The sequence below is a fragment of the Massilia sp. BGA-UO-ETr-WB1 genome, assembly GCF_059567845.1.
This window is the reverse complement of the sequence record NZ_JCAQOT010000024.1, coordinates 790,664-901,794: the sequence shown is the minus strand read 5'-3', so window position 1 is coordinate 901,794 and position 111,131 is coordinate 790,664. Positions and strand designations below refer to the sequence as shown.

The window sequence follows — 111,131 nt, the reverse complement described above, 5'->3', positions numbered from 1 at the left end:
GGCGGCCTTGCGGATGCCGTAGCTGAGCAGCCGCACCGCCAGGCTGATGAAGGCATTCGTCCCGCGCTGCCGCGCGAACGCCGGGTCCGGCGGGCCGGCGATGCCGATCAGTTTTCCGCCCGGCTTGAGCACGCGCAGCGATTTCTTCAGCGTGTCCCCGCCTTGCGTGTCGAGCACCAGGTCGTAGTCCCTCAGCATGGCCGAGAAGTCTTCCTTCCGGTAATCGATGACGATGTCCGCCCCCAGCTCCTTCAGCATGGCGGCGTTGGCCGCGCCGGCGGTGGTGGCGACCGTGGCGCCGATGTGTTTCGCCAACTGGATCGCCATGGTGCCGACGCCGCCGGAACCGGCGTGTATCAGCACTTTCTGGCCCGCCTTCAGCTGGCCCTTCTCCACCAGGACCTGCCACGCGGTCAGCGCCGCCAGCGGTATCGACGCGGCCTCCTCCATCGTCAGGGTGGCGGGCTTGTGCGCCAGCGAGCCTTCCCTCACCGCGATGAACTCGGCGAACGTGCCAATGCGGTCGTCGTCCGGCCGCGCGTAGACTTCATCGCCAGGCTTGAAACGGCGCACGCGCGCGCCGGTGCGCACCACCACGCCGGCCAGGTCATTGCCCAGCACCAGCGGCATGGAGTACGGCAGCAGCAGCTTGAATTCGCCGCTGCGGATCTTGTTGTCCAGCGGGTTGACGCCGGCCGCGTGGATTTGCACCAGCACGTCCTCGTCGCCCAGCGCCGGTTCGGGCAGCTCGCCGGACATCAGCACATCCGCCTTGCCGTAGCGCTTGATGAAATAAGCTTTCATGCTGCGCGCCTCCCCACCGCCGGCTGCGAGTCCAGCCGCAAGTCCTTGCGCACCCCGGCCTCCACCAGCGCGGCGGGCGCGAAGCGGCGCAGGAAGCGCAGGCGGCCGGCCAGCGCGCCCGAGGTGTAGCGCACTTTCGGCGCCGCCGCCAGCGCCACCTGCAGCACCGTGTCCGCCACCACGCCGGGGCCGTCCGCGCCCGCCAGCGCTTCCTTCACGCGCCGGTCCAGCCCTGCGCGCAGGTCACGGTATTCGTCCAGCGCTTCGTCCGGCCGCAGCTGGTTGGCGTCGAACGCGGACTTGATGTAGGCCGGCTGCACCAGCGACACGCGGATGCCCTGCGTGCGCAGTTCCTGGTCCAGCGATTCCGAATAGCCTTCCATGGCGTGCTTGCTGGCCGAGTACAGCGCCATGTACGGCATGGGCACAAAGCCCAGCACGGAACTGATATTGATGATGCGCCCGCTGCCGCGCTGCCGCATGTGCGGCACCACGGCGCGCACCATGCGCACCATGCCGAAGAAGTTGGTGTCGAAGATGGACTGCGCCAGCTGCATCGAACTCTCCTCCGCCGCGGCCGGCGCCACGCCGAAGCCGGCGTTGTTGACCAGCAGGTCGATGCGCCCTTCCCGCTGCAATACCTGGTTGACGGCGGCCGCCACCGATGCGTCGCTGGTCACGTCCAGCGCCAGCATCTCGAAACCGTGCCCGCCCTGCCCGCCTTGCGCGCCGCGGCGGCTGGTGCCGTACACCTTGTAACCGGCCCTGGCCAGCTGTTCGGCGGTGACCTCGCCTATACCCGACGATGCGCCGGTCACGATTGCGATTTTGCGGTTCATTTCACTCTCCATATGATTATCATCATATTGTTGATTCAAAAAAAGCCCGGCGCGCACTTGCTCCGGGCCTGCCTTGCTCGCCTTAATCGCCGTGCTTGCCTGCTTCCGAAAAATGCCTGAGCGCCGCTTCGCGCAACGCGCAGGACAGCTTGGGATCATCCACCGCGCGCGCCACCACCATGGTGCCTATCATCGCGCTGACCATGAACATGGCCTGCTCGTGCGCCTCGGGCGTACCCCAGCCGGGCAGCTGGCGCGCCACCAGGTCTATCATCTCCTTGATGTGGCGCGTGGCCGCATGCCGCACTTCCGGCGCCTGGCGGTGCATCTCCGAACCCAGCGCGGACACCGGGCAGCCGAATTCCACGGCCTCCAGGTGCTGCTGCGACAGGTAGGCCTGCATCAGCGCCTGCAAGGAGTGCCCGGGCGCGGCGGCAGCGGCGATATCGGCCGACATACGCACCGCGTCGGCCCCGGCGCGGTCCGCCGCCTCGGCCAGCAAGGCTTCGCGCGAAGCGAAGTGCGCGTAGAAGCCGCCGTGCGTGAGCCCGGCCTCTTTCATGATGTCCGCCACGCCGGTGCCGGCGTAGCCGCTGCGCCGGATCGCGCGCGCGGCCGCCTCGACGATGCGCTCGTGCGTCGCTTCCTTGCGGCTGGCGGCGGGGCGTGGGGCACGCGCGGCGCCCTGGCTGGCTGATTTTTTATGCATGATGCCCATCATATACCAATTTCGGACGGCGTGCGCATCTGGCGCCGCCACCAGCGCCAGGAGATCAGCGCGTTGACGAAGTAGGCCGCGTACAGCAGCGCCGTCAAATACAGCCCCCGGCTGGAGTACAGCGGCACCGACACCGCGTTCACCAGCAGCCACACCGGCCAGGTCTCGACGCGGCGCGCCATCAGCAGCAGCTGGGCGATGATGCTGAACGCCAGCACGGCCGAATCGACAAAAGGCGCGTAGGCGCTGGTGTAGTGGTGCAGCATCAGCCCGTAGCCTGCGGTGCCGGCCACGCCCGCCGCCCCCATCCACGCCAGCGTGCTGCTGCGCGCCGACGTGATGGGCAAGGCCTTGCCGCCGCCGCCGCGCGCCCACTCGTACCAGCCGATCAGGCAGGTGACGATGAAGAACAGCTGCAGCGCCACGTCGGCAAACAGCTGCACGCCATAGAACAGCGCGCCGAACAGCGCGCAGCCGACGATGCCGATCCACCAGGAATGAATGTTGTTGCGCCCGGCCAGCACGATGGACAGCGCCATCACCGCGTTGGCGGCCAGTTCGAGATTAGTGGTCAAGCGGGGTCCCGGGAGGCTGGTTGCTCTGGCATTCGGGCGGCAGCAGCCGGGCCGGAATGTCCTCGCCGGCGCAGCGCCAGGCGACGCGCTTATTCTCTGCCAGCGCGGGCGTGAAGGCAATAGCCTTGCCGCGCAGCGAAAAGTCGGCCGGGTAGATGCGCACCACGCCGCTGTCGCCGTCGATGCGCGCGTCGACCACGGCCAGGCCGGGATCGGCCAGCGCGAAACCGGCCTCGCGCAGGCTGAGCGGGCTGCGGCCGTTGGCGTAGTAATAGCGGTCCACCGCCGCCGTCGCGTCCTGGCCCACGCGCACCGCGCGCGCCAGCTGGCGGCGCACTTCGGCCTCGCCCAGCCATGGCGGCGCCAGCGCGGCGGCCGCGCCCAGCAGCGCCAGCGCCAGCAGGCCGCCGGCGGCGCCCGCCACACCCAGGCGCGGCACCAGCATCGCCGCCAGCCAGGCCAGCCGGTGGCGCGCGGCCGGCACGGCCTCGGCGCCGGCGGCCAGCGCGCGCAGCGCCGCCATGCGCTTGACCAGCCAGGGCTGGCCGTTCACCAGTTCGTGGAAGGACATCCAGAAGCCGCAGGCCTGCTGCGCCTGCGCCGCATAATCGCCCAGGTTGAGCTGGCGCCAGCGCCGTCCGCCCGCCGCCAGCGCGGCCAGCCCGCTCTGGGCGCTGCGCAAGTCGTCGCAGGCGTGCAGGCCGTGCCGGTCGCAGGTGTAGGCGCAGGCGCGCGCGTAGGCCGCGCCCAGCAGCGGCAGCACGGCGGCCGGCAGCAGCAAGGGCAGCCAGCGCTGGTGGCGCCGCGTGATGTGGCCGATTTCGTGGCCGATGTAGAAATTGATGGCGTCGGCCCGGTCCTCCAGCGCGTCGAGCACGCTGGACTGCAGCACGATGTAGCGCCGTCCCAGCAGCATGACAGTGAGCACGCTGCGCCGGCGCAGCAGATAGGCTTCCGGTATGCGCTCCAGCCCCAGCCGGCGGCAGCACACGTCGATGCGCGCTTTCAGGTCGGGAAACTGCTGGTAGCTGATATGAACGCCGGTTCCTTTTAAATAGGCGGCCAGCGCCGATTGCACGAATGCGGTGATTGCAAAAATAAAAACAAGGTATATCAGCGCCATGCCCAAGGTAGCCAGCGCCAGCCCGCTCCAGATCAGCAGCGAGGCCGCCAGCAGCGCCCTGAGCAGCGCGCGCTCATGTTTATATACCAGTTCCACTTGTCATTCCTCAATTTCCGTGCGGCATTCTAAATTAGTTTTCAAAAAAATAAAGCTTTATAACAAATTAAAATACCTGTAGTTAATCGGTTGGCGCAGGCGCAGGCGCAGGCTCAGCCCCCGCTGCGCTGATACCGAACTGAGACCGCGCTGGCCTGTTGCGCGGCGCCGCGCCGCGGCATACTGGCGCCATCCCCAACCACCAGGCTCCGCCATGCTGTTGCACCAATACGAGATCGCCGCCGAGGCCATCGCCAGCCCGCCCTGCCCCACGCACGGCGGCCGCCGCTTCCACACCTTCCTGCCGATGAACCAGATCCTGCAGGTGGGCGACAGCATCGTGTCGGCCAACGGCCTGTTCTTCGCCACCCTGCAGGGCGACGGCACACTGCGCGTGTACCGGGGCATGGACGGCGACGACGAACAAGGGCTGCTGTGGAGCAGCCGCAAGCAGGGCGAGCGCGGCCGCTATTTCGCGCTGGTGCAAAGCGACGGCAATTTCTGCGTCTACCAGGGCTCCGACCTGGCGCACAACTGCGGCTGGCACTGGGGCACCCAGGTGACCGCGCAGGGCCAGGAGTTCTACGTGGCCATGCAGGACGACGGCAACTTCTCGGTGCGCGCCGGCACCGGCCCGGACGACAGCCGGGGCGTGATCTGGGCCTCCACCGTCACCGACCGCGTGCTCAGCATCGAAGAGGTGCTGCACATCGAGTACGACTTCAGCGAAGCCTGCGTGCTGCGCACCAGCCCCGCCAACCAGTACTCCGAAACCGTGACCAACCACGCCGGCGAGGCGTCGGTGCACACGCTGGCCGGCTCCATTGCCGTAACAGAAACATCCTCCTGGACCAACACGCCCGCCGCCACGCTGGGGCCGGACGTGGAATACTTCTACGCGGTGCCGGCCGTGTCCGGCGACGAATTCGTCATGTCGGATGCCGCCGTGTTCTACGTGGCCAACTGCGCGTCCACCCGCATGACCGACTGGGCGTTCGACACGCCCTATACCGTGGCGCCGCACACCTCGATGCGGGCCGCCATCGCGCTGACCTATTCCACCGTGTCCGTGCCCTACGTGCTGGTGGGCCAGCTGCGCTTCGAATCGGGCGCCCGTGTTGTAGGCGCGATACGCGGAAACTACTTAGGCACCAACGCCCACAGCCTCACCGCCAGCTTCACGCCGCACGACCCCACGCCCAATCACAACAAGCGGATATTGCGTCCTTTGCGGCCGCTGACGGGCATGATCGCCCACTAACATTGCCTTGCAACAACGCATGGCGGGCGCGTCGCGGCCCGCATTGCAATGCTATAGTGGCAGAGACATGAGCCTGGATCTGCCCTCTTACCAACCCGCCGAATCACCGCTTCCGCAAGACGGACGCGTGCTGCTCGACGCCACGCTGCTGAAACGCCTGCGCAAGGCGCGCGGGCTCAGCCAGGAAGCGCTGGCGGACTTGTGCTTTCAACAGCAGTTGTGCGTCTCCATCGCCTCCATCAAGCGCGCGGAAACCGGCAAGATCGTGCTGTACCGCACCGCGCGCCACCTGGCCCAGGTGTTCGGGGTGGCGCTGGAAGAGCTGGCGGCCGAGCCGTCCGGGCTGGCCGCGCCCATGCCGGCGCCGCCGCCTTTGTCCTCCGCCGGCATGCCCGCCGCCCTGCCTTCCACCACTGCGCCCTCCGCCACCCTGCCGGCCGCCCTCCAGCCCGCCGAGCCGGACGGCGTGCTGCGCCACGTGGTGATGCTGGAAATCGAACTGGCGCAGCCGCAAACCGCAGCCAGCGCCGCCGTGCACGAACTGGCTTACGTGGTGCAGCAATTCGGCGGCCGCCTGGCGCAAGTGGACGGCAGCCGCGTTTCGGCCGTGTTCGGCCTGCCGCAAGCCTTCCGCAGCGACGCCGAGCGCGCCATGCGCTGCGCGCTGGAGCTGAACCGCCACCTGCTGACCCACGGCGGCCGCGCCATGGCGTTGCGCATGGCGCGCTGGGAGCGCGGCGCCGCCGTCTCCGCCGATCCCGTGCCCGACCTGCGCCACGGCCACGTGCCGCACGCGGCGCCCGGCGTGCGCCCCTTCCGCCTGCCGCTGTACGTCGAGCGCAAGCTGCTGCCGCTGCTCGACAACCGCTTCCTGTTCGAGCCGGAGCAGCAGCACCAGCAGCAAGACGACGGGCCGCGCTACCCCGGCTACCTGGCCTTCAGCAAGCCGGCCGCCAGCGACGCCAGCCAGCTGCCGCCGCTGATCGGCCGCTATACGGAAACGCGCCAATTCAAGGCGGTGGTGGAGAGCATCGAGGAAAGCCAGTGCGGCCACATCATCTACCTGCGCGCCATGGCGGGGGTGGGCAAGAGCCGCCTGGCGCAGGAATTCGCCGACATCGCGCGCCAGCACGGCATGCGCTGCCACCGCGCCGAAGTGCAGGACCTGGGCGCCGACGCCGGCTGGCGCGCGCCGCTGGAACAGCTGGCGCGCAGCCTGCTCGGCCTCGGCTCGCCGCTGGCGCAGTCGAACGCGCAAGCCATCGCCGACACAGTGGCGCGGCTCTACCTGCCGGCCGACTCGGCCCTGTTCTACCACGTGCTGGCCGGCGTGCAGCTGGGCCCCGAGCAGCACGCGCTGTACTCGGCCATGAGTCCCGAGGTGCGCGAACAGGGCTGGTCGCACGCGCTGCAAACGCTGCTGCTGCGCCAGGCCATGACCGAGCCGCAGCTGGTGGCGCTGGAGGACGTGCACTGGGGCGACCCTTACCTGTTCGAAGCGCTCGGCCCCCTGCTGGCCCTGTCGCGCGAAGCGCCGGTGCTGTGGGTGATCACCTCGCGCGTGGAAAACGACCCGCTCGAATCGGCGCTGCGCCAGCAGATGGACGACCTGGGCCTGTCCGTGTTCGACCTGGCGCCGATGGCGCCGCGCGAAGCGGCAGTGCTGGCCGACCAGTTCGGCGACGTGGACCCGGCCTACCGCGCCCGCTGCGTGGAACGCGCGCAGGGCAATCCGCTGTTCCTGACCCAGCTGCTGGCCAGTCCCGGCCAGCACCTGCCGGACAGCCTGCGCCACCTGGTCCAGGCGCGCCTGGACGGCCTGCCGACCGAGCACGCGCAGGCGCTGCGCATGGCGTCGGTGCTGGGCCACCGCTTCGACCTGGCGCTGCTGCGCGCCGCGCTCGGCCAGCCGGACTACCAGCCGCAAGCGGCCGGGCGCGACAGCCTGCTGCGCGCGGTGGCCGGTTCCACCAGCGGCGGCAGCTACGGCTTCGTGCACGACCTCGTCATGCACTGCATCTACGACGCCATCGACCCCGCCCAGCAGCGCCGCCTGCACCTGCAGGCGGCGCAGGCCTGGCGCGGGCAGGACGCCGTGCAGTGCGCGCACCACCTGTACCGCGCCGGCGACCCGGGCGCGCTTGAGATGATGCTGTCGGCCATCCGCGTCAAGCTGGAACAGCACCAGTTCGAAGCGGCGCTGGACCTGACGGCGGCCTGCAACACGGCCGACTCCACCAGTTTCAGCAGCTTCCCGCTCGCCCTGCTGCGCGCGCACGCCAGTGCCGGCATGGGCCACATGGGCAACGCGCGCCGCTACTATCAGCACGCCATGCTGCTGGCCGGGCGGCCGCAGGACAAGATCGAAGCCGTGGTCGGCCTGGCCGCCACGCTCAACGTGCTGGAAGAGCTGGAGGAGGAAGAGCGCCTGCTGGACGAGACGGTGCCGCTGGCACTGGAGATCGGCGCCGAAGCGGCGCTGGGCAAGCTGCTTTACCTGAAGGGCAATATCTACTTCCCGCGCGGCAACTACAACGAATGCCGCCGCCTGCACGAGGACGCGGCGCGCTACGCGCAAGCGAGCGACATGCGCGAGACGCAGGCGCGCGCGCTGAGCGGCGTGGGCGACTCGTACTACGCGCAGGGCCGCATGCGCAAGGCCTACGACCTGTTCGAGCAATGCCTGGCCATGTGCGAGCAGGACCGCTTCGTGCAGATCGAAGCCTCCAACCGCGCCGCGCTCGGCTCCACCCGCATCTACCTCGGCGACGCCGCCGGCGCCGTGCGCGACGCGCAAGCGTCGGCCGCCATCGCACGCAAGGTCGGCAACCGCCGCGCCGAAACCTTCGCGCGCATGACCGCCGGCTGGGCGCTGGTGGCGGACGGCCTGCTGGACCAGGCTGGCGAAGAAGTGGAAACCGGACTGGAACTGGCGCGCTCGCTGGGCAGTTCGCGCTTCGAAACGTTTTTGATGGAAAGCCAGGCCCGCATCACCTGGCTGCGCGGCGACCGTGCGCTGGCCGAGCGCCAGATCGTGCTGGCGGCGCAGCAGATGGAACGGCTGCAGCTGCACAACTTCATCGGTCCGTGGGTGCTGGGCACGCTGGCCCTGTTCTCGCAGGACGCCGCCGTGCGCAAGCGCGCCCTGCTGCAAGGCGCGGCTCACCTGACGCGCGATTGCCTGGCGCACAACGCCTACCGCTTCCACCTGAGCGCAGCCGAAGTCTCGCTGCTCGACGGCGACACCGTGGCCGCCGAATTCTACGCCGGCCAGCTTGCGGCTTACGCGGCGCAAGAGTCCTGCAACTGGATCGAGCACCACACCGCGCTGATCCACGCCTACGCCGACTGGCTGCGCGCCCCGTCCGAAACCCTGCGCGCCCACCTCGCGCTGCTGCACGCGCAGTCCGCCCAATACGGCTACACCCACGCCGCCCCGCGCCTGCACCTGGCGCTGCAAGCGCTGGCCTGATCAGGACGTTTTAGCGAAGACGGCGACCAGGCCGGTGAGGTCCTTGCCGTCGTCCTTGCGCAGCACTTGTTCGGTGATGCTGCGCGCCTGGAAGCCGTGGGCTTGCGCCAGTGCTTCCAGGTAGTCGCGGGAATGGGCGTAGCGGCCGGAGGGGCGCAGCGCGTAATCGATGGGTTGCACGCCGATGGCTTGCGCGCCTGCCTCCTGTGCTTCCACCGTGAAGGCGAAGGCGCCGCCGTCCAGCAGCACGCGGCGGGCGGCGCGGAACACGGGCTGCAGGTCGCCGAAGTACACCAGCACGTCGGCCGCCACCAGCAGTCCGCATGGCGTGCCGCGCGCCTGCAGGAACTCGACGATGTCGGCGCAAGCCAGTTCGTCGTAGACCTCGCGGCGGCGGGCCTGCTCCAGCATCTGCGGCGACAGGTCGACACCGGCCAGCGTGCGCGCGTACGGCCGCAGCAGCGGGCCGCACAAGCCGGTGCCGCAGCCCAGATCCAGCACGTCGATTTCCGCCGCCAGCGCGCCCAGTTCATCCAGCGCGGCCAGCAGCAATTGCGGCGCGCGGTATTGCAGCACGCTTTGCAGGTGGTGGTCGAAATCGTCCGCGTACTGGTCGAACAGCGCGGCGACGTATTGCGGCGGCGGCATGGCCGGCGCGGCTTCTTCGCCCAGCGCGGCCAGCTGGTAGGCCACCGACGCGGCATCCGCGCCGCAGGCCTGCGCGTCGCGGTAGGCGGCAGCCGCCTCGCCGGCGCGGTTCAGCGCGCGCAGGGCATTGGCGCGGTGCAGATGCGCTTGCGCATTGCCCGGCTGCAGCGCCAGCGCGTGCTCGTGGCAGTCCAGCGCCCCTGCGTAGTCGCCGTTGCGCTGCATCAGCGTGCCATAGCTGGTCCACGCCTCCGCGTACGAGGGCTTGACCTCGATCGCGTTGCGGTAGGCCTCCCTGGCGTCCTCTTGCCGGCCCAGGCTTTGCAGCGTGACGGCCGCGCCGCAATAGGATTCGGCCAGGTTGGGATTGAGCGTGAGCGACTGCCCGAAACTCTCCAGCGCCTCCGCGCGCCGCCCCAGCAGATGCAGCGCAATGCCGCGGTTGCCCAGCGCTTCCGGGTACGCCGGCTGCAGCGCCAGCGCGGCGTCGTAGCTGACCAGCGCTTCGTCCAGGCGGCCCAGCTTGCGCAGCGCGTTGCCGCGGTTGGCCAGCGCCATCGGATACGCGGGCTGCAGGGCCAGCGCGCGCTCGTAGCTGGCCAGCGCCTCCGGCTGCCGCCCGGCGTCCTGCAAGGCCGCACCCAGGTTGCAATGGGCGATGGCCTTGCCCGCGTCGATGGCGATGGCCTGGCTTATCAGCTCGATGGCCGATTGCGGCGCCCCGCCCTGGCGCGCCAGCACGCCCATCAGATGCAGCGCGTCGAAATTGTCCGGCTCCCGGCGCAGCGCTTCGGCATACAGCGCCTCGGCCTGCGACAGGTCGCCGCGCTGGTGCAGCGCCACGGCTTGCTGCAGCAACTGGCTGGTACGGTGGCTTTGTGATGACATGGCGCGGCTTCGGTTCGGACAAAAACAGCACCTTACCAGAACGGCCGGCCATCCAGCCTTTGACTTTACGCGAAAACACTTCTATTATTTCTGTAACGACAGAAATATCGGAAATCAACATGCGTATCCTGGTTCTCGGCGCCACCGGCCTGATCGGCCGCCACCTGCTGGCCGCGCTGCATGCGGCAGGCCACGAGGCCTTCGGCGCCAGCCGCCGCCGGCCCGGCCGCGCTGCCGGCGGCCATGCCTGGCAAGCGCTGGATTTCGCTGCGCTCACCAGTGCGGAAGCGTGGCTGCCGCACCTGGCCGGCGTCGACGCGGTGGTGAACTGCGTCGGCATCCTGCGCGAAAGCCGCGCCGGGGACTACGAGCGCTTGCACCACCTCGCGCCCGCCGCGCTGTTCGCCGCCTGCGGGCGATCCGGCGTCAAGCGCGTGATCCACCTGTCCGCGCTGGGCAGCGCGGACGATGCGCCCACCGGGTACTGGCGCAGCAAGGCGGCCGGAGAGCGCGCGCTGGCGCAGCATCCGGCGCTGAATGCCACCATCGTGCGGCCGTCTCTGGTGTACGGCCCGGACGGCGCCAGCAGCAAACTGTTCCTCGCGCTGGCCACGCTGCCCGCCGTCGCCCTGCCCGCCGCGCACAGTTCGCGCGTGCAGCCCGTCCATATCGACGATTTGTGCGCCGCACTCCTCGCCCTGCTTGCGCTGCCCGCGCCGCCGCGCGAACTGGCGGCCGTCGGCCCGCGCGCCATGAACATGGCCGATTACCTGGCATGCCTGCGCGGCGGCATGGCGGCCAGCGCAGCAGCGCTGGTGCTGGACGCGCCGATGTCCCTGGCCCGGCTGGCCGCCCGTGCGGCGGCGCTGCACCCTGCCAGCGCCTTCACGCCCGATACGCTCACCATGCTGGCGGCCAGCGCCAGCGGCGGCAACACCGCCAGCGCCGAGCCGATGCGCGCGCTGCTGGCCGGCCGCCCGCTGCGCGATCCCGCCACCTTCGCCGCGCCTGCCCAGAAGCCCGCCGCCGTGCTGTCCTGGGCCATGCCGCTGGCGCGCGCCGTGATGGCTGCGCTGTGGCTGTGGACCGCCTACGTCTCCTGGTTCGCCTGGCCGCATGCCGACAGCATCGCCTGGCTCACCGCCTGCGGCATCCCGGCAGCCTTGGGCGAAACCACCCTGGCCGCAGCCAGCCTGCTGGACGCCGCCATCGGCTGCGCCCTGCTGCTGCGACCGCGCCGCTGGCTATGGCCGCTGCAACTGGCGCTGGTGGGCGGCTACACCGTGGCCATGACCTTCTGCCTGCCCGAATTCTGGCTGCATCCCTTCGGCCCGCTGAGCAAAAACCTGCCCATCCTGGCGCTGCTGCTGGCGATGTGGCGCCTGGACGAGAGAAAATAAGATGGAATACCTGACGATCAAATGGCTGCACATCCTGTCCGCCACGCTGATGTTCGGCACCGGCTTCGGCACCGCCTTCTACATGTTCGCGGCCAACCGCAGCGGCAACGTGCAAGCCATCTCCGTGGTCACGCGCTGGGTGGCGCGCGCCGACTGGTGGTTCACCACGCCGTCCGTCATCATCCAGCCGCTGTCCGGCTTCTGGATGATCCACCTGGCGGGCTATCCGCTCACGTCGTTCTGGGTCCTGTGGTCGCTCGCGCTGTACGCGCTGGCGGGCGCCTGCTGGCTGCCGGTGGTGTGGCTGCAACTGAAAATGCGCGACATGGCGCTCCGCGCCGCAGCGGCCGGCGAAGCGCTGCCCGCGCGCTACTGGCGCTATGAAAAATGGTGGACCGCGCTCGGCTTCCCAGCTTTCGGCGGCCTGCTGGTGGTGTACTGGCTGATGGTGAACAAGCCGCTTTGATTCCGGTTCAGTTCTGCTCCGGACGCCACACCGCCGCCAGCGCCTTCATCTTGGTCCAGAACGGCAGGCGCTCGTCGGACAGCACGTCGAGGAAATCCGACAGGCGCTTGGACTTGATCATGGTGTAGGCCGTGAGCACCGTGGTGACGCCGAACACGGCGCCGAAAATCCACAGCCGCCGGCTCATCGGCGCGTCCGCCTCGGACAGCAGGTTCATGCCGAGGAAGCCCGTGGTCACCGTGCCGATCAGGCCGAAGATGGTGACCACCGTCAGCCGCACCACCGTGTTGGCCTGGCGCCGCAGGCTGTCCGCCTCCAGGTAGCCGTTCATGTCTTCCACCCGCACCTTGACCTCCGCGTGCAGGCGCTCCAGGCCCAGCTGGGCGGCGCACATTTCGTACAGCGCGCGCACCAGCGTCTGTTCCGAAATGTCCTTGAACCAGTAGCGGTGCGTGAAGCGCAGGAAGCCCTCAAACGAGGAACGGATGCGGCGCTTGAAGCGGCGCACGCTGTTCGCATCCACAACGCTCAGGCAGTTCAGCGCTTCGGCCAGCCGGTCCGAGAACATCAGCAGCGAGGACTTCTGCAGGTGCGCGATCAGGAACAGCAAAAAATGCTGGTGGCGGAACTGCGCCAGCACGCCGCGGTCGCGGCAGCAGAAGAAATCCGAGCGGGCCGCGCCGACCACGATCAGCGACAGGCCGCTGCACAGGTAGCGCGTGTCCGGCGCGGCGCCGCTGCCGCCCCAGAAGCGGTCGTAGCACACCTGCCGCTCGAAGTCGTTCAGGTGCTGTTCCGAATAGGGCAGCGAACCGCGTCCCTGCCCGGTGACCAGCCCGAGGCGGATGAAGTCCTCGCGCGACAAGGCGCGCGGGTCTTCCAGCGACAGGTAGGCCATCACCGGCATGCGGTAGTACTCGATCTGGCGGTAGCGCAGCGCGCCCGCCTCGTCGCTCAAGTCGTACACCAGCGGCTCCAGCATGAACTGCCAGTGCGCGGCGATGCGCGGGGCGCGCTTTTCGCAGACGTGCGACAGGAAGATGTCGCGCTGCTGCGCGTCGGAACGCGACAGCACCCCGCCCTGCGCGTCCAGCCACTCCACGCTGTGCATGCAGTGCAGCGCCTTGCCTTCGGCGTCCCAGCCCGCCGGGTAGCCCCGCCCGAAGCGGTACAGCAGTTCCTGCGCCTCCTCCAGCGCCAGGCTGTCCGCGCTCACTTCCAGGTTGAGCATCACCACGTCCACGTCGAAGAAGAAATACAGGTCGGTGTGGACGATGGACAGCGTCAAAGGCGCATCGCCGGCGCACGCCGTGACGCGCACCTGCGCCACGTCGCGGCGGCGGAACACGCGCATGCCGGCGCCCGAGGTTTCACCGCGCCCGCTGCGCGCCTCGCCGTACAGGAAGCGCTGCACATAGGGCAGGAAGGTGACGAATTCGTTGTAGTGGCGCTCGTGGAAATTGGCGGCGTCGCCGTCGAATTCATCGACCACCTCGCGCCACGGCGAGCCGCCGTCCGCCTCGCCCATGGCGCGCAGCACTTCCCATGGCCGCTGGTGGGTCTGGTCGGCGCCGGTGGCTGGCATCAGGCGCAAGGGCCAGAGCAGCACCTGCCGCATGTGGTGCACATGGGTGCCGGCGCCTGCTGCGGTCTCTGTCATCCCCTCGCCTCCTGCTCTTGTTTGAATCCATTCTAGCGGAAAGGCGATACCAAAGCCGGTATCGCTCGCTGAAAAAATATGATTGGTGGCGCGCGCGCAGCAGGCCTAAGCTGGCTGCGCAATTCAAAAGAAGTACCAATATAAAAACGCTAACGGAGACCCTTATGAAAAAGCTACTGGCATTCCTGTGCCTGGCGCTGTGCGCGCTCGCCGCCCCCGCTTCCCACGCCATCAACCTGGGCGGCCTGCAGAACGCCCACGACCCGGGCACGCTCACCAAGGACGGCGACACCTGGTTCAACTTCACCACCGGCACCGGCATCTGGTATTCCAAGTCCACCGACATGGTGAACTGGCAGGGCGGCCCCGGACCGGTGTTCACCACCTACCCGTCCTGGATCTCCGCCAAGGTGCCCAACTTCAGCGGCTCGTTCTGGGCGCCGGACGTGATCCACATGAACGGCTACTACTACCTGTACTACTCGGTGTCCACCTTCGGCACGTCGACCTCCGCCATCGGCGTGGCGCGTTCGGCCTCGCTGAAAAACCCCAGCTGGACCGACCTGGGCATCGTGGTGGAATCGTTCGGCGGGGCCAGCGAGATCAACGCCATCGACCCGGCCCTGTTCCGCGACCATGACGGCAAGGTCTACATGTCCTACGGCTCCTTCTTCGGCGGCATCGGCGTGGCCGAAATCAACCAGGCCACCGGCAAGCTGGCCGGCAACGTGACGCCCATCCTGGGCGGCGGACATGCCGACATCGAAGCGCCCTACATCGTGCGCGAAGGCGGCTACTACTACCTGTACGTGAACCGGGGCGCCTGCTGCAAGGGCGCCGACAGCACCTACTACGTGCAGGTGCAGCGCGCCACCAGCGTGACCGGCCCCTACACCGGCACCCGCACCATCCTGGCCAATGTGGACGGCAAATACAAAGGCCCGGGCCATGTCGGCGTGCTGAAACAGGACGGCTGCAATTTCGCCTCCATCCACTACTACGACCTGAACGACGGCGGCAATGCCAAGCTGGACATCCTGCGCCTGACCTACAGCGGCGGCTGGCCCGTGTTGACGCGCAATTTCACCAACTTCAACGGCTGCGGCGGCCTGAGCGACGCGCGCTACGTGCTGACCTCGCGCCTGAGCGGCAAGGCGCTGGCCGTGGCCGGCTCGTCCACCGCCAACGGCGCCATGGTGCAGCAGCAAAGCTACAGCGGCGCCAAGAACCAGCAGTGGTACGCGGTGGCGCACGGCGACGGCCAGTACAGCTTCATCAACGCCAACAGCCTGCTCAGCCTGGACAACTACGGCAACTCCACCACCGCCGGCACCAATATCGCGCAGTGGGGCTACTGGGCCGGCAACGGCCAGCACTGGAGCGTGAGCAGCCCGGCCAGCGGCTACTACGTCGTGAAAAACTTGCTGAGTGGCATGGTGCTGGATGTGGCCAACAAGAGCACGGCGGAGAACGCGCAGATCATCCAGTACACGCAAAACAACGGCACCAACCAGCAGTGGACGCTGACGCGTCCATGATGCAGCCTTGATGCCGCCGTGAGGGCGCAAGCAACCCCTCGCTTGCAAGCTTGACTTTCCAGCCGGTTCTGTCACATTGAAGCTTTACCAGCTGGCGAATTCAACCATGTACGCCCGCACCATTTTTCTTGCCGCCGCGCTGTGCCTCCCCGGCGCTGCCGCGCGGGCATGCAGCCTGACGATGGCAAGCGAAACGTGGCCGCCCTACATCTTCATCAATGCGCAGGGCAAGCTGTCCGGCCTGGACTACGAACTGGCGCAAGCCATCATGAAGGAAGCCGGCTGCACGCTGCGGGTGGCCACCGAACTGCCGTCGCTGCGGCGCCAGATGCTGTTCAGGGAGGGCCAGATCGACCTGATGCTGGCCGCCTCCGACACGCCCGAGCGGCGCGTCTACGCCCGTTTCAGCACGCCCTACCGCAATGAAACCGTGGGCCTGTTCGCCAGCCCCGAAAACGCCGCGCGCTTCCGCAGCCTGAACGGCTTCGACGCGATCGCGGCGCAAGGCATTTCGCTGCTGGCGCCGCGCGCCGGCTGGTACGGCGACAGCTACCAGCAAGCCATCCCCAGCCTGGACGCGGGCGCGCGCCGCAGCACCTTCGGCAGCTTCGAGCAGGGGATGCTGATGTTCAAGGCCGGGCGCGCCGAACTGATCATGGGCGACGCCGCCGCCGTGCGGTACGAAGCGCGCCGCCTCGGCGTGGCGCTGGCGGCGCTGCCCTTCGTGCCCTTCCGCGCGCCGGTGCACCTGATGCTGAACGCGGCCAGCACCACGCCGCAGCAGCTGGAGCGCATCAACGCCGCCATCGCCCGCCTCGAGCAAACCGGCGCGCTGGCGGCCATCCGCGTGCGCTACGGCGTGCGCTGAAACGCCCCGGCGGGCATGCCCCTGCGGCTACCGCCCTTGACTTTCCTTGCCATTCTGGCACATTGAGGTTTTTAGGCTAGCGGCATAAACATGAGCGGACGCACCCTATTGCTGTCGGCGGCACTTTGCACCCTGACAGCTACCGGTAACGCCTGCAATCTGAAATTGGCGCCGGAGCCCTGGCCGCCTTACATCTTCATCGACGAGCGCGGCGGACTGTCCGGGCTGGATTACGAACTGGCGCAAGCCATCATGAAGGAAGCCGGCTGCACGCTGCAGGTGCAGCCGTCACTGCCGTCGCTGCGGCGGCAAATGGAGTTCAGGCAGGGCAAGCTGGACCTGACGCTGGGCGCCTCGGACACCGCCGAACGGCGCGGCTTCGCCCGTTTCAGCCTGCCCTACCGCAGCGAGACCGTGGGGCTGTTCACCACCCCCGCCAACGCGGCGCGCTACCGCAGCCTGGACGGCTTCGACGCCATCCTCAGGCAGCACGTGATGCTGCTGACGCCGCGCGGCGGCTGGTACGGCGACAGCTACGCGCGCGCCCAGCCCCTGCTGGACGCGTCGGGCATACGCAGCCCCTTCAGCAGCTACGAGCTGGGCATGCGCATGTTCAAGGCCGGCCGCGCCGACATCATCATGGGCGACAGCGCGGCGCTGCGCCACGAGGCCGAACGGCAGGGCGTGGCGCTGGCGGCCGTGCCCTGGGTGCCCTTCCACGCCCCGGCGCACCTGATGCTGAACGCCGCCAGCACCAGCGCGGCCGACCTGACCCGCATCAACGCCGCCATCACCCGCCTCGAGCAGAGCGGCGCGCTGGGCGCGATCCGCGCGCGCTACGGCTCCAACTGACCGGCACGGTGCTCGCGCCGGTAGCGCCGCTCGGCCTCGGTCAAGTGGCTGACCAGCAGGTGGGAAATGATGTTGATGCCGACGCCCGCAAACAGCGCCGGAAACAGGTATAGCGCCAGCGAAATGCCGGAGGCGAACAGCTGGTCGTCCAGCAGCGAGGGCGTGTGCGCGGTCAGTTCCGCCAGGCGGCGCAGCACGGCCACGTTGACGCCGGCCAGCAAGACCAGGCTCAGGCCGAAGCCGAAGATCGCCAGGCGCGACAAGGCGCGCTTCCACATCATGTAGCCGTAGATCGCCGCCGGCAGCAGCAGCGACAGTCCGATCAACAGGAAAAAGTCCAGTTCCACAAACACCGATTGGTTCACCGCCATACCGCCTCCCAAGCCTCGCCGTTCAGGCGATTATAGACAAGGCCGGCCTGGCCGCTGTGTCGCGCAGGAACACGAATGTAAGCAAAGGCAACCGGGCACATCAGCAAATGGCGGCGCGCCGTTTGCGCTGGATCAAGCGCAGTTCAGATAGGCCGGCCGGCGAGGCCGCGCTCTCCTATGCTGATCGGGCAGAAGCCGCGTCGCTGGGCACGTTCTGCAACCGGCCGGTGGTGGAAGACCAGGTGGGCGAGGCGCTGTCGACGGTGTCGCCGTCGGCCGACCGCCGCGCCCGCAACGCCCAGTTGGACGCCTTCCGCGCCGGGCACCACAAAAGGAGAATAGGAAATGTCTGAGGCAAATTACTTCTGGCAAGGCGGACGCAGGATCGACATCCGCAAAGACGACTCCGCCATCACGATACAGGCCGAGAGCGAGAGCGAAGCGCACCAGGCGGCGCGGCGGGCCGGCGTGGAACTGCGCGCCACGGCGCCCGTGACGCCCGGGCTGGTGCGCGCCACCGTGGTTGACGACCGCGAGCAGGCCGTGGACCGCCTGCGCGCGGACGACCAGGTGGTGCACCACGTTTACCGCGACCAGCAGACCGGCGAGAGCGAATATCTGATCACCGAGACCTTCTTCATCAAGTTCAAGCCGGACACGCCGGACAGCCGCATCCGCGACTATTTCGCCGCCGAACAGCTGATCGTCGACAAGGTGATCGGCGAGAAAACCTACCTGGTGCGGGTGACCACCGACACCGGCCGCAATCCGATCCGCGCGGCCAACGCGGCCACCAGCCGCGACGACGTGGAGTACGCCGAACCCAACCTCATCCGGCCGCTGATCAAGTTTTCCTTCATCCCGCCGGACGAGCTGTTCTCGCGCCAATGGCATTTGCACGCGCCGGAGGCCGCCGCCGACCTGGTGGCAGACGCCGGCATTTTCGCGCCCGAAGCGTGGGACCTGACGCGCGGCCGGCGCGACGTGGTGGTGGCGGTGGCCGACGACGCCTTCGACCTCAGCCATCCCGATTTCCAGGGCGACGGCAAAGTGGTGGCGCGGCTCAACGCGTCCATACGCGGCAACGAAAACAATGCCGGCATCGACTGGGACGAAAACGTGTCGCCCCGCCCCGGCGACTACCACGGCACGCCGTGCCTGGGCGTGGCGGTGGCCGAGGGCAACGGCACCGGCGTGGTGGGCGTCGCGCCCGGCTGCGCGCTGGCCGCCGTGCGCTTCCCGCTGTCGGAAATGTCGGACGCGCACTTCATCATCATGTTCCATAAAATTTCGGCGCTGGCCGACGTGGTCTCCTGCTCCTGGGGCTACGGGCCGGCCGACGCCCCCATGAGCACGCCTCTGAAGGACGCGCTGGCCACGCTCGCCCGCAGCGGCGGCCGGCGCGGCAAGGGCCTGCTGGTCTGCGTCGCCGCCGGCAACAACAACTGCCCGGTGCAGGACCTGGACAACACCCGCACCTACCGCTACCGCACTCGCTTCGGCATCCGCAGCTACAGCGGCCGCATCGATCGCTGGATCGCGGCGCACCCGGACGTCATCACGGTCAGCGCCAGCACCTCGTGCAAGACACGCTCGGCCTACTCCTCCTGGGGCAGACAGATCTGCGTCTGCGCGCCGTCCGACAACTGGGACGACCTCGGCGAAATCTCGCCGCGCGGGCTGGGCGTCGTCACCACCGACAACGAAGGGGCCGGCCCGAACTCCGACTTCACGCCCGGTTCGCGCTTTACCGACCAGTTCGGCGGCACGTCGAGCGCCACGCCCACCGTGGCCGGCGTGTGCGCGCTGGTGCTGTCGGCCAACCCGGCGCTGAGCGCAATGGAAGTCAGGCGGATCCTGCAGCAGACCGCCGACAAGGACTTGTCGCTGGAAACGGACACCGAGGTCAACGAGGCCGGCGATTTCAACGATGGCTTCAGCCTGTGGTTCGGGCACGGCAAGGTGAACGCCTTCCGCGCGGTGGAAATGGCCTCCAACGGCAACGCGGCGGAGCGCTCCATCGAGGCCAGCGACGACACGCCGCAGGACATTCCGGACGACGGCGAAGCGGTGACGGGCGCCATCCACGTGAACGAGGAAGGCGCGATCACCGAGCTGCGGGTACAGGTCGACATCGAGCACAGCTACATCGGCGATTTGAGGGTGGACCTGGTCGCGCCGGACGGCACCGCCGTGGTCCTGCACAACAATGCCGGCGGCTCGGCCAACGACCTGATGCGCACCTACGCGGTGCAGGACACGCCGGCGCTGCGCCCGCTGCTGGACCGGCCCATTCGCGGCACCTGGCACTTGCGCGTGAAAGACACCGCCCGGCTGGACGCCGGGCGGCTCAACGGCTGGCGCATCGCAGCGCGGGTGGCTTAGCGGGGCGGCTTAGCTGGATGACTTAGTTGAACTGGCTGAAGTCCGGTTTGCGTTTCTCGAAGAAGGCGGTGAACGCTTCCTTGGCTTCCGGGGCCAGCAGCATCTGGCCGAACAGTTGGCCTTCGGTTTCGATCACGGCTTGCACTTCGCTGTTGCGGCCGGCCTTCATCAGGCGCTTGGTGTTGCGGATGGAGGTGGCGGGCAGCGCGGCCAGCTTGGCGGCCTGGCCCTGCGCGTAGGCCAGCACGTCGGCGGCCGGCAACACTTTCGAGACGATGCCCATGTCGTACGCTTCCTGCGCCAGGAACGGTTCGCCCAGCATCAGCTTTTCGGCGGCGCGCGCGTGGCCGGCCGCTTGCGTCATCAGCAGGCTGGAGCCGAACTCGGGGCACAGGCCCAGCTGCGCGAACGGCACCGAGAACTTGGCCGTGTCGGCCGCGTACACCAGGTCGCAGTGCATCAGCAGGGTGGTGCCGATGCCGATGGCCGCGCCGTTCACCGCAGCCACCACCGGCTTGCTGGTGCCGCTCAGCGCGCGCATGAACTGGAACACCGGACGGTCGGTGAAGGCGGCGCCGTCGGCCGGCTTGGCGGTCTTCAGGAAGTCGTCCAGGTCGTTGCCGGCGGTGAAGATCTCCGGCTTGCCGGTGATCAGGATGGCGCGCACCGAGGCGTCCTGCTCGGCGTCGTTGATGGCGTCGGCCATGGCCTGGTACATCACGGTGGTGATGGCGTTCTTGCGCTCCAGGCGGTTGAATTCGATGGTCAGGATGCCGTTGGCTTTGCTGCTCAGAATGTCCATGTTTTCTTAGTCTCCGTCGTACGTGAAAAAGGCGTGAAAAAAGGCGCCGGGGTTGTGCCGCGGCGCCTTCAGTTAGCTATCAGCGATGCTTATACGCGTTCGATGATACCAGCCGCGCCCATGCCTGCGCCTACGCACATGGTGACCATGCCGTATTTGAGGCTGTTGCGGCGCAGCGCGTGCACCACGGTAGCGGCGCGGATAGCGCCGGTGGCACCCAGCGGGTGGCCCAGGGCGATCGCGCCGCCCATCGGGTTGACCTTGGAGGTGTCCAGGTTCAGGTCGCGGATCACAGCCAGCGCTTGCGCTGCGAACGCTTCGTTCAGTTCGATCCAGTCCAGCTGGTCCTGGGTGATGCCGGCCGCTTTCAGGGCCGCAGGGATCGCCACTTTAGGACCGATGCCCATGATTTCCGGCGGCACGCCGCGCACGGCGAACGAGGAGAACTTGGCCAGCGGGGTCAGGTTGTGCTCGCGCAGGATCTTTTCGGACACCACGATCAGCGCGCCGGCGCCGTCGGACATCTGCGAGGAGGTGGCGGCGGTGACGGTGCCCTTGGCGGCGAAGACCGGCTTCAGCTTGCCCATGGTTTCCATGCTGGCGTCGGCGCGCGCGCCTTCGTCCTTGTCGACCACGCGCTTGGAGACCTTGATCTCGCCGGTGCGCAGGTCCGGGGTGCGGGTGATGATTTCAACCGGGGTGGTTTCGTCCTTGAAGAAACCGGCTTCCTGGGCGGCGATGGCCTTGCGGTGCGATTCCACGCCGAACGCGTCCTGGTCTTCGCGCGAGATTTTCCACTGCTGCGCCACTTTCTCGGCGGTCAGGCCCATGCCGTACGCCAGACCGATGTTCTCGTCCTTGAAGGTGTCCATGTTGATCGACGGGTGGTGGCCCATCATCGGCACCATGGACATCGATTCCACGCCGCCGGCGATCATCACGTCGGCTTCGCCCACGCGGATGCGGTCGGCAGCCATGGCCAGGGCGGTGATGCCCGAAGCGCAGTAGCGGTTCACGGTCACGCCGCCCACGGTGTTCGGCAGGCCTGCCAGCACCACCGAGTTACGGGCGATGTTGAAGCCCTGCTCGGCTTCCGGGAAGGAGCAGCCGATGATGGCGTCGACGATCAGCGCCGGGTCCAGGCCAGGCACGGCGGCCATGGCACCCTTGATGGCGGCGACCAGCAGGTCGTCCGGGCGGGTCTTGTTGAACATGCCGCGCGGCGCCTTGCCGATCGGGGTGCGGGTCGCTGCGACGATGTATGCGTCTTGAAGTTGTTTGCTCATTTTCTGCTTTCGAATATTGTGTGATCGATTAGCCGTCAGTCTTTAGCGCCTGGCCGAGAGATACCAGTCCACCTGTACTTGCGCCGCCAGCGTGCCGTGCTCGTCGAAGATGTCGACGTTGACCGGGAACGCCACCTTGCCGTCCGCCGCCAGCTGCGCCTTCAGCGCTGCCAGGTCGCCCGGCACGCGGCCGCTGGCGCGCGTGGCGCCCTTGGCCAGCTTCTGGTACTGGATGCGCGATTCCTTGGCCACCGGCCGCATGTCCGCAATCAGCTCGGCGAAGCCGCCCGCCATGGCCGCGCCGGAGGCCGTTTCGGCCAGCGTGAACAGGGCGCCGGCGTGCGGCGTGCCGAGGTGGTTGTGCAGCCTGGCGTCGTCCGGCATCGACACCTCGGAGGTGCCGCTGCCGATACTGTCGATGCGGATGCCGAGCAGCCGCACCATCGGCAGGGTGTCCATCATTTGCTGCTTGATGCGGTCATAAACCATGCTCGGTTTCACTTTCAACAGGACTTTGAAGGCCAGTGACAGGAAGGACATCGGACTTTAGTTGCGCACCGGCTTACCGGTTTGCAGCATGCCCATGATGCGCTCTTGCGACTTCGGATTGTTCAGCAGCTCCAGGAAGGCCTTGCGTTCCATGTCCAGCAGCCACTGCTCGCTCACCACGCTGCCCTGGTCGATGTCGCCGCCGGAGACGATTTCAGCAATCATGTCGCCCAGCTTGAAGTCGTGCGCCGAGATGAAGCCGCCGTCGCGCATGTTGACCAGCTGGCCCTTGATGGTGGCCCAGCCGTAGCGGCCGGTCACGGTCACGGGACGCTGGATCGGTGCGCGGTAGCCCGCGTCGAACATGGCGCGCGCGGTCACTTTGGCCACGTGCAGCAGTTCGTACGGGTTGAACACGATCACGTCGTCTTCCTTCAGGTAGCCCATGGCCTTCGCTTCCAGCGCGGACTTCGATACTTGCGCGGTGGCGGCGTTGGTGAAGCCGGTCTTCAGGAATTGCAGGATGTCGTTGCCCTTGGCTTCCTTGAAGGCGCGTACCGCCGCTTCTTTCAGGCCGCCGCCGGCAGGGATCAGGCCCACGCCCACTTCCACCAGGCCGATGTAGGATTCGATCGATGCCACGCGCTTCGATGCGTGCAGCGCCATTTCGCAGCCGCCGCCCAGCGCCAGGCCCGCCACCGCAGCCACCACCGGCACGTTGGAGTACTTCATGGCCTGGAAGGTGTCTTGCAGTTCCTTGATGATGGGGTCCACTGCTTTGGCGCCGCCCTGCATGAATGCAGGCAGTGCCGATTGCAGGTCGGCGCCGGCCGAGAACGCGCCGCCGTCGGCTGCGTCCGCGCTCCAGATCACCAGGCCCTTGAAGTTCTTCTCGGCTTCGGCCAGGCCCATTTTCAGGCCCTTGATGACGCCGTCGCCGATCACGTGCATCTTGGTTTTCAGCGAGATCACCAGCACTTCGTCGCCGGAGTGCCACAGGCGTACCGATTCGTCTTCGAACACGGTGGTGCCGGCCTTGGTGCCGTCGATGGCGCCGCTGCCGAAGATCTGCGCGCGGAATTCCTGGCGCTTGTACACGTCCAGCGTCGAGCGCGGCACGTAGCTGTTCGATGCGGCGGAGTAGGAGCCTTCAGGGGTGTGCACACCCTTCTCTGCCACCTGGCCTTCGAATACCCATGCCGGCAGCGGTTCGCTGCACAGTGCCTGGCCTGCGTCGATGTCGGCTTTCACCCACTCGGCGATCTGGGTCCAGCCGGCGGCCTGCCAGGTTTCGAACGGGCCCGATTTCCAGCCGAAGCCCCAGCGCAGCGCGAAGTCGATGTCGCGCGCGTTGTCGGCGATGTCCTTCATGTGCACGGCGATGTAGTGGAACACGTCGCGGAAGATCGCCCACAGGAACTGGCCTTGCGGGTTGGTCGATTCGCGCAGCGCCTTCATCTTCTTGACCGGATCCTTTTCCTTCAGGATGCGGGCGATGATGTCGGCTGCCTTGGCGCCGCCTGCCACGTATTCGCCGGTGGCGAAGTCCAGGCGCATGATGTCCTTGCCGACCTTCTTGTAGAAGCCGGCGCCGGTTTTCGAACCCAGCGCGCCTTTTTCCACCAGCTTGCTCAGCACTTCAGGCGTCTTGTAGATGGCGGCGAACGGATCGTTCGGCAGGTAGTCCTGCATGGTCTTGATCACGTGGCCCATGGTGTCCAGGCCGACCACGTCCGCGGTGCGGAAGGTGCCGGAGCTGGCGCGGCCCAGCTTGGAGCCGGTCAAGTCGTCCACCACGTCCACCGACAGGCCGAATTTTTCGGCTTCGTGGATGGTGGCCATCATGCCGAACACGCCCACGCGGTTGGCGATGAAGTTCGGGGTGTCCTTGGCGCGCACAACGCCTTTGCCCAGGGCCGAGGTCAGGAAGGTTTCCAGCTGGTCCAGGATCTCAGGCTTGGTGGCGGCGGTCGGGATCAGTTCCACCAGGTGCATATAGCGCGGCGGGTTGAAGAAGTGCACGCCGCAGTAGCGCGATTTCAGTTCGGCGTCGAAGCCTTCGGACAGCGTGGTGATCGACAGGCCCGAAGTGTTCGAGGCGAAGATGGCGTTGGCGCCGATGTGCGGAGCGACCTTCTTGTACAGGTCGTGCTTCCAGTCCATGCGCTCGGCGATGGCTTCGATGATCAGGTCGCAGCCAGCCAGCAGGTCCAGGTTGTCTTCGTAGTTGGCGACCTGGATCAGTTCAGCGTCGGCCTTGTCGCCGAACGGCGCCGGCGACATTTTCTTCAGGTTCTCGATGGCGCGCAGAACGATGCCATTTTTAGGAGTACCTTCCTTGCCCGGCAGGTCGAACAGCACCACCGGCACTTTGGCGTTGACGCAGTGGGCGGCGATTTGCGCGCCCATGACGCCGGCGCCCAGCACGGCTACTTTTTTAACGGTGAAATTGGTCATATCGGTCCTCTATGCTCTTAGAACAGGTCGGCGTCGAGCGCCATCAGGCTGGCAGCGCCGGAGCGCGCCTGGCGGATCAGGGTTGCGGTTTCCGGCTGCAGGCGGGCAAAGTAGAAGCGCGCCGTGGCCAGCTTGGCTTTGTAGAAGTTGTCGCCGCTGTCTTGCTTTTCCAGCGCGATCTTCGCCATTTGCGCGAAGAAGTAGCTGTACACCAGGTGGCCCACCACGCGCAGGTATGGCACGGCGGCCGCGCCCACTTCGTCCTGGTTCTGGAAGGCTTTCATGCCGATTTCCATGGTCAGCTTGCCGACTTTTTCGCCCAGGTCGCCCAGCGGGGTAACGAATTCGGACATCGCTTCATCGGTGCCGTTTTCTTCCACGAAGGCGCGGATCTTGTCGCCGAACTTGCGCAGCTTGGCGCCGTTGTCCATCAGGATCTTGCGGCCCAGCAGGTCCAGCGACTGGATGGTGTTGGTGCCTTCGTAGATCAGGTTGATGCGCGCGTCGCGCACGTACTGCTCCATGCCCCACTCGGAGATGTAGCCGTGGCCGCCGTACACCTGCATCGCTTCCGAGGTGGCGATCCAGCCGTTGTCGGTGATGAAGGCCTTGACGATAGGGGTCAGCAGCGCCACTTCGTCGGCGGCTTCCTTGCGCACTTCTTCGTCCGGGTGGTTCAATTCGCGGTCGATCTGCAGCGCGATGTAGGAGGTGAATGCGCGCGCGCCTTCAGCGTAGGCTTTGCAGGTCAGCAGCATGCGGCGCACGTCCGGGTGCACGATGATCGGGTCGGCTTGCTTGTCCGGTGCCTTCACGCCCGACAGGGAGCGCATCTGGATGCGGTCCTTGGCGTAGGTCAGCGCGTTCTGGTAGGCGATCTCGGTCAGGCCCAGCGACTGCATGCCCACGCCCAGGCGGGCCGCGTTCATGAACACGAACATGGCGTTCAGGCCCTTGTTCGGCTGGCCGATGATCCAGCCCTTGGCGCCGTCCAGGTTCATCTGGCAGGTCGAGTTGCCGTGGATGCCCATCTTCTCTTCGATGGCGCCGCAGGTGATCGGGTTGCGTTCGCCGACCGTGCCGTCTTCCTTAGGCAGGAACTTCGGCACCAGGAACAGCGAGATGCCTTTCGAGCCTTCCGGCGCGTCCGGCACGCGGGCCAGCACCAGGTGCAGGATGTTGTCGGACATGTCGTGCTCGCCGGCCGAGATGAAGATCTTGTTGCCGGTGATGGTCCAGGAGCCGTCCGCTTCCGGGATGGCTTTCGAGCGCAGCATGCCCAGGTCGGTGCCGCAGTGCGGTTCGGTCAGGCACATGGTGCCGGTCCATTCGCCGGACACCAGCTTCGGCAGGTACAGGCGCTTCTGTTCGTCGGTGCCGTGTTCCTTCAGGCACTCGTAGGCGCCGTGCGACAGGCCGGGGTACATGGTCCAGGCCTGGTTCGACGAGTTCAGCATCTCGTAGAAGGAGTTGTTCAGCACGACAGGCAGGCCCTGGCCGCCGTATTCGGGATCGCAGGCCAGCGCGGCCCAGCCGCCTTCAACGTACTGCTTGTAGGCTTCTTTAAAGCCTTTCGGAGTGGTCACGGTCTTGTTGACCGGATCATGGGTGCAGCCTTCGCGGTCGCCCGAGTGGTTCAGCGGGAACAGCACTTCGGAGGTGAATTTCGCGCCTTCGTCCAGCACCGCGTTGATGATGTCGGCGTCGGTTTCCGCGTGGGCCGGCAGTTCTTTCAGCTGCTCTTCAACCTTCAAGAACTCGTGCAGCACGAATTGCATATCCCGGATTGGTGCGACGTATTGACCCATGATTTTCTCCTGATGGCGCAAACTAAAAAGTAAGCTAAATTAGTAAAAGCGCGCCGCGGCGGACCGTGGCTGCTCGTGCATTCCGTGCACCCAGCCGAGGCTAGGTGCGGTAGTTTTCAATCAAGCGCGTAAAGCCGGTGCGGGCCCGTTCCACGCTGCCCGGCGTGCGCAGGAAGCGCGCGTCGTGGTGCACCGCGAGGATCAGACCGTACATCTCGTACACCAGCTGCTGCGCGTCGGTGTCCTGCTTCAGGTCGCCGGTGTCGATGGCTTGCTGCACGCTGCGCAACAGTGCACTCTGCCAGGCCGTCACCATGCCCACCAGCTCCTCGCGGATCGGGCCAGGGCGGTCGTCGTATTCGACGGCGCCGCTGATGTAGATGCAGCCCGAGGCGATCTCCTCGCTCACGCGCGAGATCCAGCGCGCAAACATCGCGCGCAGACGCGGCAAACCGCGCGGTTCCTTAATGCTGGGGAAGAACACTTCCTGCTCGAAACGGTGGTGATACAGTTTCAGCACTTCCAGCTGCAAGTCCTCGCGCGAACCGAAGTGGGCGAACACGCCCGACTTGCTCATGTTCATCTTGTCCGCAAGCAAGCCGATGGTCAGGCCTTCCAGACCGTCCCGGCTGGCCAGTTCCAGCGCCATATCCAGGATGGCTGCGCGGGTCAGCTCGCCCTTGCGCATAAATTTGATTGAAGTATTAATAGTTGCCACTCAAAGTTGTAGTCCAGGTCAGGGAGTTCTATTTTCACCCACCTGGATTTGCTTCGTGTGAAAAGAATTGCGAACGCTCGTACTATTATCCAGCGGGGGGTAAATGTCAAACGCCTTCGTTAGAGGCGACGTTCTATTGGTGCGGCGCAGCAAGAAAAAAGGAGCCGCAGCTCCTTGTTTGCCTCACTCTTCGTGGAAACGGCCCAGTTGACGGCGGTCGCGCTTGGTGGGGCGGCCCTTGAAGTCGGCGCCCGGTTCATGAAACAGTTTGCGGCGTTCGTGTTCCGCAATGCGGCGCGCGATGCTGGCCTCGCTTTCCTGGTACAGCAGGCGCGCCACCGGGGCGCCGCCGCGCTTGTCTGAAATCCCCAACACCTGCACTTCCCACTCGTCCGAGCCGTTGTCGATGGCCAGCTTGTCGCCCACCCGCACGGCGCGCGCCGGCTTGAGCCGCTCGCCGTCCAGCTTCACCTTGCCGGTCTCCACGGCGTCGGCCGCCAGCGAACGGGTCTTGAAAAAACGGGCCGCCCACAGCCACTTGTCGATGCGCACATTGTCCATCACGCGTATTTCCCTGAAGCAAAAATTCTCATCAAAATCAGATAGAAGAAGAACGCGGCCTCATAGCCGATGCGGCGCACGCGGCCCACGTGGGCGAAGTCTTCGGCGTGGATCACCACGCCGTCGGCGATGCCCTGCTCGATGTGTTCGCGCAGGCTGCGGGCGAATTCCGCATCCTTGATGACCACGTTGGCTTCCTGGTTCAGGAACAGGCTCAGGCCGTCCACATTGCTCGAGCCCACCGTGGCCCAGTCGTCGTCGATGACGGCCACCTTGGCGTGCAGCTGGGTCTTGCGGTATTCCACCACTTTCACGCCGGCCGCCAGCAGCTTGGGGTAGAAGGAATGGGCCACCGCGTCCTGCAGCCAGATCTCGCCCACGCCGATCAGCAGCACCACTTCCACGCCGCGCTGGGCGGCGCGCGCCAGCGCATGGCGGAACTTGCGGCCGGGCGCGAAATAGGGGTTGGCGATCAGCACGCTCTTCTTGGCGCGCCCCAGCGCCTGCAGGTAGGCGCGCTGGATGGTGGCGCGGTTGCGCAGGTTGTCGCGCACCACGAAGCCGGCCTGCACCGTGCTCTGGCGCGCGATCTTGTTCACCTTGCGCATTTCATTGAACAGGCCGATACGCTTGATGATGCTCATCTTGCCCAGGCGCTGCCACTGGGCCTGCGCTTCCTGGTGGATCGAGGTCACCAGCGGGCCGCGCACGGCCACCGCGAAGTCCCAGCGCGGCGCGGCCAGGCACACGTCCGGCTTGGTGTCGCAGAACATGTCGTCGTTGATGTTGATGCCGCCGACGAAGGCCACCTCGCGGTCCACCACGCAGATCTTGCGGTGGGTGCGCGTCACGCCGCGCCTGAACCAGGGGTTGAAGATGCGGTGCTCGACGCCGGCCTCTACCAGCTGCTCGTGCATGCGGTAGACCTGGCGGTGGCCGGTGCCGAACCAGTCGGTGATCATGCGCACCGCCACGCCGCGCTCGGCGGCCCGCATCAGCGCGCCCAGCACCGATTGGCCGGTGTCATCGCCGGCAAAGATATAGGTTTCGAAGTAGACCTCGTACTGCGCCGCGTCGATCGCCTCCCTCAGGGCGGGGAAGTAATCGGTACCGCAGTGCAGGAGCTTGACTTCGTTGTCGGCGATGAAATTGACTGAGCGCATACGGCGTCAGTTTAACCCCAGAGTCGCGACGATGGGCGAATGGTCCGACAAGCGTGCCCACTCGGGGCCGTGCAGCACCTGCGCGGCCTCGACGCTGAAGCCGCGCACGTAGATGCGGTCCAGCCGGAACACGGGCAAGGCGGCCGGGAAGGTGCGGGCCGGATGCAGGGCCGCCTTGCGCCGCGCCAGAGTACGGACCAGGTCGCCCAGCGCGGAGGGCGGGCGGATCTCATCGAACACCTCCACCACTCCCAGCGCCTTGCGCAGTGTGGCGCTCAGGGTGTTGCGCCAGTCGTTGAAATCGCCGGCGATGATCACCGGCTCGTTGTCGGGTGCGGTCTCCTTGACCGCGTCGATCAGCGCCTGGGTCTGGCGCGTGCGGCCGGCCTCGAACAGGCCCAGGTGCACCACGTAGCAGTGCACCGGCGTGCTGGGCGTGTCGATAATGCAGTGCAGGATGCCGCGCGCCTCGTAGGCGTGGTCCGAGATGTCGGTGTTGGTCCACTTGGCGATCGGGAAGTTGCTCAGCAGCGCGTTGCCGTGGTGGCCGTGGTCGTACTTGGCGTTCATGCCGTACACGGAATGGCGGCCGTCGCCGAAGAACTCGTGCTGGGCGGTGGTGGGCCAGTGGCGGTGGCCGTGCAGCTCCTCGCCGAATTTTTCCGCAATGCGGTCGTGCTTGCCCTGCACTTCCTGCAGGAACACCACGTCCGCGTCGAACTTGCCGATGGCCTGCTTGAGCGCATGCACGCGCGGCTGGCTGCGGTAAGACATGCCCTTGTGGATGTTATAGGTGGCGACTCGGATTTTCATGGGATGATTCTACTCCCAACAGTCCGCTTGCCGCACGGCTAATGTTTTCCCCCAGTCTCTGTGCGCCTGCGCACAGACGCAATGATGACCTGTGGCATTGTATTTAGGGCGCGTGGAGCGCTCGTGGAGGCTCGCGGAAGGCTTGTGCCTGGCCGGCGGGCGGCTCAGGCGCCGCGCAGCGAGGCCAGCTGGTGCGGCAGCTGCAGCACGGCTTCGGCGTTGGAGGACGAGAAGCACTTGTCGGCGGCTTCCAGATAGGGCAGCCACACGTATTGCGTGTGCTCGCGCGGGCTGAGCAGGATGGGCGTGTCGCGCGGGACTTGCACGCTGAAGACGTGCTCGGTGTTCCGCGTGACGCCCGGCGCGTAGCGGTGCCGCCAGACCGGGTAGATTTCGTAGATGTTGGACAGCCGCCAGTCGCGCAGCACGATGGTCTCGCCGTCGGCCACGATGCCGGTTTCTTCGAACAGCTCGCGCGTGGCGGTCGTCAGCAGCGGCTCGTCCGGCGCGTCCAGCGAGCCGGTGACGGATTGCCAGAAGCCGGGATTGCCGGCCCGCTCGATCAGCAGCACTTGCAGGTCGGCCGTGTGGATCACCACCAGCACCGATTCAGGGATCTTGTAAGGCTTCATAATTCCGATAAAAGAAAAGGCGCCGAGGCGCCTTTTCCATTGCTACATTAGCCGGCCACTTTCGGCTCGGCGGTGCGCAGGCGGATGTGCAGCTCTTTGAGCTGCTTCTCGTCCACTTCGGACGGCGCTTGCGTCAGCAGGCACTGGGCGCGCTGGGTTTTCGGGAAGGCGATCACGTCGCGGATCGAATCGGACTTGGTCATCAAGGTCACAATACGGTCCAGGCCGAACGCCAGGCCGCCGTGCGGAGGCGCGCCGTACTGCAGCGCGTCCAGCAGGAAGCCGAACTTCAGGCGCGCTTCGTCGGCGTCGATCTTCAGCGCGCGGAACACTTTCGACTGCACTTCTTCGCGGTGGATACGGATCGAACCGCCGCCCAGTTCCCAGCCGTTCAGCACCATGTCGTAGGCCTTGGCGATGCAGGCGCCCGGATTGGTTTCCAGCATGTCCTCGTGGCCGTCTTTCGGCGCGGTGAACGGGTGGTGGGTCGCGGTCCAGCGGTCCGACTCTTCGTCGTATTCGAACATCGGGAAGTCGATCACCCACAGCGGCGACCAGACGTCGTCGAACAGGCCGGCTTTCTTGCCGAACTCGGAGTGGCCGATCTTCACGCGCAGCGCGCCGATGGCGTCGTTCACCACTTTGGCCTTGTCGGCGCCGAAGAAGATCAGGTCGCCGTCTTGCGCGCCGGTCAGTTCCAGGATGGTGGCCAGGGTGGCGTCGTCGATGGTCTTGACGATAGGCGATTGCAGGCCGTCGCGGCCTTTCGCTTTTTCGTTGACCTTGATGTAGGCCAGGCCCTTGGCGCCGTAGATGGCCACGAACTGGGTGTAGGCGTCGATTTCCGAACGCGGCATCGAGCCGCCCTGCGGCACGCGCATGCCGACCACGCGGCCGTTAGGCATGTTGGCGGCGGCGTTGAAGATCTTGAACTCGACGTTTTTCACCACGTCGGTCAGTTCGGTGAACTCCAGCTTGACGCGCATGTCCGGCTTGTCCGAACCGTATTTGCCCATGGCTTCGGAGAAGTTCATCACCGGGAACGGGTTCGGCAGGTCCACTTCCATGGTGTTCTTGAACACCAGGCGGATCATGTCTTCGAACAGGTCGCGGATCTCCTGCTCGTTCAGGAACGAGGTTTCGCAGTCGATCTGGGTGAATTCAGGCTGACGGTCGGCGCGCAGGTCTTCGTCGCGGAAGCACTTGGTGATCTGGTAGTAGCGGTCGAAGTTGGCCACCATCAGCAGCTGCTTGAACAGCTGCGGCGACTGCGGCAGCGCGAAGAAGTTGCCGGCGTTCACGCGCGACGGCACCAGGTAGTCGCGCGCGCCTTCCGGGGTGGACTTGGTCAGGGTCGGGGTTTCGATGTCGATGAAGCCCAGCGCGTCCAGGTACTTGCGCACTTCCATGGTCACCTTGTAGCGCAGACGCAGGTTGTTCTGCATCTGCGGACGGCGCAGGTCCAGCACGCGGTGCGTCAGGCGGGTGGTTTCGGACAGGTTGTCGTCGTCCAGCTGGAACGGCACGGCCACGGAAGGGTTCAGCACTTCCAGCTCGGAGCAGATCACTTCGATCTTGCCCGACTTCAGGTTGGCGTTGACGGTGCCGGCCAGGCGGTCCTTGACCACGCCGGTCACGCGCAGGCAGAACTCGTTGCGCACCGACTCGGCGGCCTTGAAGACGTCAGCCTGCTCAGGATTGCAGACGATCTGAACCAGGCCTTCGCGGTCGCGCAGGTCGATGAAAATCACGCCGCCGTGGTCGCGGCGACGGTGTACCCAACCGCACAGGCTGACGGTTTGGCCGAGCTGGGCTTCAGTGGTGAGGCCGCAGTAGTGAGTGCGCATAGACATGGTTATTTCTCAGTTCAGGTTAATTTGGTTCATTCGGGCGCAACCACGCCCATGGAAACGATGTACTTCAGTGCGGCATCGACGCTCATATCGAGCTCGATAACATCTTTCTTGGCCAACATCAGGAAGAAGCCCGAGGTCGGGTTCGGCGTGGTGGGCACGTACACGCTGACGTATTCGCCATCGAGGTGCTGCTTCACATCGCCGCCCGGCACGCCGGTCAGGAAAGCGATGGTGCGCGAATTCTGGTGCGGATACGGGATCAGCACGGCCTTGCGGAAGGCGTTGCCCGACGAGCTGAACAAGGTGTCCGACACTTGCTTGACGCTGCCGTACAGCGAACTCACCACGGGGATGCGGTGCAGCAGCTTTTCCCACATGCGCACGATGTAGTTGCCGACCAGGTTGTTGGTCAGCAGGCCGGTCAGGAACACGATCAGCACGGTCAGGATGGTGCCCAGGCCGGGGATGTCGAAGCCGAACAGGGCCTTGGGCCGGTACTGCGCCGGCACCAGCAGCAGCGACTGGTCCATGGTGCTGATCACCAGGTTCAGCACCCAGGCGGTGATCGCGATGGGGACCAGGATCAGCAGGCCGGTTATGAAATATTTACGCATCGGATCAGGTCGCGCTGGTGCTGCCGGCGCTGCTGGCCGGCGCAGCGGCGGGTGCGGCCGCCGCAGTATCGGATTTCGTCTCGGCAGGCCCGGTGGCCACGCCGGTCGCAGGCGGCGTGCCGCCGCGGAAATCGGTGGCGTACCAACCCGTTCCCTTCAGCTGGAAACCGGCGGCGGTCAGCTGCTTCTTGAAGGTTGCCTTGCCGCAAGTAGGGCAATCGGTCAGGACCGGATCGGACATCTTCTGCAAAACATCCTTGGCAAAGCCACAGTCGTCGCAGCGGTAAGCGTAGATCGGCATTCAATTACTCCGCAAAAATCATCAAAACCCTGAATTATAAAGCCTTTTCCGGCGCGTAATGCGAATTACAGCCGCCGCCAGGCCATCCAGCGCTCCTTGCCCTCGAAAACCGGCATGGAATCCGACACCGCTTCGTCGGCCATGCAACGGAAATGCGGGGCGAGCAAGGCGTCCAGCGCCTCGCGCGCGATGCCGAACGGCGGACCCTTGGGGTTGTTATCAAAGAAGAAATAGCCAACCAGCAGCGCGCCGGACGGCAGCAGTTCGGCCCAGCGCGCCGCCACTTGCGGCCACATGGCGCGCGGCAGGGCGCACAGGAAGGCGCGTTCGTAGATCAGGTCCAGCGGGGCGGACGGCTGGTACTGGAAGAAATCCGCCTCCACCACCCTGCCCTGCCACTGCGGGCCGACTGCCTGGCGCGCGGCGGCCACGGCGGCCGGCGAAAAGTCGATGGCGGTGGCGTCCCAGCCCGCTTCGGACAGGAAGGCCAGCTCGTAGGCCGAGCCGCAGCCCGGTATCAACACGGCCGGCAAGCCGTGCAGTTCGGCGGCGAACTGGCGCAGGCGCTCGGGCACGCCGCCCCGGTCCCAGGGCGTGAAGCCCTTGTCGAAGCGCTCGTCCCAGAAGGCCGGGTCGAGCGGGTCGCGCGAGGCGAATGCCGGCACCGGCGCCGGTGGCGGGGATGGCTGCGTCATAGCAGGCCGCGCCAGCGCATGTAGGCTTGCAGGCCCAGCGCGCCGACCGCGAAGGCGCCGGCGAAATAGACCACGAAGCTGATCAGCCGGTTGGTGCGCTGCTGTTCGGCGATGAGCACGCGCAGCAGTTCGTTGTTGGTGTTGTCCGGCTCGCCCGCCACGCTGAGCGCGCGGTGCATCAGGCGCGGCAGCTGCGGCAGCACGTGGGTGTAGCGCGGCGCCTCGGCCTTCAGGCGCTCCAGCATGCCCTGCCAGCCGATTTGCTCGGCCATCCAGTTTTCCAGGTAGGGCTTGGCGGTCTTCCACAGGTCCAGGTCCGGGTCCAGCTGGCGGCCCAGGCCTTCGATGTTGAGCAGGGTCTTTTGCAGCAGCACCAGCTGCGGCTGCACTTCCACGTTGAAGCGGCGCGAGGTCTGGAACAGGCGCAGCAGGATCTGGCCGAAGGAGATGTCCTTCAGCGGCCGGTCGAAGATCGGCTCGCAGCAGGCGCGCACCGCCGACTCCAGCTCGTCGACGCGGGTTTCCTTGGGCGCCCACCCCGATTCGATGTGGGCCTCGGCCACGCGCTTGTAGTCGCGGCGGAAGAAGGCCAGGAAGTTCTGCGACAGGTAATCCTTGTCGAAATCGTTCAGGGTGCCGACGATGCCGAAGTCCAGCGCAATGTAGCGGCCGAAGGTGGCCGGGTCGATCGACACCAGGATGTTGCCGGGGTGCATGTCGGCATGGAAGAAGCCGTCGCGGAACACCTGGGTGAAGAAGATCTCCACGCCGTCGCTGGACAGTTTTTTCAGGTCCACGCCGGCTTCCACCAGGCGGTCGGTCTGCGACACGGGGATGCCGTGCATGCGCTCCATCACGATCACGCTCGACGAGCAATAGTCCCAGTACATTTCCGGCACCAGCAGCAGGTTGCCGTCGGCGAAGTTGCGGCGCAGCTGGCTGGCGTTGGCCGCCTCGCGCATCAGGTCCAGCTCGTCGTGCAGGTATTTGTCGAACTCGCCCACCACCTCTTTCGGCTTGAGGCGCTTGCTGTCGGCCCACAGCCGGCCGATCCAGTCGGCGGCGATGTGCATCAGCGCCACGTCCTCGTCGATCAGCTTTTTCATGCCGGGGCGCAGCACCTTGACGGCCACTTCCTTGCCATCCTTCAGGGTGGCGAAGTGCACCTGCGCAATCGACGCCGAGGCGACCGGGATGCGCTCGAAGCTGGCGAACAGGCGGTCCGGGTGGTCGCCCAGCGAACGCTGGATCTGGGCGATGGCCAGGTCCGAATCGAACGGCGGCACGCGGTCCTGCAGCAGCGCCAGCTCTTCCACGATGTCGAGCGGGATCAGGTCGCGCCGGGTGGACAGCACCTGGCCGAACTTGACGAAGATCGGCCCCAGTTCCTCCAGCGCCAGGCGCAGGCGCAGGCCGCGCGGCGCGGTGATGTCGCGCCAGAAGAAGAAGGTGTCGATCAGCTTGGCGGTGCGCGGCACGCGCAGGCCGGAGAAGGCGATTTCATCGAGTCCGTACTGGACGGCGACCCGCAGGATTTTCAGCAGGCGCAGGAATTTCAAGATCATGTATGGTCCCCGGCGCCCTGCGCCAGTTTCTTTTCCAGGTTGGCCAGGCGCTTGGCGAAGCGCTCGGTGTCGTCGCGCAGGCGGCGCACTTCGGCGCCGAACTGCTCGGTCACGGCCGGGCGCACCAGCAGCGGGTTCTCTTCCAGGAAGTACTCGGCGGCGTTCTCGGCCAGCTTGCGCTGCCCGGACTTCAGCGCCTCGAAGGCGGCCCTGGCGCCGCCGGCCAGGCGGGTGGCGGCGATGGGTCCGACCACTTTTTCCAGGTCGTGCTCGGCTTCCCAGCGCAGCGACTTGGACAGCTGCGAGATGGCGTTGGCGAACTCGGCGTCGCCCTCGATCTGCACGTAGGAGAAGGCGCGCTCGCGGTTTTGCGCGATCAGCGGCAGGTCCGACAGCTTGAGGCGGATGGTGACATTGGCCGCGGTCCCGGCCGGCGCGGCCTCCACCATGCCGTCGGCGGTCACGCCCAGGCGCAGTTCGACCGGGGCGGCGGCGATGCAGGCCACCTTGCCGGCATGCAGGCGCAGGGCCGCGCGGGCCCATGGCTCCTGGGCCAGCAAGTGGTTGATGGTGGCGGCGACGGGCGCCAGCGGTGTAGGCAGATTGGGTATGGTCGGTGAAGGCATGCGTGCAGGCGCTTAAAAAAACAAAACCGCCCAGTTTTCCTGGGCGGTCTTGATCTTACCAGTTTGCCGGGCGCTTGCCCGGCGTGTTGGCGAAAAAACGGGAACGCCAGCGCTTAGGCAAGTTGCTGGATGCCGGCCAGCAGCCAGCCGCCGTTGCCGGTAACCGGCTTGACCAGGTTCCACACTTCGTGGAACGGCTCGGCCAGCGCGTCCGGCGCGGACTTGATGGAGCCCATGAACTTGACGCTGGCCAGGTAATCCTTGCCGTCGTTCTCGATGCCCAGCAGTTCGGCGTCGATGGTGACCACGTCGGTGTAGTCGGCCTGGCCGTTGCGTTCAGCGATCTGCATCTTCAGCTCGGCGAACACTTCGGGCGTGGTGAATTCGCGGATGTCGGCCGAATCGCCCTTGTCCCAGGCCGCTTGCAGGCGGATGTAGTTGCTCTTGGCGTGGCGCAGGAAGGACACCGTGTCGAAATCGGCAGGCACGCCCCATGGGGTGTGCGCGGCGGCCGGCGCTGCTTTATCCAGGTTCAGACCACCCGACACCGGTTGCAGCGGTGGCAGGCCGGAACCGATTTCCGGGGTACGGCTGTCCTGGCGGGCCAGCGGCTGCTGTGGCTGAGGCTGCCAGGCGCTGCCGCCATTGCCGCCGAAGCCGGCCGCTGCCGCTGCGGGACGCTGCGGCGACATGCGGCTGCGCACCAGGCGGTAGATCAGGTAAGCCGCGCCGGCGATCAGTGCGAACGTCAGCATGGTGCCGATCATGCTGGCCAGGGCGCCGCCCAGGCCGAAGTGCGACAGCAGTGCGCCCAGACCGAGGCCCAGCAGCGCGCCGCCCAGGATGCCTTTCCATGGGCTGGAAGGTTTCGGTGCGGCAGCCGGCGGCGTGGCCGCAGCGGCTGCGGGCGTGGCCTGGCGGGCCTGGGCCGGGGTCGGCGCAGGCTGGGCCGGCATCTTGCTCACGCTTTGGGATTGGCGTCCGATGGAGCGGCCGCCGCCCATAGGACGGGCGATCGCCTCGCCCAGCATGGCGGTGGCGGACAGCGCCAGCACGGCGCTAACCAGAAGTTTCTTCATGTTCATGATGTTTTTCCCGCTTACAGTTTGATACCGGTGTGCAAAGCGGCCACACCCGCCGTCAGGTTGTAATACTGGACCCGCTCCAGTCCCGCATCCTGCATCATCGTTTTCAGGGTTTCCTGGTCGGGATGCATGCGGATCGATTCCGCCAGGTAACGATAGCTTTCCGCGTCACCGGCAATTTTCTGTCCCAGCCAAGGCAGCACCGAGAACGAATACAGATCATACGGCTTTTGCAAAGGTTCTGCGACTTTCGAGAACTCCAGCACCAGCAATTTGCCGCCCGGCTTCAGGACGCGGCGCATTTCCGCCAGCGCCTGGTCCTTGTGCGTCATGTTGCGCAGGCCGAAAGCAACGCTGACCCGGTCGAAATAATTGTCGGGGAACGGCAATTTTTCCGCGTCACACAGCAAGGTGGGGGTGACCAGGCCGCGATTCAAGAGGCGATCGCGGCCCACGCGCAGCATGGACTCATTAATATCGGTCAGCCACACCTCGCCGCTGGGGCCGGCCTGCTTGGCGAAGGCCTTGGCCAGGTCGCCGGTGCCGCCGGCGATGTCCAGGCATTTGAAACCGGGGCGCACGGCCGCGTTGGCGATGGTAAACGTCTTCCACAGGCGATGCAGACCGGCCGACATCAGGTCGTTCATCACGTCGTACTTGGCGGCCACCGAGTGGAACACCTTGGCGACTTCTTTTACTTTGTCGTCTTCAGAGACGGTCTTGTAGCCGAAATGGGTGGTATTGGTCATGGTCTGGGAAGCTGTGGATTTGCCTGCATTATACAAGCGCAGGATCCGAATGCAGGAGAAGGCTGCCACCGGGCTCAGGGAGCCGCCTCCCCCGGCAGCATGTGGCGCCGGGCAAAGTCGAACAGGCCGACCCGGTTGCTCACGCCCAGCTTGGCGTAAATGGCCGTCAGGTGGTTGCGCAGCGTGCGCTCGCTGATGTCCAGGCGGCGCGCGATATCGGCCGAACTGGCGGCCGCGTCGCGCGCCACTTCGGCCACCGTCATGCGCTCCTTGCGCGTCAGGCGCGCCAGCCGCTCGCGCTCCGGCTGCACATTGGCCTTGCTGCGCGCGATGGTGGTGAGGATGCGCACGGTGGCCAGGCGGTCCATCCAGAATTCGCCGGCGTACACCTTGTCTATGGCCTTGAACAATACGTCCACCGGTTCGCTCTTGCAAACCAGGCCGTTGGCGCCGGCCAGCACGGCCTGGTCCGCCTGCGAGGCGTCGCGCGAACTGCCCACCACCAGCACCTTGCAGCCGTAACCGGCCAGCAACTCGGGGATCAGGCCCAGCACATTGCCGCCGTCGACGTCGTACACCACCACGTCGGCCGGATGGCGGCGCAAGCTTTGTTGCGCCTCCGACACAGTGCGTACGCAGGCGGTCAGCGCCAGCGCCGGCTGGCGCGACAAAATCAGTTGCTCCAGGCCCCATGCCGCGATGGGCAAATCGCACACCAGCAGCACCCGGATGGGCTGTCCCGGCGCGCTATGAGCCGAGGGCACGGCAACGCTCCCCATCCGCACTACTTGCAGGCCTGCGCATCGTCGACTCCCAGGAGATTTGTCACACTTTTATCATAGGAAATAGCGAATTGCCACTAGAAAGTAAGGGCATTCCTCTCATGCAAAATTGATTGCAGAGGCGTCAAATAAGTGACCAGAAGAACATTTAAATTTCCCCATGTCACTCCCCTAATGAGAGAAATCATGTCCACTATCCGCACCGTCTTTATCGATACCTCACTGTCCGGCTATGCCGCGCTGGCTGCCCAGTATGACACCAGCCTGTTCACCGTCGTCCTGCTCAACGACACATCGTCCGGGCCGCAGCAGATCCAGGACTGGCTGGCCGGCCACGCGGCCAGTACGGCCCAGATCAACGTGGTATCGGCGAGCGGCAGCCTGAACGGCCTGTTCACCCCGCGCGTGATCTTCGTCGATCCTGGCGTGGCGGATTACCAAGGCCTGATCGCCGCCACGCCCGCCAACGCCACCATCGTGGTGCTGGACGCGGGCCGCGACGGCGTGCAGCAGATCCAGCAATTCCTCGAACACAACAGCGGCCTGGTTGCGGCCATCGACATCGTCAGCAATTTGAGCGGCGTGGACGTGGTGTCGCACGGCGCCGCCGGCCAGATCCAGCTCGGTTCGGCCGTGCTGAGCGGCGCGACCCTGGCAAGCTACAACGACGCGCTGGCCGCCATCGGCAGCCATCTGACCGGCGGCGCCGACATCCTGCTGTATGGCTGCGACGTGGGCGCCGGCACGGTCGGCCAACAATTCATCGCCGGCCTGGCCGCCGCCACTGGCGCCGACGTGGCCGCGTCCACCAACCTGACCGGCAGCGCCGCCGCGGGGGGCGACTGGGTGCTGGAAGCGAACACCGGCGCCATAGAAACCGCTGCGCTGAGCAGCGCCACGTATGGCGGCACGCTCGACACGGCCATCAACGTGACTGCGTTTGCCATGTCGGCCGACACCGGCACCTCGTCCAGCGACTTCGTCACCAGGACGGCCGCGCAAACCATTAGCGGCAGCTTCAGCGCCAGCACCGGCAATTCACAGACGCCCACGATATGGGTATCGACCGACGGCAGCGGCAGCAGCCGCACCCAGGCTGCCGTCACCTACACCGACAACGCCGGCAGCGGCACTTTCACCGTGAACGTGACGCTGGCCGCCGGCGCAAGTAAATCCATCCAGTTCTGGACCGCGCAAAACGGCAACAATCCGTTCGGACCGACCCAGGCCTATACGCTGGATACCGTGGCCCCGGCCGTGGCGGTCAGCACCGCCGCCTTCTCCAGCGACAGCGGCGCCAGCAGCACCGATCTTATCACCGCCGTTGCGTCACAAACCGTTTCCGGCACGCTGAGTGCCGCCACGGCCAGCGGCGACGTGGTGCGGGTCTCGCTGGACAACGGCGTCAACTGGCTCACCGCCAGCCACACCGCCGGCACCAATACCTTCAGCCTGTCCGGCGTCACGCTGGGCGGCAGCAACACGCTGAAAATCCAGGTGGAGGACAAAGCCGGCACCCCCGGCGCCACCTACTCCCGCGCCTATGCGCTCGACGCGTCGGCGCCGGCGGCCGGCACGCTCGGTTTCAGCAACCTGAGCGACACTGGCACGCCCGCTGACGGCATCACCAGCGACCGGACTTTCGACCTGGCGCTGGCCGGCAACGAAGGCGGCGCCACGGTGGCCTACCAAGTCTCCACCGATGGCGGCGGGAGCTGGAGCGCGACCGGCGCGGCGCAAAGCGGCCTGGCCGACGGCGCCTACCAGTTCCGCGCGCAGGTCACCGACACGGCCGGCAACACGTCCACCAGCAGCACCATCAGCGTGGTGGTCGACGCCAGCGCGCCGGGCGCGCCGACCATCACCGGTTTCAGCACCAACAGCGGCTCCGCGCTCGACACGCTGACCAACGACAGCACGCCCACCCTGACCATCAGCGCCGAAGCCGACGCCACGGTGACGGTGTACCAGGCAGGCGTGGCGGTCGGCACAGCCACGCAGACCGCGCCGGGCAGCGGCAGCTATACGTTTACCAGCGGCGTGCTGGCCGACGGCAGCTACAGTTTTACCGCCAAGGCGGCAGACGCCGCCGGCAATCTCAGCGCAGCGTCCGCCGCGCAGAGCGTCACGGTCGACACGACAGCCGATGCGGGAGGCAACCTCGCAGTGCAAGTCGCGGACAGCCTGATCAGCAACGCCGAGAAGGCGGCGGTTGCCTATACCGTCCTGGGCATGGACAACGATGCCACGACCACCGTCACCTTCAGCGATGGCGTCCATGCTGTCGTCGGCAGCAACGGCAAGGCCGAGTTGTCCACACTGACCGACGGTCCTATCACGATTTCCATCTCGGCGACCGACACTGCCGGCAACACCGCCACAGGAACCGGCGCCGCCACCGTGCTCGACACGACTGCAGACGCCGGCGGCAATCTCGCCGTCAGCGTGGCCGACAGCTTGGTCAGCAACGCCGAGAAAGACGCCGTTGCCTACACTGTCGCAGGCCTGGACGCAGACGCGACCGCCACCGTCACCTTCAAAGACGCCAGCAATAACACCGTCGTCGGCAGCAACGGCATCGCCGACCTGTCCACGCTGACCGACGGTCCTATCACGGTCTCGATCTCGGCGACCGACACTGCGGGCAATACCGCTACCGGCACCGGCGCCGCCGCCGTGCTCGACACCACCGCCGATGCCGGCCATGACCTTGCTGTGCAAGTATCGGATAGCCTGGTCAACAATGCCGAGAAATCGGCTGTCGCCTACACCGTCCTCGGCAAGGACACCGATGCCACTGCCACCGTCACTTTCAGCGATGGCACGCACACCATCTTCGGCAGCAACGGCGTCGCCGACCTATCCACACTGACCGACGGTCCGATCACGGTCGCCATCTCGGCGACCGACACTGCAGGCAACACTGCTACCGGCACCGGCGCCGCCACTGTGCTCGACACCACCGCCGATGCCGGCCATGACCTTGCTGTGCAAGTATCGGATAGCTTGGTCAACAATGCCGAGAAATCGGCTGTCGCCTACACCGTCATCGGCAAGGACAACGATGCCACAGCCACCGTCACCTTCAGCGATGGCACGCACACCATCGTCGGCAGCAACGGCATTGCCGACCTGTCCACCCTGACCGACGGTCCGATCACGGTCTCCATCTCGGCGACCGACGCTGCCGGCAACACCGCCGCCGGCAGCGGCGCCGTCACGGTGCTCGACACGACGGCAGACATTGGCGGCAATCTCGCCGTCAGCGTGGCCGACAGCTTGGTCAGCAACGCCGAGAAGAACGCCGTTGCCTACACTGTCGCAGGCCTGGACGCAGACGCGACCGCCACCGTCACCTTCAAAGACGCCAGCAATAACACCGTCATCGGCAGCAACGGCGTCGCCGACCTATCCACACTGACCGACGGGCCGATCACGATCTCCATCTCGGCGACCGACACTGCAGGCAACACCGCCGCCGGCACCGGCGCCGTCACGGTGCTCGACACGACGGCAGACATCGGCGGCAATCTCGCCGTCAGCGTGGCCGACAGTCTGATCAACGACGCCGAAAAGAGCGCCGTTGCCTACACAGTCTCAGGCTTGGACGCAGACGCGACCGCCACCATCACCTTCAAAGACGCCGGCAACAACACCGTCATCGGAAGCAACGGTAAGGCCGACCTGTCCACGCTTACCGACGGTCCTATTACGATCTCCATTTCGGCCTCGGATACGGCTGGCAACCAAGCCACCGGGACAGGCGCCGCCACGGTGCTAGACACCACGGCCGACGCCGGCGCCAACCTCGCCGTCCTGCTCGCCGACAACCAGATCAACAATGCGGAAAAGGGCGCCGTCACCTACTCGATCACCGGCCTGGACAGCGACTCCACCGCCACCGTCACCTTCAAGGACGGCGCAAATAACACTGCCACCGGCAGCGACGGCAAAGCCGACCTGAGCGCGTTCGCCGACGGCCCGGTCACCGTGACTATCACTGCGGTAGACACCGCAGGCAATGCCGCAGCCGGCGCGGGCGCCAGCCTGGCGCTCGATACGCACGGCCCCGCGTTCAGCTCCGGCGCCACGGCCACGCTGGCCGAAAACGCCGGCGCCAACCTGGTGGTGTACACGGCGGCGGCCAGCGATCCGCACCCGGTCAGCTACAGCCTGCTCGCCAACAACGGCGACGATGCCGGCGCCTTCACCATGGGCGCCAACGGCAACGTCATCCTGACCGGTAATCCGGACTATGAAACCAAGAGCCTCTACCGCTTCACCGTGCAGGCCGCCGACAGCTTCGGCAATCTCAGCAAGCAGGCCGTGGCGCTGTCCATCACCGACGTCAACGAGGCGCCCAGCGCCGCGCCGGTCGGCCTGACCACCGTCGAGGCGGCCGTCATCACCACCTCGATCGCCGGCTCGGCCATGGACGTGGACAGCGGCGACTCGCTGACCTTCACCCTGATGAACAGCACCGCGCCACTGAGCTGGGGCGCCGACTCGAATTCGAAGGCGCTGATCAATCCGGTTACCAACGCCGCCGTCAACCTGGCCTCGCTCAACGTGCAGGCGGCACTGTCGGCCGACGGCACCACCCTGACCGTCACGCCGGCGGCGGAGCTCAGCTGGCTGTCCACCGGCCAGTCGCTGCGGGCAACGTTCAGCTACAAGGTCACAGACCGCGCCGGCATGGTCAGCACCGACACCATCGCCCTGCTGATTACCGGCGCCACCGGCGACCAGGGCCTCAAGCTGAACGGCGGCAATGGCAACGACACGCTGTCCGGCAACGCCACCAACAACGCCAACGACGTGCTGCAAGGCGCCAATGGTGACGATACCTTGAACGGCTACGGCGGCACCGACGCGCTGTACGGCGGCAACGGCGACGACAAGCTGCTGGGCGGCGCCGGCATCGACTACCTGTACGGCGACAACGGCAACGACACGCTGGACGGCGGCACCGAGAGCGACTACCTGATCGGCGGCAAAGGCAACGACGTGCTGACCGGCGGCACCGGCGCCGACAAGTTCGTCTTCGAGCCGCAATACGGCAACGACCGCATCACCGATTTCCGCATGACGGACGGCGACCGCCTGTACTTCGCGGACTTCTTCGCCACGCCGATGACGGCCGATGCCTTCGTGGAGAAATACGTGACCGACACCGGCAACGACCTGCTCATCAGCCTGCCGGGCGGTTCGATCACGCTGGTGGGCGTGCCCAGCATCAGCGGGCTGGCTTCCGCTATCAGCTTCGGCATGCCCGTCTAGTGCATCAGGCGCCGAAGGCACGCTAGCCGCTCACGCGCCGCCCTGCTGCAGTTGCGCGCTGCGGGAGCGCAGGTATTGCAGCTCGACGGCGTTGGCGGTGAGTTCGCAGGCGCGCGCATAGGCGGCGATGGCGGCGGCGGTTTGCGCCGGGCCGCCCTGGCGGCGGCGCAGCAGCTCGGCCTTGGCGGCGTACAGGTAGTGAAAACCGGCCAGCTGGCCATCCTGCTCCAGCTTGTCGATCCATGCCAGTCCTTCTGCAGGACCGCCAGCCATGCCGAGCGCGACGGCGGCGTTCAACTCCACCACGGGCGTGGGCAGGTGGCGCAGCAGCACGCCGTACAGGGCCGAGATTTGCCGCCAGTCGGTGGCGGCGGCGCTGGCGGCCTTGCTGTGCAGGGCGGCAATGGCCGCCTGGATCTGGTAAGGGCCGGGCCGGCGCAGCGGCAAGGCGGCGTCCAGCACGGCGATGCCTTCGGCGATGGCGGCGCGGTCCCACAGCGAGCGGTCTTGCGATTCCAAGGTCACCAGCCCGCCGTCTGCCGACACGCGGGCGCCGCTGCGGGCGTGCTGCAGCAGCATCAGCGCGAGCAAGCCTTGTACTTCGGCGTCGCGCGGCGCCAGTTCGGCCATCAGGCGCGCCAGGCGGATGGCTTCGCGGCACAAATCGGTGCGCACCAGGCGCTGGCCGCTGGTGGCGCCGTAGCCCTCGTTGAACACCAGGTAGATCACTTGCAGCACCAGCGCCAGGCGCGCAGGCAGTTCGTCCGGCGCGGGGACGATGAAGGGAATGCGCGCGTCCGCGATCTTGCGCTTGGCGCGCACCAGGCGCTGCGCGGTGGCAGCTTCCGTTTCGCAGTAGGCGTGCGCGATTTCGCGGGTGGACAGGCCGCACAGCGTGCGCAAGGCCAAGGCCGTCTGCGCGCCCGGCGCCAAGGCCGGATGGCAGCAGATGAAGATCAGGCGCAGGCGGTCGTCATCGATGGCGAGGCCGTAGCCAGCGGCAGAGATGCCGGACGGGGCGGGCGGAATCGCGGCCGATGGGGCGAAGCCACCGTCATCGCTGCAGACGGCCTCCTGCTCCAGGCGGGCGAGCACCTCCGTAGAATCGGCCAGCGTATGGGCGGCGCGGCGCAGGTGGTCCAGGCCGGCATTGCGGGCCACGGTGGTCAGCCAGGCGGCGGGATTGGCCGGCAGGCCGTCGCGCGGCCAGCGCTCCAGCGCCTTGCCGTAGGCGTCCTGCAGCAAGTCCTCGGCCAGGCTAATGTCGCCGAAGCGGCGTATCAGCCCCGCCAGCACCCGGCCGTCCTCGCGCCGGCACACCTCCTCAACCGCCCGCGTGAGCACGACGGCCGGCCTAGTCGGTCTTGACCTGGGGGCGCACTTCGATCGAGCCCACGCCGGCCGACGGGCACTTGGCGGCCCATTTGATGGCTTCGTCCAGGTTGGCGCAGTCGATCAGGTAGTAGCCGCCCAGCTGTTCCTTGGTTTCCGCGAAGGGACCGTCGGTGCAGGCGATTTTGCCGTCGCGCACGCGCACCGTGGTGGCGGTGTGCACCGGCGCCAGTTCGGAGCCGCCGCGCAGCACGCCGGCGGCGATCAGTTCCTGGGTGTAGACGTTGTAGGCTTGCATCACTTCGCCGAGCTGCTGCTCGCTCATGCCGCTGTACAGTTTTTCATCGGCATAGATCAGGATCAGGTATTCCATGTTGTTCTCCTTGAAAGTCGACCGGACATCCGGACACCACCACGACGAACGACTTTGGCCATATCGACAGCCTGCGTGCAAAAAAATCCCTGCGCCAGGCAGGGATGGGGAACCGTCTTCAGTGCTTGTGGCCGCAGCCGTGCGCTTTGGGCGCGGACGGCAAGGCGGCGCCGGATTCGCGTCCGCTGTCGCCGTCGAAGCCGGCGGCGTGCAGGCGTTCCATGTAGTCGCGCCACAGCTGCTCCTGCTCGGCGCCCAGCTTGTACAGGTAGTCCCAGGTGAACAGGCCGGTGTTGTGGCCGTCCGAGAAGGTGGGCTGCACGGCGTAGTTGCCGACCGGTTCAATGCCGGCGATGCCGACTTCGCGCTTGCCGACCTGCAGTACTTCCTGCCCCGCCCCGTGGCCCTTCACTTCGGCCGACGGCGAATACACGCGCAGCAGCTCGAACGGCAGGTTGAAGGTGGCGCCGTCGTCGAAACTGATTTCGAGGATGCGCGATTTGTTGTGGACCGTGAGGCCGGTGGGCTGTTTCATGATGACAGTTTGGCGATGATAGATTCACGCAACTGTACCAGCAACGCGCCACGCGCGGCCAGCGACGCTGCATCCGGCGCGCGCCGGGCCTCGCCCCAGGTGGGGTTCGGGAAGTGCACGTCGTCGGTGTAGCGCGGGATCACGTGCCAGTGCACGTGCGGCGTCATGTTGCCGAAGCTGGCCAGGTTGACCTTGGCCGGCGCCATCACCTCGCGCACCGCCGCTTCCACCTGCCACACGGCGTTCATGACGGCCGTGCGGTCTGCCGGCGCCAGGTCCGTCATTTCCTTCACGTGCCGGTTCCACACCACGCGCACGAAGCCGGGGTAGTTGGCTTCGTTCACCAGCACCACGCTCAGCTTGTCGTCGCGCCAGATCAGGGCGTCGGACGGCGCGGCCAGCAGCGTGCACAAATCACACGTCATACCAGCACCCGCTCGATGCCGCCGTTGTTGGCCTTGGCCACGTAGTCCGGCATCCAGTTCTCGCCCAGCAGGTGCTTGGCGATTTCCACCACGATGTAGTCGGCCGTGGTGCCCGCGTCCTCGCTGTAGCGCGACACGCCGCCCAGGCAGGCCGGGCAGCTGGTCAGCACCTTCACTTCGCCGGTGAAGCCGTCGGCGCGCAGCTTGTCGGCGCCCTTGACCATTTCCTCTTCCTTGCGGAAGCGGACCTGGGTCGAGATGTCCGGGCGCGCCGCCATCAGGGTGCCCGAATCGCCGCAGCAGCGGTCGTTCTTCTCGATCTTGGTGGCGTCCACCGTCGTGATCAGCGAGTTCACCGTTTTCAGCGGGTCCTGCATCTTCATCGGCGAGTGGCAAGGGTCGTGGTACATATAGCGGGTGCCGGTCACGCTTTCCAGCTTGACGTTCTTTTCCAGCAGGTACTCATGGATGTCCATGATGCGGCAGCCGGGGAAGATCTTCTCGAACTCGTACGACGCCAGCTGGTCGTAGCAGGTGCCGCACGACACCACCACGGTCTTGATGTCGAGGTAGTTCAGCGTGTTGGCCATGCGGTGGAACAGCACGCGGTTGTCCGTCACCATCTTGTCGGCTTTGTCGAAATCGCCCGCGCCGCGCTGCGGGTAGCCGCAGCACAGGTAGCCCGGCGGCAGCACGGTCTGCACGCCCACTTCCCACAGCATGGCCTGGGTGGCCAGGCCCACTTGCGAGAACAGGCGCTCCGAACCGCAGCCCGGGAAGTAGAACACGGCTTCGGTGTCGGCCGTGGTTTTCTTCGGGTCGCGGATGATCGGGATCATCTTGTTGTCCTCGATGTCCAGCAGCGCGCGCGCGGATTTCTTCGGCAGGTTGCCCGGCATCTTCTTGTTGATGAAGTGGATCACCTGTTCCTTGATCGGCGGCTTGCCCACGGTCGGCGGCGGCGCCTTGGTCTGGCTCTTGGCGAACTTCTTCAACACGTCGTTGCCCAGGCGCTGGGCCTTGTAGGCCACGCCCACCATGCCCTGGCGCACCGCGTTGATGGTGGTCGGGTCGGTGGCGTTCAGGAAGAACATGGCGGCCGCCTTGCCCGGATTGAAGCTGCGCTTGTCCATCTTGCGCAGCAGGTTGCGCATGTTCATGGACACGTCGCCGAAGTCGATATTGACCGGGCACGGCGTGACGCATTTGTGGCATACCGTGCAGTGGTCGGCCACGTCTTCGAATTCTTCCCAGTGCTTGATGGAGATGCCGCGCCGGGTCTGCTCTTCGTACAGGAAGGCTTCGATCAGCGAGGACGTCGCCAGGATCTTGTCGCGCGGCGAGTACAGCAGGTTGGCGCGCGGGACATGGGTAGAGCAAACGGGTTTGCATTTGCCGCAGCGCAGGCAGTCCTTGACGCTGTTGGCGATTTCGCCAATATCGCTTTGCTGCATGATCAGCGATTCGTGGCCCATCAGGCCGAACGACGGCGTGTAGGCATTGGACAGGTCGGCGTCCATGCCCGGCAGGTTGAGCAGCTTGCCCTTGTTGAAGCGGCCCTCCGGGTCCACCCGCAGCTTGTACTCGCGGAAGTTGACGATTTCGTCCTCGGTCAGGAACTCCAGCTTGGTGATGCCGATGCCGTGCTCGCCCGAGATGACGCCGTTCAGCGAACGGGCCAGCTTCATGATGCGCGCCACGGCCTTGTGCGCCAGCTGCAGCATCTCGTAGTGGTCCGAGTTCACCGGCAGGTTGGTGTGCACATTGCCGTCGCCGGCGTGCATGTGCAGCGCCACGAACACGCGGCCGCGCAGCACGCGCTTGTGGATGGCGGCCGCTTCGTCCAGGATCAGCTTGAAGGCGGCGCCGTTGAAGATCTGGCGCAGCACGGCGCGGATTTCCTGCTTCCAGCTGATGCGCACGGTGCGGTCCTGCACCACGTCGAACAGCACGGCGTCCGGCTGGCGCGCCAGGCGCTCGTCGAAGGCCGCGTCCAGCGCGCCCAGGCCCAGCGCGCGCAGTTGTTCGCGCACGGCGGCCAGCGGCTGGTCCAGATTGTCCTGCGTGAAGGTCCAGCGCTGCCGCACCTGGTCCAGCAGGGCCAGCGCCTGCTGCGCGCGGTCGCCCAGCATTTCGGCGTCGCCCACCTTGTCGTCCGAGGCGTCGTCGCTCTTGCCCACCGGCAGATTGCCCGCTTGGAAGAACTCGCGCAGCTCGTCCGCCAGCTGCAGCTTGTTGGTGATGGACAGCTCGACGTTGATGCGCTCGATGCCGTCGGTGTACTCGCCCATGCGGTTCAGCGGAATCACCACGTCTTCATTGATCTTGAAAGCGTTGGTGTGCTTGGCGATGGCGGCGGTGCGGGCGCGGTCCAGCCAGAACTTCTTGCGCGCTTCCGGGCTCACGGCCACGAAGCCTTCGCCCACGCGGGTGTTGGCCAGGCGCACCACTTCGGAGGCGGCGATGGCCACCGCGTCCTCGTCGTCGCCGACGATGTCGCCGAACAGCGCCATCTTCGGCAGCACGCCGCGCTTGGACTTGGTGGCGTAGCCCACCGCGCGCAGGTAGCGCTCGTCCAGGTGCTCCAGGCCGGCCAGGCGCAAGGTGGCGAACTTTTCGCCGGTGGCGGGCAGGCCGTCCAGGTAGTCCTTGATTTCAACGATCGACGGGATGGCGTCGCGCGCCTGGCCGAAGAACTCCAGGCATACGGTGCGGGTGTGCTTCGGCATCTTGTGCAGGATCCAGCGCGCCGACGTGATCAGGCCGTCGCAACCCTCTTTCTGGATGCCCGGCAGGCCGGCCAGGAATTTGTCGGTCACGTCCTTGCCCAGGCCTTCCTTGCGGAATACGCGGCCGGCGATTTCCAGGATCTCGGTCTTGAACGGCTCGCCTTTCGACTCGCCGCGCGCGTTCGGGTGGGTCCATTCCAGCTTGAAGCGCGCCAGCGGGGTGTCGTGGATCTTGGACAGGTTGTGGTCCAGGCGCGTCACTTCCAGCCAGTCGCCGTTCGGGTCGACCATCTTCCACGAGGCCAGGTTGTCCAGCGCGGTGCCCCACAGAACGGCCTTCTTGCCGCCCGCGTTCATGGCGATATTGCCGCCGATGCAGGAGGCGTGCGCCGAGGTCGGGTCCACCGCGAACACGAAGCCGGCCTTCTCGGCCGCTTCCGACACCTTGTTGGTGATGACGCCGGCGCCCGAGTAAATGGTGGCGTATTCCTTGTCCAGGCCGGGCAGCACTTTCATCTCGACCTTGCCGAGATTGAGCAGCTTTTCCGTGTTGATGACGGCCGACAGCGGCGTGAGCGGAATGGCGCCGCCGGTGTAGCCGGTGCCGCCGCCGCGCGGGATGATGGTCAGCCCGAGTTCGATGCAGCCCTTCACCAGGCCGGCCATCTCGTCTTCGGTGTCCGGCGTGAGCACCACGAACGGGTATTCGACGCGCCAGTCGGTGGCGTCGGTCACGTGCGAGATGCGCTTCATGCCGTCGAAGCAGATGTTGTGCTTCTCGGTGTAGCGGCCCAGCACCTTGGTGGTGCGCTTGCGCAGGTCGTAGGTCTGGCGGAATTCCTCGCCGAACGCCTCCACTGCCCGGCTGGCCGCCTTCAGCAGCTTTTCCACGTTGTGGCTGCGGGTCTGGTCGGTTTCGGCGCCGTCCACGGACACGCGGCGCTTGTCCACCTCGGCCAGGCGGTGGTGCAGCGCGTCGATCAGCTCCTGGCGGCGTTTCGGGTTATCCAGCAGGTCGTCCTGCAGATAGGGATTGCGGCGCACGGCCCAGATGTCGCCCAGCACCTCGTACAGCATGCGTGCCGAACGGCCGGTCTGGCGCGCGCTGCGCAGCTCGTCGAGCAAGCGCCAAGAGTCCTCTCCCAGCAGCCGGATGACGATCTCGCGATCGGAAAACGACGTGTAGTTGTAAGGGATTTCGCGCAGGCGCGTGGCTGCGGGACCGTTTGGCGTTTCGGCGAGGAGAGCTTGGATTTGTGCTGGGGCGTTCATGTTTGATGTGCTGCGGACTGACCCTAAGGAAGGACATTCTATCTTATTGCGCCGCACCACGCCCCAACAGCCTTAGGTTCCCACGGGGTTACGCGAACGTCAAACAGCCGATAAAAATTCGAAAAACGGTCGATTTCAAACAATTTCCTGCCATTTCATGCAACTTTACCAATTTAAATTCCGCGAAATGATCCATGAACCAAATTCATCCGCCCAGTGCGGCGGCAATCGTTTTCCAGACGCCGTCCGGCACGTAGAGCAACAAGGTGGTCATGGTGAGGTAGCGCGCGCACTTGCCGATGGCCATGTAGCCGATGGCCGGCCAGAACGGCAGCTTGAGCCAGCCGCCCAGCGTGCACAGCGGATCGCCGATGCCGGGCACCCAGGACAGCAGCATGGTCTTGGCGCCGTAGCGGGCCAGCCAGCGGAACCAGCGGCTTTCGCGCTCCTTGGCGAAGGCCACCTTGGCGCGGTAGCCGATCCAGTAGTCGACCGCGCCGCCCAGCGTGTTGCCCAGCGTGGCCACGCCGATGGCGGGCCAGAACAGCTCGGGGTTGGCCTTGATGGTGGCAAACACCATGGGCTCGGAGCCCATGGGCACCAGGGTGGCGGAAACGAAGCTGACGAAGAAGACCGAAGTCAGGCCGACTTCCGGTGCGGACAGCTGCTCCAGCAGCCACTGGATGGTGGATTCAATCATCTTGCCATTATAATGAACCGGCATGGCGCGTGAGGTACTACACAACAGTACGCCGTCTAGCGCCCGCCCCTTCCCGGTTACCCGCCGTTGAAAAGCATGTCCTTGCACTACGCACCAGGGCACCGTCCCAGACTAAACCATGCAGACTATGACTATCGACTACCTGAAGAAAATCCTGACCGCCCGCGTCTACGACGTGGCCCACGAAACGCCGCTTGAGCTGGCGCCGACCCTGTCGCAGCGCTACCAGAACCGAATTTATTTCAAGCGCGAAGACATGCAGGACGTGTTCAGTTTCAAGATCCGCGGCGCGTACAACAAGATGGCGCACCTGAGCGACGGCCAGCTGAAGCGCGGCGTGATCTGCGCCTCGGCCGGCAACCACGCGCAGGGCCTGGCCTTCTCGGCCAACAAGATGGGCTGCCGCGCCGTGATCGTGATGCCGACCACCACGCCCCAGGTCAAGGTCGATGCGGTGCGCGCGCGCGGCGGTCCCGGCGTGGAAGTGATCCTGCACGGCGAGTCCTACACGGACGCCTACAACCACGCGCTGACGCTGGAAAAAGAGCAGAACCTGACCTTCGTCCATCCTTTCGACGATCCGGACGTGATCGCCGGCCAGGGCACCATCGGCATGGAGATCCTGCGCCAGCACGCCGGCCCGATCCACGCCATCTTCGTGCCGATCGGCGGCGGCGGCCTGCTGGCCGGCGTGGCGGCCTACGTCAAGCAGGTGCGGCCGGACATCAAGATCATCGGCGTGCACACCTTCGACTCGGACGCCATGGGCAAGAGCCTGAAGGCGGGCGAGCGCGTGACCCTGGCCGACGTCGGCCTGTTCGCGGACGGCACCGCCGTGCGCCTGGTGGGCGAGGAAACCTTCCGCCTGGCGCAGCTGTACGTGGACGACATCATCATCGTCGACACGGACGCGGTGTGCGCTGCCATCAAGGACGTGTTCACCGACACGCGCAGCATCCTGGAGCCGTCCGGCGCGCTGGCCATCGCCGGCGCCAAGGCTTACGTGGAACGCGCCGAGCTGACCCGCGACCCGATCAAGAACGAAACCCTGATCACCATCGCCAGCGGCGCCAATATGAACTTCGACCGGCTGCGCTTCGTGGCCGAGCGCGCCGAGCTGGGCGAGTCGCGCGAGGCGGTGTTCGCGGTGACCCTGCCGGAACAGCGCGGCAGCTTCAAGCGCTTCTGCGCGCTGGTGGGGCCGCGCAACGTGACCGAGTTCAACTACCGCATCAGCGACGAGAAGGAAGCGCACGTGTTCGTGGGCGTGCAGGTGTCCGACCGCGGCGAATCCAGCACGGTGGCGCGCAGCTTCGAGGCGGCCGATTTCAAGACGCTGGACCTGACGCACGACGAACTGGCCAAGTCGCACTTGCGCCACCTGGTGGGCGGCAAGAGCGCGCTGGCCAAGGACGAACTGCTGTACCGCTTCGAGTTCCCCGAGCGTCCGGGCGCGCTGATGCGCTTCCTCGATTCGATGGCGCCGAACTGGAACATCTCGCTGTGCCACTACCGCTCGCAAGGCGGCGACGTGGGCCGCATCCTGATCGGCCTGCAGGTGCCGCCGGACGAGATGGACGAGTTCACCCAGTTCCTGGCCAAGCTCGGCTACCGCTACTGGGACGAGTCGCAGAACCCGGTCTACAAGCTGTTCCTGGGCTAGCCCGCCCCGCTTAGCGGTCGTAATTGTGCGGCTTGCCCCGGTTGCCGGCGTTGCCGCTGCCGGTGCCGGCGGTCTGGCCGCTGGGCTGCTCGGGCGCCTTGTCCGTCACGGTCTCGGAGCCCGAGCCGGCGCTGCCGGCCGTGCCCGAGGCGCCGCTGGCGTCCATCGGCGCGCCCGGCAGCGCGGACGACACGGGCGGCGGCACCGGCGTGGCGGGAGCCACGCGCGCATCCGCCGCCACGGTGGGCGACGGCATATCCGGCTCGCGGTCCTTGCAGCCGACGACAGCAAACGCCCCGATGGCAGAGGCGCAGATCAGTGCGTTGATTTTATGTTTCATGGCGTGCTCCTGTAGTTGGTGTTGTTGGCCATGACTGTAAGCCGCCCTGCCGCGCCCGCCCATAGGACGCCCCGATTGCGCGCTGTAGGACGCCGCCCAGCGCCGGTGAAGGCGCAATGCCATACCCGCCATCGCCGCGCACCGCTGCCGCCGCGCCGCATTTGCGCTACCATGCACCCTTCGCTCTCCGCTTCACCATCAAATTCGCCATCATCATGACCAATACCGCCGACCTGTCCCCGCTGGGCAAAAACTCCGCTTACCGCACCGATTACGCGCCGGAGCTGCTGTTTCCGATTCCGCGCCAGGGCAAGCGCGACGAGCTGGGCCTGCAGGGCACGCTGCCCTTCTTCGGCGTGGATATCTGGAACGCCTACGAGCTGTCGTGGCTGAACATGCGCGGCAAGCCGCAGGTGGCGGTGGCCAAGATCACCTTCCCGGCCGATTCGCCCAACATCATCGAATCGAAGTCGTTCAAGCTGTACCTGAATTCCTTCAACCAGACCCGATTGGCCAACGAGGAAGCGCTGCGCTCGCTGATGGTGCAGGACCTGTCGGCCGCCGCCGGCGCCAGCGTGCACGTCGTCATTACCTTGCAGGAAGATTTTTCCAAGGTGGAAATGGGCGAGCTGCAGGGCTTGCTGCTGGACCGCCTGGACATCGACGTGGACAACTACGCGCCGCAGCCGGAAGTGCTGAAAGCTAACTTCGACGACCTGCCCGTGGAGGAAGTGTTCATTTCCCACCTGCTCAAGTCGAACTGCCTGGTGACCGGCCAGCCGGACTGGGGCAGCGTGCAGATCAGCTATGCCGGCCCGCAAATCGACCAGGAAAGCCTGCTGCGCTACCTGATCGGTTTCCGCGAGCACAACGAATTCCACGAGCAATGCGTGGAACGCATCTTTACCGACATCCTGCGCCATTGCAAACCGACCCAGTTGGCCGTATATGCTCGGTATACGCGGCGGGGCGGCCTGGACATCAACCCCTGGCGCGCCAACTACAGCACCGGCATCAAGCCGTCCAACCTGCGCAATGCCCGGCAGTAAGGTCTGCGGATCGCCTGTCGAATTGCGTTACACGCGGGGCGGATTTGTCTTACAATGAATCAATAAAGGTTGCGGTTTTCAAAGCTGCAGCCGATGCGGCAAAAAGACATTCAAAAATCGGTGAATCTGCGTAGTCCCTGACAAAAAACTGGCATTTGTCTTGTATTCGACGCGGAAATAGCTAATATCCCTGCCAGTGCTTATTTAACAACGCTACGGCCTGCCCCAAGCGGACTGCGGCGGATTGCGGAGCCAGCCATGGCGCAAGCGAATTCGAGTTACACGGCAAAAAAACAAGCCTATAATTCTGCTCGCAAGCCACATTTGTGCGCCGCACCATTCCACGTCGCGTTATGAACAACCTGAGCAAAATCCTATCCCTCGAAAACGTCCAGCTCGATCTGGAAGTTTCCAGCAAGAAGCGCGCTTTCGAGCAAGCCGGCCTGATTTTTGAGAACAACTGCGGCATCGCCCGCTCCACCGTGTCGGACAACCTGTTCGCGCGCGAGCGCCTGGGCTCCACCGGCCTGGGCCACGGCGTGGCCGTGCCGCACGGACGCATCAAGGGCATGAAGAGCCTGAAGTCGCCGCTGGCGGCCTTTGTGCGCCTGGCCGAGCCGATTCCGTTCGAATCGCCGGACGGCAAGCCGGTCAGCCTGCTGTTCTTCCTGCTGATCCCGGACCACGTTACCCAGCAGCACCTGGAAATCCTGTCGGAGATCGCCGAAATGTTCTCGGACGACAGCTTCCGCAACGCGCTGACCACCGATCCGGACCCGCAGTCGGTGTACAACCGCATTGTGAATTGGCAACCCAGCTTGCAAGCTGCAGGTTAAAGCAGGTTAAACTAGGGCGTCTGCCATTCCTGAACTGAGAAGCCATGCTGCAAACGCCCCTGACGATACAACGCCTGTACGACGATAATCGTGAAACGTTGCAGCTAGGCTGGTTCGCCGGTTTCCCCGGCGGCGAGCGCCTGATCTCGGGCGATGTGGCCTCGGCGGCCGACCAGGTCGGCCACTTGAACACCATCCACCCGGGCCGCATCCAGGTGTTCGGGCACCAGGAAATCAATTACTACCAGCGCCTCAAGTCGCTCACGCGCGCGCACGTCATCAGCGAGCTGATCGCTGGCGGCCCGCCGGCGCTGATCATCGCGCAAGGCCTGGAAACGCCCCCCGATATCCTCGCTATCTGCGACGAAAAGAACATTCCGCTGTTTTCCACGCCGCTCCCGGCGGCGCAGGTGATCGACTTCCTGCGCGTGTACCTGTCGAAGAAGCTGGCGCAGCGCATCATCATGCACGGCGTGTTCATGGACGTGCTGGGCGTGGGCGTGCTGATTACCGGCGATTCGGGCCTGGGCAAGTCGGAACTTGGCCTGGAGCTGATTTCGCGCTCGCACGGCCTGGTGGCCGACGATGCGGTGGAGTTCGCGCGCATTGCGCCCAATATGATCGAAGGCCGCTGTCCAGCCCTGCTGCAAAACCTGCTGGAAGTGCGCGGACTGGGGCTGCTGGACATCAAGGCCATCTTCGGCGAGACGGCGGTGCGGCGCAAGATGCGCCTGAAACTGATCGTGCACCTGGTGCGGCGTTCGGCGCTGGAGGAGGAAGTGGAACGCCTGCCGTTCCAGTTCCCCACCGAGGACGTGCTGGGCCTGCCGATCCGCAAAGTGGTGATCCCGGTGGCGGCCGGCCGCAACATCGCGGTGCTGCTGGAAGCCGCCGTGCGCAACACCATCCTGCAACTGCGCGGCATCGATACCCTCCAGGAATTCATGGAACGGCAACGGCAGGCCATGAGCGGGGACTAGCCCCGCCCACGGCCAACGTTGCCGAGGAGCCGCGCCTTGCAAGGCGCGCCCGTTCCGCAGGCGCGGAGCTGCGCTCCACGAATTCCCTGCTACACCAGCGGCAGGCGATGAGCGGCGATCAAGTGCCTATCGCGCCGCGATTTGTTCGCTAACGCACCTATCGCGTAGTCTTGATGTATTATCTTTAGCTATGCGTATCGTGCTCATTACCGGTATATCCGGCTCTGGAAAATCCGTCGCCCTCAATGTCCTTGAGGACACGGGCTATTATTGCGTGGACAATCTGCCGCCGGCCTTGCTGTCGCAACTGGTGTCGCAGCTGACCGACGAAGGCACGCAGGCGCTGGCCGTGGCGGTCGACGCGCGCAGCGCCGAGTCGCTGGCCAACCTGCCGGACGCCGTGCAGGCGCTGCGCGGGCAAGGCCACGACGTCAAGATCATGTACCTGACGGCGAACACCCATTCGCTGGTGGCGCGCTTCTCGGAAACGCGCCGCAGCCACCCGCTGTCGCACGAACTGAAGCCGGGCCAGAATCCGGCCGCGCGCCGCACGCTGATCGAATGCATCTCCGAAGAGCGCGAGCGCCTGTCGGCCATCGAGCAGCTGGGCCACGTCATCGACACCTCGGAACTGAGCGCCAACAAGCTGCGCGCCTGGATCAAGGACCTGGTGCAAAGCGAGAACGCGCCGCTGACGCTGTTCTTCGAATCGTTTGCCTTCAAGGTGGGCGTGCCGCTGGACGCTGACTTCGTGTTCGACGTGCGCGCGATTCCCAACCCCTATTACGACCTGGCCCTGCGCCCGATGACGGGCCGCGACGCGCCGGTGATCGCCTTCCTCGACGCCCAGCCCAGCGCGGACGAAATGTTCAAGGACATCCGCGATTTCGTGGCCAAGTGGCTGCCGTCGTTCAAGACCGACAACCGCAGCTACCTGACGGTGGCGGTGGGCTGCACCGGCGGCCAGCACCGCTCGGTGTACATGGCCGAACGCCTGGCGCGGCATTTCCACCCGACCGAGCAGGTGGTGCTGCGCCACCGCGAGCAGTCCTGACGTTTTAAAGGTGGCGCAGCGGATGCGCGTGCGCCGGCCACGGCGGCGCGAAGAACGCGGCCACCATCTCCGGCGTCACCTCCTCCAGCGCCGCTGGCGACCACTTGGGCGCGTTGTCCTTGTCGATCACCAGCGCGCGCACGCCTTCCAGCACTTCGCCATGTTCGAAATTGCGGCGCACCAGGTTGCGTTCCATGCGCAGGCAGTCCGCCACGTCCAGCGCGGCGCCGCGGTTCAGCAGCTCCAGGGTCACGCACATCATCAGCGGCGAGCGGCTTTGCATGGCCTTCAGCGCCGCCTGCGCGAACGCGCCTTCGTCCGCCGCCAGCGAGGCCATGATGGCCGCCACGCTGTCCGCCGCGAAGTGGCGCTCAATCGCGGCGCGCTCGGCCTCCAGCACGCCTTTGCCGGCCTGGAACGGCGCGGCGAAGGCTGCGATGGCGTCGCGCAGCCCGGCGCCCGGCGCCGCCTCCAGCAGGCCGCGCAGCGCGTCCCACGCATCGGCCGGCACGTAATGGTCCGCCAGGCCCACGTAGAGCGCATCCGCCGCGCCCACGGTCAGCCCGGTCAGGCCCAGGTAGCGCCCCAGGCTGCCCGGCGCGTGCGACAGGAAATGGCTGCCGCCCACGTCCGGGAACAAGCCGATGTTCACTTCCGGCATGGCCATTTTCGTGCGGTCCGTGACGATGCGCACGCCGCAGCCGGGGCCGCCCTGCGCGATGCCCATGCCGCCGCCCATCACCACGCCGTCCATTAATGCGATATACGGTTTAGGGTAATAGTGGATCAGGTGGTTGAGCGCGTACTCCTCGGTGAAGAAGTCCTCCAGCAGCGCGCTGCCGCCCTGCGGCGTGGCGTTGCCCACCTGGTGGAAGAAGCGGATGTCGCCGCCGGCGCACAGGGCTTTCTCGCTGCTGCTGCGTATCACCACGGCGGCCACGGCACTGTCGTCGCGCCAGGCCAGCAGCGCGGCCGTCAGGCTGCGCACCATGGCCAGGGAAAGGGAATTGAGCGCCTTGGGGCGGTCGAGGGTGATGAAGCCGGTGCCGTTGGCAACCTGGGTAAGGACGTGCTCGCTCATGCTGGATGTCTCTGGAATTGTTAGAGCACCATTTTAGCGCGGGCGCAAAAAAGGGCGCCAGATGCGCCCTTTGTTGGGAGTGCCGCTGACCTTTACGCGGTCGGGGCAGGTTCGTACGTGTCCGGCAGATGCTTGATGGCGTCGTGGCCATGCTCCTGCACTTTGGCTTTGTACTTCATGACTTGGCGGTCCAGTTTGTCGATCAGCGTATCGATGGCAGCATACAGGTCTTGCGACAGGCTTTCCACGTACACGGTCTTGCCGGACATGCGCAGATTGATTTCGGCCTTTTGCCTTTTGTCTTTCTCGGTGAGGTTATCTACAGTCAGGATGACAGCAATATCAATAACTTGATCGAAATGGCGCTTGACCCGTTCCAGCTTGTTCTGCACGTATTCACGGATGGCGGGGGTCACTTCGAGATGATGTCCACTGATGGTGAGATTCATACACACTCCTAAAGATAAGGGCTCATACGCTGTCGAATGTTATTGGAGCGCAGGGGAACCCAAGTAAAACTACAAAGCTTTACGCAGACTTACCGGAGGGATTTTCAGGGCTTCGCGATATTTGGCAACAGTCCGTCGCGCAATTACCATGCCCTGTTCACCCAGCATGTCCGCAATCTTACTGTCGGATAAAGGATTTTTCGGGTCTTCAGCTCCTGTCAATTGCACAATCAGCGCCCGTATCGCCGTCGAGGATGCTTCTCCTCCTGCTTCGGTGGCGACGTGACTGCCAAAGAAATATTTCAACTCAAACATCCCATGCGGAGTCAGCATGTATTTCTGAGTTGTTACGCGAGAAATAGTGCTCTCGTGTAGTCCCAGTGTATCAGCAATTTCACGCAACACAAGGGGTCTCATGGCGACCGCGCCATGGCTGAAAAAGTTCTTTTGTCTTTCTACTATCGCTTGCGCCACGCGCAGGATGGTGTCGAAACGCTGGCGCATATTCTTGATCAGCCACTTGGCTTCCTGCAGCTGCGCGCCCATCGCCGACTCGCCCTTGCCTTGCTTGAGCATGTTGGCGTACAGCGCGTTCACGCGCAGGCGCGGCATCACGTCGTTGTTCAAGGTGACCTGCCAGCCGTTGCGCGCCTTCTTCACGATCACGTCCGGCACCACGTAGTCGGACACGTCGGAGGCGAACTCGGCGCCCGGATGCGGATTGCACTGGCGGATCACCGCCTGCGCTTCGCGCAGGTCTTCATCGTCGCAGTCGAGGGCTTTTTTCAGCTTGTTGAATTCGCGCTGCGCGAACCAGGCCAGGTGCTTTTCCACGATGCAGATGGCCATGCGGCGCGTCACCAAAGGCACGCCGGGCATGCGCTTGATCTGCAGCGCCAGGCACTCGGAGGCGCTGCGCGCGCCCACGCCGATGGGGTCGAAACTTTGCAGCAGCGTGAGCGCCGTCCGCAGCTCTTCCAGCTCCACGTCCGCCTCTTCCGGCAGGCGCGCGTGGATCTCTTCCAGCGGCTCTTCCAGGTAGCCGTTCTCGTCCAGCGCGTCGATGATCAGTTCCATCAGCACGCGGTCGCGCGGCTGCTGCACGGTCACGCGCATCTGCTCCATCAGGTGCTCGCGCAGGGTGCAGTGGCTCGCTTCGAGCTGCGGGCGCGAGTCCTCGTCGTCCGGCGCCTTGCTGCGGCCGGCGTCGCTCCAGTCGGTGTCGGCCTCGGCGCCGCTGGCGCTGTCGCCGTCGCCGCCCGCGCCCTCGAAGGGATCGCCCTCGCCGGCCGGCGCGCTGTCCTGCGCCGGCGCGCCCACTTCGGCCGGCGACGCGTCCGCGCCGTTAGGCTGGGTCTGGTTGATGGCGCCGTCGCCCAGCAGGCGCAACGAGCGGTCCAGCGGGTCGTCCAGCCGCTCGAGCAAGGGGTTCTCGCCCAGCAGCTGTTCCAGTTCCTGGTGCAGCTCCAGCGTGGACAGCTGCAGCAATCGGATCGACTGCTGCAGTTGCGGCGTCAGCGCCAGGTGCTGAGAGGTGCGGAGTTGCAGTGACTGTTTCATGGGCTAATTCACGAATTACATGCGGAAGTGTTCGCCGAGGTAGACGCGCCGCACCGATTCGTCGGCGATGATGTCGTCCGGGCGGCCGGACGCCAGCACGCTGCCCTGGTTGATGATGTAGGCGCGGTCGCAGATGCCCAGCGTCTCGCGCACGTTGTGGTCGGTGATCAGCACGCCGATGCCGCGCTCCTTGAGGAAGCGCACGATGCGCTGGATCTCGATCACGGCGATCGGATCGACGCCGGCGAACGGCTCGTCCAGCAGCACGAAGCGCGGATTGGTGGCCAGCGCGCGTGCGATCTCCACCCGGCGGCGCTCGCCGCCCGACAGCGACAGCGCCTGGTTCTCGCGCAGCTTCTCGATCTGCAGGTCGGCCAGCAGGCGGTCCAGGCGCTCGTCGATCTCGGCCTTCTTCAAGGCCTTGCCGTTGACGCGCTGGATCTCCAGCACGGCGCGGATGTTGTCCTCCACCGTCAGCTTGCGGAACACCGACGCCTCCTGCGGCAGGTAGGACAGGCCCAGGGTGGCGCGCTGGTGGATCGGCATGCTCGACACGTCCACGCCGGCGATGTCGATGCTGCCCGCGTCCGACGGCACCAGGCCGACGATCATGTAGAAGGAGGTGGTCTTGCCGGCGCCGTTGGGGCCCAGCAGGCCCACCACTTCGCCGCATTCGACCTGCAGCGACACGTCATGCACCACCTGGCGTTTGCCGTAGGTTTTCTGCAGGCCGCGCACCACCAGGGTGCTGGTGCAGCCTGGCGCGGCTGGGTTGCCTGCGGTGCTTGGGGTTGCGTCGGCCATCGTTATTTCCCCGCCGCCGGTGGCTGCGCCGGTGCTGCAGGCTTGGGCGTGGACGGCTGGATCACCATGGTGCCGCGGCCGCCGCCGGGCTTGCCCTCGCCGCTGGCGGTGTTGCGCACGCTGAACTGCTCGCGCCGGCTGTCGTAGGAAATGAACTCGCCGGACACTTCGTCGCTCGGCTTGCTGCCTTCCAGGCGGCGCACCTTGGCGTGCACGAACAGCTTGACCAGCTCGTTCTTGCCGTCGTATTCAATGCGCTCGGCCTCGCCTTCCATCCACTGGTCGCCTTCGCCGTCGCGCTTCTGGCGGAAGGTGGTCGGCTTGCCGCCGGTGCTGGTCAGCGTCACGTACTGGTAGCCTTCCGGGTCCTTGGTGACCACCGCCTTGGCCGCCTTCATCAGCAGCGTGCCGCGCGTGAGCACCACGTTGCCGGTGAAGGTGCTGACCTGCTTGACGTCGTCGACGTCGGCGTTGTCGTAGTCGATCAGCGTGGGCTTGGTGGAGTCGGCCTTCTCGGCCTGCACCAGCCCGGCCGCGCACAGCAGCAGGGCCGAAATCAGGAGTTTTTTCATCATCTGTCCATTCACTTATTTGGTTTGCGCCGGCGGATACACGATCCGCCCGCGCCCCTGCAGTTCAACCTGGCGCGTGGCGTTGTTCGCCTTCATGCCGGAGCCGGTGGCGGTGGCGCCGCCCTGCACGATCTGCACCGGCTGGTCGGTTTCCATGCGGTCCTCGTCCGGGTAGACGGTGAGCGCCTGCGTCGTCATCCGCATCGCCTGGCTCTTGCCCTGCGCCGCGCGGTCTATCTTCACATTGCCCTGCAACTTCACGCGCGTGTTGTTCTCGTCCACGCGGGCGCGCTCCGCCGTGATGTCCATCGGCGGATGGGTGCTGCTCAAATTGCGCACCAGCGGCTTGTCGATCTCGGACGAGTCGTCGATCGGGCGGTGCACCAGCTTGTCGCCGGCCACGATGTAGCTCGGCTTGCCTTCCTTGGTCATGCGCACCACGCTGAACTGGTCGATGATGTAATCGGGCTCGTTCAGGCGCTTGTCGGCCAGCATGTCCTCTTCGCCCCGGTTCAGCAGCTGCAGCAGCCAGAACGTGCCGAAGGCGACAAAGACCGCGATGACCAGGGTCATGCTCAAGCGCCAGCGGTGTGCGGTTCGTTTACGCATATTTACGCATGTCTCACTATCTTATCTTCTCGGACCCGTCTGCTCACACCAGGAACTGGGCCATGACCTTATCGTAATTGCCGGTGGCGCGCAGCACGAATTCGCACACCTCGCGCACCGCGCCGCGTCCGCCGCCGGCCTCGGTCACGTGGTGCACGCGGCTCAGCACGTCGGCGCGGCCGTTCGGCACGCCCACCGCGAAGCCGACGCGTTTCAGGATCACCAGGTCCACCACGTCGTCGCCGATGAAGCACACCTGCTCGGCGGCCAGGCCGGTCTTGGCCAGCAGGTCGTTGAACGGGGTCAGCTTGTCGTGTCCGCCCTGGTGCACGAACTCGATGCCCAGGTCGCGCGCGCGGGCCGTCACCTGCGGCGAACGGCGCGCGCTGATGATGGCCGTCAGGATGCCCGCTTCCTGCAGCAGCTTGATGCCCAGGCCGTCCTGCACGTTGAAGGTCTTCATCACTTCGCCGTCCGGGCCGTAATGCAGGCTGCCGTCGGTGAGCACGCCGTCCACGTCGAAAATCATCAGCTTGATGTTGGCCGCGCGCGCCACGTTTTCCAGATTGTAGGCCTTGTTCATCAGATCACCTTGGCGCGCGTCAGGTCGTGGATGTGCAGCGCGCCGGCCAGCTTGCCGTCCGCGTCCACCACCAGCATCTGGTTGATGCGGAACTGCTCCATGATGGCCACCGCGTCCACCGCCAGCTTATCAGGCGAAATGCTGCGCGGATTGGCATGCATCACATCGCGGATGATGACCTTGCTGAAGTCCTGCACTTTTTCGATCATGCGGCGCAGGTCGCCGTCGGTGAACACGCCCACCGGGCGGTTGTCCGCATCGACGATGGCGGTCATGCCCATGCCCTTCTGGGTGATTTCCAGCAGCGCGTCCGGCAGGCGGGTGTCCAGGCCCACGGACGGGATGGCGTCGCCGCTGCGCATCACGTCGCGCACATGGGTCAGCAGGCGGCGGCCCAGCGCGCCGCCCGGGTGCGAACGGGCGAAGTCCTCTTCCTTGAAGCCGCGCAGGTCCAGCAGCGCCACGGCCAGCGCGTCGCCCAGCGCCAGGGTGACGGTGGTGCTGGCGGTGGGCGCCAGGTTCATCGGGCAGGCTTCCTTGGCCACCGACACGTCCAGGTGCACGTCGGCCAGCTTGGCCAGGCTCGAGCCGGGCTTGCCGGTCATGGAAATGAGGGTGCTGCCCATGCGCTTGACCACCGGCAGGATGGCCATCAGCTCCGAGCTTTCGCCGGAATAGGAGATGGCGATGAAGGCGTCTTCCGCCGTCACCATGCCCAGGTCGCCGTGCGCGGCCTCGGCCGGGTGCACGAACAGCGCCGGGGTGCCGGTGGAGGCCAGCGTGGCGGCGATCTTGCGCGCGATATGGCCGGATTTGCCGATGCCGGACACCACAACGCGGCCTTTGCAGTTCAGCAACAGGGCGACCGCCTTGCCGACGCTGTCGTCGGTGGCCAGGCGCGCGTGCATGGCGGTAATCGCGTCCGCCTCGATCTGCAGGGTTTCTCGGGCCAGCGCCAGTGCGCGCTCGGCCGTGTTGTTGTCAAAAGCTTTCAGCATGGGATTTCCATCGGTTACACTCATGCCGGAAGTATAGCCGAATTGCGAAAGCAAAAAACTTGCCAGTCCTAACAAACAACGGGATCAGCCCCCTAAATGGAAGCGCCGCATGTTTTCACCGCTTGAACTGACCCTCTTGCTGCTGGGCAGCGCCGTGCTGGGCGTGGTGGCGTTCCGGATGATGCACCTGCCGCCCATGCTGGGTTACCTGACGGTGGGCATCCTGATCGGGCCGCACGCGCTGGGGCTGGCCGCGCAAAGCGAAGCCAGCCACATCCTGGCCGAGTTCGGCGTGGTGTTCCTGATGTTCTCCATCGGCCTGGAATTCTCGCTGCCCAAGCTGATGGCCATGCGCGGCATCGTGTTCGGGCTGGGCATGGCGCAGGTGACGGCCACCATCGCCGCCACCATGCTGCTGGGCTGGCTGCTGGCCTGGCAGCTGCCCGGCATCCATATCAGCTGGCAGGCCGCGTTCGCGCTGGGCGGCGCGCTGGCCATGTCGTCCACCGCCATCGTGGTGAAGATGATCACCGAGCGGCTGGAGCTGGAAAGCGAGCACGGCCGCAAAATCATGGGCATCCTGCTGTTCCAGGATCTGGCCGTGGTGCCGCTGCTGATCCTGATCCCCTCCCTCGCCAAGAACCCGGACGACCTGCTCGAAACGCTGGCCTGGGCCGGCGGCAAGGCCGTCATCGTGCTGGTGCTGCTGCTGTTCGTGGGCCAGAAGCTGGTGCGCGGCTGGTTCGCCATCGTGGTCAAGCGCCGCTCGCAGGAGCTGTTCATGCTGAACCTGCTGCTGATCACGCTGGGCGCGGCCTGGATCACCGAGAAGGCCGGGCTGTCGATGGCGCTGGGCGCCTTCGTGGCCGGCATGCTGATCTCGGAAACCGAATACAAGCACCAGGTGGAGGAAGACATCAAGCCCTTCCGCGACGTGCTGCTGGGGCTGTTCTTCATCAACGTCGGCATGCTGCTCAACCTGCGCCTGGTGCTGGAGAACTGGTGGCTGGTGCTGGTGCTGCTGGCCGGGCCGGTGCTGCTGAAATTCGCCCTGATCGCCGGCCTGGCCAAGCTGTTCGGCTCGTCCGACGGCGTGTCCATGCGCACCGGGCTGGCGCTGGCGCAGGCCGGCGAGTTCGGCTTCGTGCTGCTCAACCTGGCCGGCGGCGTGGCGCTGATGGACCCGTTCATCATTCAGGTGGTGCTGGCGTCGATGGTGCTGTCGATGCTGCTGGCGCCGTTCATCATCGCCAATTCGGACAAGCTGGTGATGAAGGTGTCGAGCAACGAATGGATGATGCAGTCGCTGGCGCTGACCAAGATCGCCACACGCACCATGAGCACGCAAAAGCACGTGATCGTGGCCGGCTTCGGGCGCAGCGGCCAGAGCCTGGCCACCTTGCTGAGCGAAGAAGACATCGCCTACCACGCGCTGGACCTGGACCCGGAGCGGGTGCAGGAGGCGCAGACGGCCGGCGCCAACGTGTCCTACGGCGACGCCGGGCGGCGCGAAAGCCTGATCGCGGCCGGCATCTACCGCGCCAGCGCGGTGGTGATCACCTACGCCAGCACGGCGTCGGCGCTGCGGGTGCTGCACCTGGTGCACGAGCTGGCGCCGGCCCTGCCGGTGATCGTGCGCAGCCACGACGATACCGACCTGGACCGCCTGAAGGCGGCCGGCGCGGCCGAGGTGGTGCCGGAACTGATGGAAGGCAGCCTGATGCTGGCCTCGCACGCGCTGGTGATGCTGGGCGTGCCGCTGCGGCGCGTGGTGCACCGGGTGCAGGCCGCGCGCGAAGCGCGTTACGCGTCGCTGCGCGGCTGGTTCCACGGCGCCAGCGATGCCGGCGAAGACGACGACATGCTGCGCCTGCACTCGGTCACGCTGGGCGACAACGCCAGCTGCGTCGGCAAGACGCTGGCCGAAGTGGAGATTGGAGCGGCCGGCGCCGAGATCGCCACCATCCGGCGCGGCAAGAGCGGGCTCGAGGCCACGCCCGGCACGGTGCTGCAAGCCGGCGACGTGGTGGTGCTGCGCGGCGCCGCCGACGCCGTCGCCCGCGCCGAACACCAACTGCTCGCCTGACATACAGCCGGCCTCATCGCCGGCCCCATAAGCAAGCTGAGCCTCATTCGGGGTCTGACCCCGAATGAGGCTCAGCCCGGCTCGCGCCGGACGGCGGAGCGGCTCAGGCGCCGGGGCGGTAGGTGATGACGCGGTTGCGGCCGCTGTCCTTGGCCTGGTAGAGCGCGGAGTCGGCTTGGGCGATCAGTTCCATGGCCGCCGTTTCCGGGGTCACGCCGGGGTCGCTGCGGTCCAGGCAGGCCACGCCGATCGAGGCGGTGATCGACACCCGCACGCTGGGCGACACGTCGATCATGCTGGCGGCGATGCCGGCGCGGATGCGCTCGGCCACGAAGGCGGCGCTGTCCAGGTCGGCATTAATCAGCAGCACCACGAATTCCTCCCCGCCGAAGCGCGCCAGCGCGTCCGACAGCCGCAGTTCGGCCTTGATGCGCTGCGCCACTTCGCGCAGCACTTCGTCGCCGCCCTGGTGGCCCACGGTGTCGTTGACGCGCTTGAAGTGGTCTATGTCGATGTACATGAAGGAAATGTCGTAGGCCTGCCGCCGCGCGCGCGAAATTTCCTCCAGCAGGCGCCGGTCCATATAGCGCCGGTTGTACACGCCCGTCAGCGAGTCGGTCAGGCCGATGTACTTGAGCATCTCGTTGGAGATCACGTTCTCCAGGCAGATGGCGATGATGGAGGCCATGTGCTCGATGAAGTCGGTGCCCAGGCTGGGCGTGAAGCGGGTCGGGTCCACGCTGCCCAGGTTCAGGCTGCCGATGATGCGCTTGTTGCGCAGCAGCGGCACCAGGGCCACGCTTTGCAGTCCGTCCGGCGGGCGCGGGAAGGCGTGGCCGTGCTTGAAGGCGTCGTACATGCCCAGCAGCGGCCGGGGGACGGGCGAATAGGCGTTGCGGCGCCCCAGGTCGAAGCCCAGGCCGTCCACTTCCTCGACGAACAGCAGGTCCGGGAACTCGGCGAAATTGACGCCCAGCTTGGCCATCACGGTGCGGATGTCGCCGCCCTCGTCGATCAAGGTCAGCGTCACCGCCTCCAGTTCGGAAATGATGGGCAGCGTGCGGAAAATGGTGCCCACCAGCTCGGGGAAGGTGGAGGCGCTGACGATTTCCAGGTCGAAGGCCTGGTGCCGCATCATGATGTTGTGGTTGCGCTCGGCCTGCTCCAGCAAATACGCCATGCGCGTGCGCAGCGCCTGGTTTTCCGCAACCAGGTCGCTCGCCGGGGGCTGTTTGTGGGTCATGGCTAGAAGGCCAGGTTGACGTCGACTTCCTGGCCCACGCGCAGTTCCTGGCCGTCGCCTTCGATCAGGATGCTGTTCATGCCGAAGCACAGCGCGCCGTCCACTTCGGGCTTGGCGCGGTAGCCGGCCATGATGTCGAGCGGATCGGGACCGAACTCGCCGGTGGCCTGGTCGATCGAGGGCATGGGGCAGCGCGGGCAGGGTTTCACCGGCTTCAGCACGGCGGCGCCGACGCGGAAGTCCTCGGCGTAGTCTTCCTCGAAGGCTTCGATGCCGTCCAGCACCAGATTGGGGCGGAAGCGGTTCATCGGGATGGCCTGGCGGCCGGCCCGGACCAGCTTGTCATTCAGGTCGGCCAGCGACGCGCTGCCCGCCACCAGCATTGGGTAGCCGTCGGAGAACATGGTGGTGGCGGCCACGCCGTTGGTCCATTTCTGCGACACGGCGCGGGTGGCGTTGGCGTGGAAGCGCACCAGGCGGCACGGCAGGCCGAGGAAGTTGGTGAACCAGGCGGCGGTGGTGGCGTCGCAGTCGTAGGCCAGCACCTGGTCGTCCCACACCTGCACGGTGCGCCTGGGGGCCAGTTCCGGGTCGGGCAGGCCCAGTTCGATTTCCAGGCGCAGCATGCCGGGGGCGCGCAGTTCCAGCGTGTCGGCCTTCAGGCGCGGCACGATCAGCGCCATGCGCGGATGCTCGCGCTGGGTCAGCGCCAGGCCGGCTTGGTCCACCACCATCCACTCGCGGTCGTAAATCTGCTCCTTCATCAGGCCGGCGCTGGTCAGGGTGGCCGAGCGCAACGGCATGCCGGCGCAGGATTTGATCGGGTAGAGGTTGATTTCGGAGAGGATAGCCATGCTGACCGCCGCAGGCAGCGCGGACGGCCACTGCCAAAATGTTATTCAAGTTGGCAGTATGGCAGCAAAGCGCCCGGCAGTAAATCGGGGATGGCCGCAGCATTGCCTGATCGGCAAGATGCGGCCAAGGATCCTTGCGCGGGCAGCCCTCCCCCGCGCCGAGGGGGAGATGGCAAGGCGCTGCTTATTCCGCCTTGCGCGGACGGCGGGCGGCGGGCTTGCGGGCGGGCTGTTCGCCGCCTTCCGCGTCGGCGTTGACGACAACCGGCTTGGCTGCCCTGGCGCGCGCTGCGGCGGCCCGGCCCGGCTTGGCTGGCTTGTCGGCCGCCGCTTCGGCCACAGCCTCAGCCGCAGCTGGCGCTTCGGTGGCAGCGGCGGCTTCCGCAGCGGCTGCGGTGATGCGCGCTTCGCTGGCCTTGGCGCGGCCCTTGGCTGCAGGGCGGCTGCGGCCCTTGGCGGCCGGCTTGGCCGCTTGATCCGCTTCGGCGGCGCTGTCCGCTACCGGCGCAACCACTGCATCGGCTGCATCGGCAGTCTGCGGCGCTTCCGGCTGGCGGCCGGCTTGCTGGCGGCCGCCGGGCTGGCGGCTGCCCGAACGTCCACCTGTGCGGCCGGCCGGCTGCGCTGCAGCGTGATCGGCGGGCTGCGCTGCCGGCGGGGTGGCCGTCACTGCGGCGTGATCGGCCGGCAGCACGGCGGCTGGCACCTCAACCTGGCTCGCCTGGACTGCTGCCTGGCCCGCGTGCTGAGCCGCATGCTGGCCGCCGGGCTGTCCGCCCGCCTGCGCGAAATGCTGCGCCGACGACTGTGCAGACGCTTGCGCTGCCGGCTGGCCCGCTTTGCCGCGCTGCCCGCCGCCCTGCGCCGGCTTGCCACGGCCCTTGCCCTTGGCCCACACATCACCGGCCGCGCCCGACTGGGCGGCCTTCTGCTGCGCTTTCGCCTGGCGGGCCGGCATTTTGGCCGAACTGCGCTTGGGCTGGCCGTCGCGGCCGAGCTGGCGCTGATTGCCGCCGGCTGCGTTGGCGATGGCTGCGGCAGCCGCGTCCAGCGCGCGCTCTTCCTCGTCCAGGTCGTCCTGCTCGCTGCTGCTGAGCACAGGGGCGTCCTGTTCGCGGTCTTGCTGCGCATCCTGGTCGATGCCCTGCTCGCTGCCCTGCTCGACAGCCTGCGGCTGGCGCGCGTAGGCGGCGGCGTCGGCCGCATGCACGGCTTCCGCTTCGGCGTAGGCGTTCTCGTCCTGCGCCAGTTGCAGCTCGGCGGACACGTCCTCGGAGACCGGCTCGCTGGCCGCGTGGCGTTCGCCGCCGCGGTTGCGGCCACGGCCACGGCCGCGCCGGCCTTCATGGCGGCCGCCCTCGGATGCCTCGTGCTGCACCGGCGCGGACGCGTTGCCCGAACCTTCACCGGCACCCTGCTCGCCTGCCGCACCGCTGCTGCGGTATACATAAGCACCGGATTTCTCGTCGCGGCCGAATTCCAGCAGGCCGCGCGCCTTGGCTTCCTCCAGCAGGTTGCCGAAAGTGCGGAAACCATAATAGGACTCGCTGAAGTCCGGCTTGCGGCGCTTGATCGCCTCTTTCAGCACGGAGGCCCAGATCTTGCCGGAATCGCCACGTTCGGACACCAGCGCGTCGAAGGTCTCGACCGCCATGTCGACCGCTTCGCGGCGGCGCTTGTCCATTTCCTCGCGGCGGCCTTTTTCTTCTTCCGGCGTGCGCTTGACGGCAGGCTGGCCTTCGCGCGTGTCGCGCTTGGCGGCGGCGCGGCGGATCTCGCGCACCAGGTCGTCATAGAAGATGAACTCGTCGCAGTTGGCCACCAGCAGGTCGGAAGTCGACTGCTTGACGCCCACGCCGATCACTTTCTTGTTGTTCTCGCGCAGCTTGGAGACCAGCGGCGAGAAGTCCGAGTCGCCGGAAATGATGACGAAAGTGTTAACGTGGGACTTGGTGTAGCACAGGTCCAGCGCGTCCACCACCATGCGGATGTCGGCCGAATTCTTGCCCGACTGGCGCACGTGCGGAATTTCGATCAGCTCGAAATTGGCTTCATGCATAGGCGCTTTGAAACCCTTGTAGCGGTCCCAGTCGCAATACGCCTTTTTGACTACGATGCTGCCCTTGAGCAATAAACGCTCCAGCACGGGCTTGATGTCGAATTTTTCGTAATTGGCGTCGCGCACGCCGAGGGCGACGTTTTCGAAGTCGCAGAACAGCGCCATGCTGACGTTATCGTTGGATGAAGCCATGAGATTTCGTTTTCTGTGGTGAGGAGAAGCTAAAGGGCCGGTGGCCGGCGAACCCGACGATTATACAGCCAGCACCGCCCGCCGCCCGCTCTGGTGTATGCTCGCTTTACACATTTTTTCCGGAGCCCCCATGAAGCAATTGCTTGCCGTCCTCACTTTTTTACTGATGAGCTTCGGCGCCGCAGCGCAATCGGCCGGCGCCGACGCCGCTTTCCGCCAGCGTATCAATGCCTTTATGGACCAATGGCATAAGGATGCGGCCAATGCCGACCCGGTTTATTTCGACAAAATGGCGGCCAACGGCATATATATCGGCACAGACAAAACCGAAATATGGACCCGGGATCAGTTTAAAGTATGGGCCAAGCCGTTTTTCGACCGCAAGAAAGCCTGGTCATTTACCGCCATCAAACGCAACATCTATTTCTCGGCCGATAAAAACTATGCCTGGTTCGATGAGCAGTTGAACACGCAAATGGGCATTTGCCAGGCCAGCGGCGTTATACGCCATACCGCCGGCGGTTTCGAGATCGAACATTACCAGCTGTCGCTGGCGGTACCCAATCCGCTGATGGAGCAGTTCACCAAGGCGGTCAAGGAATTCGAAGCCGGAGCGGCGGCGGCACAGTAATCCCGGCCCGGCGCATGTTTTAAGGGGCCGCCACGGCCGTTTTAAGCCAAATTCTGGCGCGTTCACGCCAGATTTGAGTGCGCTGTAGCCGTTTCCGGCGTCCAGGCGAAAAAAAAGCCGCGATCTCTCGCGGCTTTTTTTTCTGCGGTCGAAGCCGCTCAGGGTATTTAGACGTTGAACAGGAAGTTCAGTACGTCGCCATCCTTGACCACATATTCCTTGCCCTCGGCGCGCATCTTGCCGGCTTCCTTGGCGCCCGCTTCGCCCTTGAGGGCGATGTAATCGTCATAGGCGATGGTCTGCGCGCGGATAAAGCCGCGTTCGAAGTCGGTGTGAATAACACCGGCTGCCTGCGGCGCGGTATCGCCGATATGAATGGTCCAGGCGCGCACTTCTTTGACGCCGGCGGTGAAATAAGTCTGCAGGCCCAGCAGTTTATATGCGGCGCGGATCAGACGGTCCAGGCCAGGCTCTTCCATGCCCATATCGGACAGGAATTCGGCTTTATCGGCATCGTCCAGATCGGCGATTTCGGCTTCAATCGAAGCGCAAATAGCGACGATGGGCGCGTTCTGCGATTTCGCGTATTCCGTCAATTGGTCCAGCAGCGGATTATTGGTGAAACCGGTATCGGAAACGTTGGCCACGTACATGGCCGGCTTGGCGGTAATCAGGCACAGCGATTTAATAATCGCCATTTGATCCGCGTCCAGGCCCATGGCGCGCACCGGTTTTGCCTCGTTCAATTGCGGAATAATCTTTTCCAGCAGCGCAACCAGTTTCGCCGCGTCCTTATCGCCGGAACGGGCTTTTTTGTTTTCGCGGTGCAGCGCTTTTTCAGCGGTGCCCAAATCGGCCAGCGCCAATTCGGTTTGAATCACTTCGATATCGTCCAGCGGGCTGACTTTACCGGCAACGTGAATCACGTTTTCATCTTCAAAGCAGCGCACCACGTTGACGATGGCGTCGGTTTCGCGGATGTGCGACAGGAACTGGTTGCCCAGGCCCTCGCCCTGCGACGCGCCCGCCACCAGGCCGGCGATGTCGACGAACTCGACGATGGCGTTGACCATGCGCTCGGGTTTGACGATCTCGGCCAGCGCGGCCATGCGCGGGTCCGGCACTTCCACCACGCCGACGTTCGGCTCGATGGTGCAGAACGGATAGTTTTCAGCCGGGATGCCGGCCTTGGTCAGTGCATTGAAAAGGGTGGACTTGCCGACGTTAGGCAGGCCGACGATGCCGCATTGGAGACTCATGAAAAACCTTTAATGATGGTATTGTTTTGCTGCGCCGATTGCCCGCGCGTAAGGATCAATTGTACCTCAGAACCAGGAGCTTCCATGACGATGCGCGACGCCAAACGCTCGCAGTTTCCCCATTTCCTGCCCATCGCCACGCGCTGGATGGACAATGACGTGTATGGCCATGTCAACAACGTTGTTTATTATTCATACTTCGACACGGCCGTAAACCAGTTCCTGATCGAGCGCGGCGTGCTGGACATCCACAAGGGCGAGGTGGTCGGTTTCGTGGTCGACAGCGGCTGCGCCTACTTCAGCTCCATCTCCTTCCCGGACACCATCCACGCCGGCATCCGCGTCGCCAAGCTGGGCAATTCCAGCGTGCGCTATGAAATCGCGCTGTTCCGCAACGGCGACGAGCAGCCCTGCGCGGCCGGCCATTTCGTCCACGTCTACGTCGAGCGCGCCAGCAACCGCTCCGTGCCGATCCCGGCGGCGGTGCGCAGCGTGCTTGAGACGCTGAGTGGGACCTGAGCGATGAATGCGTTTTTCCTGGTGCACAGCACCAAGCGCCACCCGTCGGCCGTGCTGCTGCTGACGCAATTGCTGGGCATGCTGCTGTATCCCTTCATTGAAGGCGCGCGCGGCGGTCACATCATATTCAATATGTTCGGCATCCTGGTGCTGGTGGTGGCCACCCGCATGGTGCGCCGCACGCCGGGCCACGCCTGGATCAGCGCCAGCATCGCCGGGCCCGTGATTGTATTGCTGGGCCTGCAAATGGCGTTCGGCATGCCCGGCCTGCTGCCCTGGTCTTCCGCGCTGGAGGCGGCGTTCTACTTCTATGCCGCCGCCAGCCTGGTGGCCTATATGATGGAAGACCGGCTGGCCACGACGGATGAGCTGTTCGCGGCGGGCGCCGCCTTCACGCTGTTGGCGTGGGCCTTCACGCACGTGTTCATCCTGCTCCAGGCTGTGCAGCCGGGCACCTTCGGCGCGGCGGTGAACGCGGCCGCGCCGCGCACTTGGACCGAGCTGAACTACCTGAGCTTCGCGCTGCTGTCGAGCACCGGCATCGGCGACGTGATCCCGCTGACCTCCCATGCGCGGGCCATCGCCAGCGTGGAGATGCTGGTCGGCCTGATGTACCTCGCGGCAGTGGTGGCGCGCCTGATCGGCTTTACGCTGCAATCCAACAAGTCATAGGCCAGCGCGCCGGCGCCCGGCGGCGTCAGTCCCGGATGCGTGCGGCGCGCATGGTATAGGCCTGGGCGTCCCTGGGCCTGCCGGCGGCGCTGCTCATCTGGGACAGCAAGCCCAGCACCGGCTTCAAACGCGGGTTGTTCGGGCCACCGGCCTTTTCGTATTGAAGCAGCACGCGTTTGAAACTTGCCTCCGCATCGTCGTAACGCTTCTGCGATGCGTAATGCTGGCCAAGATTCATCAACGCGCCGCTCTGGTGCTCAGGATCCGCCTTCTCCTTGATTTCCACGACACGCTTGAGTACTGCCTCGGCCTCGGCAGGCTTGCCCATCGCCATATAGGTCTTGGCCAGGCTGGTAAGAGGAATGCACAAGTCGAGGTTGTCCTTGCCCCTGTACTGCGACTGTAGTTGCAGCGCGCGCAGCCTGGCCGCCGCCGCTTCAGGATACCGTTTGTTGTCCTCCAGCACGCCGGCCAGCCTGACGGCGCTGCTTTCGATCAGGACCAGGTTGCGTGGCGGCGGTCCCAGCTCCTCGGCGAGCTTCATTTCAGCCTGCGCCGACACCAGGGCCTTTTGCTTGTTCCCCGAGAACCGGTAGGTCTCTGTTTGCATCCGCAGTTTTTCCCAGTCCTCCACGGTCGCTGCCGGCGCGGCCACGCCGCAAGCGGGCGCGAGGCACAGCAGCACAAGATACAGGCGAAGCGGGATACGGGCCAGCGTGAGCATGAGTATTTGAGATAAAGATAATCGTGGTGCAATTCTACTTGCATATTGGCAATCAGATAGTCCTGCCGGCGCAGGCAGCGGGGGCAATTTCCTTCAATACAACGGCACGGCGCTGCGCATACGATGTCCTTTCGCTAATTTTGACAGGAATCGATTATGCAGACCCCGAACTTGATGGCGCAGGCGGCCGACAGCCTGCGCGCGCTGGCACTCGACGAACAGGCAAAGGAACGCTTCAGCAACGATCCCGAACTGCGGCCGTACATGCAGCGCGTGGCCGCGCGCTACGTGGCGGGGCAGACCGTGGCGGATGTGGTGCGGCATCTGCACGCCGTAACCGCGCGCGGGCACGCCGGATCGGCGGAGTATGTGGGCGAAAGCTGCCGCGACGAGGCCAAGGCGAACGCCGACACGGCGGTCTTCCTGGAACTGGCGGCCGCGCTCGCGCATGAAAACCTGCAGTGCTCGGTCTCGCTGGACTTGTCCCATGTCGGCTTGCTGGTGGACCCGGAACTGGGCTACCGCAACGCCAGGCGCATCGCCAGCGCCGCCGCCAGCGCCGGCCGCGAGGTGATGATTTCCATGGAAGGCGCGGAGCGGGCCGGCCTGATCTACGCCACCTACCTGCGGCTGCATGCCGAGGCCGGGTTGGACAACGTGGGCATCACGCTGCCGGCCAAGCTGCACCGCAGCGCCCAGGACTTGCCGCGGCTGCTGGAAGTGCCGGGCCGCATCCGCCTGGTCAAGGGCGCATTCCTCGAGCCGTCCGCGATTGCCTGGGACCGCAGCAGCCCGGAACTGGCCGCCGCCTACCGCCGGTTTGCGCACACCCTGCTCGCCGGCCGCCACAAATGCTCGCTCGCCACGCACGATGTGCAACTGCAGAACGACCTGGCCGGCTTCATCCTGCAGCAGGAACTGTCGCCGCAGCAATCGGAGTTCGAGACGCTGTTCGGACTGGGGGCGGATGGCCTGGACGCGCTGCGCCGGCGCGGTTTTCAAACGCGCGAGTACGCGATCTTCGGCCAGGAGTATTTTCTCTACGTGCTGAACCGGATTGCGGAGGAGCCGGCCCGGGTGTTCCAGGCGGTGGTGGATCTTATCGGCCCCGGTATTGCCCCGGCGTTGCAGCGACGAGCTGCTTGAAGGCGCGCTGGAAATGGGACTGGTCCGCGAAACCGCTTTCGATGGCGGCGTCGGCAATCGCGGCGCCGCGCTTGAGCCGCGCCTGGCCGTACTGCACGCGCCGATTGATCAGATAGGCGTGCGGCGTCATGCCGAACTGGCCTTTGAAGGCGCGGATCAGGTAGGCCGGTGACAGGCTGGCGGCGGCGCAGATGTCGTCCAGGCTCAGCAGGCGCGTGCAGTTGTCGCTGATGAATTCGGCTGCGCGCAGCAGCTTGCCGTTGGCGTCGGCCATGGGAGCGGGCGCCGGATCCAGCGCCTGCTGCATGTCCATGAAGAAGCCGAGGGCCGCGCCCTGCTTCTGCAAGCCGTCGGCATGTGCGCTGGTCAAGGTGTCGTAGAGCCGGTTCAAGCCCGCGAACAGCGAGGTGTTCGAGGTGGTGGAGAAGGCCCTGAAATCCGCGTTGCGGCTGAAGCCGAGTTCGTGCTGCAGCGCCGTCAGCCAGGCCACGTCCACGTAGAGCATGCGGTACGACCAGGGCTGGCCGGCGGCGGGATTGCAGGCGTGCGCGTCTTCCGGGTTGATCACCACCACGCTGCCCGCTCCCACGGTTTCCTTGCTGCGCCGGTTCCAGTAGGTGCTCATGCCGCCGGTGACCGCGCCGATGGAGAACGTGGCGTGCGTATGCCGCGCGTAGCCGACATCGCGGCCGCCGCGTAGGGAGCGGGCCTCGATGAAGGGCAGCGCGGCGTCGCGCCAGAACACGGGCTGCCCGGCTGGCTTGGCGGACATGGCGGGCATGGCCGGGCCGCTAACGCGCCAGCGCGCTCAGCACCGCCAGGCTCATGGCCTGCGCCGCCGTCTTGATGGAAGGCTCGGGCACCGGCGCGTAGAACGGCGAGTGGTTGAAGGCGAGCGGCTTGCCGCCGGCGGTTTCAGCCTCGGCCACGGCCTTGGCGGGATAGACGCCGGTAAAGAAGAACATGCCGGGGATGCCCTGGTTGACGTACTCGGAGAAGTCTTCGCTGGCCGTCATCGGCGCGATCAGGCCGACGTTGGCGGCCCCCAGCGCGTCCTTCAGCACGGCTTCCGTCTTGCGCACCAGCGCTTCATTGTTGATGATGGCCTGGCCGCCGGACTTGAGTTCCACGTCCGGCGCCGGGGCGCCCGCCATGGCCGCCGACGCGTTGGCCACGCGCCGCACGCCTTCCAGCAGCTTGGCGCGCACGGCCGGGCTGTAGGAGCGGATGGTGCCGCGCACCAGCACGCTGTCCGGAATGATGTTGCCCACGGTGCCGCCCTGGATGGCGCCGATGGTGACCACGCCGAATTCCTTGGGGTCTTTCTCGCGGCTGACCACGGTCTGCACGTCCACCACGAAGCGCGCGGCGATGGCGATCGGGTCCAGCGCCTTGTCCGGCGCCGAGCCGTGGCCGCCACGGCCCTTGAACACGATCTCGATGGAATCGGAATTGGACGACACCGGCCCGACGTTGTAGCCGACCGTGCCATGCGCGGTGGGCCAGGAATGCAGGGCGAACGCCACGTCCGGCTTGGGGAAGCGCTTGAACAGGCCGTCCGCCAGCATGGCCCTGGCGCCGGACACGGTTTCTTCGGCAGGCTGCGCAATGAACATCAGGCTACCCTGCCATTGCGCCTTCAGTTCCACCAGGGTACGCGCGGCGCCCAGCCAGCTGGCCATGTGGATGTCGTGGCCGCAGCTATGCATCACGAAGGTTTCGGCGCCGCCGGACTGGGTGCGGGCCTTGCTGGCGTAGGGCAAGCCGGTCTTTTCCTCCATCGGCAAAGCGTCCAGCTCGGTGCGCACCATCACGGTGGGGCCGGGGCCGTTCCTGTACATCGCCACCAGCCCGGTCTTGCCGACGCCTTCGGTCACTTCGAAGCCGAGCGCGCGCATCCCGGCGGCCAGCTTGGCGGCGGTGCGCACTTCCTGGAAGGCGATCTCGGGATGGGCGTGCAAATCCTTGTAGACCGTTTCCAGCTGCGGATACATGGCGTTGATGCGGCTGGCGACCTGCGCCTTGAGCGGCGCGCCGTCCTGCGCCGTAGCCAGCGCCGCCGCCAGCGCCAGGGGAATGCATGCGAGGGTATTTTTCATCCCCCTATATTCGCATGTTAATTGCCTGCCAGGCGCCAGCGGTCGCCCGATTTTTTCAGGTAGTGGTCAAACACGTAGCGCCACGGCACGGCCAGCGGCACCACGATCACCACCAGGCAGGCGATGGTGTTTTCCAGCACGGCCTGGCTCATATTGCCGGACTTCCAGGCGGGCAGCGCGACCAGCGACAACCACAGCACTTTCCAGATCAGCTCCCACAGCAGCACCGGCAGCATTTGCAGCGGGTAGCGCAGGCCCAGCGCGCACAGCAGCGAGAAGGCGGCCAGCATGCACACCACCACGCCTTCCATCAGCTCCCACGGCTTGCTGTGGTGCAGGATGCCCGGCCAGACAAGCAGGGCCAGTCCAACCACGATCAACAGATACACCGCGCGCAACGCATACAGCCGGAACAAAGAGACTTCTTTCATAGACCGCTCCTGGTTAAGGTTTGCTTGATATTGATTTGACATGTCAATAATATCTGACAGGTGTCAGAAGTCAAGCACGATCGATGTTCGGCCGATGCGCGCTCAGGGCAGCTCGTAATCCAGTTCGTACCGGTGCTTGCGGTCGACCTGCTTCAGCGACATGCGGCCGCTGATGCCGGCCAGTTCGCCGGTGCCGGAGTCGGGCACGATGGTCACCGCCAGCTGGCTGTCGCCGCCGCGCATGGTGCCGGCGTGCTGGACGACGAAGCTGCCGGCCCTGCCCTTCAGCGTGCCGGAGATGCGCTCGATGGCGACGTAGGCGGCGGAGCCCTTGGTGTCGGTCATGGCGGTCAGCATCTCGCCCTTGCCGCTGGCCTGCAGCTCGCCGGAATATTGTTTTTCAAGTAACATGCGGCCGGTGGCCGTGCGGCCTTCGTGCTGCGGCGTGGCGGCCGGGGACATCTTGATCTCGAACGTGCCTTCAACATGTTCCGCGCGGGCGGACAGGCAGGCGCAGGCGGCAAGGATGGCTAGGGCTGGTTTCATGGCGCTCTTTCTTTGAAGATGGAGCTTCACTGTAATGGCGGGATGGGAGAAAAGATTGGAAAAAACCGACAGCGGCAAGCAGATGCCCAAGGGGGTGGTCGATCCGGCGGGCGCGGCGCGCCGCATCCGGCTGGCCACCTATCCGCCCTCGGCGGCGCTGCAGCCTTTTGTCGATTACCACTGGGTGGTGCAGTGGGACCTGGACGGACGGCCGCCGGAAACGCAGCGCGTGCTGCCGTATCCGAACGCCCACCTGGTGTTCGACCGGGGCCGCACCGCCATCCACGGCGTGGTGCGCGGCGCGTTCGAGCGCAAGGTGGAGGGCGCGGGCAAGGTGCTGGGCGTGCGCTTCAAGCCGGGCGGGCTGCGGCCCTTCCTGCCGCATCCGCTGTCGCGCCTGGCGGACCGCACCATGCCGGTGGACGGGGTGCTGGGCGTCGCGGGCGAGGAAGCGGAGCTGCGCGTGCTTGGCGAGGAGCCGGGGCGCGGCAACAGCAGCGGTGGCGGCAATGGTGCCGGCGCGGGCGGCGACTGCCGTAGCGATGCGGACATGGTGGCGGCCGCCGAAGCCATGCTGGCCGCAGCGCTGCCGCCGGTGGACGAGCGCGCGCTGCTGGTGCAGCGGGCGGTGGAAGCTGCCGCCGCCGAAAGCGGCCCGGTCAGCGTGGCGGCCTTGTCGGCCCTGCTCGGCATCGAGGAGCGCACGCTGCAGCGGCTGTTCAGCAACTACGTGGGCGTGTCGCCGAAGTGGGTGATCCAGCGCTTCCGCCTGCAGGAGGCCACCTGGCAGCTGGGCCGCGCGGCGGCGCCGGACCTGGCGGCGCTGGCGGCGCGGCTGGGCTTTTTCGACCAGGCGCACTTCACGCGCAGCTTCACGCAGCTGGTGGGCAAACCGCCGCTGGAATACTGGAAGTCCCAGCAAGCCGGGTAAGCTCCAGCGGCGCGGAAAACAGGATCACCGCGCCGCCGCTGATGGATACCTGCTGCGGCGCGCCCTGCTCTATCGTCACTTCCACCTGCACCACGCCGTCGCGGCGCAGGGCGCGGCCCTGGTGGCCGTCGAAGCGCAGCAGCTTGCCGTCGTGCGCCATCAGGCCATGCCGCACCAGGTAGGCGCCGAGCGGTCCGTTGGCGTTGCCGGTGACAGGGTCTTCCGGGATGCCGATGGCGGGCGCGAACATGCGGCCGTCGGTGGCGCTGCCGCAGGCGCGCAGCTGGAAGGGGAACCAGCCGTTGCAGCCGATTTCGGCGCTGAGCGCGGCCAGCGCGGCGTGGTCCGGCGCAATGGCGTCCAGCGCCACGCCGGGACGCAGCGGCAGCATCACTTTCGAGTGGCCGGTGGAGACGATCTGCAGCGGCAGTGCCGGCTCGAAAGCGCCGGCGTCCAGCCCCAGCGCGCAAGCGGCGGCGCGGCGCAGGGCGGCAGGCAATGGCTCGCCGAAGGACAGCGGCCCTTGCCGCATGACGATGCGGTAGTCGCCGTCCGGCTGCCGCTCGACGCGGATGCGCTGCACGCCGGCGCCGGTCTTCTGCTTCAGCTCCACGGTGTCCAGCTTCAGCGCCACGGCGCGCGCGTAGTGCGCGGCGATGGTGGCGTGGCCGCAGATGGGCACCTCGGTGGTGGGCGTGAAATAGCGGATATGGACGTCGTGCGCTGCATCCTGCGGCTGCAGCACGAAGGCGGTTTCGGAGTGCTTCAGCTCGCGCGCCAGGTCTTGCATCCGGCATGCGCTGAGGCCGTCCGCGCCCAGCACCACGCCGGCGGGGTTGCCACGGAACGGGGTGGTGGTGAAAGCGTCGATGTGAAACAGCTGGGTGGGCAGGTGTGGAGTCATGGCGCATAGTTTAGCTATGGCGATGGCTGGCGATAATAGCTGTAAAATCAGCTTAATCATTCCTCTGGAGGCCGAATGCCGCCGCTGCACCTGCTCCGTGCCTTTACCTGCGTGGTGGACCACCACAGTTTTGCGCGCGCGGCGCAGGAATTGCGCATGACGCCCTCTTCCGTCAGCCGCCTGGTGAAAGCGCTGGAGCAGGAATTGGGCACGCAATTGCTGAACCGCAGCACGCGCGCCATGTCGCTGACGGCCGCCGGCCAGGCGCTGCACGCCGAATGCGGCAGCGCTTTCGCGCAGCTGCGCGGCGCCTACGAGGCGGCGGGCCGGCAGTCCGCGCAGCACGGACAGCCGCGCGGCCTGCTGCGCCTCAGCGTGCCGGTCTCGTTCGGGCGCACCCATGTGCTGCCGCACCTGGCCGATTTCCTGCGCTTGCATCCCGGCATCGAACTCGACCTGCTGATGACGGACCGCTACGTGGACCTGGTGGCCGAAGGCGTGACGCTGGCCATCCGCATCGGCCGCCTGGACGATTCCTCGCTGGTGGCGCGCAAGCTGATGGACAACCGCCGCCTGCTGGTGGCGGCGCCAGGCTACCTGGAGCGGCATGGCGCGCCGGCCGCCGTGGCCGAGCTGGCGCAGCATGCATGCCTGAACCTGGCCGTGAACCGCGACGCCGAGCTGTGGCGCCTGGCAGGACCGGACGGCGAACGCAGCCTGCGCCCGCAGGGCCGCATCCGCGCCGACAACGGCGACGCCATCCGCCAGTTCGCCATCGACGGCCTGGGCATCGCGTTTTTATCCAGCGCAACGGTGGCGGCGGCGCTGCGCAGCGGCGAGCTGGTGCAGGTGCTGCCGCAATGGAGCGGCCGCCCGACCGGGGTCTATGGTGTATGTCCGCAACGCCCGGCGCCGCCGTCCGCCCGGGCCGCCATGGATTTCCTGGCCGACCGCTGGCCGGAAGCTCCCGCCGCCCATGCTTCTCGTATACACTTGGAAGTGGATACATTTACATAACCACAACTTTTGCGTTGCAAGCCTGTAGGGGGAGCCGACTTGGATGAGTTGACGGTTACGATGGACCAGCTGCGCGTCGGGCTGTATGTCGAGCTGGACCTGAAATGGTTCGAGCATCCGTTCGCGTTCAGCCATTTCAAGATCAAGTCCGAGGACCAGATCAGCACGTTGCGCAGCCTGGGCCTGCGTTCGGTGCGCTACAAGCCTGAGCTGAGCGACGTGGCGCCGCCGGCCGATCCGCAGGCACTGGATGCCGCCGCCCTGGCCACAGCCGGGGACGCGGCCAGCGCGGCGGCGTCGGCGGCTGCGGCGGCCGCCGCGGCATCGCCCGCGCTGCAAGCCAAGCGCGCCATGCTGGAACGCATGCAGCTGCGCCGCGCGGATGCCGAGCGCGTGGAGCGCGCCTTCACCAATACCGCGCGCGCCATCCGCGAAATCGAAAAGAACCTGTTCTCGCGGCCCGAGGAATCGGCGAGCCGGGCCACGGCGCTGGTGACGCAAATCACCGACGCCATCCTGTGCGCGCCGGAACTGGCGATCCATGTGATGGGCGATACGGCCGGCAACGAGGAACTGTATTTCCATTCGCTGAACGTGACCATGCTGGCGATGATGATCGCGCGCGAAGTGAACCTGCCGCCCGAGGTGGCCAATCTGCTGGGCCTGGGCGCGCTGCTGCACGATATCGGCCGCAAGAACATTCCGGACAAGATCCTCACCAAGCCCGAGCCCTACACCACGGCCGAGCAGAACCTGTACGAGATGCACGCGCAGTACGGCGCGGAAATGGCGCAGCGCCTGCACTGCATGCCGGCGGTGGCGGCCGTGATCCACGACCACCACGAACTGTTCGACGGCAGCGGCTATCCGCGCAAGCTGAAGGGGGAAGGCATCGGCGTGCTGGCGCGCATCGTCGCCATCGCCAATTATTACGACGAGCTGTGCAACCCGCTCAACTTGGCGCACGCGCTCACGCCGCACGAGGCGCTGTCGATGATGTTCGCCAAGCACCGCGCCAAGTTCGACCCGCGCCTGCTGCAGATGTTCATCCGCTGCCTGGGCGTGTATCCGCCGGGCACCGTGGTGCAGCTGTCGAACGGCATGACGGGCATGGTGGCCACCGTGAACACGGCGCGGCCGATGAAGCCGATGGTGGTGGTGTACGACAAGGACGTGCCGCGCCTGGAAGCCATCATGGTGGACCTGGACCTGGAGGCGGACCTGAACATCGTCAAGGCGCTGCGGCCCAGCCAGGTGCCGCTGGAAGTGTATGTCTATCTCAGCCCGCGCAAGCGGATCAGCTACTACTTCGACGCCACCAAGCCGGCGCCGCAGGCCGCCGCCGCCTAGCGGGCGGGGCTACGCGGGGTTGATGGCGCAGCTACGCCGTGTGCAGCTGGGTGGTGGCCAGCGGAAACTTGCCTTCGCACACCAGCGGAATGATTTTCAGGCTTTTCTCGATGGCTTCGTCGATCAGCAGCTGCTCGTCACGGCGCGGACGGTGCAGCACGAAGTCGGCCACCGCCTGCTGCAGGCTGAGGGTGCGCGGATGGCCGATGCCGATGCGCAGGCGCCAGTAGTCCTGCGTGCCGAGCGCGGCGGTAATGTCCTTCAGGCCGTTGTGGCCGCCCGAGGATCCGCCCTTTTTCAGCTTGGCTACGCCGGGCATCATGTCCAGTTCGTCGTGCACCACCAGCACCTCATCCGGGTTGATCTTGTAGAAACGCGCCAGGCCGCCCACCGACTGGCCGGAACGGTTCATATAGGTCTGCGGTTCGAGCAGCCACAGCTCGTTGCCGGCGACGGCGGTCTTGGCCATCAGCGCGTTGAAGCGGGTTTCGCGCTGCAGGCGCGCGCCCAGGCTGCTGGCCAGGTTGTCGACCAGCCAGAAGCCGGCGTTGTGGCGGGTTTGTTCGTAGTCGGGGCCGGGGTTGCCGAGGCCGACGATCAGGCGGATGGACATGGTTTCTTCCAGATATAAAAAAACCCCGCGAGCGGGGTTTTTTATTTTACTTCAAGAGAAGTAAAAGATTACTTCTTGCCTTTGGCTGGCTTGGCATCGGCTGCTGGAGCAGCTGCTGCGGTCGCTTCAGCGGACACGTGGCCGGCTGGTACCGAAGCGGTGGCGACGGTCAGTTTCTTGCCGTGGGTGATAGCGGTCACGCCTTTTGGCAGAGCCAGGTCCGACACGTGGATCGAGTGGCCCACGTCGATGTTGGCCAGGTCAACGTTCACGAATTCCGGCAGCTCGCCTGCAACGCAGGAAACGTCCAGCTCGGACATCACGTGGCTGATCGTTGCGCCGTGCAGTTTGACTGCTGGCGATACGTCGGCGTTGATGAAGTGCAGTGCCACTTTCTTGTGCAGCTTGGTGTTTGCGTCAACGCGCTGGAAGTCAGCGTGCAGTACCAGTTGCTTGTAAGCGTGCATCTGGAAGTCGCGCAGCAGAACTTGCTGGGTCTTGCCGTCGATTTCCAGGTCCAGGATGGACGAGTGGAACACTTCTTTTTTCAGCGCGTGGTACAGCGCGTTGTGGTCCAGGGCGATGTTCAGCGGGCCTTCAGCGCCGCCGTACACGATGCCTGGGGTTTGGCCGGAAATACGCAGGCGGCGGCTCGCACCCGTGCCCTGCAGTTCGCGTTTGAATGCAACTACTTTCATTTGAGACTCCAATAATAAACAAGGCTCGCGCCCTGTTGTGAAGGAGCGCCCCGCGACCAGGGCGCTCCGGAAAAACAGCGGCGCAACCGGTCAAAAACCGGTCGCGCCGCCGCTAAAAACTAGTTGTTTACCGAGCTTAGTCGATGAACAGGGAGATCACGGAATCGCCCTTGATGATGCGTTTGAACGTTTCGGCCAGCAGCGGCGCACAGGTCAGCTGGCGGATCTTGCCGCAGGCTTTGGCAGCATCGGACAGCGGGATCGTGTCGGTGACCACCAGTTCGTCCAGCGAGGAACCGGAGATGCGGTCGATCGCAGGGCCGGACAGCACGGCGTGGGTGCAATACGCCACCACTTTCTTGGCGCCGCGCTCTTTCAGCACTTCGGCAGCTTTCACCAGGGTGCCGGCGGTGTCCACCATGTCGTCCATGATGACGCAGTTGCGGCCTTCGACTTCACCGATGATGTTCATCACTTCGGAGACGTTGGCTTTCGGACGGCGCTTGTCGATGATGGCCAGGTCGCAGCCCAGGCGTTTCGCCAGGGCGCGGGCGCGGACCACGCCGCCGACGTCGGGCGACACGACCAGCAGGTCTTCATTGTCCTTCTTCTGCAGGTCGCCCAGCAGGATAGGGGAAGCGTAGATGTTGTCGACTGGAATATCGAAGAAGCCCTGGATCTGGTCTGCGTGCAGATCCATGATCAGGACGCGCTCGACGCCGGCGCTTTCCAGCATGTTGGCCACGACTTTGGCCGAGATCGCGACACGCGCCGAGCGCGGGCGGCGGTCCTGGCGGGCGTAGCCGAAGTACGGGATGGCAGCAGTTATACGGCCTGCGGAGGCGCGTTTCAGCGCGTCCACCATCAGAATCAGTTCCATCAGGCTATCGTTGGTCGGTGCGCAGGTCGATTGCAGAACGAACACGTCTTTACCACGAACGTTTTCGTTGATTTCGACCATGACTTCGCCGTCCGAGAACTTCGAGACGACTGCTTTGCCGAGAGGAATGCCGAGGTTTTTTGCGACTCCTTCAGCCAGCGCAGGATTAGCGTTGCCGGTAAAAACCATCAGGTTTTCGTAAGCCATGGGGAGTCCCAGAGAAGTAAGCGTTGATATCTTGATTGATCGCCAGATAAACCACTTACCTGGCGCTGCGAGCTTCGATGCCGTGGGCACCTGTTTTTATCTTGACTGGACGCTGATGCATCGACAGACTCAAGAAAAATGAGTGGCAGGGGAACAAGGATTCGAACCTTGGTATGCTGGAATCAAAATCCAGTGCCTTAACCAGCTTGGCGATTCCCCTGCTGTAACTTGCTGCTTGTCGTTACGACGGCGATTATTATACTACCGAACTAACGAAAAGCAAAATCTTTTTTTGCTTCACAACATCTTGAAGATCGGGTGCCGCTTCAGCGCTTTGGCCTTCCAGGCAGTCCAGACGCCCTGCGCTCTTTCGAGTACCGCATCGGCCTGGCCTTCATCTGCAAAGGCACAAAACACACAAGCACCGGAACCAGTCATCCTGGCGTCTCCGTAAGCTGCCAGCCATTCTATCGCCTTTGCCACCGGCGGGTAAATACTGGACGCTACTTGTTGCAAATCATTCCTGCCAAACTGCTTCAAATCGTTTCGATTTTCGTAGTGGCTGGAAAAGTCCGCTATTATGATAGGCGGAGTGTTCCTTGTCAAATGCTCCGAGCAAAATATTTCCGCCGTGGGCACGGAAACGCCCGGTTCGATCACCACATACCAGCAGTCCGGCGCCGCCAGCGGCTGCAGCGCCTCGCCCACGCCTTCGGCAAACGCGGTCTGGCCGAAGATGAAGAACGGGATGTCCGCGCCCAGCGGCAGGCCCAGCGCCATCAGCTCGTCCCGCGTCAATCCCGCGTTCCACAGCTTGTTCAGCGCCATCAAGGTGGTGGCCGCGTCGGACGAACCGCCGCCCAGGCCGCCGCCCATGGGCAGCAATTTCTCCACCGTGATGTCGGCGCCGTGCAGCACGCCGCTGCGGCGCTGCGCTTCGGCCTGCAGCAGGCGCGCCGCGCGTATCACCAGGTCCTGCTGCTCGGGCACGCCGGGGATGTCGTTGCTGCGGCGCAGCTGGCCGTCATCGCGCACGGCGATGTGCAGCAGGTCGCCGCGGTCTATGATCTGGAAGGCGGTTTGCAGCAGGTGGTAGCCGTCGGCGCGGCGGCCGGTCACGTGCAGGAACAGGTTCAGCTTGGCCGGGGCCGGGAGGTTCTTCAGTTCGGTCATGTAGTCAGCTTGATTGGTCAGCTTGATTGGTCAGCTTAATTCTGCGCGTCCAATACGAGCCGGATCGACATATGGTCCAGCTTGCCGGTCGCGCCGCGCTCGGCGTCGATGCGCTTGGGACGGGGGGCGGCGCCCTTGCCGCCCGGCGCGGCCTCGTGCCACGAGACCCAGGTCACGCGCCAGCCGTCGGCGGTGCTCACGCTATTGGCGGCGCCTTCGGCGGCGGGGCTGGCCACGAAGGACTTGCCGTCAGCCGCAGTGGCGCGGCCCTGCAGCCAGTCGCGCAGGCCGGACACCGGCAGCGTCCAGCCCAGCGCCTGCGTGCTCAGCGCGTCGATGTCGGCGGCGCTGCGCGGCGCCTTGCCGTTCTCGGTCAGCGTGGCCTGCTGCGGCGTGACGCTGATGGTGGCCACGATGTTGTTCAAGGGCGGCGCCTGGATGGCGATGTCCGTGCAATCGGCGCCCTGCTGCCAGGTGAAGCGGCCGGTCATCGATTCGTCGCTGCCCTCCTTGCTGTAGGCAACACTCAGCCTGCCGGCCAGTTCCGTGTCGAAACGGCAAGACGGCGCGGGCCGGATGCTGGCGCAGCCGGCCAGCAGCGCGCCGCACGCGAGCAATGCAATTGCGTGCCGCATCACAAACTCGTATTCAAGCGCGCCAGCGTGCTTTTCAGCGCGTCGTTCTGCGGATCCTTGGCGCGCGCCTCGCGCCACAGCTTCTGCGCGCCGTCCTGGTCGCCCTGCGCCCACAGCACCTCGCCCAGGTGCACGGCGATCTCGGCATCGTTGCGCAGCGTGTAGGCCTGGCGCAGCAGCGTTTCGGCTTCCTTCAGGCGGCCCAGGCGGAACTGCACCCAGCCCATGCTGTCCATGATGAAGGGATCGTTGGGCGCCATCTGCATGGCCTTCTCCACCAGCGTGTAGGCTTCCTCCAGGCGCTGGTTGCGGTCCGCCAGCGAATAGCCCAGCGCGTTGTAGGCGTGGTGGTTGTCCGGCGCGATCTCCATCACCTTGCGCAAGCTGGTTTCCATCAACTCCACCTTGCCCAGCTTCTCGGCCGCCAGCGCGAAGTCGTACAGCAGGTCCGGGCTGTTCGGATAGCGCAGCACGCCGTCCTCCAGCACTTTATAGGACTCCAGCACCTGGCCGGCGTCGCGCAGCAGCTGGGCGTCGGTCTGCGCCACCTGCGCCAGTTCGGCCGGGTCCTCGCTCTTGATGTCGGCCAGCTGCTTGCGCGCGCCGGCCAGGTCGCCCATGCGCGCGGCAAGCTGGGCGCGCTTGAGCTTCACCGTCAGCAGCAAGCGCGGCTCGCCGCCGTCGATCTGTTCCAGCCACGACTGGGCGGCCGCGTAGTCGCCGCGCTCCTCGGCGATCTGCGACAGGATCAGCAGCGCCTTGGTGGGGTCGCGCTCGTCGCCGCCCTCCTTGTCCACCACTTCCACGAAGTGCTTGAAATAGCCTTCGGCGGCGGCCGTGTCGTTGCCCTGCATCGACATGATGCCCAGCGCGTACAGCGTGGCCGGATTGTCGGGCTGGCTTTTCAGCAGAAACTGGAATTGCTCGCGCGCCTGGTCGTACTGCTTCTGCTCGACCAGCATGCGGGCGTAGGCCGCGCGCACTTCGCGCGAATTCGGGTATTTGGCGAGGAAAGCGTTGACCAGCCTGGTCACCGCTGCCGCGTCCGGCGTCACCTGCGCCATGGTCAGCAGCGCCAGTTCGGAATCGGGCTTGATGCGCATGGCCAGCTGCGCCTCCTTGGCGGCGCGCTCGGGGTCGCTGTTGGCGTAGGCGCCCTGGGCCAGCACCAGGTGGGCTTCCAGCGTCTGGCCGTACGGCGCCAGCACCCGTTCCATCAGGGCGAAAGCGGCGGCCTTGTCCTTGGCGCGCAGCAGGAATTGCTGCATCTGGAACATGGCCAGGCCGCGCGAGTTGGCCGGTGCGGCCTTCAGGCGCTGCGCGAACACCTGCTCGGCTTCGCTCAGGTCGTCGCCCAGCACGGAAAAGCCGAGGAAATACTGCGCCGCCTCGTCGGACTCGGGCGCCAGCTCGCGCCACAGGCGGATCGCCGCCATCGCCTCGCCGCCCTGCTTGGCGGCCAGCGCCATCTCGGCCGAGCGCTGGGCCAGGCGCGGGTCGCGCGTCTGCTGGGCCAGCACCATCATGGTCACGTAGGCGCTCTGCCACTGGCCGCGCTTGAAATCCAGCTCGGCCTTGGTCAGCTTGTAGAACAGGTCGCTGGTCAGCTCGACGCTGGGCAGCGGCTCGGTGGCCTGCACGGCGGCTGCGGCGGCCACGGCCTGCAGGGCGGGCGTGTCGTGCGCTTCCGGCGCCGCAGCGGGACCTGAAGCGAGCTGATCGGGTGCGTCGGCCTGTTTTTGCGGCGCAACGGAGCAAGCGGAAAGCACTGCAGAGAGGGTTACAATGACGAGTGCGTTTTTCAAAGGATAGTCCTGACTGGTCGGAAACTAGCCCTGATTTTACGCCAAGCCACCGTCATCGTCCGTTTGCAGGTGTAACGAAAGTTATTTAAAGCTAATTTAAAGCGATCCATGCCAGAATTACCAGAAGTTGAAGTCACCCGGCGCGGGGTGGCGCCCCATATCGAAGGCCGCACCGTGCGCGGCGTGGTGCTGCGGCGCAGCGGCCTGCGCTGGCCGTTCCCGGCCGGCCTGGAGCAGGTGCTGGCGGGCCGCAAGGTGGCGGCCACCGGGCGGCGCGGCAAATACCTGCTGCTCGAGTTCGAGCACGGCACGCTGATCATCCACCTCGGCATGTCCGGCCACCTGCGCGTGCTGCCGCCGGACATGCCGTCGCAAAAGCATGATCATTTTGATCTCATCGTCGACGCCGCCGGCGGCAGCGGGCCGCAGGTGCTGCGCATGACCGATCCGCGCCGCTTCGGCGCCGTGCTGTGGCACGCCAGGGCCGACGGCGCGCTGGAAGAACACCTGCTGCTGCGCGGCCTGGGCGTGGAGCCGCTGGAGGGCGCCTTCACCGGCGAGCTGCTGCACCGCATGACGCGCACGCGCGGCGCCGCCGTCAAGCAGGTGCTGCTGGCCGGCGATATCGTGGTGGGCGTGGGCAATATCTACTGCTCGGAGAGCCTGTTCCGCGCCGGCATCAATCCGAAGACGCCGGCCCGCCGCATCAGCCTGGCGCGCTACCGGAAGCTGGCGCAGGCCATCCGCGACGTGCTGGCCGAGGCCATCGTCCAGGGCGGCAGCACCCTGCGCGACTTTATCAGCGTCAATGGCCAGTCCGGCTACTTCCAGCAGAGCTATTTCGTCTATGATCGTACCGGCATGCCCTGCCGCGTGTGCGGCACGCCGGTGCGCCAGGTCAAGCAGGGGCAGCGGTCGACCTTCTATTGTGTGCAGTGCCAGAAATAAGAGGGAAGCATGGTCAGGGATCTTGAACAGTACAGTGCGTGGCGCCATGGCGTGGTGGTGGCGCTGCAGCAGTACCAGGCTTGGCTGCACGGCGCCGAACTGGCCGACGCCGCCACCGAGCAGCGGCTGGCGCGCACCCTGGCGCGGCTGGCCGACGACAAGCTGTCGGTGGCCTTCGTGGCCGAGTTCTCGCGCGGCAAATCCGAACTGATCAACTCCATCTTCTTCGCCGACTACGGCCAGCGCATCCTGCCGTCGGCCGCCGGGCGCACCACCATGTGCCCCACCGAGCTGATGTACGACCCGGCCTGGCCGGCCTGCATCCGCCTGCTGCCGATCGAAACGCGGGCCGAGAACCTGTCCACCAGCGACTACCGCGACCACGCCTCGGCCTGGACCATGCTGCCGCTGGACCTGGACTCGCCGGCCGCCATGCACGAGGTGTTCCGGCAGGTGAGCCTGACGCGCCACGTGAGCGTGGAGGAAGCCAAGCGCTACGGCCTGTACGACGAGGACGACCCGGACATGCCGGTCACCCTGGACGACGACGGCATGGTGGAGATTTCGCTGTGGCGCCACGCCATCATCAACTTCCCGCACCCGCTGCTCAAGCAGGGCCTGGTGATCCTGGACACGCCGGGCCTGAACGCCATCGGCACCGAGCCCGAGCTGACCTTGAACCTGATCCCGCACGCGCACGCGGTGCTGTTCATCCTGGCGGCCGACACCGGCGTGACCAAGAGCGACATCGAAGTGTGGCGCAAGCATATCGGCAACGGCGCGGGGCGGCTGGTGGTGCTGAACAAGATCGACAGCATGTGGGACGAGCTGCGCAGCGATGCCGAGGTCGACGCCGAGATCGCGCGCCAGCAGGAGCACGCGGCGCACATGCTGGCCCTGGAGCCGCGCCAGGTGTTTCCGGTGTCGGCGCAGAAGGCGCTGGTGGGCAAGATCAACCACGACGCGGCGCTGCTGCACAAGAGCCGCCTGGGCTTGCTGGAGAAGGCGCTGTTCGACGAGCTGATCCCGGCCAAGAAGGACATCATCCGCAAGCAGCTGGCGCGCGAACTGGGCACGCTGAGCGGCGCGCAGCAGGCGCTGGTGGCGGCGCGCCTGCGCGGCATCATGGAGCAGCTGCACGAGCTGAAGAGCCTGCGCGGCAAGAACCAGAGCGTGGTGGCGCACATGATGCGCCGCATCGACGTGGAGAAGAAGGAATTCGACAGCAGCCTGTTCAAGCTGCAGGCCACGCGCGCGGTGTTCACGCGCCTGTCCACCGAGCTGTACACCAGCCTGGGCATGGACATCCTGCGCGACCACGTGCTGGGCGTGCGCGCAGCCATGGACCGCAGCCGCTTCTCGACCGGCATGCGCGAGGCGGTGAAGATCTTCTTCGAGGACATCAAGCGCGACTTGCAGGCCTCCGAGCAGAAGACCGCCGAAATCCGCGACATGATGGAAGTGATGTACCGCAAATTCTCCAGCGAGCACGGGCTGACCCTGGCGCCGCCGATGCCGTTTTCGCTGGAGCGCTACCGCGACGAGATCGCCGACATCGAAGACATTTACGACGCCCAGTTCGGCACCGTGACCTTGCTGATGACCAGCCGCGTGGTGCTGATGGAGCGCTTCTTCGACTCCATCGCCTCGGCCGTGAAGCGCTGCCTGAAGGCCGCCAATGCGGACGTGGAAGCGTGGCTGAAGGTGATCATGGCGCCGCTGGAGGCGCAGATCCGGCAGCACAAGGACCAGCTCAAGCACCGCCTGGCGTCGATCCAGCGCATCCACGACGCGACCGACAGCCTGGAGCAGAAGATCGAAGCGTTCGAGCGCGGCCAGGCCGAGCTGGAACAGCTCAAGGCGCGGCTCACCGAGCTGTCGGGCAATATCAGCATCGCCATCAATGCGGAGTTCGTGGCGCTGGACGCCGCCGCATAATCCAAGGAAATCAATGAAACGTTTGACCCATCCGCTGGCGCCCGAAGGCGCGGCGGACTATGCCGACCCCACTTTCTCGGCCGACCTGATCGCCTGGCAGCAGCAGCACGGCCGCCACACGCTGCCGTGGCAGAACACGCGCGACGCCTACCTGGTGTGGCTGTCCGAAATCATGCTGCAGCAGACCCAGGTGTCCGCCGTGCTGGGCTATTACGCGCGCTTCCTCGAGCGTTTCCCCACCCTGCGTTCGCTGGCCGAAGCGCCGGTGGAGGACGTGATGGCGCAGTGGAGCGGCCTGGGCTACTACACCCGCGCGCGCAACCTGCACAAGTGCGCCCAGCGCGTGGTGGCAGAGTACGACGGCGTGTTCCCGTCCGACCCGGCGCTGCTGGCCGGGCTGCCCGGCATCGGCCGCTCGACGGCGGCCGCCATCGCCGCGTTCTCCAGCGGCGCGCGCGCGGCCATCATGGACGGCAACGTCAAGCGCGTGTTCGCGCGCGTGTTCGGCATCGACGCTTTCCCGGGCGAGAAGAAGGTGGAGCAGGCCATGTGGCTGCGCGCCGAGGCGCTGCTGCCGGAACAGGGCATCGAGGCGTACACGCAGGGGCTGATGGACATGGGCGCCACCTTGTGCACGCGCAGCAGCCCGGACTGCGGCCGCTGCCCGATGCAGCCGCGCTGCGTGGCGTTTGCCACCAACCGCACCAAGGAGCTGCCGGTGCGCAAGCCGAAGAAGGCCTCGCCGGAGAAGCACGCCACCATGCTGGTGCTGATCGACCGGGGCCAGGTGCTGCTGGAGCAGCGGCCCGCGAGCGGCATCTGGGGCGGCCTGCTGTCCTTGCCGGAGCTGGACGGCCACACGCTGGCCGAGGACGACGACATTCCGCCGGCGGACCAGGCGGCGCTGCTGGCTGCGGTGGATATGTTCGGGGAGATGGAGTCGCACGAGCGGCTGATGACGGTAACGCATGTGTTCACGCACTACAAGCTGCATATCGCGCCGCTGCTGGTGACCCTGGCGAAGCGCGCGCCCTTCGCCGCCGATGGCCGCCACGTCTGGCTGGACGCCGCGCGCGTGGCCGACGCCGCCCTGCCCGCGCCCATCAAGAAGCTGCTGCTCGAACTGCTGGGCGACAGCGCCGCCGCGCAGGCGCGGATGTTCTGAGCGGCGCGGCTATCCCGCCATGCGCAGCACCGCCAGCGTGGTGCTGGCGGTCGCCAACACGACGGACAAGGTGGTGGCCATGAACCATTTCAGCATGCTGGCCTCCAGCTTGGCGATATTGGTTTCCACCTTGGCGATATTGGTCTCCACCTTGGCGATGTCACCGCGCAGCCTGCCGACCTCTTCCGCCAGATCGGCTTTCGTGACGTAGTTGGAGCGAATGACGGCAAGGTCGGCTTCCACCGCGCCGAACCGCTGGTCGATCTGCATAAAACGCTTGCTGGTCTCGTCGTCCATGTCGCACCTCCATGCATTCATGATGCGCCGCGCAAGGGCGGCGATCAAGCGTAGCGCACACGGAGCTTGATGCGGATCAGATAACGCTACAGTTCGTCGAGCGAGAACAGGCGGCGGTGTTCGCGGATGGCGTAGCGGTCGGTCATGCCGGCGATGTAGTCGGCGATCTTGCGCGCCTGCGCGGTGGCCTCGCCGGAGGCGTCCACGTAGTCGGGCGGCAGCAGCACCGGGTCGGCCATGAAGGCCTGGAACAGCTCGCGCAGGATGCGGCTGGCTTTCACCCGCATGCGGTTGACCTTGTAATGCCGGTACAGATTGGCGCGCAGGAAGCGCTTCAGCTCGGTGGCGTCCTTGCGCATCTGGTCCGAGAAGCGTATCAGCGGCGGCGCCCGGCGCACCTCGTCCAGGCTTTTCGGCGCGGCCTCCAGCAGCAGCTGGCCGGAGGTGGCCAGCAGGTCGTCGGCCAGCGCGGTGATCAGGCGGCGCAGGGTTTCGTAGATGGCGCGCCGGCCGCTCAGGCCGGGATGCGCGCGCTGCACGTCGCGCCACAGCCGGGCGAAGAAGTCCACCTGCTCCAGCTGCTCTATCGTGATCAGCCCGGAACGCAGGCCGTCGTCGATGTCGTGGCTGTTGTAGGCGATCTCGTCGGCCAGGTTGGTCAGCTGCGCTTCCAGCGACGGCTGGGTGCGGTCGATGAAGCGCTGCGCGACGGGCCCCAGCAATTTGGCGTTGGCCAGCGAACAGTGCTTGAGGATGCCTTCGCGGGTTTCGAACATCAGGTTCAGGCCGTCGAAGGCGCCGTACTGTTCCTCCAGCGTGTCCACCACGCGCAGGCTTTGCAGGTTGTGCTCGAAGCCGCCGTGCTCCTGCATGCATTCGTTCAGCACGTCCTGGCCCACGTGGCCGAAGGGCGTGTGGCCCAGGTCGTGCGCCAGCGCCACCGCTTCCACCAGGTCCTCGTTCAGGCGCAGGTTGCGCGCCAGCGAGCGGCCCACTTGCGCCACCTCCAGGCTGTGCGTGAGGCGGGTGCGGAACAGGTCGCCCTCGTGGTTGAGGAAGACCTGGGTTTTGTACTCCAAGCGCCGGAAGGCGGTTGAATGGATGATGCGGTCGCGGTCGCGCTGGTACTGGCTGCGCGAGGCGTGCGGGGTTTCCGGGTAGCGGCGTCCCACGCCCTGGTCCGAATGCACGGCGTACGGGGCGAGGTGGGCTTCGCTGCTCATCATTATTGCGCGGCCGGCTGGACGCAGGCGGCCAGGGTTTCCAGCAGCAGTTCCTGCGGCGCGTTGGTGATGCTGGGGCTGCCCAGCGGTTTCAAGAGGATGAACTTGATGGCGCCGCCTTCGTTCTTCTTGTCCACTTCCATCAGCTCCAGCCAGCGCGCCGCGCCCAGGTCCGGCGCCACGGTCGGCAGGCCGGCGGCGGCCACCAGCGCGCGCACGCGCGCCACGGTGTCCTCGTCGACCAGGCCCATGCGGCGCGACAGGTCGGCCGCCATCACCATGCCGCAGCCGACGGCCTCGCCGTGCAGCCAGTTGCCGTAGCCCAGGCCGTTTTCGATGGCGTGGCCGAAGGTGTGGCCGAAATTGAGGATGGCGCGCAGGCCGCCCTCGCGCTCGTCCTGGCGCACCACGTCGGCCTTGATTTCGCAGGAGCGGGCGATGGCGTAGGCCAGCGCGCCCTTGTCGCGCGCCACCAGCAGGCCGATGTTGGCTTCGATCCAGTCGAAGAACCCGGCGTCGATGATGGCGCCGTGCTTGATCACCTCGGCCAAGCCGGCCGACAGTTCGCGGTCCGGCAGGGTTTCCAGGGTGGAGGTGTCGGCGATCACCACGCGCGGCTGGTAGAAGGCGCCGATCATGTTCTTGCCCAGCGGATGGTTGATGCCGGTCTTGCCGCCCACCGAGGAATCGACCTGGCTCAGCAGCGTGGTCGGCACCTGGATGAAGTCCACGCCGCGCATATAGCTGGCGGCCGCGTAGCCGGTCAGGTCGCCGATCACGCCGCCGCCCAGCGCCAGCAGCGTGGTCTTGCGGTCGGCCTTGGCGGCCAGCAAGGTGTCGAACACCGTCATCAGGCTGTCCCAGGTCTTGTACTCTTCGCCGTCCGGCAGGATGATCTCGATGATGTCCTTGCCGTGCGCCTGCAGCGCGCTGCGCACCGTGTCCAGGTAGAGCGGCGCGACGGTGGTGTTGGTGACGATGGCGACCTTGCTGCCGGCCACGTGGCGCGCCAGCAGCGCGCCGTCGGCCAGCAGCGACGGTCCGATGGAAATGGGGTAGCTGCGCTCGCCCAGCTCGACGTTCAGGAGGATGGTGGTTTGTTCGTTCATCGATGGTTGTGCCGTGGTGACACAGTTGGGCGCTGCTTGGCAAGCCAGCGCGTCCAGCTGGTTCAGAATTGAGTGAACCATCGATTGTACGTTAGGTCGGCCGGTATCGACGACGATGTGGGCCATTTCCTCGTAGAGCGGCTCGCGCTGGGCCATCAGCTCTTCCAGCTTCTTGCGCGGGTCGGCCGTCTGCAGCAGGGGGCGGTTCTTGTCGTGCGCGGTGCGCGCCAGGATGGAATTGATGCTGGCGCGCAGGTAGATCACGGTGCCGCGCTCGCGCAGCAGGGCCCGGCTGTCGGGATTGAGGATGGCGCCGCCGCCGGTGGCCAGCACCACGCCGCGCTGGGCGGTCAGCTCGCGGATCACGTCGGCTTCACGGCGGCGGAAGCTCTGCTCGCCCTCGATCTCGAAGATCCACGGGATCGAGGCGCCGGTGCGGGCCTCGATCTCGTGGTCCGAATCGATGAAGGTCAAGCCCAGTTTGCGGGCCAGGATGCGGCCTATGGTGGTCTTTCCCGCCCCCATCAGTCCGACCAGATAAATGTTACTGCCGTAAGTATCAGCCACTATGATCCAATTTTCAGTTAAGCGGGCACCGGCCGGGGCCGGTGCCGCAGCCGCCTCCTTACGGGCAGCTGAACCGCAGTTTAAACGGATAACTGGTTACATTGTTGCGCGGCGTGGTGATAGTCACGTTGAAAGTTGCATTTAGTGCAGTCAGGCAAGGTTTCGGTTGCACGCTGCCCACCGTCACCACGTGCGAGGAACCCACGCGGGTGGTATTGCTCTCGATGCCGGTGCCGGGGAACACGCCCTGCACCGTGGCCGGCGACACGCCGGTGGCCGCCGCGTTGACCGGGTTGGAAATGTCCACGCGGGTGCCGGCCGGCAGCGGGTTGTTGTTGATGTCGTTCAGCTGCAGGGTGAAGACGCGCGAATCGTTGGCCTCCACGGTGCCCAGGTCGAACTCGGCGCCGGTCAGGCGCACCGGGGTCGGGCTGGCCGTGTCGTTGAACCACACGTTGTCGGCGAAGCTGCCGCTCAGGAAAATGCCGGTCTTGGCGAACAGGGTGTTGGCGCCGTCGGTGGTGCTGGCGCAGATGGTGGCCAGGCCGGTGCGCACGCTGTCGTTGCTGACGCCGGCGCCGCTGCCGGTGTTGCAAGGCGTGACGGGCAGGTTGGGCAGCGCGGTGCGCGGGTTCTGGGTGCGGAAGTCCACCGAGCAGCCGCCGTTGACGGTGTTGCAGGCGCCCTTGCTGGACGAGCCGATCGACGCCAGGTTGGTCTGGAACACCACCGGCAGGCCGTCCGGCACCGGATTGCCGGCCTGGTCCGCCACCAGGATGCTGACGGTGGTGGCCGGGGTGGCCGGGCCGCTGTCAAAGGTCCAACCCTCCACGTTCGGGCTGCCCACGCTGAGCGAGAAGGCTTGCTGCACCGGCTTGCCGGTGGTGACCACGATCGAGTCCGAGATGGTCGACACGGCGGTGTTGGCCGCCAGCGTGGCGGTGATGCGGAAGGACGTCGGCGTGCTGCCCGAGTTGACCGTGGTGATCACTTCGCCGTTGGCGTCGGTGCTGTCGCTGGCCTTGTTGATGGTCACGTCGACGCCGGCCGCCTTGCTGAAGTTGACTTGCTGGGCCGCCAGCGGCTTGCCGAAGATGTCCACCACCTTGAAGGTCAGGGTGGCCGTCTCGGTACGGCCGAAACCGCCCTCGCCCTTGATGACGATGGACTGGCTGACCGGCGCGGCGCCGACGAATTGCACCGACGCTGCCGACGGGCTGGCCACGGTCAGCGTGGCGCTGGCGGTGGCGGGGGTGGCCGCGCCGCTGTTCAGGGTGGCGGTGACGACGTCGTTATTGCCGCAGCCCTGGTCGCGGAACACCACTTGCGCGGTGCCGTTGCTGGTGGGCGCGGTGCTGGCCAGCGTGGCCTTGCCGGCGGTGACGCAGGCCGAGGTGAAGTTGACCGTCATCTGCTGCTCGGTGTACTTGGTGGTGCCGCTCAGCACGTCGACCGCGATCACCGACGAGCCGTAGGCGCCGATCGAGGCCGGCGACAGGCGCAGGCTGCTCAGCGTGATGGAGGTGGCGCCGACGCTGTAGTTGGCGTCCGCCGACACGTTGTCGCCGCCCACCGTGGTGGAGGCGGTGACGGTGCCGGCGCCGCTGACGACCAGGCTGGCCGGGCGCATGGTGACGGTGGCCACGCCGCTGGCGTCGGTCAGCGTGGTGCCGGCCGATGGCGAAAACACCACCAGCGGGGAGCCGCCGGGCGCGTTATTGGAGGCGAAGGTGACCAGCGCGTTCGGCACTACTTTGCCGTCCTTGTCCTTGACGGTGGCGCGCGCGGTCAGGGGCGCCACGCTGGTGAGCGAGTTGCTGGCCGTGCCGCTGGCGTTGACCAGGGCTATCGTGATGGTCGGGGTCTGCGCCACCGGCGGGGTAGTGCCGGTGCCGCCGCCGCCCGGATTGACGGCGCCGGGATTGCCGCCGCCGCCGCCGCAAGCGGCCAGCAAGCCTGCGCACAGTGTCAGTGCCAGCCATTCCTTGAATTTTTTCATCATGCTGTTTTCCATTGTATTCATAATAATTCCCGCTGCATTATCGGGCCGAGAGGCGCTCGGCGACAATCTTCGGCGTAATAAAGACCAGCAATTCCGTCTTGTCGTTGGTGCGCGAGTTGGTGCGGAACAGATAGCCCAGCACCGGCACGTCGCCCAGCAGCGGCACCTTGCTCACGCTGTTGCGCTCGGTCTGCTGGTAGATGCCGCCCAGCACCACGGTGCCGCCGTTGTCGACCATCACCTGGGTCTTCACGTGCTTGGTGTCGATGGCGAAGCCGGCCCGGGTTTCCTGGCCCACGCTGTCCTTGTTCACGTCCACGTCGATCACCACGTTGCCGTCCGGCGTGATCTGCGGCGTCACCTCCAGCCGCAGGTTGGCCTTGCGGAACACGATCGAGGTGGCGCCGCTGCTGGTGGCCACCTGGTAAGGCAGCTCCAGGCCCTGCTCGATGATGGCCACGGTCTTGTCGGCCGTCACCACGCGCGGGCTGGAAACGATCTTGCCGGTGCCGTCCGCCTCCAGCGCCGACAGCTCCAGGTTCAGGAAGCGGTTGGCGGCCGACGAGAACAGGCTGATGGCCAGGCTGCCGGTGGCCACGCCGTTGATGGGCGCGGCCGGCAGGTTGACGAACTGGGTGTTGTTGAAGCTGTCGTTGGCGTTGGCGATGCTGACCTGGCCGGTGGTCTGGCCGACGCCGGTCAGGTTGCCGCCGATGCCGAGGCGGGTGTTGCCGCCGCCCAGCTGGTAGCCCGCGTCGCCGCCGCGGATGGTGCGCATGTCGGCAAAGCCCAGCTTGGCGCCCAGGTTGCGGGTGAAGGAATCGCTGGCCTCGACGATGCGGGCCTCGATCAGCACCTGCTTGGAGGCGATGTCGGTCTTGGCGATCAGCTTGCGGATGTCCTCCAGCTTGGAGGCGATGTCGGTGACGAACAGCTGGTTGGTGCGCGGCTCGATGATGGCGCTGCCCCGGCGCGACAGCACGCGGTTCTTGGCGTCGGCGCCGCCGTCCAGGCCGAACACGGTCTTGAACGATTCCGCCTTCTGGTAGTTGAGCTGGAAGATTTCCGACTTCAGCGGCTCCAGGTCGGCAATCTGGGCGCGCTGCTCGAGCTCCAGCTTTTCCTTGGTCAGCAGTTCTTCCTTGGGCGCGATCCACAGCACCGAGCCGTTCTTGCGCATGTCCAGGCCCTTGGCCTGCAGCACCACGTCCAGCGCCTGGTCCCACGGCACTTCCTTCAGGCGCAGGGTCAGGTTGCCGGCCACGCTGTCGCTGGTGATGATGTTCAGGCCGGAGATGTCGGCGATGGCTTGCAGCGCGGCGCGCACCTCGACGTTCTGGAAGTTGAACGACAGCTTCTCGCCGCGGTAGCCCTGGGTGCCCTGGGTCAGCTTGTTGGGGTCTTCCTTGATCGGCTTGACGTCCACCACCAGCTGGGTGTCGCTCTGGTACACGCTCTGTTCCCACAGGCCCTTGGCCTCGATGGTCATGCGCACGTTGTCGCCCTGCGGCACGGTGGTGATCTGCGACACCGGCGTGCCGAAGTCGGTCACGTCCAGGCGGCGGCGCAGCGTTTCAGGCAGGCCGGTCTTGAGGAAGTCGATCACCAGGCCGGCGGCGGTGGGCCGCACGTCGACCGCCACCTGGCTGTTCGGCAGGTCCACCACCACGCGGCCTTCGCCGTTGGCGCCGCGCCGGAAGTCCAGGTCGCGCAACTGCTGCTTGCCCACGACCGCCGGGGCCGGCGGCTGCTTGACCGGCAGGCCGGTGGCATCGACCGCCGTGGCCAGGCCGCCGGAGCCGTCGATGGTCAGGATGACGGCGTTGCCGTCGATGGCGGTGGCGTAGTTCAGGCTGCGCTTCAGGTTGAACACCAGGCGCGAGCGTTCGCCGGCCTGCACCACGTTCACGCTGCGCAGCTCGCCCTGGTTGATTTCCTGGGTGGTCTTGCCGGTGGCGTTGACGGTGGCGCCGAAGTCGAGCGCGATGCGCGGCGGGTTGGTGATGGCAAAGCCGATCGGCAATTTTTCCGGCGCGTTCTTCAGCGCGATCTTGACGATCACGTTGGCGCCCTGCTGGTTGGTGCTGATCGACTCGATGGCGTTGGCCTGCTGGGCCTGGGCTTGGGCCTGGAGCGGTATCCAGGCCAGCATGGCGCAGCACAGCGCCGCCAGCATGGCGGCGCCCGGCAGCCTCTGTCGGAACGCGGAAGTGTAAAGGCGGTTCATTTTTGGTTCTCCTTGCTTTCCTGCAGCTCCAGCTTCGACATGCGTTCGACCCAGTCGCCGGTGGCGTCCTGGACAATTTCCTTGACGTTCACGGCGTCCTCGCTGATGGAGGTGATCAGACCGTAGTTCTGGCCCACGTGCTGGCCGGCGCGCACCTGGTACACCGATTTATCCACTTGCAGCAGGGCGTACATCACCCTGGCCTTTTCCAGCGTACCCACCATCTTGACGGTGTCGAGCGGGAAGGTTTCCAGGAATTCCTTGCGGCGCTCCATGTCCGGCTTGAGGCCGCCGCCCGGCTTGCGGTCCAGCCGCGCCAGCTCGGCCAGCAGCTTGTTGGGGCTGAACGGATCGATTTCCTCCTGCACCGCGTAGGCGAAGGGCACGAAGGTCTTCGGCTCGCTGATGGGCTTGACGGCCACCACGGCCTGGCTGTCGACCTGCTTCATCCAGTCGCGCACCTCCTGCACGTCGCTGTCGCCGCAGCCGGCCAGCACCAGCAGTCCGGCCAGCGCGAGGTAGGGCCGCTTATAACTCAGCTTGTCAAGGCGCTTGCTCATTTTTTGGCCGCCTTTTTCTTGTCGGCGGCCGCCTTGCGCTGCGCCGCCACTTCGTCCGGGTCCAGGTAGCGGAAGGTCTTGGCCACCGCGTCCAGGGTCAGGTTGCCGTCCTTGCCGGCCGCCAGCGCCATGTTGTTGAGCGTGACGATGCGCGGCAGGTTGGCCATGTCGCTGGCGAAGGCGCCAATGTCGTGGTAGTTGCCGGACACCTTGATGTCGATCGGCAGCTCGGCGTAATAATCGCGCACCACCACCTGGCCCGGCTTGAACAGCTCGAACTGCAGGCCGCGCCCGAGGCCGGCCTGGTTGATGTCCGACAGCAGCGCGGCCATCTCGGCCTTGCTCGGCAGCTGCTTCTGCAGGCGCTCCACGTACTGGTCCACCTGCGCCTTCTGGGCCCGCAGCGCATCCAGGTTGACCGCCTGCTGGGTCTTGGCCGAGTATTCGCCGCGCAGCCGCTGCTCTTCCGCCGCCAGCGCCTCCTGGGTTTCGAACTGGCCGCTCCAGTAGGCGAAGTAGCCCAGCGCCGACACGCCCGCCACCATGGCCACCGCGCACAGCAGGCGCGGCGCCAGCGGCCACTGGCCGGGATGGCGTCCGTTCAGCCCGCGGAACTGGTCCGCCAGGGCGGCGCCTGCTTCTTTCAGATCTATCGCCATGGTCCGCCCTCAGTTCTTGGCCGCAGCCATTGCGTTGGCGCCGGCGCCCGCGCCCGGTTTGGCGCCCGGCTTGGCGCCGGGTTTGCCGTCCGCCGGCTGGTCCTTGTCGCGCGGCCGCTTGATGCTGACGATCATGTTGAACTCCACCACCTTCTTAGCCGTCTTGCCCTGGCCCAGGCCGGTGGATTTGACTTCGATCAGGTCCGGCTTCTCCAGCCACGGCGAAACCCCGGCCACGTTGCGCAGCAATTCGGAAACCCGCTCCTGCGACTGCGCGTAGCCCAGCAGCGTGACCTTCTGGCCCTCCTGCTTGAACGCCTTGAGGTAGACCCCGGGCGGCGTGTTCTTGACCAGCTCGTCGAGCAGGTAGACCGGCTGGTTGCGGTCGCCCTGCAAGTCCTCGACGGCCTGCTGGCGCGCCTTCAGCGCTTCGATTTCCTGCTTCAGCGTTGCGATCTCGACGATCTTCTTGTCCAGCACCACGATGGCGTCCTTGATCACCTTGTTGCGCTGTTCCTGGATCGAGATGGCGCGCGCGTTGTAGCCGCCCACCGCCAGCACGACGGCCGCGCCGATCAGCGCCCCCAGCACCAGCAGGGCGTAGAACGCCGCCTTGCGTTGCTTGCGCTTGGCCTCGCGGTGCGGCAGCAGATTAATATGGATCATCAGCCGAACCTCCGCATGGCCAGGCCGCAGGCCACCAGGTAGGCCGGCGCCTCGGCGCGCAAGGCTTGCTCGCGCACACCCGGCCCCAGCTGCATGCCCTTGAACGGCGAAATGACGGCGCTGGAAATCTTGCTGCGGCTGGCCACGATGTCGAGCAGGCCGGGGATCAGCGCGCAGCCGCCGGCCAGGAACAGCTGGTCGACCCGGGTGTAGGGGGTGGAGGTGTAGAAGAACTGGATCGCGCGCGTCACTTCCAGCGCGGCGCTTTCCAGGAAGGGCGTGAGGATGTCGGCCGTGTAGTTGTCCGGCAGCTCGCCCGACTTCTTGCGCGACTCCGCTTCGTCGAAGGACATGCCGTAGCTGCGCACGATCTCCTGGGTCAGCGCGTTGCCGCCGAACGGCGCTTCGCGCTCGTAGATGGTGGCGCCGTCCAGCAGCACCGAGATGTGGGTGACCTGGGCGCCGATCTGGAACAGCGCCACGATCTGGCCGGCGCCGCCTTCGGGCAGCTGCACCAGCACCCGGTCCAGCGCGGCGCGCGCGGCGTACGATTCGACGTCCATCACGGTGGCCTTCAGGCCGGACGCCTCGGCGATGGCCACGCGGTCCTCCACCTTCTCGCGGCGCGAGGCGGCCAGCATCACTTCAATATCGTCGGGGGAATTCGGGGCCGGGCCGATCACGTCGAAATCGAGGCTGACCTCGTCCAGCGCGAAAGGAATGTACTGGCTGGCTTCGGATTCCACCTGCACTTCCAGCTGGTCTTCGGCCATGCCGGCCGGCAGCACGATCTTCTTGGTGATGACGGACGCGGGCGGCATGCCCAGCGCGGCCAGCTTGGCGCGCGTGCCGCTCTTTTTCCACACCCGGCGCAGCGCGTCGACCACCTGCTCCATGTTTTCTATATTGCCGTCCACCACGGCGCCGCGCGGCAGCGGCTCGGCGGCGTAGCGCTCCAGCCGCCAGCCTTCCTTGCCCGCCTGCGACAGTTCCACCACGCGCACGCTGGAGGTGCTGATGTCCACGCCGATCAGAGGCGGGTTGCCGCCGCCGAACAGGGTGCCGAGATCCAGGTTCATATTGCAACACCTGTGGTTGAATGCATAAGGGAACTCGTTTGAAAACCAGCGTTTAGGAGATAGAACTGAGACGGTACATTAAATCCTAGCAATAAGATGAATCCAGTGTAAAGGTATTTCTACTGCGCACAAATAGCCGTTTGTGCGCGTTTCACCACACTTTTGCCGGGCCCGTTTTCCCTCTGCGTGAGCGCAAAAACAACTAAGTTGTTTTGTTGCTCATAGTAAATATTTCCTGATTTCCGGTAGGGTGCGGAAGCTGCCGCAGCTATCTGGGCTCGCTTATAATGGGCCGGATAACGATAGCGAAACCATAGCGAAACCACAGCGAAAGACCCACGCGCATGAGCACTGCCCAATCCGGTAAAGCCTCCCCTTCCCGTTCCAAGAAAATCCTGCTGACCGCAATGGCCTCCCTGCTGGGCCTGGCAATGGTGGCGGTGCTGCTGGTCGTGTTCGGCCTGGCGATGGCCTATCCCAACCTGCCCGAACTCGATTCCCTGACCGACTACCGGCCCAAGATGCCGCTGCGCATATTCTCGGCCGACAATGTGCTGATCGGCGAGTTCGGCGAAGAGCGCCGCAACCTGGTGCGCATCCAGGACATCCCGGACGTGATGAAAAAAGCCGTGCTGGCCATCGAGGACGACCGCTTCTACGACCACGGCGGCATCGACTACGCCGGCATCCTGCGCGCGGCGGTGCACAACGCCACCGGTGGCGCGCGCCAGGGCGCCTCCACCATCACGCAGCAGGTGGCGCGCAACTTCTTCCTGTCCAGCGAACAAACCTTCAAGCGCAAGATCTACGAGATCCTGCTGGCGTGGAAAATCGAGAAAAACCTCAGCAAGGACCAGATCCTCGAGGTGTACATGAACCAGATCTACCTGGGCCAGCGCGCCTACGGCTTCTCGTCGGCCGCACAGATCTATTTCGGCAAGAATCTGAAAGACATTAGCGTGGCCGAGGCGGCCATGCTGGCCGGCCTGCCGAAAGCGCCGTCGGCCTACAACCCGGTGGTCAACCCCAAGCGCGCGCGCACCCGCCAGCAATACATCCTGGTGCGCATGGCGCAGCTGGGCTACATCAGCGACGCGCAGTTCCAGGCCGCCAAGGCCGAGCCGCTGAAAGTGAAGACCGACAGCAGCGAATTCGGCGTGCACGCCGAGTACGTGGCCGAGATGGCGCGCCAGCTGGTGTACGAGCAGTTCAAGGAAGACACCTACACGCGCGGCCTGAACGTGTTTACCACCATCACCAAGGCCGACCAGGACGCGGCCTACCTGGCGCTGCGCCGGGGCGTGATGGAATACGAGAAGCGCCACGCCTACCGCGGCCCGGAAGCCTACATCGCCATCCCGGCCAACAAGGAGGAAGCGGACGACGCCATCGAATCCGAACTGGCCGGCCACCCGGACAGCGACGACATCGTGGCCGCCATGGTGCTGCAGGCCACGCCGCAGAAAGTGACGGCGGTCACCGCCACCGGCGAGGAAATCGCCATCACCGGGGCCGGGCTGGACATGGGCAAGGCCTGGCTGTCGGACAAGGCCGCGCCGAACAAGCGCATCCGCCGCGGCGCCGTGATCCGCGTCATGCGCCAGGAAAAGGACTGGGAAATCACCCAGATGCCGGAAATCGAATCGGCCTTCGTGGCCGCCTCCACCGAGGACGGCGCCATCAAGGCCATGGTGGGCGGCTTCGACTACAACCGCAACAAGTTCAACCACGTGACGCAGGCCTGGCGCCAGCCCGGCTCGTCCTTCAAGCCCTTCATCTACTCGGCTTCGCTGGAGCGCGGCCTGTCGCCGGCCACCGTCATCAACGACGCGCCGATCTCCTTCGACGCCGGCCAGACCGGCGGCCAGGCCTGGGAACCGAAGAACTACGACGGCAAGTACGAAGGCCCGATGACCATGCGGCGCGGCCTGACCAAGTCCAAGAACATGGTCTCGATCCGCATCCTGCACCGCATCGGCGCCAAGTACGGCCAGGAATACACCACCCGCTTCGGCTTCGAGGCGGAAAAGAACCCGCCCTACCTGACCCTGGCGCTGGGCGCCGGCGCGGTGACGCCGCTGCAGATGGCCGGCGCCTACGCGGTGTTCGCCAACGGCGGCTACAAAGTGTCGCCCTATTTGATCTCGAAGGTGACCGACGCCGACGGCAAGGTGCTGTCGCAAGCCAATCCGGACCGCGCCGGGGTGGACGCCAACCGCGTCATCGACGAGCGCAACGCCTTCCTGATGGACAGCATGATGAAGGACGTGGTGCGCTTCGGCACGGCCACCAAGGCGCTGTCGCTGAAACGCACCGACATCGCCGGCAAGACCGGCACCACCAACGATTCGATCGACGCCTGGTTCGCCGGCTACCAGTCCAAGCTGGTGGGCGTGGCCTGGATCGGCTACGACCAGCCGAAGAACCTCGGCAACCGCGAAACCGGCGGCGGCCTGGCGCTGCCGATCTGGATCGGCTACATGGCCAAGGCGCTGAAGAATATCCCGATCGAAGAGCGGGCCGTGCCGGAAGGCATGATGGTGGTGGACGGCGAGTACTACTACGCCGAGAACCCGCCCGGCACCGGCGTCACCAGCCTGGAGGGCGCCACGCGCGCCACGCCGGCCGAGGAAAAAGCCAAGGACGCCGTCAAGAACGAGCTGTTCTAAGCCAACAAAAAGGGGCCGCCGGTCCCTTTTTTACGTTTCGCTGATGACCACCGGGGCGCCGCCCTGGGCGGTGGTGATGTCGGACAGCGCCGCGAACAGCTCGGAGCCGTCGCGGGTGTTGATCCACTTGCCGTCGATGCGCTTGTAGTGGAAGCCGCCGGAACGGGCCGCCACCCACAGTTCCTGCATCGGCGCCTGGCTGTTGACGATGACCTTGGAGCCGTTGTCGATGAACTCGATTTCCAGCACGTTGCCGCTGCGCTTGCATTCGACGTCCACCATGTCCTGCTCATTGAGGCGGTCCAGCGCGGCCTCGATGGCGTTCAGCGTGGCGTCGGCCAGGGTCAAAAATTCTGTTTCGGTCATGCTACACTCCAAGCTCTTTAGTCAAACTGTGATTTTAATCGTGAAGTCCACATTAGCGCTGCAATTCACTGCGCTGGCCTGCACCGCCGCCCTGCTGGGCGGCTGCGGCCAGCAAGGCCCGCTGTATCTACCCAAACAGCCTGCCAAACCCGCCTCTGCCAATACCCAAGGCAAACCCGGCGTGGCGCCGCCGTCCGCCCCCGTGCCTTCGACTCCTCCCGCATCCCAACAATAGCCAGTCAAATAAGCCATTCCATGTCGCAATTTTCTTACCAGAACGGCGTGCTGCACGCCGAAGGCGTTTCGCTGAACGCCATCGCCGAACAGTACGGCACCCCCGCCTACGTGTATTCCAAATCGCAGCTGCTCGATAACTTTGCATCATACGCCGATGCCTGCCAGGGGCGCGACGCGCTGGTGTGCTACGCCATGAAGGCCAACTCCAACCTGGCCATCCTGGACCTGCTGGCGCGCCAGGGCGCGGGCTTCGACATCGTGTCGGGCGGCGAGCTGCTGCGCGTGATCGCGGCCGGCGGCGATGCGAAGAAGGTGATTTTCTCCGGCGTGGGCAAGAGCGTGGAAGAAATGCGCCTGGCGCTGCAGCACGACATCCTGTGCTTCAACGTGGAATCGATCCCGGAACTGCACCGCCTGAACGACGTGGCCGGCAGCATGGGCAAGAAGGCGCGCGTGTCGCTGCGCGTGAACCCGAACGTCGACCCCAAGACCCATCCCTACATCGCCACCGGCCTGAAGGCCAGCAAGTTCGGCGTGGCCTTCAGCGACGCGCTGGCCACCTACCGCGCCGCCGCCCAGCTGCCGCACCTGGACGTGGCCGGCATCGACTGCCACATCGGCTCGCAGCTGCTGGACGACGCGCCGCTGCTGGAAGCGCTGGACAAGCTGATTGAACTGATCGACGCGCTGGGCGCCGAGGGCATCCACCTGCACCACCTGGACCTGGGCGGCGGCATCGGCATCGACTACGGCGACGAGGAAGACGGCGCGCCGGTGGCGGTGGGCGACTACCTGGGCCGCGTGTTCGCGCGCATCGACGCCTGGCGCGCCGAGCGCCACGCCGGCCGGCCGATCAAGGTGATTTTCGAGCCGGGCCGCTCCATCGTCGGCAACACCGGCGTGCTGCTGACCAGGGTGGAATTCATCAAGCACGGCGAAGAGAAGAACTTCTGCATCGTCGACGCCGCCATGAACGACATGGCGCGCCCGGCGCTGTACCAGGCCTGGATGGAGATGCAGCCGGTGGTGCAGGCCGACGGCGGCGCGCTGTACGACGTGGTCGGCCCGATCTGCGAGTCGGGCGACTGGCTGGCGCGCGACCGCGCGCTGGCGGTGAAGGAAGGCGACCTGCTGGTGATGAAAACGGCCGGCGCCTACGGCATGACGATGGCGTCCAACTACAACACGCGCGGCCGCGCCGCCGAGCTGATCGTCGACGGCGCCCAGGTCCACCTGGTGCGCCAGCGCGAAAACCCGGCCGACCTGTTCGCGCTGGAATCGCTGATCAAGTGATGCCTCAGTAAACCTCAGCCCGCCGCTGCGGCGCGGGCCGAGGCGCCGGCCTTGCTGCGCGCCCAGTAGAGGCGCACGCCCAGCAGCGCCAGCACGATCAGGCCAAAGATGATCGGCTGCGAAAAGTCGTGCTTGGCCGCTTTCATCCACCAGAAATGCAATATGCCCAGCGGGGCGATCACGTACACCAGCCGGTGCAGCCACTGCCAGCGCTTGCCGCCCAGGCGGCGCACCATGCCGTTGGTGCTGGTGACGGCCAGCGGGATCAACAGCACGAAGGCGATGAAGCCGACCGTGATGAAGGGCCGCTTGACCACGTCCTTGAGCATTTCCTGCACGTCGAAGAAATGGTCGAACCACAGGAAGGTGGTGAAGTGCAGCAGGCCGTAGAAGAAGGCGTACAGCCCCACCATGCGGCGCAGTTTGAGCAGCCAGCTCCATTTCGTCAGGCGCCGCAGCGGCGTCACCGCCAGCGTGATGCACAGGAAGTACAGGGTCCAGTCGCCGGTGGCGCGCGTGATGTACTGCAGCGGCTCGACCAACTGGCCGCTGGCCGTGAGCCAGATCAGGTTGAAGAACGGCAGCAGCGACAGCACGAAGACCACCGCCTTCAGCGCCGTCACCTGCTTCGCGGTGGGATTGAAGGCCATGTCAGAAGAACTTCTTCAGGTCCATGCCGGCGTACAGCGGCGCCACGTCGTTGTAGCCGTTGAACATCAGCGTTTTGCGCTTGCGCACCAGGAAGCCGTCTTCGCCGATGCGGCGCTCGGAGGCCTGCGACCAGCGCGGGTGGTCCACGTCCGGGTTCACGTTGGAGTAGAAGCCGTATTCGGACGGCGCCGCGTCGTTCCACGCGGTGCGCGGCTGGTCCTTGACGAAGCGGATCTTGACGATGGACTTGGCCGACTTGAAGCCGTATTTCCACGGCGTGACGATGCGCACCGGCGCGCCGTTCTGGTTCGGCAGCACGTCGCCGTACATGCCCAGCGTGAGCAGCGCCAGAGGGTGCATGGCTTCGTCCATGCGCAGGCCTTCGCGGTACGGCCAGGTCAGCACGCGGCTGCCCACGCCGGGCATCTGGCCCTTGTCCGCCAGCGAGATGAACTCGACGTATTTGGCGTTGCCGGTCGGCTCCACTTTCTTGATCAGCTCGGACAGCGAGTAACCCACCCACGGGATCACCATCGACCAGCCTTCCACGCAGCGCAGCCGGTAGACGCGCTCTTCCAGCGGCGCCAGCTTGAGCAGCTGGTCCAGGTCCAGGGTCAGCGGCTTCTTGATTTCGCCCTCGATGCTGATGGTCCAGGGACGCGGTTTCAGCGTGTGGGCGTTGCGCGCCGGGTCGTCCTTGCCGGTGCCGAATTCGTAGAAGTTGTTGTAGGTGGTGGCGTCCTTGAAGGCGGTCTGTTTGTCGAGCGCGGAATAGGCGGGATTCAGCTTGGCGCCCAGCTTGCCGGGCGTGCCCTGGGCGAATGCTTCCCGCGTGGCCATCTCGAGCAGCGCGCCGCCGGCGATGGTGCCCACCGCCATCTGCTTGATGAAGCTGCGGCGCGATTCAAAAATTTCGCGCGGGGTAATTTCTGACGAGAACGGCAGATCGATGCCGTTCGGGCTACGTTTGATCAACATGGTAACTCCGGGAGTAAAAGGACTCGTATGGGCTCTGTCGAACGAGACAGGGATAACCTTACACCAATCTGCTGTGGGCGTAGTTTATGTTCCCCTTAAATGCTTACCGCTAGGCACTATGCGGTCCAGCGACCAGGCGCCGGCGCCGCCGGCGATAAGCGGCAGCAGCAAGGCGGCCCAGGCCAGGTGTGTCGGCCAGGCGGCGGGATACACGAACAGCTGGATCACGGCTGTCATGGCCAGCAGTCCCAGCGCGGCGGGACGCGTGAACAGGCCGAGCACCAGCAGCAGCGGCAGCACATGCTCGGCCGCCGTGGCCAGCTGCGCGGCGAACTCGGCCGGGATGACCGGCAAGGCGTACTCGTACAGGAACAGGTCGTAAGTCGAGTCCTTGAGCGTGAACAGGCCATGCACCTTGGTGCGGCCGGACAGGAAGAAAATGGACGCGATGGCCAGGCGGGCCAGCAGCAGCAACAGCGCGTCCGGCAGCAGCCTGGCCAGCCGGCGTTGCGGGGTATCGGTTTGGATAGTCATGATGGCAGATGTTGTAGTTGGGAGGATGGTGCGGCTCAGGTACGCCATTTGCCCTGGCGTACCAGCGCGGCGACCGCGTCGGCAAAGGCCGCCGGTTCGGCGCTGGCAAGCTTGATGGACGGCACGCTGGCGGCTGCTGGCGCCGGCTCGCCGAGTTGGCCGCCGTCGACCAGCACCAGGCCGATGCAGCGCGTCGGCTTCAGCGCAGCCGCTGCGCGGGCGGCCTGTGCGCCCCAGCCGATGCCGGCAAACACCGCCTCCGGCATGTGCAGCGCGTCGATCAGGTCGATGGCGTCCTTGCCAAGCGCGGCAGGCAGGCCGGCGCGCGGCGCGGCGGGATCGATGAAGGAGGTGCGGCCATGGCCGCGCAGTTGCGGCACCAGCACATGCAGCCCCCGCCCGGCCAGCAGCTTGGCGATGTATTCGTAGCGCTCGATGCCGTCGAAGGCGTCATGCAGCAGCACCACCGGCCTGCCCTCTTCCGGCCCCGAGCTGTCGTAGGAAATGTTCAGTACGCCGGTGGCAACCTGCTGCAAACGCTCCGGCATGGCGACGGCGGATACCGCCGCGGCACTGCCGGGCAGCGCGGCGGCGGCGGCGCCAGCCGTCAGCAGAAAGCGGCGGCGGGTGGAGAGATGGTTTGGCATCGTTGCGTCCTTGTTCAAGGTAAAGAATGGCTGTCGTCCAGCCCGGTAATCAGTTCGCTGGCGATCCAGTCGGCCAGCAGCGCGCCGGCCTTGGCCACGCCGTCGGCTTCGCCCAGCTCGTCTATCAGCATGGCGCACAGCGCGCCGAAGTTGCCACGTTCGTTGCCCCGTTCGCTGCCCTGCCCGCTGGCCTGCGCCAGCGCGGCAAACTCCAGCGGGGCCAGCGCGCGCAGGCTGGACACATAGCCACGCCGCCAGACCGCCATGCCGTGCCCCGCCGGCCGCATGGCCGCCTCGGGAACCGGCTGGCCGTCGCGCAGGGCCCCCCAGATGTCGTCCGCGTTGGTGCTCAGCGGCGCCAGGCGCAGCGACGGCGTGAAGCGCAGGCAGACCCGTTCCCAGTCCACCTCCGGCAGCGCGCCGGCCCGCAG

At 66.0% G+C, this 111,131-nt stretch carries 102 protein-coding genes and 1 tRNA gene (2 of these 103 running past the window's edge); 29 read left to right on the top strand and 74 right to left on the bottom strand.

Features of this window, described 5'->3' with window-relative positions; translation table 11 throughout:
- From AC56DV_RS17230 to AC56DV_RS17210, 5 genes are all read right to left on the bottom strand, one after another.
- A protein-coding gene (locus AC56DV_RS17230; protein ID WP_496315458.1) for an NADP-dependent oxidoreductase crosses the window boundary here: on the bottom strand, positions 1–804 show its 5' portion. 198 nt of this gene lie to the left of the window's left edge; only the first 804 of its 1,002 coding nucleotides appear in the window; its start codon is at positions 802–804; the stop codon falls past the left edge of the window.
- A complete protein-coding gene (locus AC56DV_RS17225) occupies positions 801–1,643 on the bottom strand; it encodes an oxidoreductase (protein WP_496315457.1) in 843 nt (280 codons plus the stop codon). Before AC56DV_RS17225 ends, AC56DV_RS17230 begins: the two co-directional genes overlap by 4 nt.
- Before the next feature lie 82 nt (positions 1,644–1,725).
- Positions 1,726–2,364 carry a TetR/AcrR family transcriptional regulator gene (locus AC56DV_RS17220; protein WP_496315456.1) on the bottom strand — a complete coding sequence of 213 codons (639 nt, stop codon included), beginning with the start codon at positions 2,362–2,364 and terminating at the stop codon, positions 1,726–1,728.
- Positions 2,361–2,936, bottom strand: coding sequence for a nicotinamide riboside transporter PnuC (pnuC, locus tag AC56DV_RS17215; protein WP_496315455.1), 576 nt, complete (start codon positions 2,934–2,936; stop codon positions 2,361–2,363). Before pnuC ends, AC56DV_RS17220 begins: the two co-directional genes overlap by 4 nt.
- Positions 2,926–4,155, bottom strand: coding sequence for a M48 family metallopeptidase (locus AC56DV_RS17210; RefSeq protein ID WP_496315454.1), 1,230 nt, complete (start codon positions 4,153–4,155; stop codon positions 2,926–2,928). Before AC56DV_RS17210 ends, pnuC begins: the two co-directional genes overlap by 11 nt.
- 214 nt (positions 4,156–4,369) lie before the next feature.
- Here AC56DV_RS17210 and AC56DV_RS17205 point away from each other — a divergent pair, with 214 nt between their 5' ends.
- Both AC56DV_RS17205 and AC56DV_RS17200 read left to right on the top strand, forming a co-directional pair.
- Positions 4,370–5,416 (top strand): hypothetical protein, encoded by a 1,047-nt coding sequence (locus AC56DV_RS17205; protein ID WP_496315453.1) that lies wholly within the window; start codon positions 4,370–4,372, stop codon positions 5,414–5,416.
- 67 nt (positions 5,417–5,483) lie between these two features.
- Positions 5,484–8,888, top strand: a complete 3,405-nt coding sequence (locus tag AC56DV_RS17200; RefSeq protein WP_496315452.1) for an ATP-binding protein — start codon at positions 5,484–5,486, stop codon at positions 8,886–8,888.
- Here AC56DV_RS17200 and AC56DV_RS17195 read toward each other — a convergent pair whose 3' ends face one another.
- The gene (locus AC56DV_RS17195) at positions 8,889–10,424 is read right to left on the bottom strand and encodes a tetratricopeptide repeat protein (protein WP_496315451.1); all 1,536 of its coding nucleotides are present in this window, start codon (positions 10,422–10,424) and stop codon (positions 8,889–8,891) included.
- 119 nt (positions 10,425–10,543) lie between these two features.
- Here AC56DV_RS17195 and AC56DV_RS17190 point away from each other — a divergent pair, with 119 nt between their 5' ends.
- Together AC56DV_RS17190 and AC56DV_RS17185 are read left to right on the top strand one after the other, a co-directional pair.
- Complete coding sequence (locus AC56DV_RS17190; RefSeq protein WP_496315450.1) at positions 10,544–11,824, top strand: SDR family oxidoreductase; 1,281 nt, start codon at positions 10,544–10,546, stop codon at positions 11,822–11,824.
- 1 nt (position 11,825) lies between these two features.
- Complete coding sequence (locus AC56DV_RS17185) at positions 11,826–12,290, top strand: DUF2269 family protein (RefSeq protein ID WP_496315449.1); 465 nt, start codon at positions 11,826–11,828, stop codon at positions 12,288–12,290.
- A 7-nt stretch (positions 12,291–12,297) separates the two neighbouring features.
- Here AC56DV_RS17185 and AC56DV_RS17180 read toward each other — a convergent pair whose 3' ends face one another.
- Entirely contained in the window at positions 12,298–13,950 is a 1,653-nt protein-coding gene (locus AC56DV_RS17180) for a hypothetical protein (RefSeq protein ID WP_496315448.1), read from the bottom strand.
- 164 nt (positions 13,951–14,114) lie between these two features.
- On the opposite strand from AC56DV_RS17180, the gene AC56DV_RS17175 reads away from it, so the two are divergent.
- The 3 genes from AC56DV_RS17175 to AC56DV_RS17165 all read left to right on the top strand — a co-directional run bounded on the left by AC56DV_RS17175 (position 14,115) and on the right by AC56DV_RS17165 (position 17,208).
- The gene (locus AC56DV_RS17175) at positions 14,115–15,488 is read left to right on the top strand and encodes a family 43 glycosylhydrolase (RefSeq protein WP_496315447.1); all 1,374 of its coding nucleotides are present in this window, start codon (positions 14,115–14,117) and stop codon (positions 15,486–15,488) included.
- A gap of 106 nt (positions 15,489–15,594) precedes the next feature.
- The gene (locus AC56DV_RS17170) at positions 15,595–16,356 is read left to right on the top strand and encodes a substrate-binding periplasmic protein (protein ID WP_496315446.1); all 762 of its coding nucleotides are present in this window, start codon (positions 15,595–15,597) and stop codon (positions 16,354–16,356) included.
- A 90-nt stretch (positions 16,357–16,446) separates the two neighbouring features.
- Positions 16,447–17,208, top strand: a complete 762-nt coding sequence (locus AC56DV_RS17165; RefSeq protein ID WP_496315445.1) for a substrate-binding periplasmic protein — start codon at positions 16,447–16,449, stop codon at positions 17,206–17,208.
- Here AC56DV_RS17165 and AC56DV_RS17160 read toward each other — a convergent pair.
- Complete coding sequence (locus AC56DV_RS17160; protein WP_496315444.1) at positions 17,193–17,579, bottom strand: hypothetical protein; 387 nt, start codon at positions 17,577–17,579, stop codon at positions 17,193–17,195. The two genes, AC56DV_RS17165 and AC56DV_RS17160, sit on opposite strands and share 16 nt — an antisense overlap.
- A 122-nt stretch (positions 17,580–17,701) precedes the next feature.
- On the opposite strand from AC56DV_RS17160, the gene AC56DV_RS17155 reads away from it, so the two are divergent.
- Positions 17,702–17,932 (top strand): hypothetical protein, encoded by a 231-nt coding sequence (locus AC56DV_RS17155; RefSeq protein WP_496315443.1) that lies wholly within the window; start codon positions 17,702–17,704, stop codon positions 17,930–17,932.
- Positions 17,925–19,964, top strand: coding sequence for a S8 family serine peptidase (locus AC56DV_RS17150; protein WP_496315442.1), 2,040 nt, complete (start codon positions 17,925–17,927; stop codon positions 19,962–19,964). The genes AC56DV_RS17155 and AC56DV_RS17150 overlap by 8 nt, the downstream gene beginning before the upstream one ends.
- Positions 19,965–19,986: 22 nt before the next feature.
- On the opposite strand, the gene AC56DV_RS17145 is transcribed toward AC56DV_RS17150, so the two are convergent.
- The 19 genes from AC56DV_RS17145 to AC56DV_RS17055 all read right to left on the bottom strand — a co-directional run bounded on the left by AC56DV_RS17145 (position 19,987) and on the right by AC56DV_RS17055 (position 38,948).
- On the bottom strand, positions 19,987–20,766 hold the full coding sequence (locus AC56DV_RS17145; protein WP_496315441.1) for an enoyl-CoA hydratase: 780 nt from the start codon (positions 20,764–20,766) through the stop codon (positions 19,987–19,989).
- A gap of 89 nt (positions 20,767–20,855) precedes the next feature.
- Positions 20,856–22,052 carry an acetyl-CoA C-acyltransferase gene (locus AC56DV_RS17140; RefSeq protein WP_107875653.1) on the bottom strand — a complete coding sequence of 399 codons (1,197 nt, stop codon included), beginning with the start codon at positions 22,050–22,052 and terminating at the stop codon, positions 20,856–20,858.
- Between the two features lie 42 nt (positions 22,053–22,094).
- Positions 22,095–22,592: a PaaI family thioesterase gene (locus AC56DV_RS17135; protein ID WP_496315440.1), complete on the bottom strand. Its 498-nt coding sequence runs from the start codon at positions 22,590–22,592 to the stop codon at positions 22,095–22,097.
- A 6-nt stretch (positions 22,593–22,598) separates the two neighbouring features.
- A complete protein-coding gene (locus tag AC56DV_RS17130; protein ID WP_496315439.1) occupies positions 22,599–24,998 on the bottom strand; it encodes a 3-hydroxyacyl-CoA dehydrogenase/enoyl-CoA hydratase family protein in 2,400 nt (799 codons plus the stop codon).
- 17 nt (positions 24,999–25,015) lie between these two features.
- Positions 25,016–26,806: an acyl-CoA dehydrogenase C-terminal domain-containing protein gene (locus AC56DV_RS17125; protein WP_496315438.1), complete on the bottom strand. Its 1,791-nt coding sequence runs from the start codon at positions 26,804–26,806 to the stop codon at positions 25,016–25,018.
- A gap of 100 nt (positions 26,807–26,906) precedes the next feature.
- Positions 26,907–27,494, bottom strand: coding sequence for a TetR/AcrR family transcriptional regulator (locus tag AC56DV_RS17120; RefSeq protein WP_496315437.1), 588 nt, complete (start codon positions 27,492–27,494; stop codon positions 26,907–26,909).
- A gap of 213 nt (positions 27,495–27,707) precedes the next feature.
- Complete coding sequence (locus AC56DV_RS17115; protein WP_496315643.1) at positions 27,708–28,085, bottom strand: RNA-binding S4 domain-containing protein; 378 nt, start codon at positions 28,083–28,085, stop codon at positions 27,708–27,710.
- Complete coding sequence (gene clsB, locus AC56DV_RS17110; protein WP_496315436.1) at positions 28,085–29,248, bottom strand: cardiolipin synthase ClsB; 1,164 nt, start codon at positions 29,246–29,248, stop codon at positions 28,085–28,087. Before clsB ends, AC56DV_RS17115 begins: the two co-directional genes overlap by 1 nt.
- 6 nt (positions 29,249–29,254) lie before the next feature.
- Positions 29,255–30,061, bottom strand: a complete 807-nt coding sequence (locus AC56DV_RS17105) for an endonuclease/exonuclease/phosphatase family protein (RefSeq protein ID WP_496315435.1) — start codon at positions 30,059–30,061, stop codon at positions 29,255–29,257.
- A gap of 164 nt (positions 30,062–30,225) precedes the next feature.
- Positions 30,226–30,693, bottom strand: coding sequence for a dihydroneopterin triphosphate diphosphatase (nudB, locus tag AC56DV_RS17100; protein WP_496315434.1), 468 nt, complete (start codon positions 30,691–30,693; stop codon positions 30,226–30,228).
- A gap of 47 nt (positions 30,694–30,740) precedes the next feature.
- Positions 30,741–32,546: an aspartate--tRNA ligase gene (gene aspS, locus AC56DV_RS17095; RefSeq protein WP_496315433.1), complete on the bottom strand. Its 1,806-nt coding sequence runs from the start codon at positions 32,544–32,546 to the stop codon at positions 30,741–30,743.
- 29 nt (positions 32,547–32,575) lie between these two features.
- Positions 32,576–33,163, bottom strand: a complete 588-nt coding sequence (locus tag AC56DV_RS17090; protein ID WP_496315432.1) for a DUF502 domain-containing protein — start codon at positions 33,161–33,163, stop codon at positions 32,576–32,578.
- A 4-nt stretch (positions 33,164–33,167) separates the two neighbouring features.
- Complete coding sequence (locus AC56DV_RS17085) at positions 33,168–33,464, bottom strand: FmdB family zinc ribbon protein (protein WP_496315431.1); 297 nt, start codon at positions 33,462–33,464, stop codon at positions 33,168–33,170.
- 65 nt (positions 33,465–33,529) lie between these two features.
- Positions 33,530–34,159, bottom strand: coding sequence for a methyltransferase (locus tag AC56DV_RS17080; RefSeq protein ID WP_496315430.1), 630 nt, complete (start codon positions 34,157–34,159; stop codon positions 33,530–33,532).
- On the bottom strand, positions 34,156–35,724 hold the full coding sequence (ubiB, locus tag AC56DV_RS17075; protein ID WP_496315429.1) for a ubiquinone biosynthesis regulatory protein kinase UbiB: 1,569 nt from the start codon (positions 35,722–35,724) through the stop codon (positions 34,156–34,158). Before ubiB ends, AC56DV_RS17080 begins: the two co-directional genes overlap by 4 nt.
- Entirely contained in the window at positions 35,721–36,350 is a 630-nt protein-coding gene (locus AC56DV_RS17070) for a ubiquinone biosynthesis accessory factor UbiJ (RefSeq protein WP_496315428.1), read from the bottom strand. The genes ubiB and AC56DV_RS17070 overlap by 4 nt, the downstream gene beginning before the upstream one ends.
- Positions 36,351–36,463: 113 nt before the next feature.
- On the bottom strand, positions 36,464–37,435 hold the full coding sequence (locus tag AC56DV_RS17065; RefSeq protein ID WP_496315427.1) for a Tim44 domain-containing protein: 972 nt from the start codon (positions 37,433–37,435) through the stop codon (positions 36,464–36,466).
- A 14-nt stretch (positions 37,436–37,449) separates the two neighbouring features.
- Positions 37,450–38,184 carry a bifunctional demethylmenaquinone methyltransferase/2-methoxy-6-polyprenyl-1,4-benzoquinol methylase UbiE gene (gene ubiE / locus AC56DV_RS17060; protein ID WP_057158277.1) on the bottom strand — a complete coding sequence of 245 codons (735 nt, stop codon included), beginning with the start codon at positions 38,182–38,184 and terminating at the stop codon, positions 37,450–37,452.
- A gap of 74 nt (positions 38,185–38,258) precedes the next feature.
- Positions 38,259–38,948 carry a response regulator transcription factor gene (locus AC56DV_RS17055; protein WP_496315426.1) on the bottom strand — a complete coding sequence of 230 codons (690 nt, stop codon included), beginning with the start codon at positions 38,946–38,948 and terminating at the stop codon, positions 38,259–38,261.
- Positions 38,949–39,152: 204 nt separating this feature from the next.
- On the opposite strand from AC56DV_RS17055, the gene AC56DV_RS17050 reads away from it, so the two are divergent.
- Positions 39,153–44,246, top strand: coding sequence for an Ig-like domain-containing protein (locus tag AC56DV_RS17050; protein WP_496315425.1), 5,094 nt, complete (start codon positions 39,153–39,155; stop codon positions 44,244–44,246).
- Positions 44,247–44,276: 30 nt separating this feature from the next.
- On the opposite strand, the gene AC56DV_RS17045 is transcribed toward AC56DV_RS17050, so the two are convergent.
- The 6 genes from AC56DV_RS17045 to AC56DV_RS17020 all read right to left on the bottom strand — a co-directional run bounded on the left by AC56DV_RS17045 (position 44,277) and on the right by AC56DV_RS17020 (position 51,612).
- Complete coding sequence (locus AC56DV_RS17045) at positions 44,277–45,590, bottom strand: RNA polymerase sigma factor (protein WP_496315424.1); 1,314 nt, start codon at positions 45,588–45,590, stop codon at positions 44,277–44,279.
- 10 nt (positions 45,591–45,600) lie between these two features.
- Positions 45,601–45,951 (bottom strand): YciI family protein, encoded by a 351-nt coding sequence (locus AC56DV_RS17040; RefSeq protein ID WP_496315423.1) that lies wholly within the window; start codon positions 45,949–45,951, stop codon positions 45,601–45,603.
- A gap of 118 nt (positions 45,952–46,069) precedes the next feature.
- On the bottom strand, positions 46,070–46,486 hold the full coding sequence (locus AC56DV_RS17035; protein ID WP_496315422.1) for a gamma-butyrobetaine hydroxylase family protein: 417 nt from the start codon (positions 46,484–46,486) through the stop codon (positions 46,070–46,072).
- Positions 46,483–46,911: an HIT family protein gene (locus AC56DV_RS17030; protein WP_496315421.1), complete on the bottom strand. Its 429-nt coding sequence runs from the start codon at positions 46,909–46,911 to the stop codon at positions 46,483–46,485. The genes AC56DV_RS17035 and AC56DV_RS17030 overlap by 4 nt, the downstream gene beginning before the upstream one ends.
- Positions 46,908–50,912: a DUF3683 domain-containing protein gene (locus tag AC56DV_RS17025; protein ID WP_496315420.1), complete on the bottom strand. Its 4,005-nt coding sequence runs from the start codon at positions 50,910–50,912 to the stop codon at positions 46,908–46,910. The genes AC56DV_RS17030 and AC56DV_RS17025 overlap by 4 nt, the downstream gene beginning before the upstream one ends.
- Before the next feature lie 205 nt (positions 50,913–51,117).
- On the bottom strand, positions 51,118–51,612 hold the full coding sequence (locus AC56DV_RS17020; RefSeq protein ID WP_496315419.1) for a YqaA family protein: 495 nt from the start codon (positions 51,610–51,612) through the stop codon (positions 51,118–51,120).
- Positions 51,613–51,760: 148 nt separating this feature from the next.
- Between AC56DV_RS17020 and ilvA the strand changes: the two genes are divergently transcribed.
- Complete coding sequence (gene ilvA, locus AC56DV_RS17015; protein ID WP_496315642.1) at positions 51,761–53,296, top strand: threonine ammonia-lyase, biosynthetic; 1,536 nt, start codon at positions 51,761–51,763, stop codon at positions 53,294–53,296.
- Between the two features lie 10 nt (positions 53,297–53,306).
- On the opposite strand, the gene AC56DV_RS17010 is transcribed toward ilvA, so the two are convergent.
- Complete coding sequence (locus AC56DV_RS17010; protein ID WP_496315418.1) at positions 53,307–53,636, bottom strand: hypothetical protein; 330 nt, start codon at positions 53,634–53,636, stop codon at positions 53,307–53,309.
- Positions 53,637–53,851: 215 nt separating this feature from the next.
- On the opposite strand from AC56DV_RS17010, the gene queF reads away from it, so the two are divergent.
- The 4 genes from queF to rapZ all read left to right on the top strand — a co-directional run bounded on the left by queF (position 53,852) and on the right by rapZ (position 57,555).
- A complete protein-coding gene (gene queF, locus AC56DV_RS17005; protein ID WP_496315641.1) occupies positions 53,852–54,685 on the top strand; it encodes an NADPH-dependent 7-cyano-7-deazaguanine reductase QueF in 834 nt (277 codons plus the stop codon).
- Between the two features lie 353 nt (positions 54,686–55,038).
- The gene (locus AC56DV_RS17000; protein ID WP_496315417.1) at positions 55,039–55,521 is read left to right on the top strand and encodes a PTS sugar transporter subunit IIA; all 483 of its coding nucleotides are present in this window, start codon (positions 55,039–55,041) and stop codon (positions 55,519–55,521) included.
- Positions 55,522–55,565: 44 nt separating this feature from the next.
- Entirely contained in the window at positions 55,566–56,501 is a 936-nt protein-coding gene (gene hprK, locus AC56DV_RS16995; protein ID WP_056404135.1) for an HPr(Ser) kinase/phosphatase, read from the top strand.
- Between the two features lie 190 nt (positions 56,502–56,691).
- Positions 56,692–57,555 (top strand): RNase adapter RapZ, encoded by an 864-nt coding sequence (gene rapZ, locus AC56DV_RS16990; protein ID WP_496315416.1) that lies wholly within the window; start codon positions 56,692–56,694, stop codon positions 57,553–57,555.
- A gap of 4 nt (positions 57,556–57,559) precedes the next feature.
- Here the strand turns inward: rapZ and AC56DV_RS16985 are convergent, their stop codons facing one another.
- From AC56DV_RS16985 to AC56DV_RS16950, 8 genes are all read right to left on the bottom strand, one after another.
- A complete protein-coding gene (locus AC56DV_RS16985) occupies positions 57,560–58,636 on the bottom strand; it encodes an enoyl-CoA hydratase/isomerase family protein (protein ID WP_496315415.1) in 1,077 nt (358 codons plus the stop codon).
- Between the two features lie 92 nt (positions 58,637–58,728).
- Positions 58,729–59,085 carry a ribosome hibernation-promoting factor, HPF/YfiA family gene (hpf, locus tag AC56DV_RS16980; protein ID WP_057158288.1) on the bottom strand — a complete coding sequence of 119 codons (357 nt, stop codon included), beginning with the start codon at positions 59,083–59,085 and terminating at the stop codon, positions 58,729–58,731.
- A gap of 69 nt (positions 59,086–59,154) precedes the next feature.
- Positions 59,155–60,645, bottom strand: coding sequence for an RNA polymerase factor sigma-54 (locus tag AC56DV_RS16975; protein WP_496315414.1), 1,491 nt, complete (start codon positions 60,643–60,645; stop codon positions 59,155–59,157).
- A 15-nt stretch (positions 60,646–60,660) separates the two neighbouring features.
- Positions 60,661–61,449, bottom strand: coding sequence for an LPS export ABC transporter ATP-binding protein (gene lptB, locus AC56DV_RS16970; RefSeq protein ID WP_496315413.1), 789 nt, complete (start codon positions 61,447–61,449; stop codon positions 60,661–60,663).
- Between the two features lie 2 nt (positions 61,450–61,451).
- Entirely contained in the window at positions 61,452–62,024 is a 573-nt protein-coding gene (gene lptA / locus AC56DV_RS16965; protein WP_496315412.1) for a lipopolysaccharide transport periplasmic protein LptA, read from the bottom strand.
- 12 nt (positions 62,025–62,036) lie between these two features.
- Entirely contained in the window at positions 62,037–62,594 is a 558-nt protein-coding gene (gene lptC / locus AC56DV_RS16960) for an LPS export ABC transporter periplasmic protein LptC (RefSeq protein ID WP_496315411.1), read from the bottom strand.
- 79 nt (positions 62,595–62,673) lie between these two features.
- Positions 62,674–63,213 (bottom strand): KdsC family phosphatase, encoded by a 540-nt coding sequence (locus AC56DV_RS16955; RefSeq protein WP_496315410.1) that lies wholly within the window; start codon positions 63,211–63,213, stop codon positions 62,674–62,676.
- Positions 63,213–64,211, bottom strand: a complete 999-nt coding sequence (locus tag AC56DV_RS16950) for a KpsF/GutQ family sugar-phosphate isomerase (protein ID WP_496315409.1) — start codon at positions 64,209–64,211, stop codon at positions 63,213–63,215. Before AC56DV_RS16950 ends, AC56DV_RS16955 begins: the two co-directional genes overlap by 1 nt.
- A gap of 109 nt (positions 64,212–64,320) precedes the next feature.
- Between AC56DV_RS16950 and AC56DV_RS16945 the strand changes: the two genes are divergently transcribed.
- Positions 64,321–66,297 (top strand): monovalent cation:proton antiporter family protein, encoded by a 1,977-nt coding sequence (locus tag AC56DV_RS16945; RefSeq protein ID WP_496315408.1) that lies wholly within the window; start codon positions 64,321–64,323, stop codon positions 66,295–66,297.
- A 103-nt stretch (positions 66,298–66,400) separates the two neighbouring features.
- On the opposite strand, the gene AC56DV_RS16940 is transcribed toward AC56DV_RS16945, so the two are convergent.
- The 3 genes from AC56DV_RS16940 to AC56DV_RS16930 all read right to left on the bottom strand — a co-directional run bounded on the left by AC56DV_RS16940 (position 66,401) and on the right by AC56DV_RS16930 (position 70,645).
- Positions 66,401–67,540: a GGDEF domain-containing protein gene (locus AC56DV_RS16940; protein ID WP_496315407.1), complete on the bottom strand. Its 1,140-nt coding sequence runs from the start codon at positions 67,538–67,540 to the stop codon at positions 66,401–66,403.
- 2 nt (positions 67,541–67,542) lie between these two features.
- Positions 67,543–68,394, bottom strand: a complete 852-nt coding sequence (locus AC56DV_RS16935; protein WP_496315406.1) for an MOSC domain-containing protein — start codon at positions 68,392–68,394, stop codon at positions 67,543–67,545.
- A gap of 184 nt (positions 68,395–68,578) precedes the next feature.
- Entirely contained in the window at positions 68,579–70,645 is a 2,067-nt protein-coding gene (locus AC56DV_RS16930; RefSeq protein ID WP_496315405.1) for an NYN domain-containing protein, read from the bottom strand.
- 130 nt (positions 70,646–70,775) lie between these two features.
- Between AC56DV_RS16930 and AC56DV_RS16925 the strand changes: the two genes are divergently transcribed.
- Positions 70,776–71,276 carry a nuclear transport factor 2 family protein gene (locus AC56DV_RS16925; protein ID WP_496315404.1) on the top strand — a complete coding sequence of 167 codons (501 nt, stop codon included), beginning with the start codon at positions 70,776–70,778 and terminating at the stop codon, positions 71,274–71,276.
- Positions 71,277–71,443: 167 nt separating this feature from the next.
- On the opposite strand, the gene ychF is transcribed toward AC56DV_RS16925, so the two are convergent.
- Positions 71,444–72,535, bottom strand: coding sequence for a redox-regulated ATPase YchF (ychF, locus tag AC56DV_RS16920; RefSeq protein WP_496315403.1), 1,092 nt, complete (start codon positions 72,533–72,535; stop codon positions 71,444–71,446).
- A 90-nt stretch (positions 72,536–72,625) separates the two neighbouring features.
- On the opposite strand from ychF, the gene AC56DV_RS16915 reads away from it, so the two are divergent.
- A complete protein-coding gene (locus tag AC56DV_RS16915) occupies positions 72,626–73,054 on the top strand; it encodes an acyl-CoA thioesterase (RefSeq protein ID WP_496315640.1) in 429 nt (142 codons plus the stop codon).
- Between the two features lie 3 nt (positions 73,055–73,057).
- Positions 73,058–73,726: an ion channel gene (locus AC56DV_RS16910; protein ID WP_496315402.1), complete on the top strand. Its 669-nt coding sequence runs from the start codon at positions 73,058–73,060 to the stop codon at positions 73,724–73,726.
- Between the two features lie 25 nt (positions 73,727–73,751).
- On the opposite strand, the gene AC56DV_RS16905 is transcribed toward AC56DV_RS16910, so the two are convergent.
- Positions 73,752–74,450: a tetratricopeptide repeat protein gene (locus AC56DV_RS16905; protein WP_496315401.1), complete on the bottom strand. Its 699-nt coding sequence runs from the start codon at positions 74,448–74,450 to the stop codon at positions 73,752–73,754.
- Positions 74,451–74,606: 156 nt separating this feature from the next.
- On the opposite strand from AC56DV_RS16905, the gene AC56DV_RS16900 reads away from it, so the two are divergent.
- The gene (locus tag AC56DV_RS16900) at positions 74,607–75,596 is read left to right on the top strand and encodes a proline dehydrogenase family protein (protein WP_496315400.1); all 990 of its coding nucleotides are present in this window, start codon (positions 74,607–74,609) and stop codon (positions 75,594–75,596) included.
- Here AC56DV_RS16900 and AC56DV_RS16895 read toward each other — a convergent pair.
- The 4 genes from AC56DV_RS16895 to AC56DV_RS16880 all read right to left on the bottom strand — a co-directional run bounded on the left by AC56DV_RS16895 (position 75,550) and on the right by AC56DV_RS16880 (position 78,672).
- Positions 75,550–76,377, bottom strand: a complete 828-nt coding sequence (locus tag AC56DV_RS16895) for an AraC family transcriptional regulator (RefSeq protein WP_496315399.1) — start codon at positions 76,375–76,377, stop codon at positions 75,550–75,552. The genes AC56DV_RS16900 and AC56DV_RS16895 overlap by 47 nt on opposite strands.
- A 10-nt stretch (positions 76,378–76,387) precedes the next feature.
- Positions 76,388–77,695 carry an amidohydrolase gene (locus AC56DV_RS16890; RefSeq protein ID WP_496315398.1) on the bottom strand — a complete coding sequence of 436 codons (1,308 nt, stop codon included), beginning with the start codon at positions 77,693–77,695 and terminating at the stop codon, positions 76,388–76,390.
- 17 nt (positions 77,696–77,712) lie between these two features.
- Entirely contained in the window at positions 77,713–78,126 is a 414-nt protein-coding gene (locus AC56DV_RS16885) for a hypothetical protein (RefSeq protein WP_496315397.1), read from the bottom strand.
- A gap of 102 nt (positions 78,127–78,228) precedes the next feature.
- Complete coding sequence (locus AC56DV_RS16880) at positions 78,229–78,672, bottom strand: DUF3224 domain-containing protein (protein ID WP_496315396.1); 444 nt, start codon at positions 78,670–78,672, stop codon at positions 78,229–78,231.
- A 55-nt stretch (positions 78,673–78,727) separates the two neighbouring features.
- Here AC56DV_RS16880 and AC56DV_RS16875 point away from each other — a divergent pair, with 55 nt between their 5' ends.
- Entirely contained in the window at positions 78,728–79,603 is an 876-nt protein-coding gene (locus AC56DV_RS16875) for an AraC family transcriptional regulator (RefSeq protein ID WP_496315395.1), read from the top strand.
- Here AC56DV_RS16875 and AC56DV_RS16870 read toward each other — a convergent pair.
- Positions 79,545–80,507, bottom strand: a complete 963-nt coding sequence (locus AC56DV_RS16870) for a PhzF family isomerase (protein WP_496315394.1) — start codon at positions 80,505–80,507, stop codon at positions 79,545–79,547. The genes AC56DV_RS16875 and AC56DV_RS16870 overlap by 59 nt on opposite strands.
- Positions 80,508–80,582: 75 nt before the next feature.
- On the opposite strand from AC56DV_RS16870, the gene AC56DV_RS16865 reads away from it, so the two are divergent.
- Together AC56DV_RS16865 and AC56DV_RS16860 are read left to right on the top strand one after the other, a co-directional pair.
- Positions 80,583–81,524, top strand: a complete 942-nt coding sequence (locus tag AC56DV_RS16865) for a LysR family transcriptional regulator (RefSeq protein ID WP_496315393.1) — start codon at positions 80,583–80,585, stop codon at positions 81,522–81,524.
- A gap of 39 nt (positions 81,525–81,563) precedes the next feature.
- Positions 81,564–82,874, top strand: a complete 1,311-nt coding sequence (locus AC56DV_RS16860) for a cyclic di-GMP phosphodiesterase (RefSeq protein ID WP_496315392.1) — start codon at positions 81,564–81,566, stop codon at positions 82,872–82,874.
- Positions 82,875–82,905: 31 nt separating this feature from the next.
- Here AC56DV_RS16860 and pth read toward each other — a convergent pair whose 3' ends face one another.
- From pth to AC56DV_RS16825, 7 genes are all read right to left on the bottom strand, one after another.
- Positions 82,906–83,487: an aminoacyl-tRNA hydrolase gene (gene pth / locus AC56DV_RS16855; protein ID WP_496315391.1), complete on the bottom strand. Its 582-nt coding sequence runs from the start codon at positions 83,485–83,487 to the stop codon at positions 82,906–82,908.
- A 68-nt stretch (positions 83,488–83,555) separates the two neighbouring features.
- The gene (locus AC56DV_RS16850; RefSeq protein ID WP_496315390.1) at positions 83,556–84,185 is read right to left on the bottom strand and encodes a 50S ribosomal protein L25/general stress protein Ctc; all 630 of its coding nucleotides are present in this window, start codon (positions 84,183–84,185) and stop codon (positions 83,556–83,558) included.
- Between the two features lie 136 nt (positions 84,186–84,321).
- Complete coding sequence (locus tag AC56DV_RS16845; RefSeq protein ID WP_057158312.1) at positions 84,322–85,272, bottom strand: ribose-phosphate pyrophosphokinase; 951 nt, start codon at positions 85,270–85,272, stop codon at positions 84,322–84,324.
- A 143-nt stretch (positions 85,273–85,415) separates the two neighbouring features.
- Positions 85,416–85,492 (bottom strand) — tRNA-Gln (locus AC56DV_RS16840).
- A 77-nt stretch (positions 85,493–85,569) separates the two neighbouring features.
- Entirely contained in the window at positions 85,570–86,445 is an 876-nt protein-coding gene (gene ispE, locus AC56DV_RS16835; RefSeq protein WP_496315389.1) for a 4-(cytidine 5'-diphospho)-2-C-methyl-D-erythritol kinase, read from the bottom strand.
- 35 nt (positions 86,446–86,480) lie between these two features.
- Entirely contained in the window at positions 86,481–87,080 is a 600-nt protein-coding gene (locus AC56DV_RS16830) for an outer membrane lipoprotein LolB (protein WP_496315388.1), read from the bottom strand.
- Positions 87,080–88,885: a tetratricopeptide repeat protein gene (locus AC56DV_RS16825; RefSeq protein ID WP_496315387.1), complete on the bottom strand. Its 1,806-nt coding sequence runs from the start codon at positions 88,883–88,885 to the stop codon at positions 87,080–87,082. The genes AC56DV_RS16830 and AC56DV_RS16825 overlap by 1 nt, the downstream gene beginning before the upstream one ends.
- Before the next feature lie 108 nt (positions 88,886–88,993).
- Here AC56DV_RS16825 and mutM point away from each other — a divergent pair, with 108 nt between their 5' ends.
- From mutM to mutY, 3 genes are read left to right on the top strand one after another with little or no spacing between them, the layout of a single operon-like run.
- The gene (gene mutM / locus AC56DV_RS16820) at positions 88,994–89,833 is read left to right on the top strand and encodes a bifunctional DNA-formamidopyrimidine glycosylase/DNA-(apurinic or apyrimidinic site) lyase (RefSeq protein WP_496315386.1); all 840 of its coding nucleotides are present in this window, start codon (positions 88,994–88,996) and stop codon (positions 89,831–89,833) included.
- Positions 89,834–89,842: 9 nt separating this feature from the next.
- The gene (locus tag AC56DV_RS16815) at positions 89,843–91,771 is read left to right on the top strand and encodes a dynamin family protein (RefSeq protein ID WP_496315385.1); all 1,929 of its coding nucleotides are present in this window, start codon (positions 89,843–89,845) and stop codon (positions 91,769–91,771) included.
- A 13-nt stretch (positions 91,772–91,784) separates the two neighbouring features.
- On the top strand, positions 91,785–92,936 hold the full coding sequence (gene mutY, locus AC56DV_RS16810; protein WP_496315384.1) for an A/G-specific adenine glycosylase: 1,152 nt from the start codon (positions 91,785–91,787) through the stop codon (positions 92,934–92,936).
- A gap of 9 nt (positions 92,937–92,945) precedes the next feature.
- On the opposite strand, the gene AC56DV_RS16805 is transcribed toward mutY, so the two are convergent.
- The 9 genes from AC56DV_RS16805 to AC56DV_RS16765 all read right to left on the bottom strand — a co-directional run bounded on the left by AC56DV_RS16805 (position 92,946) and on the right by AC56DV_RS16765 (position 103,325).
- Entirely contained in the window at positions 92,946–93,233 is a 288-nt protein-coding gene (locus AC56DV_RS16805; protein ID WP_496315383.1) for a hypothetical protein, read from the bottom strand.
- An 86-nt stretch (positions 93,234–93,319) separates the two neighbouring features.
- Positions 93,320–94,456, bottom strand: a complete 1,137-nt coding sequence (locus tag AC56DV_RS16800) for a deoxyguanosinetriphosphate triphosphohydrolase (protein WP_496315639.1) — start codon at positions 94,454–94,456, stop codon at positions 93,320–93,322.
- 2 nt (positions 94,457–94,458) lie between these two features.
- Positions 94,459–96,090, bottom strand: a complete 1,632-nt coding sequence (gene aroKB, locus AC56DV_RS16795) for a bifunctional shikimate kinase/3-dehydroquinate synthase AroKB (protein ID WP_496315382.1) — start codon at positions 96,088–96,090, stop codon at positions 94,459–94,461.
- A 100-nt stretch (positions 96,091–96,190) separates the two neighbouring features.
- Positions 96,191–98,134 carry an Ig-like domain-containing protein gene (locus AC56DV_RS16790; RefSeq protein ID WP_496315381.1) on the bottom strand — a complete coding sequence of 648 codons (1,944 nt, stop codon included), beginning with the start codon at positions 98,132–98,134 and terminating at the stop codon, positions 96,191–96,193.
- A 37-nt stretch (positions 98,135–98,171) separates the two neighbouring features.
- A complete protein-coding gene (locus AC56DV_RS16785) occupies positions 98,172–100,286 on the bottom strand; it encodes a type IV pilus secretin PilQ (protein WP_496315638.1) in 2,115 nt (704 codons plus the stop codon).
- A 71-nt stretch (positions 100,287–100,357) separates the two neighbouring features.
- Positions 100,358–100,921, bottom strand: coding sequence for a pilus assembly protein PilP (locus AC56DV_RS16780; protein WP_496315380.1), 564 nt, complete (start codon positions 100,919–100,921; stop codon positions 100,358–100,360).
- Positions 100,918–101,580, bottom strand: coding sequence for a type IV pilus inner membrane component PilO (locus tag AC56DV_RS16775; protein ID WP_496315379.1), 663 nt, complete (start codon positions 101,578–101,580; stop codon positions 100,918–100,920). The genes AC56DV_RS16780 and AC56DV_RS16775 overlap by 4 nt, the downstream gene beginning before the upstream one ends.
- 9 nt (positions 101,581–101,589) lie before the next feature.
- Complete coding sequence (locus AC56DV_RS16770) at positions 101,590–102,246, bottom strand: PilN domain-containing protein (RefSeq protein WP_496315378.1); 657 nt, start codon at positions 102,244–102,246, stop codon at positions 101,590–101,592.
- A complete protein-coding gene (locus AC56DV_RS16765; protein WP_496315377.1) occupies positions 102,246–103,325 on the bottom strand; it encodes a pilus assembly protein PilM in 1,080 nt (359 codons plus the stop codon). The genes AC56DV_RS16770 and AC56DV_RS16765 overlap by 1 nt, the downstream gene beginning before the upstream one ends.
- 407 nt (positions 103,326–103,732) lie before the next feature.
- Between AC56DV_RS16765 and AC56DV_RS16760 the strand changes: the two genes are divergently transcribed.
- Positions 103,733–105,994 carry a penicillin-binding protein 1A gene (locus AC56DV_RS16760; RefSeq protein WP_496315637.1) on the top strand — a complete coding sequence of 754 codons (2,262 nt, stop codon included), beginning with the start codon at positions 103,733–103,735 and terminating at the stop codon, positions 105,992–105,994.
- Between the two features lie 30 nt (positions 105,995–106,024).
- On the opposite strand, the gene cyaY is transcribed toward AC56DV_RS16760, so the two are convergent.
- Positions 106,025–106,360 (bottom strand): iron donor protein CyaY, encoded by a 336-nt coding sequence (gene cyaY / locus AC56DV_RS16755; RefSeq protein WP_496315376.1) that lies wholly within the window; start codon positions 106,358–106,360, stop codon positions 106,025–106,027.
- On the opposite strand from cyaY, the gene lptM reads away from it, so the two are divergent.
- Positions 106,275–106,595: an LPS translocon maturation chaperone LptM gene (gene lptM, locus AC56DV_RS16750; RefSeq protein WP_496315375.1), complete on the top strand. Its 321-nt coding sequence runs from the start codon at positions 106,275–106,277 to the stop codon at positions 106,593–106,595. The two genes, cyaY and lptM, sit on opposite strands and share 86 nt — an antisense overlap.
- 20 nt (positions 106,596–106,615) lie before the next feature.
- A complete protein-coding gene (gene lysA, locus AC56DV_RS16745) occupies positions 106,616–107,890 on the top strand; it encodes a diaminopimelate decarboxylase (protein ID WP_496315374.1) in 1,275 nt (424 codons plus the stop codon).
- Positions 107,891–107,904: 14 nt separating this feature from the next.
- On the opposite strand, the gene msrQ is transcribed toward lysA, so the two are convergent.
- From msrQ to AC56DV_RS16720, 5 genes are all read right to left on the bottom strand, one after another.
- Positions 107,905–108,540: a protein-methionine-sulfoxide reductase heme-binding subunit MsrQ gene (gene msrQ / locus AC56DV_RS16740; RefSeq protein WP_496315373.1), complete on the bottom strand. Its 636-nt coding sequence runs from the start codon at positions 108,538–108,540 to the stop codon at positions 107,905–107,907.
- Position 108,541: 1 nt separating this feature from the next.
- Positions 108,542–109,519 (bottom strand): protein-methionine-sulfoxide reductase catalytic subunit MsrP, encoded by a 978-nt coding sequence (gene msrP, locus AC56DV_RS16735; RefSeq protein WP_496315372.1) that lies wholly within the window; start codon positions 109,517–109,519, stop codon positions 108,542–108,544.
- Between the two features lie 84 nt (positions 109,520–109,603).
- Complete coding sequence (locus AC56DV_RS16730; protein WP_496315371.1) at positions 109,604–110,053, bottom strand: DoxX family membrane protein; 450 nt, start codon at positions 110,051–110,053, stop codon at positions 109,604–109,606.
- A gap of 35 nt (positions 110,054–110,088) precedes the next feature.
- Positions 110,089–110,700 (bottom strand): alpha/beta fold hydrolase, encoded by a 612-nt coding sequence (locus AC56DV_RS16725; RefSeq protein ID WP_496315370.1) that lies wholly within the window; start codon positions 110,698–110,700, stop codon positions 110,089–110,091.
- A 14-nt stretch (positions 110,701–110,714) separates the two neighbouring features.
- A protein-coding gene (locus tag AC56DV_RS16720; RefSeq protein ID WP_496315369.1) for an HvfC/BufC family peptide modification chaperone crosses the window boundary here: on the bottom strand, positions 110,715–111,131 show its 3' portion. 372 nt of this gene lie beyond the right edge of the window; 417 of the gene's 789 nt are visible here — the last part of the coding sequence; its start codon lies beyond the right edge, outside the window; the stop codon is at positions 110,715–110,717.

Excerpts from the sequence above, each read along its gene's own strand:
- AC56DV_RS17225 (WP_496315457.1), bottom strand. The coding sequence starts at position 1,643 with ATGAACCGCAAAATCGCAATCGTGACCGGCGCATCGTCGGGTATAGGC.
- AC56DV_RS17220 (WP_496315456.1), bottom strand. The coding sequence starts at position 2,364 with ATGATGGGCATCATGCATAAAAAATCAGCCAGCCAGGGCGCCGCGCGT.
- AC56DV_RS17205 (WP_496315453.1), top strand. The coding sequence starts at position 4,370 with ATGCTGTTGCACCAATACGAGATCGCCGCCGAGGCCATCGCCAGCCCG.
- AC56DV_RS17200 (WP_496315452.1), top strand. The coding sequence starts at position 5,484 with ATGAGCCTGGATCTGCCCTCTTACCAACCCGCCGAATCACCGCTTCCG.
- AC56DV_RS17195 (WP_496315451.1), bottom strand. The coding sequence starts at position 10,424 with ATGTCATCACAAAGCCACCGTACCAGCCAGTTGCTGCAGCAAGCCGTG.
- AC56DV_RS17190 (WP_496315450.1), top strand. The coding sequence starts at position 10,544 with ATGCGTATCCTGGTTCTCGGCGCCACCGGCCTGATCGGCCGCCACCTG.
- AC56DV_RS17185 (WP_496315449.1), top strand. The coding sequence starts at position 11,826 with ATGGAATACCTGACGATCAAATGGCTGCACATCCTGTCCGCCACGCTG.
- AC56DV_RS17180 (WP_496315448.1), bottom strand. The coding sequence starts at position 13,950 with ATGACAGAGACCGCAGCAGGCGCCGGCACCCATGTGCACCACATGCGG.
- AC56DV_RS17175 (WP_496315447.1), top strand. The coding sequence starts at position 14,115 with ATGAAAAAGCTACTGGCATTCCTGTGCCTGGCGCTGTGCGCGCTCGCC.
- AC56DV_RS17170 (WP_496315446.1), top strand. The coding sequence starts at position 15,595 with ATGTACGCCCGCACCATTTTTCTTGCCGCCGCGCTGTGCCTCCCCGGC.
- AC56DV_RS17165 (WP_496315445.1), top strand. The coding sequence starts at position 16,447 with ATGAGCGGACGCACCCTATTGCTGTCGGCGGCACTTTGCACCCTGACA.
- AC56DV_RS17160 (WP_496315444.1), bottom strand. The coding sequence starts at position 17,579 with ATGGCGGTGAACCAATCGGTGTTTGTGGAACTGGACTTTTTCCTGTTG.
- AC56DV_RS17150 (WP_496315442.1), top strand. The coding sequence starts at position 17,925 with ATGTCTGAGGCAAATTACTTCTGGCAAGGCGGACGCAGGATCGACATC.
- AC56DV_RS17145 (WP_496315441.1), bottom strand. The coding sequence starts at position 20,766 with ATGGACATTCTGAGCAGCAAAGCCAACGGCATCCTGACCATCGAATTC.
- AC56DV_RS17140 (WP_107875653.1), bottom strand. The coding sequence starts at position 22,052 with ATGAGCAAACAACTTCAAGACGCATACATCGTCGCAGCGACCCGCACC.
- AC56DV_RS17135 (WP_496315440.1), bottom strand. The coding sequence starts at position 22,592 with ATGTCCTTCCTGTCACTGGCCTTCAAAGTCCTGTTGAAAGTGAAACCG.
- AC56DV_RS17130 (WP_496315439.1), bottom strand. The coding sequence starts at position 24,998 with ATGACCAATTTCACCGTTAAAAAAGTAGCCGTGCTGGGCGCCGGCGTC.
- AC56DV_RS17125 (WP_496315438.1), bottom strand. The coding sequence starts at position 26,806 with ATGGGTCAATACGTCGCACCAATCCGGGATATGCAATTCGTGCTGCAC.
- AC56DV_RS17120 (WP_496315437.1), bottom strand. The coding sequence starts at position 27,494 with ATGCGCAAGGGCGAGCTGACCCGCGCAGCCATCCTGGATATGGCGCTG.
- AC56DV_RS17115 (WP_496315643.1), bottom strand. The coding sequence starts at position 28,085 with ATGGACAATGTGCGCATCGACAAGTGGCTGTGGGCGGCCCGTTTTTTC.
- clsB (WP_496315436.1), bottom strand. The coding sequence starts at position 29,248 with ATGCGCTCAGTCAATTTCATCGCCGACAACGAAGTCAAGCTCCTGCAC.
- AC56DV_RS17105 (WP_496315435.1), bottom strand. The coding sequence starts at position 30,061 with ATGAAAATCCGAGTCGCCACCTATAACATCCACAAGGGCATGTCTTAC.
- nudB (WP_496315434.1), bottom strand. The coding sequence starts at position 30,693 with ATGAAGCCTTACAAGATCCCTGAATCGGTGCTGGTGGTGATCCACACG.
- aspS (WP_496315433.1), bottom strand. The coding sequence starts at position 32,546 with ATGTCTATGCGCACTCACTACTGCGGCCTCACCACTGAAGCCCAGCTC.
- AC56DV_RS17090 (WP_496315432.1), bottom strand. The coding sequence starts at position 33,163 with ATGCGTAAATATTTCATAACCGGCCTGCTGATCCTGGTCCCCATCGCG.
- AC56DV_RS17085 (WP_496315431.1), bottom strand. The coding sequence starts at position 33,464 with ATGCCGATCTACGCTTACCGCTGCGACGACTGTGGCTTTGCCAAGGAT.
- AC56DV_RS17080 (WP_496315430.1), bottom strand. The coding sequence starts at position 34,159 with ATGACGCAGCCATCCCCGCCACCGGCGCCGGTGCCGGCATTCGCCTCG.
- ubiB (WP_496315429.1), bottom strand. The coding sequence starts at position 35,724 with ATGATCTTGAAATTCCTGCGCCTGCTGAAAATCCTGCGGGTCGCCGTC.
- AC56DV_RS17070 (WP_496315428.1), bottom strand. The coding sequence starts at position 36,350 with ATGCCTTCACCGACCATACCCAATCTGCCTACACCGCTGGCGCCCGTC.
- AC56DV_RS17065 (WP_496315427.1), bottom strand. The coding sequence starts at position 37,435 with ATGAACATGAAGAAACTTCTGGTTAGCGCCGTGCTGGCGCTGTCCGCC.
- ubiE (WP_057158277.1), bottom strand. The coding sequence starts at position 38,184 with ATGACCAATACCACCCATTTCGGCTACAAGACCGTCTCTGAAGACGAC.
- AC56DV_RS17050 (WP_496315425.1), top strand. The coding sequence starts at position 39,153 with ATGTCCACTATCCGCACCGTCTTTATCGATACCTCACTGTCCGGCTAT.
- AC56DV_RS17040 (WP_496315423.1), bottom strand. The coding sequence starts at position 45,951 with ATGGAATACCTGATCCTGATCTATGCCGATGAAAAACTGTACAGCGGC.
- AC56DV_RS17035 (WP_496315422.1), bottom strand. The coding sequence starts at position 46,486 with ATGAAACAGCCCACCGGCCTCACGGTCCACAACAAATCGCGCATCCTC.
- AC56DV_RS17030 (WP_496315421.1), bottom strand. The coding sequence starts at position 46,911 with ATGACGTGTGATTTGTGCACGCTGCTGGCCGCGCCGTCCGACGCCCTG.
- AC56DV_RS17025 (WP_496315420.1), bottom strand. The coding sequence starts at position 50,912 with ATGAACGCCCCAGCACAAATCCAAGCTCTCCTCGCCGAAACGCCAAAC.
- AC56DV_RS17020 (WP_496315419.1), bottom strand. The coding sequence starts at position 51,612 with ATGATTGAATCCACCATCCAGTGGCTGCTGGAGCAGCTGTCCGCACCG.
- ilvA (WP_496315642.1), top strand. The coding sequence starts at position 51,761 with ATGACTATCGACTACCTGAAGAAAATCCTGACCGCCCGCGTCTACGAC.
- AC56DV_RS17010 (WP_496315418.1), bottom strand. The coding sequence starts at position 53,636 with ATGAAACATAAAATCAACGCACTGATCTGCGCCTCTGCCATCGGGGCG.
- queF (WP_496315641.1), top strand. The coding sequence starts at position 53,852 with ATGACCAATACCGCCGACCTGTCCCCGCTGGGCAAAAACTCCGCTTAC.
- AC56DV_RS17000 (WP_496315417.1), top strand. The coding sequence starts at position 55,039 with ATGAACAACCTGAGCAAAATCCTATCCCTCGAAAACGTCCAGCTCGAT.
- hprK (WP_056404135.1), top strand. The coding sequence starts at position 55,566 with ATGCTGCAAACGCCCCTGACGATACAACGCCTGTACGACGATAATCGT.
- rapZ (WP_496315416.1), top strand. The coding sequence starts at position 56,692 with ATGCGTATCGTGCTCATTACCGGTATATCCGGCTCTGGAAAATCCGTC.
- AC56DV_RS16985 (WP_496315415.1), bottom strand. The coding sequence starts at position 58,636 with ATGAGCGAGCACGTCCTTACCCAGGTTGCCAACGGCACCGGCTTCATC.
- hpf (WP_057158288.1), bottom strand. The coding sequence starts at position 59,085 with ATGAATCTCACCATCAGTGGACATCATCTCGAAGTGACCCCCGCCATC.
- AC56DV_RS16975 (WP_496315414.1), bottom strand. The coding sequence starts at position 60,645 with ATGAAACAGTCACTGCAACTCCGCACCTCTCAGCACCTGGCGCTGACG.
- lptB (WP_496315413.1), bottom strand. The coding sequence starts at position 61,449 with ATGGCCGACGCAACCCCAAGCACCGCAGGCAACCCAGCCGCGCCAGGC.
- lptA (WP_496315412.1), bottom strand. The coding sequence starts at position 62,024 with ATGATGAAAAAACTCCTGATTTCGGCCCTGCTGCTGTGCGCGGCCGGG.
- lptC (WP_496315411.1), bottom strand. The coding sequence starts at position 62,594 with ATGACCCTGGTCATCGCGGTCTTTGTCGCCTTCGGCACGTTCTGGCTG.
- AC56DV_RS16955 (WP_496315410.1), bottom strand. The coding sequence starts at position 63,213 with ATGAACAAGGCCTACAATCTGGAAAACGTGGCGCGCGCGGCCAACATC.
- AC56DV_RS16950 (WP_496315409.1), bottom strand. The coding sequence starts at position 64,211 with ATGCTGAAAGCTTTTGACAACAACACGGCCGAGCGCGCACTGGCGCTG.
- AC56DV_RS16945 (WP_496315408.1), top strand. The coding sequence starts at position 64,321 with ATGTTTTCACCGCTTGAACTGACCCTCTTGCTGCTGGGCAGCGCCGTG.
- AC56DV_RS16940 (WP_496315407.1), bottom strand. The coding sequence starts at position 67,540 with ATGACCCACAAACAGCCCCCGGCGAGCGACCTGGTTGCGGAAAACCAG.
- AC56DV_RS16935 (WP_496315406.1), bottom strand. The coding sequence starts at position 68,394 with ATGGCTATCCTCTCCGAAATCAACCTCTACCCGATCAAATCCTGCGCC.
- AC56DV_RS16930 (WP_496315405.1), bottom strand. The coding sequence starts at position 70,645 with ATGGCTTCATCCAACGATAACGTCAGCATGGCGCTGTTCTGCGACTTC.
- AC56DV_RS16925 (WP_496315404.1), top strand. The coding sequence starts at position 70,776 with ATGAAGCAATTGCTTGCCGTCCTCACTTTTTTACTGATGAGCTTCGGC.
- ychF (WP_496315403.1), bottom strand. The coding sequence starts at position 72,535 with ATGAGTCTCCAATGCGGCATCGTCGGCCTGCCTAACGTCGGCAAGTCC.
- AC56DV_RS16915 (WP_496315640.1), top strand. The coding sequence starts at position 72,626 with ATGCGCGACGCCAAACGCTCGCAGTTTCCCCATTTCCTGCCCATCGCC.
- AC56DV_RS16910 (WP_496315402.1), top strand. The coding sequence starts at position 73,058 with ATGAATGCGTTTTTCCTGGTGCACAGCACCAAGCGCCACCCGTCGGCC.
- AC56DV_RS16905 (WP_496315401.1), bottom strand. The coding sequence starts at position 74,450 with ATGCTCACGCTGGCCCGTATCCCGCTTCGCCTGTATCTTGTGCTGCTG.
- AC56DV_RS16900 (WP_496315400.1), top strand. The coding sequence starts at position 74,607 with ATGCAGACCCCGAACTTGATGGCGCAGGCGGCCGACAGCCTGCGCGCG.
- AC56DV_RS16895 (WP_496315399.1), bottom strand. The coding sequence starts at position 76,377 with ATGCCCGCCATGTCCGCCAAGCCAGCCGGGCAGCCCGTGTTCTGGCGC.
- AC56DV_RS16890 (WP_496315398.1), bottom strand. The coding sequence starts at position 77,695 with ATGAAAAATACCCTCGCATGCATTCCCCTGGCGCTGGCGGCGGCGCTG.
- AC56DV_RS16885 (WP_496315397.1), bottom strand. The coding sequence starts at position 78,126 with ATGAAAGAAGTCTCTTTGTTCCGGCTGTATGCGTTGCGCGCGGTGTAT.
- AC56DV_RS16880 (WP_496315396.1), bottom strand. The coding sequence starts at position 78,672 with ATGAAACCAGCCCTAGCCATCCTTGCCGCCTGCGCCTGCCTGTCCGCC.
- AC56DV_RS16870 (WP_496315394.1), bottom strand. The coding sequence starts at position 80,507 with ATGACTCCACACCTGCCCACCCAGCTGTTTCACATCGACGCTTTCACC.
- AC56DV_RS16865 (WP_496315393.1), top strand. The coding sequence starts at position 80,583 with ATGCCGCCGCTGCACCTGCTCCGTGCCTTTACCTGCGTGGTGGACCAC.
- pth (WP_496315391.1), bottom strand. The coding sequence starts at position 83,487 with ATGTCCATCCGCCTGATCGTCGGCCTCGGCAACCCCGGCCCCGACTAC.
- AC56DV_RS16850 (WP_496315390.1), bottom strand. The coding sequence starts at position 84,185 with ATGAAAGTAGTTGCATTCAAACGCGAACTGCAGGGCACGGGTGCGAGC.
- AC56DV_RS16845 (WP_057158312.1), bottom strand. The coding sequence starts at position 85,272 with ATGGCTTACGAAAACCTGATGGTTTTTACCGGCAACGCTAATCCTGCG.
- ispE (WP_496315389.1), bottom strand. The coding sequence starts at position 86,445 with ATGACCGAACTGAAGAACCTCCCGGCCCCGGCCAAGCTGAACCTGTTC.
- AC56DV_RS16830 (WP_496315388.1), bottom strand. The coding sequence starts at position 87,080 with ATGCGGCACGCAATTGCATTGCTCGCGTGCGGCGCGCTGCTGGCCGGC.
- mutM (WP_496315386.1), top strand. The coding sequence starts at position 88,994 with ATGCCAGAATTACCAGAAGTTGAAGTCACCCGGCGCGGGGTGGCGCCC.
- AC56DV_RS16815 (WP_496315385.1), top strand. The coding sequence starts at position 89,843 with ATGGTCAGGGATCTTGAACAGTACAGTGCGTGGCGCCATGGCGTGGTG.
- mutY (WP_496315384.1), top strand. The coding sequence starts at position 91,785 with ATGAAACGTTTGACCCATCCGCTGGCGCCCGAAGGCGCGGCGGACTAT.
- AC56DV_RS16805 (WP_496315383.1), bottom strand. The coding sequence starts at position 93,233 with ATGGACGACGAGACCAGCAAGCGTTTTATGCAGATCGACCAGCGGTTC.
- AC56DV_RS16800 (WP_496315639.1), bottom strand. The coding sequence starts at position 94,456 with ATGAGCAGCGAAGCCCACCTCGCCCCGTACGCCGTGCATTCGGACCAG.
- aroKB (WP_496315382.1), bottom strand. The coding sequence starts at position 96,090 with ATGGGGGCGGGAAAGACCACCATAGGCCGCATCCTGGCCCGCAAACTG.
- AC56DV_RS16790 (WP_496315381.1), bottom strand. The coding sequence starts at position 98,134 with ATGATGAAAAAATTCAAGGAATGGCTGGCACTGACACTGTGCGCAGGC.
- AC56DV_RS16785 (WP_496315638.1), bottom strand. The coding sequence starts at position 100,286 with ATGCTGGCCTGGATACCGCTCCAGGCCCAAGCCCAGGCCCAGCAGGCC.
- AC56DV_RS16780 (WP_496315380.1), bottom strand. The coding sequence starts at position 100,921 with ATGAGCAAGCGCCTTGACAAGCTGAGTTATAAGCGGCCCTACCTCGCG.
- AC56DV_RS16775 (WP_496315379.1), bottom strand. The coding sequence starts at position 101,580 with ATGGCGATAGATCTGAAAGAAGCAGGCGCCGCCCTGGCGGACCAGTTC.
- AC56DV_RS16770 (WP_496315378.1), bottom strand. The coding sequence starts at position 102,246 with ATGATCCATATTAATCTGCTGCCGCACCGCGAGGCCAAGCGCAAGCAA.
- AC56DV_RS16765 (WP_496315377.1), bottom strand. The coding sequence starts at position 103,325 with ATGAACCTGGATCTCGGCACCCTGTTCGGCGGCGGCAACCCGCCTCTG.
- AC56DV_RS16760 (WP_496315637.1), top strand. The coding sequence starts at position 103,733 with ATGGCCTCCCTGCTGGGCCTGGCAATGGTGGCGGTGCTGCTGGTCGTG.
- lptM (WP_496315375.1), top strand. The coding sequence starts at position 106,275 with ATGTCCTGCTCATTGAGGCGGTCCAGCGCGGCCTCGATGGCGTTCAGC.
- cyaY (WP_496315376.1), bottom strand. The coding sequence starts at position 106,360 with ATGACCGAAACAGAATTTTTGACCCTGGCCGACGCCACGCTGAACGCC.
- lysA (WP_496315374.1), top strand. The coding sequence starts at position 106,616 with ATGTCGCAATTTTCTTACCAGAACGGCGTGCTGCACGCCGAAGGCGTT.
- msrQ (WP_496315373.1), bottom strand. The coding sequence starts at position 108,540 with ATGGCCTTCAATCCCACCGCGAAGCAGGTGACGGCGCTGAAGGCGGTG.
- msrP (WP_496315372.1), bottom strand. The coding sequence starts at position 109,519 with ATGTTGATCAAACGTAGCCCGAACGGCATCGATCTGCCGTTCTCGTCA.
- AC56DV_RS16730 (WP_496315371.1), bottom strand. The coding sequence starts at position 110,053 with ATGACTATCCAAACCGATACCCCGCAACGCCGGCTGGCCAGGCTGCTG.
- AC56DV_RS16725 (WP_496315370.1), bottom strand. The coding sequence starts at position 110,700 with ATGCCAAACCATCTCTCCACCCGCCGCCGCTTTCTGCTGACGGCTGGC.